This is a genomic window from Paenibacillus kribbensis (assembly GCF_002240415.1).
Lineage (GTDB): Bacteria > Bacillota > Bacilli > Paenibacillales > Paenibacillaceae > Paenibacillus > Paenibacillus kribbensis.
This window is the reverse complement of the sequence record NZ_CP020028.1, coordinates 3,634,361-3,749,703: the sequence shown is the minus strand read 5'-3', so window position 1 is coordinate 3,749,703 and position 115,343 is coordinate 3,634,361. Positions and strand designations below refer to the sequence as shown.

111 protein-coding genes, 2 tRNA genes, 1 other RNA gene and 3 pseudogenes (1 of these 117 cut by a window edge) are annotated in these 115,343 nt (G+C 46.9%); 91 read left to right on the top strand and 26 right to left on the bottom strand.

The window, feature by feature from the left end; all coding sequences use genetic code 11:
- Window positions 1–48 precede the first annotated feature (48 nt).
- The 7 genes and pseudogenes from B4V02_RS16655 to B4V02_RS16625 all read left to right on the top strand — a co-directional run bounded on the left by B4V02_RS16655 (window position 49) and on the right by B4V02_RS16625 (window position 9,384).
- Window positions 49–1,248 (top strand): saccharopine dehydrogenase family protein, encoded by a 1,200-nt coding sequence (locus tag B4V02_RS16655; RefSeq protein WP_007429757.1) that lies wholly within the window; start codon window positions 49–51, stop codon window positions 1,246–1,248.
- A gap of 8 nt (window positions 1,249–1,256) precedes the next feature.
- Window positions 1,257–2,396, top strand: a complete 1,140-nt coding sequence (gene nspC, locus B4V02_RS16650) for a carboxynorspermidine decarboxylase (RefSeq protein WP_007429758.1) — start codon at window positions 1,257–1,259, stop codon at window positions 2,394–2,396.
- Window positions 2,397–2,704: 308 nt separating this feature from the next.
- On the top strand, window positions 2,705–3,220 hold the full coding sequence (locus tag B4V02_RS16645; protein WP_094155644.1) for a hypothetical protein: 516 nt from the start codon (window positions 2,705–2,707) through the stop codon (window positions 3,218–3,220).
- A gap of 31 nt (window positions 3,221–3,251) precedes the next feature.
- Window positions 3,252–3,764 carry a GNAT family N-acetyltransferase gene (locus B4V02_RS16640; protein ID WP_094155643.1) on the top strand — a complete coding sequence of 171 codons (513 nt, stop codon included), beginning with the start codon at window positions 3,252–3,254 and terminating at the stop codon, window positions 3,762–3,764.
- A 132-nt stretch (window positions 3,765–3,896) separates the two neighbouring features.
- Window positions 3,897–3,981, top strand: a tRNA-Leu gene (locus tag B4V02_RS16635).
- Window positions 3,982–4,321: 340 nt separating this feature from the next.
- A pseudogene (locus B4V02_RS16630) lies at window positions 4,322–7,548 on the top strand (glycoside hydrolase family 2 TIM barrel-domain containing protein).
- A 96-nt stretch (window positions 7,549–7,644) separates the two neighbouring features.
- Window positions 7,645–9,384 carry an SGNH/GDSL hydrolase family protein gene (locus B4V02_RS16625; protein ID WP_094155642.1) on the top strand — a complete coding sequence of 580 codons (1,740 nt, stop codon included), beginning with the start codon at window positions 7,645–7,647 and terminating at the stop codon, window positions 9,382–9,384.
- Between the two features lie 13 nt (window positions 9,385–9,397).
- Here B4V02_RS16625 and B4V02_RS16620 read toward each other — a convergent pair whose 3' ends face one another.
- Window positions 9,398–10,189, bottom strand: coding sequence for a helix-turn-helix transcriptional regulator (locus B4V02_RS16620; RefSeq protein WP_094155641.1), 792 nt, complete (start codon window positions 10,187–10,189; stop codon window positions 9,398–9,400).
- Window positions 10,190–10,295: 106 nt separating this feature from the next.
- Here B4V02_RS16620 and B4V02_RS16615 point away from each other — a divergent pair, with 106 nt between their 5' ends.
- From B4V02_RS16615 to B4V02_RS16570, 10 genes are all read left to right on the top strand, one after another.
- On the top strand, window positions 10,296–10,520 hold the full coding sequence (locus B4V02_RS16615; RefSeq protein WP_094155640.1) for a hypothetical protein: 225 nt from the start codon (window positions 10,296–10,298) through the stop codon (window positions 10,518–10,520).
- Window positions 10,489–10,812, top strand: a complete 324-nt coding sequence (locus B4V02_RS16610) for a hypothetical protein (RefSeq protein ID WP_094155639.1) — start codon at window positions 10,489–10,491, stop codon at window positions 10,810–10,812. The genes B4V02_RS16615 and B4V02_RS16610 overlap by 32 nt, the downstream gene beginning before the upstream one ends.
- A 296-nt stretch (window positions 10,813–11,108) precedes the next feature.
- Entirely contained in the window at window positions 11,109–12,635 is a 1,527-nt protein-coding gene (locus B4V02_RS16605; protein WP_094155638.1) for a response regulator transcription factor, read from the top strand.
- A 49-nt stretch (window positions 12,636–12,684) separates the two neighbouring features.
- Window positions 12,685–14,508, top strand: a complete 1,824-nt coding sequence (locus B4V02_RS16600; RefSeq protein ID WP_094155637.1) for a sensor histidine kinase — start codon at window positions 12,685–12,687, stop codon at window positions 14,506–14,508.
- Window positions 14,498–16,081: a response regulator gene (locus tag B4V02_RS16595; protein ID WP_094155636.1), complete on the top strand. Its 1,584-nt coding sequence runs from the start codon at window positions 14,498–14,500 to the stop codon at window positions 16,079–16,081. Before B4V02_RS16600 ends, B4V02_RS16595 begins: the two co-directional genes overlap by 11 nt.
- Window positions 16,082–16,151: 70 nt before the next feature.
- Window positions 16,152–17,846, top strand: a complete 1,695-nt coding sequence (locus B4V02_RS16590) for an ABC transporter substrate-binding protein (RefSeq protein ID WP_094155635.1) — start codon at window positions 16,152–16,154, stop codon at window positions 17,844–17,846.
- 99 nt (window positions 17,847–17,945) lie between these two features.
- On the top strand, window positions 17,946–18,920 hold the full coding sequence (locus B4V02_RS16585) for an ABC transporter permease (protein ID WP_094155634.1): 975 nt from the start codon (window positions 17,946–17,948) through the stop codon (window positions 18,918–18,920).
- Window positions 18,920–19,873, top strand: a complete 954-nt coding sequence (locus B4V02_RS16580; RefSeq protein ID WP_094155633.1) for a carbohydrate ABC transporter permease — start codon at window positions 18,920–18,922, stop codon at window positions 19,871–19,873. The genes B4V02_RS16585 and B4V02_RS16580 overlap by 1 nt, the downstream gene beginning before the upstream one ends.
- Window positions 19,874–21,439: a glycoside hydrolase family 43 protein gene (locus tag B4V02_RS16575; protein WP_094155632.1), complete on the top strand. Its 1,566-nt coding sequence runs from the start codon at window positions 19,874–19,876 to the stop codon at window positions 21,437–21,439.
- A gap of 34 nt (window positions 21,440–21,473) precedes the next feature.
- A complete protein-coding gene (locus B4V02_RS16570) occupies window positions 21,474–22,496 on the top strand; it encodes an endo-1,4-beta-xylanase (RefSeq protein WP_094155631.1) in 1,023 nt (340 codons plus the stop codon).
- A 465-nt stretch (window positions 22,497–22,961) separates the two neighbouring features.
- On the opposite strand, the gene B4V02_RS26705 is transcribed toward B4V02_RS16570, so the two are convergent.
- Window positions 22,962–23,300: a carbohydrate-binding protein gene (locus tag B4V02_RS26705; RefSeq protein WP_244188551.1), complete on the bottom strand. Its 339-nt coding sequence runs from the start codon at window positions 23,298–23,300 to the stop codon at window positions 22,962–22,964.
- Window positions 23,301–23,375: 75 nt separating this feature from the next.
- Window positions 23,376–24,635 (bottom strand): annotated as a pseudogene (gene xynC, locus B4V02_RS16560) (glucuronoarabinoxylan endo-1,4-beta-xylanase XynC); the annotation flags it as partial.
- Between the two features lie 684 nt (window positions 24,636–25,319).
- Between xynC and fabV the strand changes: the two are divergent.
- Window positions 25,320–26,498, top strand: a complete 1,179-nt coding sequence (gene fabV / locus B4V02_RS16555; RefSeq protein WP_094155628.1) for an enoyl-ACP reductase FabV — start codon at window positions 25,320–25,322, stop codon at window positions 26,496–26,498.
- A 116-nt stretch (window positions 26,499–26,614) separates the two neighbouring features.
- Here the strand turns inward: fabV and B4V02_RS16550 are convergent, their stop codons facing one another.
- On the bottom strand, window positions 26,615–26,818 hold the full coding sequence (locus B4V02_RS16550) for a hypothetical protein (protein WP_007429773.1): 204 nt from the start codon (window positions 26,816–26,818) through the stop codon (window positions 26,615–26,617).
- A gap of 165 nt (window positions 26,819–26,983) precedes the next feature.
- Here B4V02_RS16550 and B4V02_RS16545 point away from each other — a divergent pair, with 165 nt between their 5' ends.
- The 4 genes from B4V02_RS16545 to B4V02_RS16530 all read left to right on the top strand — a co-directional run bounded on the left by B4V02_RS16545 (window position 26,984) and on the right by B4V02_RS16530 (window position 32,190).
- Window positions 26,984–28,135: a sn-glycerol-1-phosphate dehydrogenase gene (locus tag B4V02_RS16545; protein WP_094155627.1), complete on the top strand. Its 1,152-nt coding sequence runs from the start codon at window positions 26,984–26,986 to the stop codon at window positions 28,133–28,135.
- A 194-nt stretch (window positions 28,136–28,329) separates the two neighbouring features.
- Window positions 28,330–29,430 (top strand): GntR family transcriptional regulator, encoded by a 1,101-nt coding sequence (locus B4V02_RS16540; protein WP_094155626.1) that lies wholly within the window; start codon window positions 28,330–28,332, stop codon window positions 29,428–29,430.
- A 355-nt stretch (window positions 29,431–29,785) separates the two neighbouring features.
- Window positions 29,786–30,496 carry an L-ribulose-5-phosphate 4-epimerase gene (araD, locus tag B4V02_RS16535; RefSeq protein ID WP_094155625.1) on the top strand — a complete coding sequence of 237 codons (711 nt, stop codon included), beginning with the start codon at window positions 29,786–29,788 and terminating at the stop codon, window positions 30,494–30,496.
- Window positions 30,493–32,190, top strand: a complete 1,698-nt coding sequence (locus tag B4V02_RS16530) for a ribulokinase (RefSeq protein WP_094155624.1) — start codon at window positions 30,493–30,495, stop codon at window positions 32,188–32,190. The genes araD and B4V02_RS16530 overlap by 4 nt, the downstream gene beginning before the upstream one ends.
- Before the next feature lie 212 nt (window positions 32,191–32,402).
- Here the strand turns inward: B4V02_RS16530 and B4V02_RS16525 are convergent, their stop codons facing one another.
- Window positions 32,403–32,987, bottom strand: a complete 585-nt coding sequence (locus B4V02_RS16525; protein ID WP_094155623.1) for a helix-turn-helix domain-containing protein — start codon at window positions 32,985–32,987, stop codon at window positions 32,403–32,405.
- Between the two features lie 146 nt (window positions 32,988–33,133).
- Here B4V02_RS16525 and B4V02_RS16520 point away from each other — a divergent pair, with 146 nt between their 5' ends.
- The 18 genes and pseudogenes from B4V02_RS16520 to B4V02_RS16440 all read left to right on the top strand — a co-directional run bounded on the left by B4V02_RS16520 (window position 33,134) and on the right by B4V02_RS16440 (window position 44,579).
- A complete protein-coding gene (locus B4V02_RS16520) occupies window positions 33,134–33,349 on the top strand; it encodes a hypothetical protein (RefSeq protein WP_094155622.1) in 216 nt (71 codons plus the stop codon).
- A gap of 739 nt (window positions 33,350–34,088) precedes the next feature.
- On the top strand, window positions 34,089–34,478 hold the full coding sequence (locus B4V02_RS16515) for a hypothetical protein (protein WP_094155621.1): 390 nt from the start codon (window positions 34,089–34,091) through the stop codon (window positions 34,476–34,478).
- Between the two features lie 17 nt (window positions 34,479–34,495).
- Window positions 34,496–35,479: a pyocin knob domain-containing protein gene (locus B4V02_RS16510; protein ID WP_094155620.1), complete on the top strand. Its 984-nt coding sequence runs from the start codon at window positions 34,496–34,498 to the stop codon at window positions 35,477–35,479.
- A 16-nt stretch (window positions 35,480–35,495) separates the two neighbouring features.
- Entirely contained in the window at window positions 35,496–35,687 is a 192-nt protein-coding gene (locus B4V02_RS16505; RefSeq protein WP_094155619.1) for a hypothetical protein, read from the top strand.
- Between the two features lie 89 nt (window positions 35,688–35,776).
- On the top strand, window positions 35,777–35,929 hold the full coding sequence (locus B4V02_RS25925; protein ID WP_157739749.1) for a hypothetical protein: 153 nt from the start codon (window positions 35,777–35,779) through the stop codon (window positions 35,927–35,929).
- Window positions 35,930–36,153: 224 nt separating this feature from the next.
- Window positions 36,154–36,318 (top strand): annotated as a pseudogene (locus tag B4V02_RS27230) (barstar family protein); the annotation flags it as partial.
- Window positions 36,319–37,080: 762 nt separating this feature from the next.
- Window positions 37,081–38,199: a polysaccharide deacetylase family protein gene (locus tag B4V02_RS16495; protein ID WP_094155618.1), complete on the top strand. Its 1,119-nt coding sequence runs from the start codon at window positions 37,081–37,083 to the stop codon at window positions 38,197–38,199.
- A gap of 180 nt (window positions 38,200–38,379) precedes the next feature.
- Window positions 38,380–38,805 (top strand): phage holin family protein, encoded by a 426-nt coding sequence (locus B4V02_RS16490; RefSeq protein ID WP_094155617.1) that lies wholly within the window; start codon window positions 38,380–38,382, stop codon window positions 38,803–38,805.
- 81 nt (window positions 38,806–38,886) lie between these two features.
- A complete protein-coding gene (locus tag B4V02_RS16485) occupies window positions 38,887–39,174 on the top strand; it encodes a Dabb family protein (RefSeq protein WP_007429783.1) in 288 nt (95 codons plus the stop codon).
- Between the two features lie 24 nt (window positions 39,175–39,198).
- Window positions 39,199–39,639, top strand: a complete 441-nt coding sequence (locus B4V02_RS16480) for a DUF86 domain-containing protein (RefSeq protein ID WP_094155616.1) — start codon at window positions 39,199–39,201, stop codon at window positions 39,637–39,639.
- Between the two features lie 8 nt (window positions 39,640–39,647).
- Window positions 39,648–40,295 (top strand): helix-turn-helix transcriptional regulator, encoded by a 648-nt coding sequence (locus B4V02_RS16475; RefSeq protein WP_094155615.1) that lies wholly within the window; start codon window positions 39,648–39,650, stop codon window positions 40,293–40,295.
- A 97-nt stretch (window positions 40,296–40,392) separates the two neighbouring features.
- Window positions 40,393–40,719, top strand: coding sequence for a YtxH domain-containing protein (locus tag B4V02_RS16470; RefSeq protein ID WP_094155614.1), 327 nt, complete (start codon window positions 40,393–40,395; stop codon window positions 40,717–40,719).
- A 209-nt stretch (window positions 40,720–40,928) separates the two neighbouring features.
- Window positions 40,929–41,738, top strand: coding sequence for a glutamate racemase (gene racE / locus B4V02_RS16465; protein ID WP_043890936.1), 810 nt, complete (start codon window positions 40,929–40,931; stop codon window positions 41,736–41,738).
- A gap of 118 nt (window positions 41,739–41,856) precedes the next feature.
- Window positions 41,857–43,113: a M14 family metallopeptidase gene (locus tag B4V02_RS16460; protein WP_094155613.1), complete on the top strand. Its 1,257-nt coding sequence runs from the start codon at window positions 41,857–41,859 to the stop codon at window positions 43,111–43,113.
- Window positions 43,114–43,247: 134 nt separating this feature from the next.
- Window positions 43,248–43,514, top strand: a complete 267-nt coding sequence (locus B4V02_RS16455) for a hypothetical protein (protein ID WP_094155612.1) — start codon at window positions 43,248–43,250, stop codon at window positions 43,512–43,514.
- A 151-nt stretch (window positions 43,515–43,665) separates the two neighbouring features.
- Entirely contained in the window at window positions 43,666–43,968 is a 303-nt protein-coding gene (locus B4V02_RS16450) for an iron-sulfur cluster assembly accessory protein (protein WP_010348956.1), read from the top strand.
- Window positions 43,969–43,991: 23 nt separating this feature from the next.
- Complete coding sequence (locus B4V02_RS16445; RefSeq protein WP_007429791.1) at window positions 43,992–44,213, top strand: YuzB family protein; 222 nt, start codon at window positions 43,992–43,994, stop codon at window positions 44,211–44,213.
- A 96-nt stretch (window positions 44,214–44,309) separates the two neighbouring features.
- Window positions 44,310–44,579, top strand: a complete 270-nt coding sequence (locus B4V02_RS16440) for a hypothetical protein (RefSeq protein ID WP_094155611.1) — start codon at window positions 44,310–44,312, stop codon at window positions 44,577–44,579.
- A gap of 102 nt (window positions 44,580–44,681) precedes the next feature.
- Here B4V02_RS16440 and B4V02_RS16435 read toward each other — a convergent pair whose 3' ends face one another.
- Together B4V02_RS16435 and B4V02_RS16430 are read right to left on the bottom strand one after the other, a co-directional pair.
- Entirely contained in the window at window positions 44,682–46,664 is a 1,983-nt protein-coding gene (locus B4V02_RS16435) for an LTA synthase family protein (protein ID WP_094155610.1), read from the bottom strand.
- Between the two features lie 242 nt (window positions 46,665–46,906).
- A complete protein-coding gene (locus tag B4V02_RS16430; RefSeq protein ID WP_007429794.1) occupies window positions 46,907–48,061 on the bottom strand; it encodes a THUMP domain-containing class I SAM-dependent RNA methyltransferase in 1,155 nt (384 codons plus the stop codon).
- A 171-nt stretch (window positions 48,062–48,232) separates the two neighbouring features.
- Here B4V02_RS16430 and B4V02_RS16425 point away from each other — a divergent pair, with 171 nt between their 5' ends.
- Window positions 48,233–48,877 (top strand): O-methyltransferase, encoded by a 645-nt coding sequence (locus B4V02_RS16425; protein WP_094155609.1) that lies wholly within the window; start codon window positions 48,233–48,235, stop codon window positions 48,875–48,877.
- A gap of 113 nt (window positions 48,878–48,990) precedes the next feature.
- On the opposite strand, the gene B4V02_RS16420 is transcribed toward B4V02_RS16425, so the two are convergent.
- Window positions 48,991–50,211 (bottom strand): MFS transporter, encoded by a 1,221-nt coding sequence (locus tag B4V02_RS16420; RefSeq protein WP_007429796.1) that lies wholly within the window; start codon window positions 50,209–50,211, stop codon window positions 48,991–48,993.
- A gap of 233 nt (window positions 50,212–50,444) precedes the next feature.
- Between B4V02_RS16420 and hemE the strand changes: the two genes are divergently transcribed.
- The 8 genes from hemE to B4V02_RS16380 all read left to right on the top strand — a co-directional run bounded on the left by hemE (window position 50,445) and on the right by B4V02_RS16380 (window position 59,838).
- On the top strand, window positions 50,445–51,491 hold the full coding sequence (gene hemE, locus B4V02_RS16415) for a uroporphyrinogen decarboxylase (RefSeq protein WP_094155608.1): 1,047 nt from the start codon (window positions 50,445–50,447) through the stop codon (window positions 51,489–51,491).
- 29 nt (window positions 51,492–51,520) lie between these two features.
- Window positions 51,521–52,462, top strand: a complete 942-nt coding sequence (gene hemH / locus B4V02_RS16410; RefSeq protein WP_094155607.1) for a ferrochelatase — start codon at window positions 51,521–51,523, stop codon at window positions 52,460–52,462.
- 7 nt (window positions 52,463–52,469) lie between these two features.
- The gene (gene hemY / locus B4V02_RS16405; protein WP_094155606.1) at window positions 52,470–53,915 is read left to right on the top strand and encodes a protoporphyrinogen oxidase; all 1,446 of its coding nucleotides are present in this window, start codon (window positions 52,470–52,472) and stop codon (window positions 53,913–53,915) included.
- Between the two features lie 136 nt (window positions 53,916–54,051).
- On the top strand, window positions 54,052–55,431 hold the full coding sequence (locus B4V02_RS16400; RefSeq protein WP_094155605.1) for a CapA family protein: 1,380 nt from the start codon (window positions 54,052–54,054) through the stop codon (window positions 55,429–55,431).
- A gap of 33 nt (window positions 55,432–55,464) precedes the next feature.
- Complete coding sequence (locus B4V02_RS16395) at window positions 55,465–56,235, top strand: glycerophosphodiester phosphodiesterase (protein ID WP_007429801.1); 771 nt, start codon at window positions 55,465–55,467, stop codon at window positions 56,233–56,235.
- Window positions 56,236–56,273: 38 nt separating this feature from the next.
- A complete protein-coding gene (locus tag B4V02_RS16390) occupies window positions 56,274–56,897 on the top strand; it encodes a fumarylacetoacetate hydrolase family protein (protein WP_094155604.1) in 624 nt (207 codons plus the stop codon).
- Window positions 56,898–56,951: 54 nt separating this feature from the next.
- Window positions 56,952–57,752, top strand: coding sequence for a DUF92 domain-containing protein (locus B4V02_RS16385; protein ID WP_094155603.1), 801 nt, complete (start codon window positions 56,952–56,954; stop codon window positions 57,750–57,752).
- Window positions 57,753–57,888: 136 nt separating this feature from the next.
- A complete protein-coding gene (locus B4V02_RS16380; RefSeq protein ID WP_094155602.1) occupies window positions 57,889–59,838 on the top strand; it encodes an ABC-F family ATP-binding cassette domain-containing protein in 1,950 nt (649 codons plus the stop codon).
- A 151-nt stretch (window positions 59,839–59,989) separates the two neighbouring features.
- Here the strand turns inward: B4V02_RS16380 and B4V02_RS16375 are convergent, their stop codons facing one another.
- The 5 genes from B4V02_RS16375 to B4V02_RS16355 form a co-directional block, all read right to left on the bottom strand.
- Window positions 59,990–61,027, bottom strand: a complete 1,038-nt coding sequence (locus B4V02_RS16375; protein ID WP_094155601.1) for a M42 family metallopeptidase — start codon at window positions 61,025–61,027, stop codon at window positions 59,990–59,992.
- Between the two features lie 13 nt (window positions 61,028–61,040).
- On the bottom strand, window positions 61,041–61,418 hold the full coding sequence (locus tag B4V02_RS16370; protein ID WP_094155600.1) for a LapA family protein: 378 nt from the start codon (window positions 61,416–61,418) through the stop codon (window positions 61,041–61,043).
- Between the two features lie 113 nt (window positions 61,419–61,531).
- Window positions 61,532–63,328, bottom strand: a complete 1,797-nt coding sequence (pepF, locus tag B4V02_RS16365; RefSeq protein WP_094155599.1) for an oligoendopeptidase F — start codon at window positions 63,326–63,328, stop codon at window positions 61,532–61,534.
- Between the two features lie 197 nt (window positions 63,329–63,525).
- Window positions 63,526–63,714 carry a hypothetical protein gene (locus B4V02_RS26700; RefSeq protein ID WP_007429808.1) on the bottom strand — a complete coding sequence of 63 codons (189 nt, stop codon included), beginning with the start codon at window positions 63,712–63,714 and terminating at the stop codon, window positions 63,526–63,528.
- Between the two features lie 7 nt (window positions 63,715–63,721).
- Window positions 63,722–63,955: a hypothetical protein gene (locus tag B4V02_RS16355; RefSeq protein WP_029390276.1), complete on the bottom strand. Its 234-nt coding sequence runs from the start codon at window positions 63,953–63,955 to the stop codon at window positions 63,722–63,724.
- A 171-nt stretch (window positions 63,956–64,126) separates the two neighbouring features.
- Here B4V02_RS16355 and B4V02_RS16350 point away from each other — a divergent pair, with 171 nt between their 5' ends.
- The 5 genes from B4V02_RS16350 (at window position 64,127) to B4V02_RS16330 (ending at window position 68,559) form a co-directional block, all read left to right on the top strand.
- Window positions 64,127–64,324: a cold shock domain-containing protein gene (locus B4V02_RS16350; RefSeq protein ID WP_007429810.1), complete on the top strand. Its 198-nt coding sequence runs from the start codon at window positions 64,127–64,129 to the stop codon at window positions 64,322–64,324.
- A 174-nt stretch (window positions 64,325–64,498) separates the two neighbouring features.
- Complete coding sequence (locus B4V02_RS16345; RefSeq protein WP_094155598.1) at window positions 64,499–65,914, top strand: MATE family efflux transporter; 1,416 nt, start codon at window positions 64,499–64,501, stop codon at window positions 65,912–65,914.
- Window positions 65,915–66,129: 215 nt separating this feature from the next.
- The gene (locus tag B4V02_RS16340) at window positions 66,130–67,209 is read left to right on the top strand and encodes a tetraprenyl-beta-curcumene synthase family protein (protein ID WP_094155597.1); all 1,080 of its coding nucleotides are present in this window, start codon (window positions 66,130–66,132) and stop codon (window positions 67,207–67,209) included.
- A gap of 23 nt (window positions 67,210–67,232) precedes the next feature.
- A complete protein-coding gene (gene pfkA / locus B4V02_RS16335) occupies window positions 67,233–68,204 on the top strand; it encodes a 6-phosphofructokinase (RefSeq protein WP_007429813.1) in 972 nt (323 codons plus the stop codon).
- A gap of 145 nt (window positions 68,205–68,349) precedes the next feature.
- A complete protein-coding gene (locus tag B4V02_RS16330) occupies window positions 68,350–68,559 on the top strand; it encodes a DUF3906 family protein (RefSeq protein WP_007429814.1) in 210 nt (69 codons plus the stop codon).
- On the opposite strand, the gene B4V02_RS16325 is transcribed toward B4V02_RS16330, so the two are convergent.
- From B4V02_RS16325 to B4V02_RS16310, 4 genes are all read right to left on the bottom strand, one after another.
- Entirely contained in the window at window positions 68,556–69,926 is a 1,371-nt protein-coding gene (locus tag B4V02_RS16325) for an MATE family efflux transporter (protein WP_094155596.1), read from the bottom strand. The genes B4V02_RS16330 and B4V02_RS16325 overlap by 4 nt on opposite strands.
- A 38-nt stretch (window positions 69,927–69,964) precedes the next feature.
- Window positions 69,965–71,143 (bottom strand): putative glycoside hydrolase, encoded by a 1,179-nt coding sequence (locus B4V02_RS16320; protein ID WP_094155595.1) that lies wholly within the window; start codon window positions 71,141–71,143, stop codon window positions 69,965–69,967.
- Window positions 71,144–71,363: 220 nt separating this feature from the next.
- Window positions 71,364–71,552: a hypothetical protein gene (locus B4V02_RS16315; RefSeq protein ID WP_007429817.1), complete on the bottom strand. Its 189-nt coding sequence runs from the start codon at window positions 71,550–71,552 to the stop codon at window positions 71,364–71,366.
- A 172-nt stretch (window positions 71,553–71,724) separates the two neighbouring features.
- Window positions 71,725–72,546, bottom strand: coding sequence for a YitT family protein (locus B4V02_RS16310; protein WP_094155594.1), 822 nt, complete (start codon window positions 72,544–72,546; stop codon window positions 71,725–71,727).
- Window positions 72,547–72,871: 325 nt separating this feature from the next.
- Between B4V02_RS16310 and cshA the strand changes: the two genes are divergently transcribed.
- From cshA to B4V02_RS16290, 4 genes are all read left to right on the top strand, one after another.
- Entirely contained in the window at window positions 72,872–74,452 is a 1,581-nt protein-coding gene (gene cshA / locus B4V02_RS16305) for a degradosome RNA helicase CshA (RefSeq protein WP_007429819.1), read from the top strand.
- 235 nt (window positions 74,453–74,687) lie between these two features.
- Window positions 74,688–75,455 (top strand): YesL family protein, encoded by a 768-nt coding sequence (locus B4V02_RS16300; protein WP_007429820.1) that lies wholly within the window; start codon window positions 74,688–74,690, stop codon window positions 75,453–75,455.
- A 52-nt stretch (window positions 75,456–75,507) separates the two neighbouring features.
- A non-coding RNA gene (gene ssrS / locus B4V02_RS16295) (6S RNA) lies at window positions 75,508–75,702 on the top strand.
- A 216-nt stretch (window positions 75,703–75,918) separates the two neighbouring features.
- A complete protein-coding gene (locus B4V02_RS16290; protein ID WP_043890939.1) occupies window positions 75,919–76,311 on the top strand; it encodes a DUF1499 domain-containing protein in 393 nt (130 codons plus the stop codon).
- A 90-nt stretch (window positions 76,312–76,401) separates the two neighbouring features.
- Here the strand turns inward: B4V02_RS16290 and tpx are convergent, their stop codons facing one another.
- The gene (gene tpx, locus B4V02_RS16285; RefSeq protein WP_007429822.1) at window positions 76,402–76,920 is read right to left on the bottom strand and encodes a thiol peroxidase; all 519 of its coding nucleotides are present in this window, start codon (window positions 76,918–76,920) and stop codon (window positions 76,402–76,404) included.
- 119 nt (window positions 76,921–77,039) lie between these two features.
- Here tpx and B4V02_RS16280 point away from each other — a divergent pair, with 119 nt between their 5' ends.
- Complete coding sequence (locus B4V02_RS16280; protein ID WP_094155593.1) at window positions 77,040–77,663, top strand: rhomboid family intramembrane serine protease; 624 nt, start codon at window positions 77,040–77,042, stop codon at window positions 77,661–77,663.
- A gap of 97 nt (window positions 77,664–77,760) precedes the next feature.
- Window positions 77,761–78,690 (top strand): glutamate biosynthesis transcriptional regulator GltC, encoded by a 930-nt coding sequence (gene gltC / locus B4V02_RS16275; protein WP_007429824.1) that lies wholly within the window; start codon window positions 77,761–77,763, stop codon window positions 78,688–78,690.
- A 95-nt stretch (window positions 78,691–78,785) separates the two neighbouring features.
- Here gltC and B4V02_RS16270 read toward each other — a convergent pair whose 3' ends face one another.
- Together B4V02_RS16270 and B4V02_RS16265 are read right to left on the bottom strand one after the other, a co-directional pair.
- Complete coding sequence (locus B4V02_RS16270; RefSeq protein ID WP_094155592.1) at window positions 78,786–79,457, bottom strand: zinc metallopeptidase; 672 nt, start codon at window positions 79,455–79,457, stop codon at window positions 78,786–78,788.
- A 43-nt stretch (window positions 79,458–79,500) separates the two neighbouring features.
- Window positions 79,501–79,932, bottom strand: a complete 432-nt coding sequence (locus tag B4V02_RS16265; protein WP_007429826.1) for a MerR family transcriptional regulator — start codon at window positions 79,930–79,932, stop codon at window positions 79,501–79,503.
- 294 nt (window positions 79,933–80,226) lie between these two features.
- Here B4V02_RS16265 and B4V02_RS16255 point away from each other — a divergent pair, with 294 nt between their 5' ends.
- From B4V02_RS16255 to B4V02_RS16240, 4 genes are all read left to right on the top strand, one after another.
- On the top strand, window positions 80,227–81,630 hold the full coding sequence (locus B4V02_RS16255) for an ammonium transporter (RefSeq protein ID WP_094155590.1): 1,404 nt from the start codon (window positions 80,227–80,229) through the stop codon (window positions 81,628–81,630).
- A 47-nt stretch (window positions 81,631–81,677) separates the two neighbouring features.
- Window positions 81,678–82,760: a DUF294 nucleotidyltransferase-like domain-containing protein gene (locus tag B4V02_RS16250; protein WP_007429828.1), complete on the top strand. Its 1,083-nt coding sequence runs from the start codon at window positions 81,678–81,680 to the stop codon at window positions 82,758–82,760.
- Window positions 82,757–83,494, top strand: a complete 738-nt coding sequence (locus B4V02_RS16245) for an exonuclease domain-containing protein (RefSeq protein ID WP_007429829.1) — start codon at window positions 82,757–82,759, stop codon at window positions 83,492–83,494. The genes B4V02_RS16250 and B4V02_RS16245 overlap by 4 nt, the downstream gene beginning before the upstream one ends.
- A 175-nt stretch (window positions 83,495–83,669) precedes the next feature.
- A complete protein-coding gene (locus tag B4V02_RS16240) occupies window positions 83,670–84,269 on the top strand; it encodes a TlpA family protein disulfide reductase (protein ID WP_244188342.1) in 600 nt (199 codons plus the stop codon).
- Window positions 84,270–84,313: 44 nt separating this feature from the next.
- Here the strand turns inward: B4V02_RS16240 and cimA are convergent, their stop codons facing one another.
- Window positions 84,314–85,930: a citramalate synthase gene (cimA, locus tag B4V02_RS16235; RefSeq protein ID WP_094155589.1), complete on the bottom strand. Its 1,617-nt coding sequence runs from the start codon at window positions 85,928–85,930 to the stop codon at window positions 84,314–84,316.
- Between the two features lie 299 nt (window positions 85,931–86,229).
- Here cimA and B4V02_RS16230 point away from each other — a divergent pair, with 299 nt between their 5' ends.
- The 3 genes from B4V02_RS16230 to B4V02_RS16220 all read left to right on the top strand — a co-directional run bounded on the left by B4V02_RS16230 (window position 86,230) and on the right by B4V02_RS16220 (window position 89,612).
- Entirely contained in the window at window positions 86,230–87,510 is a 1,281-nt protein-coding gene (locus B4V02_RS16230) for a DNA polymerase IV (protein ID WP_094155588.1), read from the top strand.
- 162 nt (window positions 87,511–87,672) lie between these two features.
- Entirely contained in the window at window positions 87,673–87,915 is a 243-nt protein-coding gene (locus tag B4V02_RS16225) for a ferredoxin (protein ID WP_007429833.1), read from the top strand.
- Between the two features lie 266 nt (window positions 87,916–88,181).
- On the top strand, window positions 88,182–89,612 hold the full coding sequence (locus B4V02_RS16220; protein ID WP_094155587.1) for a L,D-transpeptidase: 1,431 nt from the start codon (window positions 88,182–88,184) through the stop codon (window positions 89,610–89,612).
- Between the two features lie 28 nt (window positions 89,613–89,640).
- On the opposite strand, the gene B4V02_RS26170 is transcribed toward B4V02_RS16220, so the two are convergent.
- Window positions 89,641–89,787 (bottom strand): hypothetical protein, encoded by a 147-nt coding sequence (locus B4V02_RS26170; protein ID WP_007429837.1) that lies wholly within the window; start codon window positions 89,785–89,787, stop codon window positions 89,641–89,643.
- A gap of 218 nt (window positions 89,788–90,005) precedes the next feature.
- On the opposite strand from B4V02_RS26170, the gene B4V02_RS16215 reads away from it, so the two are divergent.
- The 3 genes from B4V02_RS16215 to B4V02_RS16205 are packed head-to-tail and all read left to right on the top strand — an operon-like array spanning window position 90,006 to window position 92,518.
- Window positions 90,006–91,100: a quinone-dependent dihydroorotate dehydrogenase gene (locus B4V02_RS16215; protein ID WP_094155586.1), complete on the top strand. Its 1,095-nt coding sequence runs from the start codon at window positions 90,006–90,008 to the stop codon at window positions 91,098–91,100.
- Window positions 91,101–91,135: 35 nt separating this feature from the next.
- Window positions 91,136–91,948, top strand: a complete 813-nt coding sequence (gene yjbM, locus B4V02_RS16210) for a GTP diphosphokinase (protein WP_094155585.1) — start codon at window positions 91,136–91,138, stop codon at window positions 91,946–91,948.
- Window positions 91,949–92,518, top strand: a complete 570-nt coding sequence (locus tag B4V02_RS16205) for a DUF309 domain-containing protein (RefSeq protein ID WP_094155584.1) — start codon at window positions 91,949–91,951, stop codon at window positions 92,516–92,518.
- A gap of 86 nt (window positions 92,519–92,604) precedes the next feature.
- On the opposite strand, the gene B4V02_RS16200 is transcribed toward B4V02_RS16205, so the two are convergent.
- Window positions 92,605–93,132 carry a thioredoxin family protein gene (locus tag B4V02_RS16200; protein WP_094155583.1) on the bottom strand — a complete coding sequence of 176 codons (528 nt, stop codon included), beginning with the start codon at window positions 93,130–93,132 and terminating at the stop codon, window positions 92,605–92,607.
- A 163-nt stretch (window positions 93,133–93,295) separates the two neighbouring features.
- On the opposite strand from B4V02_RS16200, the gene B4V02_RS16195 reads away from it, so the two are divergent.
- Window positions 93,296–94,909 carry an RsmB/NOP family class I SAM-dependent RNA methyltransferase gene (locus B4V02_RS16195; RefSeq protein ID WP_094155582.1) on the top strand — a complete coding sequence of 538 codons (1,614 nt, stop codon included), beginning with the start codon at window positions 93,296–93,298 and terminating at the stop codon, window positions 94,907–94,909.
- Window positions 94,906–95,691, top strand: a complete 786-nt coding sequence (locus B4V02_RS16190) for a pseudouridine synthase (protein ID WP_007429843.1) — start codon at window positions 94,906–94,908, stop codon at window positions 95,689–95,691. The genes B4V02_RS16195 and B4V02_RS16190 overlap by 4 nt, the downstream gene beginning before the upstream one ends.
- An 87-nt stretch (window positions 95,692–95,778) precedes the next feature.
- Here the strand turns inward: B4V02_RS16190 and B4V02_RS16185 are convergent, their stop codons facing one another.
- A complete protein-coding gene (locus B4V02_RS16185; RefSeq protein ID WP_094155581.1) occupies window positions 95,779–96,972 on the bottom strand; it encodes a GGDEF domain-containing protein in 1,194 nt (397 codons plus the stop codon).
- A 195-nt stretch (window positions 96,973–97,167) separates the two neighbouring features.
- Here B4V02_RS16185 and B4V02_RS16180 point away from each other — a divergent pair, with 195 nt between their 5' ends.
- The gene (locus B4V02_RS16180; RefSeq protein ID WP_094155580.1) at window positions 97,168–98,292 is read left to right on the top strand and encodes a glycosyltransferase family 4 protein; all 1,125 of its coding nucleotides are present in this window, start codon (window positions 97,168–97,170) and stop codon (window positions 98,290–98,292) included.
- On the opposite strand, the gene B4V02_RS16175 is transcribed toward B4V02_RS16180, so the two are convergent.
- Window positions 98,289–99,395 carry a YkvI family membrane protein gene (locus B4V02_RS16175; protein WP_007429847.1) on the bottom strand — a complete coding sequence of 369 codons (1,107 nt, stop codon included), beginning with the start codon at window positions 99,393–99,395 and terminating at the stop codon, window positions 98,289–98,291. The two genes, B4V02_RS16180 and B4V02_RS16175, sit on opposite strands and share 4 nt — an antisense overlap.
- Before the next feature lie 140 nt (window positions 99,396–99,535).
- On the opposite strand from B4V02_RS16175, the gene B4V02_RS16170 reads away from it, so the two are divergent.
- From B4V02_RS16170 to B4V02_RS16150, 5 genes are all read left to right on the top strand, one after another.
- A complete protein-coding gene (locus B4V02_RS16170) occupies window positions 99,536–100,141 on the top strand; it encodes a DedA family protein (protein WP_007429848.1) in 606 nt (201 codons plus the stop codon).
- Between the two features lie 85 nt (window positions 100,142–100,226).
- Window positions 100,227–100,799 (top strand): xanthine phosphoribosyltransferase, encoded by a 573-nt coding sequence (locus B4V02_RS16165; RefSeq protein WP_007429849.1) that lies wholly within the window; start codon window positions 100,227–100,229, stop codon window positions 100,797–100,799.
- Between the two features lie 103 nt (window positions 100,800–100,902).
- Entirely contained in the window at window positions 100,903–101,247 is a 345-nt protein-coding gene (locus B4V02_RS16160; RefSeq protein WP_007429850.1) for a hypothetical protein, read from the top strand.
- Between the two features lie 138 nt (window positions 101,248–101,385).
- Window positions 101,386–101,610: a hypothetical protein gene (locus B4V02_RS16155; RefSeq protein ID WP_007429851.1), complete on the top strand. Its 225-nt coding sequence runs from the start codon at window positions 101,386–101,388 to the stop codon at window positions 101,608–101,610.
- Window positions 101,611–101,728: 118 nt separating this feature from the next.
- Window positions 101,729–102,058 (top strand): carboxymuconolactone decarboxylase family protein, encoded by a 330-nt coding sequence (locus tag B4V02_RS16150; RefSeq protein ID WP_094155579.1) that lies wholly within the window; start codon window positions 101,729–101,731, stop codon window positions 102,056–102,058.
- Between the two features lie 141 nt (window positions 102,059–102,199).
- On the opposite strand, the gene B4V02_RS16145 is transcribed toward B4V02_RS16150, so the two are convergent.
- On the bottom strand, window positions 102,200–102,736 hold the full coding sequence (locus B4V02_RS16145) for a YhjD family protein (RefSeq protein WP_094155578.1): 537 nt from the start codon (window positions 102,734–102,736) through the stop codon (window positions 102,200–102,202).
- A gap of 217 nt (window positions 102,737–102,953) precedes the next feature.
- Between B4V02_RS16145 and B4V02_RS16140 the strand changes: the two genes are divergently transcribed.
- The 13 genes from B4V02_RS16140 to B4V02_RS16080 all read left to right on the top strand — a co-directional run.
- Window positions 102,954–103,038: transfer RNA gene (locus B4V02_RS16140), tRNA-Leu, on the top strand.
- Window positions 103,039–103,984: 946 nt separating this feature from the next.
- A complete protein-coding gene (locus B4V02_RS16135; RefSeq protein ID WP_094155577.1) occupies window positions 103,985–105,022 on the top strand; it encodes an aldo/keto reductase in 1,038 nt (345 codons plus the stop codon).
- A 366-nt stretch (window positions 105,023–105,388) separates the two neighbouring features.
- Window positions 105,389–105,967, top strand: a complete 579-nt coding sequence (locus B4V02_RS16130) for a TetR/AcrR family transcriptional regulator (protein ID WP_094155576.1) — start codon at window positions 105,389–105,391, stop codon at window positions 105,965–105,967.
- 173 nt (window positions 105,968–106,140) lie between these two features.
- Entirely contained in the window at window positions 106,141–106,926 is a 786-nt protein-coding gene (locus B4V02_RS16125; protein ID WP_094155575.1) for an SDR family NAD(P)-dependent oxidoreductase, read from the top strand.
- A gap of 196 nt (window positions 106,927–107,122) precedes the next feature.
- Window positions 107,123–107,875 carry an SDR family NAD(P)-dependent oxidoreductase gene (locus B4V02_RS16120; protein WP_094155574.1) on the top strand — a complete coding sequence of 251 codons (753 nt, stop codon included), beginning with the start codon at window positions 107,123–107,125 and terminating at the stop codon, window positions 107,873–107,875.
- 46 nt (window positions 107,876–107,921) lie between these two features.
- Complete coding sequence (locus tag B4V02_RS16115) at window positions 107,922–109,001, top strand: alkene reductase (RefSeq protein WP_094155573.1); 1,080 nt, start codon at window positions 107,922–107,924, stop codon at window positions 108,999–109,001.
- A 164-nt stretch (window positions 109,002–109,165) separates the two neighbouring features.
- Window positions 109,166–110,179, top strand: coding sequence for an NADP-dependent oxidoreductase (locus B4V02_RS16110; RefSeq protein WP_094155572.1), 1,014 nt, complete (start codon window positions 109,166–109,168; stop codon window positions 110,177–110,179).
- 100 nt (window positions 110,180–110,279) lie between these two features.
- Complete coding sequence (locus B4V02_RS16105) at window positions 110,280–110,852, top strand: TetR/AcrR family transcriptional regulator (RefSeq protein ID WP_094155571.1); 573 nt, start codon at window positions 110,280–110,282, stop codon at window positions 110,850–110,852.
- A gap of 246 nt (window positions 110,853–111,098) precedes the next feature.
- Entirely contained in the window at window positions 111,099–111,797 is a 699-nt protein-coding gene (locus B4V02_RS16100) for an SDR family oxidoreductase (RefSeq protein ID WP_094155570.1), read from the top strand.
- Window positions 111,798–112,403: 606 nt separating this feature from the next.
- A complete protein-coding gene (locus tag B4V02_RS16095; protein ID WP_094155569.1) occupies window positions 112,404–113,588 on the top strand; it encodes an acetyl-CoA C-acetyltransferase in 1,185 nt (394 codons plus the stop codon).
- 79 nt (window positions 113,589–113,667) lie between these two features.
- A complete protein-coding gene (locus B4V02_RS16090; protein ID WP_094155568.1) occupies window positions 113,668–114,408 on the top strand; it encodes an acetoacetate decarboxylase in 741 nt (246 codons plus the stop codon).
- 41 nt (window positions 114,409–114,449) lie between these two features.
- A complete protein-coding gene (locus tag B4V02_RS16085) occupies window positions 114,450–115,118 on the top strand; it encodes a CoA transferase subunit A (RefSeq protein ID WP_094155567.1) in 669 nt (222 codons plus the stop codon).
- On the top strand, window positions 115,111–115,343 hold the 5' end (the start) of the coding sequence (locus tag B4V02_RS16080) for a 3-oxoacid CoA-transferase subunit B (protein ID WP_094155566.1). The gene runs 424 nt beyond the window's last position; only the first 233 of its 657 coding nucleotides appear in the window; it begins with the start codon at window positions 115,111–115,113; the stop codon falls past the right edge of the window. The genes B4V02_RS16085 and B4V02_RS16080 overlap by 8 nt, the downstream gene beginning before the upstream one ends.

The following is a 115,343-nucleotide window of genomic DNA, read 5'->3' as shown; positions in this document are numbered from 1 at the left end:
TGCAAGAATGATTAGCGATTAGCGTATGGAATAAGGAGGTTATTTATTTTGGGAAAAGCATTGATTATTGGCGCCGGTGGCGTGGCCAGCGTTGTGGTGCATAAGTGTTGCCAAAACCCAGATGTATTTGAAGAAATTTGTATCGCAAGCAGAACTGTTGAGAAATGCGATGCGCTTAAAGAGAAGCTGGGTGGAGGACGTACTAGGATACAAACGGCTCAGCTTGATGCTGACAACACCGACATGGTCATTGACTTGATTCGAAGCTTTCAACCGGATGTAGTTATCAATGTGGCTCTCCCTTATCAGGATTTGACGATAATGGATGCTTGCCTTGAGACAGGTGTTCATTACGTTGATACGGCGAACTATGAACCGCCGGATACGCCGAAGTTTGAGTACAGCTGGCAATGGGCCTACAAAGAAAGATTCGAAAAAGCGGGAATTACAGCTCTGCTGGGCAGCGGTTTTGATCCAGGCGTGACTGGAGTATTTACGGCTTATGCCCAAAAGCATTATTTTGATGAAATTCATACGATTGATATTGTGGACGCGAATGCAGGGGACCACGGATATCCTTTTGCAACTAATTTTAATCCGGAAATCAATATTCGCGAAATTACGGCGAAGGGCCGTTACTTTGAAAATGGAGAGTGGATTGAAACTGAGCCGCTTTCTGAGAAAAAGGTATATGACCTTCCTGAAATTGGACCGAAAAACATATATCTTTTGTACCATGAAGAACTGGAATCTCTTGCAGTGAACATTAAAGGCGTGAAAAAAATCCGCTTCTGGATGACGTTCTCGGACAATTATCTGAATCATTTGAACGTACTTCAAAACGTAGGCATGACTTCCATAGAGCCTATTGAGTATGAAGGACAACAAATCATTCCACTGCAATTCCTGAAAGCCATTTTGCCGGACCCGGCTTCTCTGGGACCAAGAACGAAAGGCAAAACGAACATTGGTTGTATCATTCAGGGTGTGAAGGATGGCAAGCCAAAAACATATTATGTTTACAATGTTTGTGATCACGAGGAATGCTATGCAGAGGTTGGCTCCCAAGCCATTTCCTACACGACAGGTGTCCCTGCCATGATCGGTGCTATGCTTATTATTAAAGGCATCTGGAAAAAACCAGGCGTTTACAACGTTGAGGAATTTGATCCAGATCCATTCATGGAAGCACTGAATAAACACGGATTGCCATGGCAAGAGAACTTTACGCCAACGCTGCTTGATTGAGGTCTGTGATGAATATTGATATTACCGGACTCCCATCACCTTGTTATCTTGTTGACGAAAGACTTCTTGTCAAAAACCTTGAGGTTTTAAATTCCGTTCAAGAGCGCACAGGCTGCAGTATTCTGCTCGCTCTTAAGGGATTTTCGATGTTTTCAACCTTTCCTCTGGTTGGCAAATATTTAAAAGGCGTAACCTCCAGTTCGTTGTTCGAGGCAAGACTCGGTCGCGAAAAAATGGATAAGGAGGTTCACGTATACGCACCTGCTTATGTGGACCGTGAATTTGATGAGCTGTTGGAGTATGTCGACCATATCGTTTTCAACTCCTTTGATCAACTGAAACGCTTCAAAGCCAGAGTGCAAGGCGTAACTTCCAAAAAAATCGACATCGGAATTCGGGTGAATCCGGAATATTCGGAAATCGAAACACCGCTGTATGATCCTTGCTACAACAACTCCAGAATGGGTGTGACGCTGGCTAACTTTAAGCCTGAGGAGCTGGAAGGCGTAGACGGTATTCATTTTCACACGATGTGTGAGCAGAATTCAGATACGCTGGAGCGCACCATTAAAGTTGTGGATGAGAAATTTGGGCCATACATTAAGCAAATGAAATGGCTTAATTTCGGCGGCGGTCATCATATTACCCGAGAAGACTATGATTTGGACACGCTGGTACGCTGTATTCAATATTTTCAGGATAAATACGGAGTGCAGGTTTATCTGGAGCCAGGCGAAGCCATTGCTTTGAATACAGGCTATCTGGTTGCTACTGTGCTGGATACGATGAAAAACGGAATGGATATTGCCATTCTGGATACTTCGGCTGAATGTCATATGCCTGATGTGCTGGCTATGCCTTACCGTCCGAATATCATTGGTGCAGGCAAGCCTGGTGAGCATGCGTACACTTACAGACTCGGTGGCCTTACCTGCCTGGCCGGAGATGTGATTGGAGACTACTCCTTTAAAGAGCCATTGAAGCCTGGAGACAAGCTTGTATTCTGCGATATGGCCCATTACACGATGGTCAAAAACCACATGTTTAACGGTGTCAACCTGCCAGCCATCGCCAGTTATAACGACGAAGAAGGCATTAAGGTGATTCGACAGTTCTCCTACGAGGACTTTAGCTCGCGTTTGTCGTAGGATCTGTTGACAGTGTGGAACGATCCTGAGTCGTAATGAATAAAATAACTGAACTACCAAAAAGCCGCGCCCCTAGAGATGGGACGCGGCTTTTTGTTTGAGATGTGAAGGCGGCGTAAAACCAATTGTTAGGCTCCCAGTCAGTTCCAGTACCAGAGAGTTGGATAGGTTCCTAGACGGGTGGTACGGGACTTGCTTCATCGGCTAAAGCGACACTACCTATAACGTATGATATACTTATTTAATTGGGAATATATTCAAAGATGGATTTGATGAATGTAATGCAACGATAGGTGGAGGTGAAGTATATGTTTGACCCGACGGTTTTTGATAATTTAAAAGTGGCTATAGAAAATGCGGTTTACGATCTGGATAATCTGGATTCACGTATTGAAATTACGCAGCGAATCGATAGATTGGAAATGTCCGTGATGTCGCGTGAATTTGCTGTACAGTTCAGGTTGAAGGGACACCTGGATGTGACAGCAGAAATTCGCTTAAAAGCAGATTTAAGCAATTTGGCAGCAGAGATTTTAGAAATCGAAGATCAAACTCCGGGATGTGGCTTGTTGCTGCGTTTTAATAAGGAGATTCACGAGATTGAGACGCAGTGCAACCGAATAGAGGATATACTGACCGAAATTTGGAAGCCTGATCTTCGGCCTGTACAAACGCTCAGCTTGATTTATGGAGAGAAGGCAGCTACATACCAAAACAGGATTGAACTCCGGTTTTCCAGACAAATTAACGAAGAACAGATGGAGGATATTCCAGAGCTGTTGGAACATATTTTGCTGACGCTTATGGAGTTGAACAAGGTCTAAAGTTAGAGGAAAGGAGCTTATAGATAACACAATGAATGAACACGATTTCTCTGAAATATATGCGATCATGGAGGCTTCTTTTCCAGCATCAGAATGCAGGACGTTTGATTCACAAAAGGCTTTATTGAAGCATCCTAGCTATCGCATCATTACTGAAAAGAATGAGCAAGACAAAACGATTGCTTTTTTGGCGTGCTGGGAATTTACACATTTTCGGTTTGTAGAGCATATAGCGGTAGATCAGGGTATACGTGGTGGCGGGTTAGGTAAAAAGCTCATGATCAGGTATATCTCAGAGTCTGATAAACCGGTGGTGCTGGAGGTTGAGCCGCCAGTGGATGAATGGACTCAGAGAAGAATCGTTTTTTATGAACGTTTGGGGTTCCATTTGAACCATTTTGAGTATGTGCAGCCCCCATTAAGAGAAGGACAGGCCGATCTGCGGCTTCAAATTATGAGCTATCCAGGTACGCTGGATGAACAGGCGTTTGCTCCGTTTAAGGAGATTTTATATACCGAGGTTTATGGGCTTAAGCTTGAATGAGAGAATATATATCGCTAGTTATATAAAAATAAAGGACTCTGCTTAAGCCGTAAAAACTACTTGATTTTGTGGTCTATAGGAGATATAATCTTAATTACGGTGGTTGAAAACATCGGTATTCATACATAGTATGCGGTCGTGGCGGAATTGGCAGACGCGCACGGTTCAGGTCCGTGTGGGCTAACCCCCCGTGGAGGTTCGAGTCCTCTCGACCGCATCGCTTTAACAATGAATGAACTCTTGAATTTTCTCTTGTGGAGATTCAGGAGTTTTTTTGCATGCTCGGAATTTGCAATGTATTATAAGCCCGACAATTTCACTTCGCTATAGCCCGTAAAAAGCTGCCAGAATGACAGCCAACTCAACCGGATCGCCTTTTACGACTTCGAACAAATCATACAGGTTTTTCTTTTCCAGCGCCCCCAATTCATCTTTTTTTATTCCTATGAATGTTTAATTTCTACAAAGACGACAAAGGAGAAATATGCCATACTATGGATGAACAAGGAGATATCTGAAAGATTGCAGGCAAACACAATCCGGAAGAGGCGAGGTTACTGTTTAGAAATTCAAAGGTGCTGTTTAATGATGGATGGGAATTTGCAAAAAGCGATTTGGATAAGGCAGAATGGTCGGGCTTGGCGTTCGAAGCTGTGGATATTCCCCATGATTGGTTGATTTATAATACACTGGACTTGTATGAGAACAGTATTGGCTGGTATCGGAAGCGGTTTCAGGCATCTCCCGGCGAGCGGGAATGGCTGCTGGCTTTTGATGGGGTGTACATGGATTCTTCCGTTTATGTAAACGGACAATGGATAGGTGAATGGAAATACGGCTACTCCTCCTTCGAGCATAATCTGACTCCGGCCCTTGTGGAGGGCGAAAACGAGGTTGTGGTGAAGGTGGTGCACCAAAGTCCCGGCAGCAGGTGGTATTCTGGAGCAGGGGTGTACCGGAACGTTTGGCTCAAAACAAGAGAACGCAATTATATTGCTACAGACGGAATTTATGTAACTACGAAGCAGACAGAGCAAGGCTGGACGGTGGAAGTTGAAACCGAGGTGGCGGTGTGCGAGCCGCTGAGGCTGACTCACGAACTGCGTGCTGGTGCGTAAATGGTGGCTTCCGTCAGTGATGTGGTGCTGCCGGACTCCGGGCCAATGGTTCGGAGCAAGTTGACTTTTCAGGTTCCGTCTCCCCGTCTGTGGAGCGTGGATGCTCCCTGTCTGTACCGGCTGGTTACCCAGCTTGAGCGGATGGAGCCGCATGCGGCGCTGGAGGAGATTGGGCAGAGCATAGGCTTCCGGCATATCGAGATGGACCCGCAGCAGGGATTTCTTTTGAATGGCGGCAAGGTGAAGCTGAACGGTGTGTGCGAGCACCATGACCTGGGGGCGCTCGGCGCGGCGTTCAACAAGACCGGTCTGCGGAGGCGGCTGGCGCTGCTGAAGGAGATGGGGGTCAATGCCATTCGCACTGCCCACAATATGCCTGCGCCTGAGTTGATGGATTTGGCGGATGAGATGGGTTTTCTGGTGGTGTCGGAAGCGTTCGATATGTGGGAGCGACCCAAGACGTCTTATGATTATGCGAGATTCTTTAAAGAATGGATGCCTAAGGATGTAAAAAGCTGGATCAGGCGCGACCGCAACCATCCCAGTTTGATGATGTGGAGTATCGGTAACGAAATATATGATACCCATGCCGATGAGAGAGGCCAGGAAGTGACGCTGATGCTGATGCGGGAGGTGGAGCTGCATGACCCCAAGGGCAACGGGCGGGTAACGATCGGCTCCAACTTCATGCCTTGGGAAAATGCCAGAAAATGCGCTGACCTGGTGAAGCTGGCAGGCTACAACTATGGGGAAAAATATTATGACCAGCACCATGAGGAGCACCCGGACTGGGTTATTTACGGCAGTGAAACCAGTTCGGTGGTTCAAAGCCGCGGCATCTATCACTTCCCCTTGTCCAAATCCATTCTGGCCGATGATGATGAGCAGTGCTCTTCTTTGGGGAATAGCACGACCAGCTGGGGGGCAAAATCACCGGAATTTTGCATTTTGACGGAGCGGGACAAATCGTATTCCATGGGTCAGTTTATCTGGACCGGCTTTGATTATATCGGGGAACCAACCCCGTATCATACGAAAAATTCCTACTTCGGTCAACTGGATACGGCTACCTTCAAGAAAGACCCCTATTTCATTTACCAGTCAGCCTGGACAGACTACAAAACCCGGCCCATGATTCATCTGTTTCCGTATTGGGACTTTAACGAAGGCCAACTGATCGATGTTCGTGTTGCTTCCAATGCTCCCCGGGTAGAGTTGTTCTTCGAGGGTGAATCCTTGGGCTCGCACGAGCCGTAGCATGAGCACGGAACCGGGCTGGTGGGCTGGTGGCAAATTCCGTACCGGAAGGGTGAACTGAAGGCCGTGGCTTATGATGAAAGCGATTGCATAATTGCCGCCGATATCAAAGGCTCCTTCGGCGATGCCAGCCGCATCCGGCTTTCACCGGATAAGAAGCAACTGGTGGCGGACGGCACGGATCTGATTTTTCTGGAGATTCAAATGGAGGATGATCAGGGCCGAATTGTCGAAAACGCCAATAATCGGGTTCATGTTCAGGTGGAGGGAGCAGGCCGTTTGCTGGGGCTGGACAACGGGGACAGTACAGATTTTGATCCGTACAAAGGAACCAGCAGAAGGCTATTCAGCGGCAAACTGATGGCTATTGTCGGAGCCGGTCTTGAGCCGGGAGCCATTACGGTTAAGGTATCCTCGGCGGGATTGTCTGACAGCGTGCTGCAACTGGAATCGTTACCGGCACATCCAGGAACCATTCAGGGCATATCCGCCCATACCTGTATTGCCAAGGTAGAGGCTAAGGGGCATGAAGCTGTCGTAACCGCTTTGGGTGACGGAGAATTTCGCCTCCGCTGCACAAGCCGCAATGGCACGGACAAGACCAAGCTGATCTCCCAGTTGGAGTTCAAGGCTTCGGGCCTGGGCACCGCTTATTTGGACCCATATGGCTTTATTTCCGCCGGATTGTACCAATATAGCAAAGGTGAAGTAGGGAACGGAAATGACCGGGGCGTTGCCACCAGCCGCGACGGGGAAACCCAGGTGGGCTTCCGCAATATTGACTTCGGCGCTTAGGCTCCGATACGATCACCATTCCCATCTTTGCGCTGGACGATAGCCCGTATGCCCTGCAAATCTGGGAAGGCATGCCGGACGAGGATGGCAGCACCCTTCTGGTCGATGCAGTCTACCAGAAGCCAAGCCGGTGGAATGTTTATCAGGAGGAAACCTACAAGCTTTCCAAGCGGATTCGCGGCATTACCTCTCTCTGCTTCGTGTTATGGAAGAAGGTTCATATCAAAGGATTTTATTTTCAAAAAATGAGCAAAGCCTTTGAACAAAACCATGCCGGGGAGTGCGATCGCATCTATGGGGACAGCTATCGGAAAGCCGGGAGTTGTGTTGAAGGAATCGGCAATAATGTGTCTCTAGTCTTCGACAATATGGATTTCGGTGGAACCGGGGCTTCGAAGCTGACTGTATACGGCAGGTCGCCAATCGACAAAAATACGCTGCATATCCAGTTCGAAGGAGCAAAAGGGGAAAGCAGACAACTTGTAGAGTTTGCGTATGCCGAAGGCTACGAGGAGCGTACCTTTACGCTGGAGCCGGTAAAGGGACCGCAGAAGGTTATGTTCATATTTTTGCAGGGCTCCAATTTCGACTTCGGCTGGTTCCGGTTTAGCTGATTGTGATCCGGGAAGCGATGCTGCGATCAAATGTGATCCTCTCCGGCTGTTTCATCCTTATCCAACTATTAAAAAGAAAAAGGAGACATTTTTTCTATGAACGATAGTTTTTCAGGGTTTGCGCAGCAGGATGAGATGGAAGGCCCCAAGGCACCTAAAGACCCAGTGACAAGACGAAGCGGATTTTACGTTATGTATGAAACCATGATCGAAGGAACCGCCCGTCCGGACGGAAGCTTTTCGCAGGAGATTTATTTGGAGGGGAGGCTGGCCGATAAGGCCAGGTATACGGGAGGAGTTGGAGATGAGGACATACTGGCGCTTCTAAGCGATTGCGAAGGCTTGCGCCGATTGGTCCATAGTATCGGGATTACCGTGAAGGCGCACAACCCGGACGTAGCTAATGTTCGGGTTGCGTACCATAACTGGGGGAAAACGAGGAAATACGAATCCGGCACCCGGATTGAGCTTTCTTGCCCGGCATATGGCTCCGAAACCGTGCTGGTTATGGAGGATTGCGACTGGTCTGTGGATGACGATGTTCCCGGGAGCTTTGCCTTCCTGTTCGATCGGGCGGGAGAACTGGCTACGGTCAGCATTATGTTCTACCTGCATGACGGGTTCCATGTTCCCGAAGTTTCCGTGGAGGAGCCGGTGGATTTCGAGTCGCAAGCCTATCGCGAGATGATCGCTAAATCCCTTTTGAACAAAGGCAATAACAAAAGGCTGAAAGCTGCAATTAAAAAAGCCAAAAGAGGGGAAGAGGTAACTGTCGCCTATATTGGCGGTTCCATTACACAGGGGGCGGGAGCCGTTCCGATTCATGAAAATTGTTATGCGTACCAATCTTATGCGCTATTCAAGCAAAAGTTCGGCAAAAATGGCGGGGAATCGATCCGACTGGTGAAAGCAGGCGTAGGCGGTACTCCGTCGGAGCTGGGCATTGTCCGCTATGATCGGGATGTGCTTCGGGAAGGAACTGTGGACCCGGATATTGTGGTAGTGGAATTTGCCGTGAATGACGCGGGTGACGAGACAAAGGGCAATTGTTATGAAAGCCTGGTATTGAAGGCCTTGAACGCGCCGAATAAACCTTCCGTCATTTTGCTGTTCAGCGTGTTTATCAATGACTGGAACCTGCAGGAACGGCTGTCACCTGTGGGCTGGCATTATGATCTTCCTATGGTCAGTGTAAAGGATGCTGTAGTGGAGCAATTCCGGCTGACCAAGGCGGAAGGAAATGTGATTTCCAAACGACAGTTTTTCTTCGACATCTACCATCCGGCCAATGCCGGGCATCGGGTAATGGCTGATTGTTTGGGTTGGCTGTTCGACATAGCAGATGAGGCGTCACCCGATGAGGCGGATGTGGATACCGGCAAGCCTCCTGTCATCGGCCGCGATTTTGCCGAAACGAAGCTGCTTGATCGCCGCAATTCTGGAGATATTGCCACAATCAATATAGGTGGTTTTACCGGAACCGATACAGACCTGCAAATGGTGGAAATGGATGATCATCCGTACAGCTCTCCCCAGTTTCCTTATAACTGGATGTATTATCCAGAAAATGGCGCGCCCGAATTCAAAATGACGATTTGCAGCAAACACCTTATCCTGGTGTTCAAGGACTCGGGGAGCAGCGATTTTGGATGCGCGGATATTTGGGTGGACGGGAAATATATCAGGACGGCCGATCCTCATGAGAACAATTGGACACATTGCAATGCCGTTATATTGTACAACGAACAGGTTTCTGAGGAGCATACGGTGGCAATCCGCATGGCTTCCGGTCATGAGACAAAACGCTTTACTATACTTGGATTCGGATATATTTAGAAATGTTGCCATTTTAAAGTTCCTGTTTTTTTCTTGCTGAGGATGGGGAATAGCCCCTCATCATCTTGAACAGATTGCTGAAATAGGAAATATCGTGAAATCCGCAGCGCTCCGCTGTTTCGGAAACGTTGAAGTCGCCCGAGGACAACATCATCTCCGCATTGTTGATGCGGATGCGATTGAGGTATTCCTTGCAGGTTGAGCCGGTGGTTTCTTTGAACAGCTTGCCGAAGTAAACCGTATTCAGGTTTGCCTGCTCAGCCAGGATGCCAACTGTTATATCGTCCAAATAGTGCTCGTTAATGTAGTAGGTTGCCTTTTGGATTCTTGGATCCATTGTGGTCGCTGATAGCAGGTGATCATTGGAGAGCAGCCGGTGAAGAATCAGTTCAAACAATGCGCGGGCCTGGAAGGTGTAGAACGGCTGCCTGTTCATCCACACTTGTTTGAATTCACGAATGTAATCAAGGATCTCTTTAGTAATCATTTTCTTGCTTACGTACCCGAATGGAAGACGGACGTCATTGTACGGAGCGGCCCAATGAAAGTTGAAGGGATAGCAATGCATGGGCGACTCCCCGAAGGTATGGGCTTCCCGGGTGCAGCCTTCCGGAATGTACAACAGATCGCCTGCTTCAACGATGACCTTTTCTTCATTGATGTAATAGCAGGCTTTTCCGCTAATGACAAAGGTGAGATCATGAAAGTCTATTCTTGCTTTTCTAATTGACCAATCTGCAAAACATTTGCGGTCTACAAACAGGAATATTTGAGGGATCAGATGCTCGTGATAAGCCAAATCCAAATAATCTCCTCCTCATGTGATGGAAGCGGTGTCTTATCTCAGCGTGCCGGAAGCGCATAGCCAAGGTTGATTATGAAATAGAAAATGAAACGAAGGTGCTGTGATCATGAACGATGCAAAGCAATGCTTAACGGAAACAGTTGTTCTCGCACAGAATGTCAAGGCGGCCCCCATATACACTGATGCGAAGGGAACCGACTTTGACGGCATAAGGCGCGTCTCGTTATCACTAGCCAAGGACATTGAGCTGGTTACCCGTTTTGCCCAAGCTGATTACAGACAGGAGGCAGCTAAGCGGGATGGCGGTCATCGCCGGCTCCGTCGGACATAATGATATCATTGATTCCCTGGTTGCGGAAGACAGGCTTGATGTGTCAGGTTTGCGGAGTCGCCGGGAAACCTATATGATCCGGGTTTTGGAGCGCCCATGCCCGGAATTGGAAACTCAGCATCCATTGACTGCCGGCATGCACACTCTGCGATTTTATGTGCTGGATACAGTCTGGTGCTGCAGAAGCTGGTCTTGTCCCGGAAGCCGCTTCCCTGCTCCTATTTCGGCCCCCGGGAGAGCTTTTGCAAGGGGAGATTGGGTTTTGAGTCTACGAGGCTTGAACCATAAATAGAAATATGAGAAGGGGAGAAAAATGAGAGACAAAAGCTACAATATACTGGCTGCAAGCAGCATGGCCGACAGGCACAACCGGAAGATATACAGATGATCGGCGAAATGCTCCGCATTAAGCGGCAGGAATGCCAGGGTAATCGGAAAAACACTTAGAGCCAGCTTTAGGTGTTTTTTCTATAGATTTTGCCGGGGACACTTCTATCCGCGAGGCGGATTTGATATCTGAACCGCAAACGTAATGCGCTGTCATGTAAACAAGGGCAAGATTCATTCGACGAAGGAGGCGAAGGATGGATGATGAACGTGCTGTTAGTAGACGATGAACCGTGGGTTCTTGAGGGCTTGCGTACAATTGTGAACTGGGACAAATATGGCTTCCGGGTCTGTGGAGAGGCCTCGAACGGCAGCGCCGCCTGGTCTCTGATAGAGCGGCTTCAGCCCGAACTGGTGTTTACCGATATTCAAATGCCTTCCGTCAGCGGTCTGGAGCTGATCGACCGCTCACAGCATAAGCTGGCAAAGCCGCCGCGGTTTGTCATATTGAGCGGGTACAATAACTTCGAATATGCAGTGACGGCGCTTGCCCAACGTGTCGATGATTATCTGCTCAAGCCGATTGATGAGGATGAGATCGAGGCGGTGTTGGACCAGATGAGCCGCAAGATTCGGGAAGAAACGGCCCAGGAGGAGCTCCGCCGCCGCGACCGATCCCTGTACGTCAATTGTCTGCTCAATCGGCTGATTCAGGGCGAGGCGGGCACCGAGCTTGAAAATGAAGCCGCGGCCTTGTTGAATATCGGAAGCGGTGAGGAGATCGGCTGCCTGCTGGTTGAAACGGAAATGAGCGAAGAAGAGTTGAAGCGTCAGATACCGGAGCTTGCCAGGCCGGAACCGCCGGAGCTGTTCACGGATCCCGAAGGAAGAGTGGGCCTGGTCGCATCCGGGAAACCGCACGCTGCAGATCGGCTTGAGGCTCTTGGGCGTCGGCTATGTGAAGAGTGGCCTGGCGAGGCTCCCTCTCCTGCAATTGCGGCGCTGAGTTATGGTACGGGAGGGGCGTCCGTACTTCGGCCTATTTACGAAAAAGCGCTGGCAGCGCTCAAATGGAAGCGCTATCATAATAAGGGAGGCATTATCGCCTGCAACGAGCTTCCGCGGAACGAACGCATGAAGGGAGTGAACAAAGCGGCCCTGGCTTCCTTGATCGAACGGCTCTCCTCAGACCGTCCCGAAGAGATTGAGGCTGCGGCGGACGCCCTGCTTGCTGCACCGTCCCCCGGGCTACCGGATATCGAATATGTGCGGATTCAGCTGTCCGCCCTCGAAATGGGCATCTCCAAGAAGCTGAAGGAGCTGGGTGGAGACGCCGATGCCTTCATGCGGGGCATACAGGGAGAGTTCGGTACGCTGACGGAGACAACCACTTTTCCGGCTTTTCGCCGGTATACCCTGGCGCTATGCCTGAGCGGAGCGGCTACCCTCCGCGAACAGCGTGAACGCAGCGAGTGCTGCACGATCTTCCGGGTGGTGCAGCATGTGGACCAGGAATTTCGGAAAAAGCTGCAGCTTCAGGAGCTTGCCCAGATGTTCCATATGAATCCTATCTATATGGGACAGCTGTTCAAGCAGCAGACCGGCAAGTCGTTCCGGGAATATCTGAACGACAAGCGGGTTGAAGAGGCGAAGCGGCTTCTGCGACAAGGCCGGCTGAGTATCGCCGAAGTGGCGGCGAATTCCGGTTATCCCAACACTGATTATTTTATAAGCCAGTTCAAACGGATAACAGGGATAGCGCCGTCTGCTTTCAGACGGCGGGAATAGAGACGGCTCAGGCCGAAAGAACGTTCAATGGGAGATGGTGGTTGAAGCCATGATTAGAAAGTTTAGATTTCGCAGTATAGTGAACGATATCCCGCTGAATTACAAATTCATGCTGATTTATGTAATCGGGATTTTGCTGCCTATTGTCATAATCAATTATTTGTTTATGGACCGGATGTCCGGGCTGATCAAGGAGCGGGAAGAGCAGAATCTGCAAATTTCGTTGGAGCGGGCGAGAAAGGATATCCACGGCATGATTGATGGCGGAGTTGCGGTCAGTCATGCCCTGATTACAGATAAGCTGCTGTACGAGACTCTGGACCGTGATTATAAGGATTCGCTGGATTTCTATAATACGTTCAACGAACAGCTCCGTCATCGGGTCACATCCTATATTCCGGTGAACAATCAGATCCAGCGGATCGGCATTTACACGGACAATCCGACGATCGTGCCCGGCAGCGACTATTATGACTTGAATGAATCGGTTTTTGCCAGTCCCTGGTATCAGGCGTGGAAGTCGTTCAACGGAACCGTGCTGGTGTCTGCGTATCTGGACATGGGGGTCAAAACCCCCGCAACTGCCACGCCTTATCTCAGCGTCGTTGAGAAAATGGATAATTACGACGTCAACAACTCTTACCAGAAGCTGGTGCGGATCGATTTCGATCTCAGCCGCTTTTACGATGTCATCGCCCGCGAGCGGAATTACCTGGATCTCTATCTGGTTAACGACCAGAACGAGATCATCGTATCTATGGACAGCGGATACCAGCGCGAGAACACCTCCAGTTTTCCTTTGTTCAAAATGGACAAAGAGGCGGACAATGATCTGCATATCATGCCGATCGGTAACGCCAGCTATGTGCGGGGGTGGAAGCTGATCGGCGTGCCCCAGGGGACGCGCGTCAGCAAGGCCATGCTGGATATGCAGCTTTATTTTAGCGTACTGGTCGGCCTGATTACACTGTTCACCTCGGTGTTCATTTACGTCATGCTGCGCTCGTATAATCACCGGGTCAAGCGCTTGGCCCGGCATATGCAAAAGGTAAGGAACGAGAAGTTCGACTTGATCACAATCGATGAGGGGCGCGACGAAATCGGGCATCTGATCCGCAACTTTAACATGATGACCTCCCAGATCCATTCCTTGATCAATAATGTGTATAAGCTGGAGATTCAGCAAAAAAGCCAGGAAGCCGAGCGCGTCCGAGCTGAGCTCAACCTGCTGCAGAGTCAGATGAATCCCCATTTCCTGTTCAATACGCTGAATGCGCTTCTAGTGGTCAGCACCAAAAACAATTACACGGATGTTAAAGACATCATCAAGAACTTGTCGAAGCTACTCCGCCGCTTGCTGAACTGGAAGGACGATCTGGTGCTGCTGGAGGAAGAGATCAATTTTACCGTGATGTATCTCGGCATCGAGAAATTCCGCTTCCAGGACAAATTTGAGTATTCCATCGAAATCACCGAAGAAGCGCGTTACTACAAGATACCGAAGATGAGTATTCAACAACTCGCGGAGAACGCCTGCAAGTATGGCATACAGGCCATCGAAGGGCTTGGAGTTGTCAAAATCCGCGCCGAAGTAGCCAATGAGCGGCTGCGTGTGGTTGTAGCGGATAATGGCAAAGGTATTGACGAGGGACGGTTAAAGGAGGTTTTGTACAACATGCGCAGCGAAAAGGAGACTATAGGAGGTAATATTGGCATCCGCAATGTATACCGACGGCTGGAGTTGTACTACAACGGCAGGGTGAGTTTTAACCTGACTAGCAAGGTGGGAGAAGGTACCGAGGTGGCCTTCGAAATTCCGATGCAGTTGCTGGAATGGCAGGGTGGAGAAGGAGGGAAGGGCAATGGCGTTTAAAGTGCTGCTGATTGACGACGAGCCTTGGGCACTGGAGGGCATGCAGATATGGATTGATTGGGAAGAGCTGGGCTTTGAGGTGTGCGGCATTAGCGGCAACGGAATGGATGGTTTGAGGCTAATGGAGGAACTAGGGCCAGACCTTGTGATGGTGGATATCCACATGCCGATAATGGATGGCTTGGAAATGATTAAAGAATGGCGGCAAAGAGGGAATCTCTCCACGAAATTCATCATCCTTACCGGGCACAGTGACTTTGATTACGCTCGAAAGGCTCTCAAATACAAAGTCGCCCGTTATCTGCTGAAGCCTTTGGATGAGGAGCAGACTGAACTGGAGATTCGGGCAATCCAGCGCGAACTGCTGGCGGAGCGGGAGCGCCATTATATCAGCCAGATTGCCCGTCGGGAAGAGGTGCTGCAGATGATCAAGGAGGTGCTGCTGGGCCAGTCGATGTCCGCTGAGGGCATCGATTTCTTGGAATCTCTGTCCCGATCCGCCGAATCATGGAATGTATGTCTGGTGCAGGTGCATCGAGAGCAGTCCGCACGACTGGGCAAGTTTGCACTCGAGTTCCTGGATGGCCTGGAGACAGCTTATCTGCTGCATCTGTCCATGGAACATTTCGTCATTGTGTTCGGCGACTCCGCGTATCAAGGTGGGGGAGTTAGTGCTGGGAAGACTATAGAAGCACTGGCTCGCCGCCTGGCGGGCTTTCGTGTTTTCATGGCAGTTGGTGCCTCGGCAGGCTCAATAACTGGAATCAGAGCAGCCTACAAGACGGCGGCGAAGGCGCTGCTGCATGCGTTTTATGAGTTGGAAGAGAACTGCATTATCCGTTATGACATGATTGAAGGAAGCGTGTTTCAACATTGCCACAATCAGGTGGAACTTTTGGAACGCATTTTAGAGGCGTTTGAAATCATCGACTATGCTGGCTATCAGTCGATTGTTGATTCGATGGAGCAATTGTTCCGGGAGACGCGAGTGTATCCCGATGAGGTTCGGAAATTTGTCGTCTTTCTTCTGCACGAAATCAGGGCGTATATGAGTGTTCATATTGCCAGCGAGAGGGGGCCTTCCGGCTATCTGTTCGACATCCCCAATATGGACGAGGCGTTGCTGACTTTTGACGATATGATCGGGATGCTGCGTTCTTGTGGACAGGTTTGCTTTGAGCTTCTTCTCAGACAGAGCATGATTGAGCCTCAGGGAATCGTGCAGGATATCAATGACTACATCCGCAGTCATTTCCGGGAAGGTCTGACCATCAAACAGCTGGCAGAGCGATTCTTTCTGCATCCTGCTTATCTGGGGCAATTGCTGATACGCAAAAACGGTATCGGGTTCAACGTATTGCTCCATGATCTGAGGATTGAAGAGGCAAGCCGCCTGCTTCGCATGAACCAATACAAGAACAGTGAATTGTCGGAAATGGTTGGGTACACCAGCTATAACCATTTCTTGAAGCAATTTGAGAAGCGCTTGGGTATGTCACCAAACGAATATAAGAAAATCAAAGCTTTTCACGGGAAAAGCTTTAATTCGAATATAGTTTCCAACCAGATATAAATTTACACTAAAAACAATTAAGTGAAAGGGCTTTCATTCCTAGTGTAACAAAACTTTTCGGAGGTGCCTTATGGGGGACAGAAAAAAATCGTTGCTCTACATCGGAGCGGCCGCACTTTTGTCACTGAGCGTTGTTCTATCCGGTTGCTCAATCGGCGGCAACAGCAAGGATGCAAACGCTGGAAATTCCGCAGCGAACAATGCCAGCAGTGGGGAAGTTGGTGCGGCGAATCCTATTGAAATCTCGATGTTCTTGAATGAGGCTGGGCAGCAGCCGACAGCGGACAACAAGATTTATAAAAAGATAGAGGATGAGCTTGGCGTCACTTTCAAATTTGAATTTCTTGCGGGCGACAAGAACCAGAAGCTCGGCGTTATGATTGCTGGCGGGGATTACCCGGACTTGATCTCGGCGGACACGAAGCTGACGGCCGCCGGAGCGGTCATCCCGCTGGAGGATCTGATCGAGAAACACGCGCCTAATTTGAAGAAACACTATGAAAAGTATTGGAATCAGATGAAGGACCCTAATGACGGACATATTTACTATTTGCCAAACTACGGCGCCTATAACGGTGAAGTTGCCGATACCTATTACAGTGGTCCTGCCTTCTGGATTCAAAAGGCCGTTCTCAAGGAGTTCAACTATCCGGCTCCTAAGACACTGGACGAATACTTCGATCTGATTGCGAAGTACAAAACGAAATATCCAACGATTGATGGCAGTCCAACTATTGGTTTTGAAGTCCTGAACTATGACTGGAAAAACTGGGGATTGCTGAATCCTCCACAACATTTGATTGGTCATCCAAACGATGGCGGTGTAGTTGTAAACGATGGTGTAGCAGAAATTTTTGCTGATAAGGATTATGCCAAGAAGTACTACCAGAAGCTGAACGAAATCAATGCTCAAGGCTTGCTCGATAAGGAAACGTTCACACAGAACTATGATCAGTACATGGCGAAGTTGTCTAACGGTAACGTACTGGGGATGTTTGACCAACACTGGAACTTTGGCAAAGCCGAGGATTCGCTGAAGACGCAGAAGAAGTTGGAACGGACATATGTAGGCTTCCCGCTGGTATACGATTCCAGCACCAAGGATTATTATCGGGACCGTCCGGCGCTTAATCTGAACAATGGTTATGGTATTACTGTTAACGCCAAGGACCCGGTAAAAATAATCAAGGTACTCGATAAGCTAATGGATGAAAAATGGCAAAAGCTGCTTACTTGGGGTGTTGAAGGCGAGGATTACTACGTCAATGAGAAAGGTCGCTTCATGAAAACGCAAGAGCAGCGTAATAACGCTGAGGATGCTACCTGGAAGCTCGCCAACAAGGCAGAGGCTTTCTACGCCACCGCACCGAAGCTGGAGGGTTATTTTAGCGACGGTAACGCCACCTCGGCAAGCAACCAGCCTGAAGAGTATCAGGCAAGCTTGAAGCCGTTCGACAAGGAAGTTCTGAAGGCATACGGGTTTAACAGCTACGTTGACTTCTTCAGTGCTCCTCCTGAGAACCCGGTCTACTATCCGGCCTGGTCTGTCGACCTCGTGGATGGCTCTCCGGCCAAGATTGCCAGCACAAAGCTGAACGAGATTTCTACAAAGTATCTGCCTAAAGCAATCCTGTCAAATCCGTCCGACTTCGACTCTGTATGGAACGAATACACCTCCGAGATTCACAGGCTTGACATCAAGGGCTATGAAGACAAAATAAACGAAGTGCTGAAGTGGAGAATTGACAACTGGACTACTAAATAGAGCTACTAAATAGAACTATTAAATAGAACAATGCCTAAATCGGAAAGGGAGAAGTCCTCCCTTTCCGATAATTAAAGGATGGATAGGGAGTTTGATACTATGGAGGAGATTGCAATTGGCGCCAAGCCAGTTAACCCGGTCGACCCGAAGAAGAAACGCAGCAACAAACGGCTGACCTGGGCTACTGTCAAGGAGCAGAGACAACTTATCTATATGTCAGTTCCTCTGCTTGCTTATATAGTCTTATTTGCTTATGTGCCAATCTGGGGTTGGTCGATGGCATTTCAGGATTACAAGCCAGCGCGAAGCTTTGATGAACAAACCTGGGTTGGCTTCAAGCATTTCAAGTTCCTGTTTACAGATGATAATTTTATGCGAGTCCTTCGCAATACACTTGCTATGAGTATGATCAACCTGATTTTGGGTTTTGTCACTGCCATTATTCTGGCGCTGCTGCTTAATGAAATTAAAAAGCTTTTCTGGAAGAGAACCGTCCAGACGATTTCATATTTGCCACACTTTTTGTCATGGATTATCGTTACGGGGATTGTTGCCACTTCCCTTGCCTCTGACGGCATTATCAACGATGTGTTGCTGAAGCTGCATTTGATTGATAAACCAATTCTATGGTTGAGCGAAGGGAAGTATTTCTGGGGAGTAGTAGGAGCTTCACACGTTTGGAAAGAAGTCGGCTGGAATACGATTATTTATTTGGCTGCTATGGCCTCCATTGATCCGGCTTTGTATGAAGCCGCAGATATTGACGGAGCCAACAGGTATCAAAAAATGTGGAACATCACTTTGCCAGGTATTAAGCCAACCATTATTATCCTGCTGATTATGTCAATTGGACATATTTTGGAAGCCGGGTTTGAAGTACAGTATTTGCTAGGCAACGGACTTGTTGTGGACTGGTCAGAAACGATTGATATTTTTGTCCTCAAATACGGTATTGCGCAGGGTAACTATTCATTGGCCACCGCGGGAGGCATATTCAAGACCGTCGTCAGCATTACAATGCTGCTGCTCGCAAACTGGACAGCCAAGCGGCTTGGGGAAGAGAGGCTATTATAATGATGAGGAGAACTCAGACGTCCGGTCCAGGGAGCACAATTGCACTCTCCAGACGCCGCCCAGGAAGCAGGGGAGTAGAGCCGTTCATTTTCAACACATTTAATACAATATTTATGATTATCCTGGTCATTGTTACCTTGTATCCGTTCCTAAATACGATTGTAGTTTCGTTTAATGCGGGGAATGACACGATCAGAGGCGGCCTCTATCTATGGCCTCGGCAGTTCACCTTGCAGAATTATAAAGCGGTATTTGCTTCGGGTACTATTTATGATGCATTCCTGATTTCGGTTGCACGTACCGTGATTTCGACCTTGCTGAATATTTTCTTGACCACAATGCTGGCTTATACGCTCAGCCGGCGGGAATATGTATTCCGCAAGCCTATTACAACGATTTTTGTCCTGACAATGTATTTTAACGCAGGTCTGATTCCTGGCTATTTTCTGATGAAGGACCTGAATCTAATTAATAGTTTTTTGGTATATGTACTGCCATCAATGGTCAGCGCATTTAACCTGATTGTTATCCGTACCTATATCTACACGATTCCAGAGAGCTTGGTGGAATCAGCCAGAATAGATGGGGCAGGAGATTTTAAAATTTTCTGGAGAGTTATTTTACCGCTCTGCAAGCCTGTGTTGGCTACCATTGCGTTGTTTGTTGCGGTAGGTGCCTGGAACTCCTGGTTCGACGCTTTTTTGTATACCTCGTCCAAACAGGAGCTGAGCACGCTGCAATACGAGTTAATGAAGCTGCTCTCCTCCAGTATGAATGCCAACAGCAATCCTGCCGTGTCGAATGGTGTTGGAATGGAGCATGCTACCCAGGTTACACCCATTTCAATTCGCGCCGCTATCACTGTAGTAGCTTCTATTCCGATCCTGGTAGTGTATCCGTTCATGCAAAAATATTTTGTTGTTGGACTTAACGTAGGGAGTGTGAAGGAATAGATGAATGATCAATTGGTATCGCAAACCATTCGTTACTCAAATCCCATACTTCCCGGCTTTTATCCAGATCCAAGCATTGTCAGGGCGGGAGAGTACTTTTATCTGATTTGCAGTTCGTTTGAATATTTTCCCGGCGTTCCAATCTTCCAGAGTCGGGATCTGATTCACTGGGAACAAATCGGTCATGTGCTGAACCAGCCCAATCAGCTTGATCTGACGGATCGCAAGAGCTCTGATGGCATTTATGCACCGTCACTCCGTTATTTTGAAGGCATCTTCTACATGATCACAACCGATGTAGGAGGGATCGGGAATTTCTATGTTACAGCGGCGGCTCCGGCCGGACCTTGGTCGGAGCCGATCCATGTTCCATACGGCGGTATTGATCCTTCGCTGTTTTTTGACGATGACGGCAAGGTGTACGTCAGCGCACAGCAGGGAGCGGACTACGACTCCCATGTCATCCAGTATGAAATCAATATTGCGACTGGAGAAGCGCTTTCCGAGCCGCAGGTGGTCTGGCGCGGCGATGGAGGTCCATGGACGGAAGGACCTCATTTATACAAGATTAACGGAATGTATTATATGATGTCCGCCTCTGGGGGAACAGCGAAGGAACACCGGGAGATCGTCGGACGGAGCGACAATCCTTATGGTCCGTTTGAGCGTTATCCAGAGCCGATCCTGACGCATCGGGGGCTTGATCATCCAATTCAGTATTTGGGCCATGCTGATCTGGTGGAAGATGTAAACGGTAATTGGTGGTCTGTTTTTCTCGGCGTTCGGTTGACAGAGAACGGTTACAGCGTACTCGGTCGGGAAACCTTTCTGGCTCCGGTCATCTGGAAGGACGAATGGCCGCATATTGACAATAACGAGGGCTGTGTCAAGCTGGAAATGTCGGTTGCGCGTCTGCCCGCAGCGGCGCCCCAAGCGCCGGGCACCGCTGCGGGCGAAGGCCGGGACGACTTTGCCGCAGACCATCTCGGACCCGAGTGGATCTTTGTGCGAAATCCGCCCGATGGCAGTTATTCGCTTGATGAAGCTCCCGGGTCTTTGACACTGCGCGGACAGGCGGCAGGACTCGGGGATGTCGGCCAGATCGCTTTTGCAGGTAAAAGGCAGCAGCATACGCTGGCAAGTTTCATCACTTGCATGTCGTTTGCGCCAACTGCTGAAGGTGAAGAGGCTGGATTATGCGCACGCCGGGATGAGGATGCCCATTATGAGATTGGGGTGTTGCGTTCTGGAGACCGCAATCGGGTCATGGCGCGTCTGACCATTCGTGGAGAATCCCGGATCGTCTATGAGGCTGAGACAGAAGCGGAGCGACTTTTGCTAAAAATCGAAGCGACTGAGAATGAGTATACTCTGTCCTATTCGGAGGATGACGAGAACTGGTCCAGTATAGCTGCAGGTCCGGCACGGGCGTTGTCTCCAGAGGATTTTGTGAATAAAATGTGCTTCACCGGGGTAGTCATTGGTCTGTATGCAACAGGAAATGGCCACCCAAGCGGGGTGCCTGCGCGATTCGATTGGTTTGAGTATCAGGCTAAGCAGCAGTAAGTGTTTGCCGGTAGCCTGCACAAGGAGGAGAAGGATGATTTTGTCGACACGGCAAGAAGCTTCATTAAAAGAATTGTACAAAGACGATTTCAAAATTGGAGCGGCGGTCAATCCTGTAACCATTGAGAGTCAGAAATCGTTGCTTGCTCACCACTTTAACAGTATTACAGCGGAGAATGAAATGAAGTTCTCAAGCTTGCATCCAGAGGAGGCGGTGTATACCTTCGAGGCTGCTGACCGGCTAGCTGCATTTGCCAAGGAGCATCGGATGGCAATGCGCGGCCACACACTGGTCTGGCATAATCAAACGCCGAATTGGCTGTTTGAGAACGGACAAGGCGGCCCGGCGGATCGCACCTTGCTGCTGGAACGGCTCCGCTCGCATATCCGGACGGTGGTCGGCCGGTACAAGGATACTGTATACTGCTGGGATGTGGCGAATGAGGTCATCTCAGACGACGCGGCAGACAAGGAGGCGTTCCTTCGCCCGTCGAAATGGCTGGACATCGCCGGACCTGATTTTATCGCCAAAGCTTTTGAATATGCGCATGAAGCAGATCCCAAGGCGCTGCTGTTCTACAACGACTATAATGAGTCTCATCCTTACAAGCGGGATCGTATCCACCGGCTGGTCCGGTCACTGCTGGATCAGGGAGTGCCGATTCATGGCGTTGGTCTCCAGGCGCATTGGAATTTGTTCGATCCTTCCCTGGACGACATCCGCGCAGCCATTGAAAAATATGCAGAGCTGGGACTTCAGCTCCAACTGACGGAACTGGATCTGTCGGTCTTCCGCTTCGATGACAGACGTACCGATCTGCTTCATCCTTCGAAGGAAATGCTGGAACGGCAAGCGGAGCTTTACGAGGCGGTTTTCCGTCTGCTGCGGGAATACCGCGACTGTATCCGTGCAGTCACATTCTGGGGGGCTGCCGACGATTATACCTGGCTGGACGGCTTTCCGGTCAGAGGCCGGAAGAACTGGCCTTTTTTATTCGATCAATCGCACCGTCCGAAGCCAGCCTATGAGCGTGTTGCTGCGCTGGCGAATCGATGAATCCTCTTTCTCATGAGCTGGATCACGACGGTCCGATCAACGCGATCAGTATAAAATGGAAGATGATCACGTATTGTCCATGGCGGGTTTTAAATCGCAGGTGGTTGGCCATGTAGAGGTTCTGCATGTAAAAGGATGTCCCGTGGGCCGCCAGTCAAATACTAGCTCCTGAATTTGTCCTTGTGGCGATTCAGGAGCTTTTTTGCATAATCGGAATTTGCAATGTATTGCTCATCACTTGAGTATTTGGTGGGGATCATTTTCCCGAAGCTCCCCCTCATCCGAGTGGACTGCCCCAATACCGTGACGTAGGCCGGGCCAGAAGTGTTCACCGACTCGGGACGGCCTGGAGGTAATGTAGAAACAGGGATTGGTCTGGCCTTTGTAGACAACATTCTTTTGAGAAAAAGAGAAATCCGAGTCTTGGAAAAGACCCGGTTTCTCGAATTTCTCGCCTAAACTCATCTACTGGGCTGAAACATGTATACTCTCTATGTTCGGTCCTTCCGTACCGGTAGTTACCACTTTTAAAGTATTATTCCCGCTATTCATAGGTACCTGGATCGTTTTTTCGCCCCAGGTTGACCAACTGCCTGTTGCTGCAAAGGCAGCATTGCTGATCACTTTCGTCCCGTTAACATAAACATCCAGATTTCTTGTCCCTGTCTCCAGCGCATACCGGAACTTCACATTTTTAGTTCCAGTAACAGCACAGTAGATGCGATTCCACTGAACGGCTGCATCGGCTGAAGCATTAAAGTTAGCATATTTAATATCGCTATCGCCCGAATAAGTAGCTTCCACTACGGAGTTGGTCAATGTTGTATCCGTCTCCGCATTATAAGTGGTATCGCTGCTAGTCTTGCCACCCAATTCACCTACAAAAGTTGTAACACTTTGGGCAGGAAGCTGGGCTGTAAAGGCACCGCCGGACACATTGATGGCCGATCCTGCTGCCAGATTTCTGCTGCTGTCCGTTACCCATGAAGATACTCTCGATGCAGTCCCGTTCTGCAGGGCGAACCTTTGGTTTACTGCTGAAGCGCCTCTGTTAATTGCAACAATAACTACCTTGTTGTCACCTTTGTATGCAGAGGTGTAAATGTTTGTATTCGGATTCTTCGTTGCATCTACTCGTACATATCCAGGACGAATAAATTTCGAGAAATGAGCCATATTATAGCCCCGCTTGCTTATCGTACCGTCCTCTTTCATAGGACCGTATTGTCTGCGGATGTACCACCATACATATGACTGAAAATCTCCCTCTACCATAGCATTGTGTATATGGTATGAAACATCCAATGCCTCGGGCCAGCGATCCGCCGAGTTATTGTCGCTATTTGGATAGTATACTTCCGTCATCCAGAGCTCTTTTCCCGCTCCTTTTTGTTTGAAAAGAGGATAAGCAAAGTCACTAAACTTAGTACCATAAGTGTGAGCACCAAGAATATCCATATTAGCAAGAGCCTGCGGATCATTCAAAATAGGGTCTGACATATTTTTCAGGTAAGAAAATGACTCAGGTGCGATGACCTTGCAGTTAATGGACCCAGCATTTTCTTTCATAAAACGAAGCATTTCTTGTGGAGTCCACCATGTCCAAGTATGTGCATAATCAGGCTCATTTTGGACAGAAATAGCATACAGATTCACGCCATTATTTTTCATGTATGAAACGAAATCGTTAAGATGCTGCGCATACGCAGCGTACTTATCGTATCTAAGGCGTTTTGCTTTTGTATCGCCATTATGATTGAAGGTCTCAATCATGTCACTTGGAGGATTCCAAGGCGAAGCAAAAACGATTGCTCCGTGTTCAATCGCACGTTTTGCAGTTGGTACTTCTTTGTACCAATTATTTTTATTTTCGTCTACATAGATTCTTAACACAGAAAAGCCTAACTGATTGTTTCCGTTGCCAAAAGCGGTTTCTCTTTGAGCTGCTGTCAAATCTCCAACCCAAGCCGGATGATTTATTCCTCCAAAACCGCGAATCACTTGTTTTTGTGCCGATAAGTTAATGGTTACATCACTTGCTGCTGAAACTTCAGTAGGTGCCGACGCGCTTAACATTAGCGGCAGCGCTGTTACAAATGCCAATAATACACAAATTGATTTTTTTACACGTGAAATCATTCTTTCATCTCCCTAAAAATAATAACCTCCATAAACCTGTAACTTTGGAAATACAATTTCCATTTTACAACTGTTTAAACAACCTGTTCTGACCACCTCCTTTCGTATTATGGAATAAAGGTTTCCTCCATTCCTTTTTGCCGCTGTTTCATGTCAGTCGCCCATAAATGAGGTTTCACTCGGACTTTGTCCTACAAGATCAGCTCAAAACGGACGGATTCGGTCCAAGGGTAGCAAATGCTAATGGTTTAAATAGACCAACGATGTATTAAAGCGCTTTCATATTACATAGAAGCAGTAAACCCCGTAGGAAAAAAATTTCCTTTCATCTTTATTAATATCAAAAATACGTTCTTTCGTGAATTTTTTTTATTCTCCAATATTATAATTAACCATATATCCACCATTTCCTGCTAGGATTAAAAAATGTTCTTCGATATCCGCGGAGTACCTAATAGTTACGACCATGTATTAAAGACCGGATACAGTGCCGCAGCTTGCATCTCCGTAATCAGAAATGCGTAGTGCTCTTGTTTTCATATCAAATGAGATGCCGATTTTGTTGTCAGCGATATTTCATGTGCTGTAATCCAGGTTGAGCCGCAAGCTATTTTACTATATAGTTATGACTGGACAACCATTCCATCGATATTAAATGAATGCCTAAATAGGGGGACCCTTGCAATGATTATTAAACCGAAAATTCGTGGTTTCATATGTACGACTGCGCATCCTGCAGGATGTGCGGCTCATGTCAATCGTCAAATCGACTACATCAAAGACAGCACGGCTATACAAGGAGCTAAAAAGGTACTCGTGATCGGCGCATCCACAGGCTATGGGCTGGCTTCCCGCATTGCTGCGAGCTTTGGTATGGGAGCTGATACCATAGGAGTATCCTTCGAACGTCCCGCTTCAGAGGGACGCACGGCTTCGGCAGGCTGGTACAACACGGTGGCCTTTGAAAGAGCGGCCAGAGCGGCTGGCTACATAGCGGAAAGCATTAATGGAGATGCTTTTTCTCATGAAATGAAGCAGGAGACGTTGAAGCTGGTAAAGGAAAAGCTGGGCAAGGTAGATCTGATTGTGTATAGTGTCGCCTCACCGCGGCGGACACATCCAGACACTGGTGAAACCTTCAATTCCGTCCTTAAGCCCATTGGGCAGCCGTTTACGAATAAAACGGTGAATACGAATACAGGTGTCGTATCAGAAATTACGCTGGAACCGGCTACACAGGAGGAAATTGAGAACACCATCACGGTCATGGGAGGCGAAGATTGGTCCCTATGGCTCAAGGCGCTGGAAGAAGCCGATCTGCTGGCTGATGGGGTAACCACACTGGCCTACTCGTATATTGGTCCGGAAATCACGGAGGCCATTTATCGCAAAGGAACGATTGGTCAAGCCAAAAACGATTTGGAGGCCACAGCGCATACGTTAACGAAGCAACTGGAGCGTTATCATGGTAAAGCCTACGTTTCTGTAAATAAAGCTCTGGTTACACAATCGAGTTCGGCTATTCCTGTTGTGCCTCTGTATATTTCCTTACTGTTTAAGGTCATGAAAGAAAAGGGATTGCATGAAGGATGCATTGAGCAGGCGCAGCGTCTGTTCGAGAAACTGTATAGCGGGTCAACTGTAGAAACGGATGAGGAAGGGCGCATTCGTCTGGATAACTGGGAAATGAGAGAGGATGTACAGGAGGCTGTCAAAGCAGCCTGGTCCGAGATCACTACAGAAAACGTGTCTGAACGGGGCGATCTCGAACAGTACCGTCTGGACTTCCTTCAATTATTTGGATTCGGGTTTGATGAAATTGATTATGAATTGGATGTTGATCCAGAGGTTCACACCCATTAAGAATCAAATATGAGTCAAATAAAAACGGGTACACTCAAGCGATGCAAATGGCTTGTGTGGCCCGTTTTTTATGTATGCGGGCATGTGTACATTTTGTTTATTCCACCGAATTGAATTTATCGGGAATTGGATGAAGAAAGCGATTTGCGGTGAAGCAAGCGAAAAACAGCAATGGTGATGATAATTCCAGCAATGCCAAAGACGCTGACAGAAGTCAGAGCTCGATAGGCTTGCCAGCCGAACAAAAAAGCAATACCGCTGCCAAAAGTCGTACCTGCCAGTAATCCAAGCGCGCAGGCAATGTCCGTTCTATATTTCATAATCATATTCCTTTCTAATGTATGAATGAAACAGTAACTTGTACTTTTCTCTGGACTTGGACATGAACTTGTGCGTACAATTGAGTAGTAATCGTTTTCAAACTGAATTTTTTATCATTATGGGTCATTCTTATGCAAATTATTCCTTTTCAGGAGGCTGATGAAATGAATATGAATGAGCAGATCAAGGAGTGGAACGAAGAGGCGCAGGCAAGCAACGCTGATCACCCTCACCGCAAGGTAGAGTTGTTCATCGAGGTGCGTGATGGAGCGCTTGAAGCCATCGTCCCTTATTTAAATCAACAGGGGTATCGTCATGTAACCTTGGTAGAGGATGAGCATACTTCGGCAGCGGCAGGCCAAAAGGTGGCTAAGCTGATACGTGAGGCAGGATTGACGGTTGATGTGGTCCGACTGCCTCCGAATGCTGTGGGAGATGTCATCGCTGATGAAACCTATATTATGAAGGTGCTGCTGGGCGTGAAAGATCAGAGTCAGGCTGTACTGGCTGTAGGCTCCGGTACGATTCACGATCTGGTTCGCTTCGTATGCTATAAAATGAATCGCCCGTTCTTGTCCATACCGACGGCTGCTTCCGTGGATGGTTTTACCTCCGCAGGAGCACCGCTAATCGTAGACGGCAGCAAGCAAACGTTTCAGGCGGTTCCACCGGAAGCGATCTTTGCGGATCTGTCCGTGCTGGCGAGTGCACCACAGACGATGACTGCCGCAGGCTTTGGCGATATGCTCGGTAAATTCACCTCATTAGCAGATTGGCATATATCCAGAGATTTGGGAAATGAGCCGTATTCACCCGTAGCTAACCGCATTACGGAGGAGGCTTTACGTGCCTGTGTAGAGCATGTTGATGAGATTGCGGCAGGCAGCAAGGCAGGCGTCGAGGTGTTGATGAATGCACTGATTGCATCCGGTATTTCGATGCTGATGATCGATCATTCGCGTCCAGCGTCAGGGGGAGAACACCATATTTCCCACCGAATTGAAATGGATTTTATTGCAGAGGGACGCAAGCAGGTTTTGCATGGGGCCAAAGTGGGCGTAGCTTCCGCCTTGCTGTCTGACATGTACAGGGAATTGGCTGCCAGCCAGGATGTGGAGGCTTTTAAAGTATATCAGGCTTTGCCTGCATCGGAACAGATGCGCGCATGGCTCGCTCATGTCGGTGGCCCGTCCACTATTGCCGAGCTTGGAGTTACGGAGGAGCAGCTTGCTCGTGCTTTGCGCACGGCCCATACTTTGCGTGACCGCTACACAGGGCTCAAGTACATGAATGAGCATCAACTGCTTCGTTCGTAATGTGCAATCTCTGTGGATGCCCTTTAGATATTTAGCCAAGCATGTGTAGCAAGGAAGGATTAGCGATTGGGTTTACGCCTCCGGCAGCTATACAACGATATCCTGCTCCTATAACATTTGTATGTACAAATGAACGATATGCTATAATCGTGGAATATGAACGGGTACACGATATTGCAAGTACGGAGGAAATTATGGCACCCAAATATATACAGGTTAAACAGGAAATTTTATCATGGATTCATTCATCCAAACTGCAGCCTCAAAGCCAGCTTCCATCTGAACATGAAATGTCTGAGCAATTTGCGGTTAGTCGGCAAACGGTGCGTCAGGCGCTGGGCGAGCTGGTACAGGAAGGCTGGCTGTTTCGCATGCAGGGCAAGGGGACCTTTGTCGCGACACGGGATAGGAAGCAACCTGAAGATCCACGGACGATTGGGGTGGTCACGACCTATATATCGGATTATATTTTTCCCTCTATTGTACAGGGGATTGAATCCAAATTAAGCCGTCAGGGCTACAAGCTGCTGCTGTCCAGCACAGGAAATGACCCTGAGCAGGAACGCCAGTGTCTGGAAATGCTGCTGAGCCAGCCGCTGAGCGGAATTATTATTGAACCGACCAAAAGCGGGGAGCGCAATCCCAATTTGAATTATTATTTGACCGTGGAAAATCGCCAAATCCCTTATTTGATGATCAATGCGCGTTATGAGGAAATGGATGCGCCTTGTTTGCGTGTGGATGATGAAAAGGGTGGTTTTTTGGCGGCTGAGCATTTGATCAAGCTGGGTCATCGACGGTTGGCCGGATTTTTCAAAACCGATGATATGCAGGGAATTTTGCGGATGAAGGGGTTTGTGGCTGCTCACCGCAAATATGGGGTGACATTACACCCGAATGCAGTAACGACTTACCGGACAGAAGAAAAAAATGAGCTTCCATTACAACGTGCATCGGAGCTGTTGGCGATGGAGGCGGGGGAGCGCCCGACCGGATGGGTGACCTATAATGATGAGCTGGCTGTTCGACTGCTGGATATTGTACGTTCGGCGGGCCTGAGCATTCCCAATGATTTATCGCTGGTTGGGTTTGATGATTCATTTTTGGCGACAGCAACGGAAATCAAGCTAACGACCATTCGGCATCCCAAGGAAGAATTGGGGCTGCGTGCTGCCGATACCATGCTGTCGATGATTGAAGAGAAGGGCTATCGTGAAGAGGATCGTCAGTGGATTATACCGCCTGAGCTTATTGTTCGCGAATCCACAGGGCCAGCCCCGGGAAACGTAGGGTAGAATTTCAGTTGCTTTTATTTATGAACATGTAAGGACAAGTTGGTGTGTATACGGCTTCCAAGCGGTATATTTTCTCGGCATACTTCTCACCACACTTCTCGTCACACTATAGCAGCCTGTTTTCTCAATTGCAGAAAATAGGCTGTTTTTACTATGTTTTTTCTGAAAACGGGTGTGGAAATTGATCGAAAAAAGAGATAAAAAAAGACTGGCTAAGTTGTACGTACAAGTGTATAATGAAAGCGGAACCAAGGATAAAGGGTCGTAACGACCTTCCTGTCATTTTCATCAGAAGTTGGGTTCAGTCACTTCCATTGCAGATTTCAGAAATGATAGTAAAAGGAGTGTCTTATACATGTTGGAACAATTGAAAAAGGAAGTATGGGAGGCCAATCTGGCGCTTCCAAAGCATGGTCTGGTTACTTTTACTTGGGGAAATGTAAGCGGTATCGACCGTGAGCAGGGATTGGTTGTTATCAAGCCAAGCGGTGTGGCCTATGAAGATCTGAAGGCTGAGCAATTGGTTGTACTTAATCTTCAAGGTGATATTGTTGAGGGTGATCTTCGTCCTTCATCCGATACGCCTACACATTTGGCGCTGTACCGTGCTTTCCCGCAAATTGGAGGCATTGTGCACACTCACTCCTCCTGGGCTACAAGCTGGGCGCAAGCAGGACGTGCGATTCCGGCGTTAGGTACAACGCAAGGCGACTATTTTTATGGAACCGTTCCATGTACTCGTGCGATGACTTCGGAGGAGATTGCCGGGGAATATGAGCTGGAGACAGGGAATGTGATCATTGAGACCTTTAAGGATATTAGTCCAACAGACATTCCGGGTGTACTCGTGAATCAGCACGCGCCGTTCACTTGGGGTAAAAATGCTCATGATGCAGTTCATAATGCGGTTGTGCTGGAGGAAGTTGCCAAAATGGCATACCGTTCCCTCATTCTGAATCCGGAATTAACCTCGATGGATCAGGCGTTGCTGGATAAGCATTTTCTGCGCAAGCATGGGGCCAATGCCTATTATGGGCAAACGAAAAAGGAGGAGGCACACAAATGAGCAAGTATACCATTGGTGTCGATTATGGAACGGAGTCCGGCCGTGCGGTCATTGTTGACCTGTCAAATGGAGCCGAAATTGCTACGCATGTAACACCATATCGCCATGGGGTTATTGATGAAGTGCTGCCAGGTAGCGGACGCAAGCTGGAAATGGACTGGGCGCTGGAGCATCCGGCTGATTATATTGAAGTGCTGACCACTTCTGTACCTGCTGTTATGAAGGAAACGGGGATTTCCCCAGATGACATCATCGGGATCGGGATTGATTTCACGGCATGTACGATGCTCCCGATCGACGCACAAGGACAACCGCTGTGCTTTGACGAGAAGCTGAAGGATAACCCGCACAGCTGGGTAAAGCTGTGGAAGCACCATGCAGCACAGGATGAAGCAGATCGTTTGAATGAAATTGCTTCTCAGCGCGGAGAGGCGTTTCAACCCCGCTATGGAGGCAAAATTTCGTCCGAATGGATGATCGCAAAAATCTGGCAAATTCTGAATGAGGCACCGGACATTTATGATCAGACAGACCGTTTTGTAGAAGCGACAGACTGGGTTATTTCTCAGCTCAGCGGGGAGCTGAAGCGTAATCAGTGTACAGCTGGCTATAAGTCCATTTACCATCATCGCGATGGTTATCCGGACCGCGAATTTTTTAAGGCGCTTGATCCGCGTCTGGAAAATCTGACGGATACGAAGCTGCGCGGTGAGATTTATGATTTGGGTAGCCGTGCAGGTGGATTGACAGAAGAAATGGCTGCAAAACTCGGGCTGAATCCGGGAACAGCGGTAGCGGTAGGCAATGTGGATGCACATGCGGCTGTTCCGGCAGTAGGCGTCGTTACACCAGGCAAGCTGGTCATGGCGATGGGAACTTCTATTTGCCATATGCTGCTCGGCGAGGAAGAAAAAGAAGTAGAAGGTATGTGCGGTGTTGTAGAGAACGGAATTATCCCGGGATATTACGGATATGAGGCTGGACAATCGGCAGTAGGAGATATTTTCGCCTGGTTCGTAGAGCATGCTGTTCCGGCTGAGGTGAAGGAGCAGGCAGCTGCGGAAGGCGTAAACGTCCATGTATGGCTGGAGCGTAAAGCGGCTGAATATAAACCGGGTGAAACCGGATTGCTCGCACTGGACTGGTGGAACGGTAATCGTTCTGTCCTGGTTGATACCAACCTGACAGGTCTGATTGTCGGGTATACGCTGCTGACGAAACCAGAGGAAGTGTATCGTACATTGCTGGAAGCAACAGCATTCGGCACACGTAAAATTGTCGATGCGTTCCATCATAACGGCGTACCGGTAGATGTATTGTATGCGTGCGGTGGATTGCCGCAGAAAAACCGTCTGCTGATGCAAATTTATGCCGATGTAACCGGACGTGAGATTAAGGTGGCTGCTTCTACCCAAACTCCTGCGCTGGGCGCGGCTATGTTCGCGGCCGTGGCTGCGGGAGCTGAAGCCGGGGGATACGACGATATCGTCGAAGCAGCACGCCATATGGCGCGTGTACGGGACGAGAGCTTCAAGCCGATCCCTGAGAACGCTGCCGTATACGATAAGCTGTACGAGGAATACAGCCGTCTTCACGACTACTTTGGACGTGGAGGCAACCCGGTCATGAAAAAGCTGAAGGTCATCAAGGAAGAAGCCGGACGTTCATCAGAAGTGACAAGCACTAAATCTTAAGAAGCTAAAGAACAAATTAACCAGAAGCCTCGTGAGGCTCTATGGTATCTAAAAAAGCACAGTACACCGAGAAATCGGCAAACTGTGCTTTTTTTTGCTTGTTATATTGTGTGAATTACATGATGTGAAAGTCTTATCAAATGAAAGATGGTAATGCGTTCCTTTCGAAGACTTTCATGAAAAGTACATCCGTTTCGTTTCAAGGGACATTTTTACTTTTTCAGCATGGCATCAGCAAACAAAATGGATTTTGGAATACGGAAAAACTGTTCCGCCTGATCCTGGAAGGTTTGCGAAGGAACGGTACCCTGGTGCAACCATTTTCGGAATGTGCCGGGATGAACGCCAATCCAATGACTGACATCGGTCACCGAAATATCATGAACCATGCATAGACCCGCCAAGATCCGATTTTTGACCGGAGAACGAGTTACAGTCCGTTTCATAAAACGAGACGGCGCAGGTTGACAGATGAGCGGTGAACGCCGAACAACTTCTTCATTAAACAGAATATGGTGCGGATAACCAAGTGTATTACACGTCTTTTCCAGATTGGTGTTGCCAGGAATACGGCCCTCATATACCCACGCGCTAACGCTGCGTGAGGAGATGGAAAGCTCCTCGGCAAGTTGGGACAGTTTAATGTCATTTGCCATCAGAACGGCAAGCAGAACGCGATTGCGTACTTGACAGCGTGTTGGCTTGCGAAAACGTTTGATACGCACACCTTTTCCCAAATATTTGCGATTGATCAGAGACCACGCCTGAATGGAATGTTTGTCTTGTTGTTTAGGCATATACCCTCCGATTTTTTTAACCACATACTACTATATCCGAAGGGGGCTTTGCAAGTGACTCTTCTCCCGATTTTCTTTTAATCCCATGGGCTTAACCGGTTTATGGAAAATAAGGTCCATTAGGCCTATAAAATTGGAAGTTTAAGGTGTCAATATATCAAATTGTGACATTATTTTTGGAAATTGAGGTAATATGTTCTATATGCAATCATCATGTAAAAAACTTTGTTGATTTGGGGCAACACTATTTACAACAAGGAAAAACTAAATTAGGTAAGCAATTAGTAGAACAGGGGCTAGCAAATATCAAGTTAGTCTATAAGGAAGATGAAATAGACAAAACTATGATGCACTTGACGTAACGAGATTTATTAACGAACGAATCACTGGAATATTTATAACGGAAGGCACTTATCATTCTATTGCTTAGTTACTATAAGATTCAATTGGAAGACCAAGTCAAGATAATTCTTGCTTGGTCTTTTCACCTACCCAGTGCTGAATGAATTGGGTAGCTAAGTCCAATCGAATTTAACCTCACTGCACCCGTATGATATTATGCAAATATGCCTGTACGCACATGAACCCCTTTATCACAATCCTCTAACCTTGCAAAAGTCCTAAAATCATCAGATACTACTATGTTTTACTACAAATAACTTATCTTTGTTTTCTCTCGGATTTTCTGAATTTATCATTAATGCAATTATTACAACAGTTTATAGGCAAGCCTCGATCGATAGGGTAAACAGGTCAGTTACCGCACCTAAATAGACAGATGCACCGACTACAAATAGTGAGGGTGCATAATGATAATTTTGCTCCGCAACTAACTGGACATTTGAAACGATGATTATAACGAAAGAACACTCTGGTAACGTGCCAGTTGACATATACAGGTAAGGCAACGTGTTGGCTAGCCACCTTGCTCTCTAATTATAGACGGAAATTCGTTAAAAAATTTCCGGCCACGTCGAGAACAGACAGGCTGGAATAGTGAAGGTCCGGTAAAATTACTGGCTGCTGGACGGTAGCGTTCCGCTGGATGGTAGCTGCTTGTTGAGTTCTCAAGAAAAAATTATCGAGGTCTAGGAGGTACTTATGGCAGATCAAGTATTGACCCTTACTACGGCATATGCACGGGAACAAATGGCCCGTGCAAGGGCGGAAGGGACGGCACTGACGAAGGTGGTTAAAGTGGCTTTTGGGAGCGGCGGAGTAGACCAGGCTGGTAATCCCCTGCCAGTGGGTGGGACGGAACAAACGCTGAAGCACGAACTACTTGTGAAGGACATCTCCAGCTATGAATTCATTGCTCCTGCAACAATTCGGTACAGCTGTTCTTTAGCCGAGAATGAGCTGGCCGGGGCAAAAAACAATGAGCTTGCGCTTGTCGATACTGCCGGCAAATTTACCGCAGTTCGCACGATGACCAACAAGGAAAAGGATGCGGATATGGAGTTCATTTTTGAGATTGACGATATTTATTGACAAGGAGGAACCCGAGAATGTCTATCAAAGAGCCACGTAAGTTTGTTCCCACGGATCAGGGGCACGCTGATGTGCTGAACATCCCGATAACGACGTTATACGAGAATGACCGGGAGCTGGCCGCGCAGGTGGAAAGCATCCGTTCAGACCCGGCAGGCAACGGAGTAGTTCCGAAAGAGGCTTTCGATCAGTACAAGCAAGAGACACAGACGCAGATTAACACGGCTTTGCAAACGGCAAAGGATTATACAAGGGACTATGCAGCTCCCAAATCGCACACTCATCTCGCATCTGACCTGCCAAGTGCTAGCACGCAAGCTCGCGGTATCGTGCAACTGAACACATCGACAAGCAGCACGGCCACTGACCAGGCTGCTACACCGAGCGCTGTCAAGGCGGCGTATGAGGCAGCAAATGCGGCAAATTTGGCGGCTGCAGCGGCAGAAAACAACGCTAAAAATGCAAGCATGCCGAGGGCCACGCGAGTTATTGGCGACCTGAACAGCGTTATAGAAAACGGATTTTACGATGGGTCTAGCATGGCTAACGCTCCAAGTACTGAGTGGTATTATGTTGAGCATATATCACATTCACAAAATCCCGGCGCTTGGCGGCTTCAACGAGCAACGAATTTTTATGATGGCGTTACGTACTGGAGGCAGATGCGAAACGCGGTATGGACGGCTTGGCAAATATTTGGGGGTGGTGGCGTGAAAAAAGTAACGAGGTATTCGGTAGATATGTACAATGGTACACAAGACGATGACGGTATTGTCTCAGTAACGATCCCGGCCGTAGACCCAAATAAAACATCAATCAACCTAACTGGATATTATTTAGACGGATTTGGACCATATGGACCAAATGATAAAATATGGTTTGACGCCAAAACTCCAGCAGTCTATCTTTACAACGCAACAACGGTCCGTGTGCGAACTACGTACAAGTTCAAGAGTGGACTTGATATTTATGTCTATTTCGAAGTGATTGAACACAACTGATGAGAGGGTGAAACAAATGCCTTATATCCAAGTTGACAGCAATAGTATCGTTTTCGCAATCAGCGACAGTAAAACAATACCTGACAGCCAAAATATTTTTGAAGTTGACTCATTTGATACGTCTCTTTTTGGTAAACGTCGCCTTGCAGATGGTACGTTTGAAGAAGTACCGCGTCCCGAACCATCGCAGGAAACAACCACCGAATAGGCGTATTTATCCTTATAACCACTTGATCTTGACCAAAGCAATGGAGCATTGAAATAATGGTGTAAAGGACCATTGAAAAGATGGTAAATATGAAGAAAATCCGCTATCTCGATTATGTAAAATTCGACAACTTGATTGCACCATTTCTGTTTATGGATTCCGACGATTATATCAAGTTAGTCGGAGAGTCCGCACCAGGCCGAATGGAAATTATCCATAAGCAGAAGAAGCGCCGAGCATAAGAAAAGGGGACCGCCCCCACGGCCCCCCTCTCTTGCCTAGCTTTTCTTGCGTTGCATCTTGTTGTACAACTCGTAGGCTCGTTTCCGATTTTACGAATTTTCAATGGAAGTTTAATGAAGTGACCTCTAAGAAGATAACTACCAAAATGATTCGAGGTCAAAAATGTGTAATTACTGACAAATTATTCAATTAGTTTTCAGTAGCTTCCTAATTCAAGTATTATTTTGGTGAAAATTGGGATTTTTTCAATGAGTGCATCAACGACTTAGAGTGGATACAGTCTGATGCATATCTTGTATGTATAAGTAACGCAGGGAAATTGTTAACCCTACCCGAAACTGATATTGAGATATTCGTAAATATCTTGGCTAGTACAGCCAAGGAATAAGAAGGCAGAAAATATGGTGCGATCTCTACTTCTCCAACACCTTTCAATGTAATAGTGTATTGTACAAATGGTGACGAAGAAAAGGTTGTTATCGAGAAATTTCAAGAATTAGGAGTTACTATAGAAAGAATGTAAGCTGTAAGACCTTGGGGCGGCAATCCTCAAAGTCTTTCTCTTATCCCCACCCAGTGCCGAATGAACTGGGCGGATATGTAGAAAAGAACTTAACCCACATTGGTTGTATTTGAATCCCGTCTATTATAATTGTATTAATATTGTTAACGTATTATATATGACAAGAATGGAAAATCAAGTGGATGAACAATGTTATATGATAAGGGTGTAAAATATCATCCGTATGCTGATGCAGGTTGCCTAAGCGGAAGGACAGTCAATATACACCACTATTTATAACAAACAGGTCGATTATGGTCAGATGCCACCATGATTGACCTGTTTTTTTGTTACATTGATTAAGGCTTATGATGATTTATTCACAACTTTGTAACCTCTCGGTTATGGGGGTTGCGAGATTGTTGTCAAATTGTTTTCCTATGTTTACTTACTACAGTCTGGTAATCTATTAATATATATGGGGGACGAAAAGACGTTTGGATTCAATCAGTTGAGATGCGTTTATGTTCTAAATGTTGAGTGAATGTCTATATTGCCATGTCTATATCGTCATGTCTGTATAACTTCATAGACAAGCTAGAGATAGCTCCCGCAGATAATAAAATACAGCACAGGATGGTGTAATGGATGAAGCTTTTAAAAGTAAAATGGATGGCAGTGTGCTTGATGGCAATCTGTTGTTTGGGTCTGCTGGGCATACATACGAATACGGCGAGTGCGCAAGCAAAGGCTCCTTTGCTGGGGGTCAATGATGTATTACTAGATTCGAATACGGTTCAGCCAGTGATGAAAAATGACAAGTTATATGTACCTATCGTTATATTAGGGCAAAAGATGGGTATTTCTGCTTCGGCTAGCGGAAACACACTGATACTGACTGGACATAACCGCAGCTTTACGCTGAGCTTGACCAAAGGCGATGTTTTCGAACGTGGAGGACGCACGATGGTGCCAATTCGCACTTTGGCAGATGCGTTCGGATTCACCATTACGCTTCCATCAAGTAATCTGTATCGAATTCAGAACGCAAATGCAAGCTTGTCTGATGCACAATTTGTGAATACATTTGCAGCGGAAATTAAGCAGCACGCAACTGTCAAACCAGGCAATACGGGAAATTCCAAGCCTTCCAGCCGCACGATTTATTTAAGCTTCGATGATGGTCCTACAGCGCACACTTCGCAGCTGCTGGATATTCTGGACAAATATAATGCCAAGGCTACTTTCTTTATGCTGGGACCGGAAATTCGCCAACATAGTGCAGTGATGAAGAGAATGGTAGAAGAGGGGCATGGTCTGGGCTTACATGGAATGAGCCATCAGGTGAAGAAAATCTATGCATCTCCTGCAGCAGCACTTGCAGAAATGAATCAGGATAATGAGATTTTATTCCAGGCAACCGGGAAACGCACTTCTTTAATTCGTACGCCTTATGGCAGCAAACCGTATTTGAAGAAAGCTTACCGCGACCAACTGACGGGTGCAGGCTATCATATTTGGGATTGGAATATAGATTCTAATGATTGGCGTTATACCAAAAATCCCGAGCATTTTGTAAAGACTGTTCTAAGTGACATTCGAAGATTGAAAAAGCAGGGCAGAACACCTGTCGTCCTGATGCATGATAAGCCATCTACGATCAAGGTACTTCCACAAATCATGGCTGCTTTGCAAAAAGAAGGATATTCGTTCGAGCCATTGAACAACAACCTGACTCCGCTTAATTTTTGGAATGATCATCGTTAATTGAATAGAATGAATGGGGAGAACCGTGGATAAATTCCACGGTTTTTTGTTGAGCCTACAGACCGCTTGGCGCTTGTTTATATGAATCTATGAATTGGCATTCATATCAGGTCATACGGCTTTACGGGTTGCTGCGTCGCTGCATATATTACAGTAACCGCCCCGAGAGGAGGAGCAGGTATGAATATTAATCCAAGCATGTTTAGTGTGTTTTGCGCTACCACAGGAGCCATTATTACGTTTGCTTTTGGCGGCTGGAATCAGCTGATGGTGCTATTCACAGTTGCTATGGCTGTTGATTATGTGACAGGAGTTGCCGCAGCGATTAAGACTGGACAAGGTCTGAGCAGCAAGGCCGGTTTTTGGGGTTTGATGAGAAAGGCTTTTATGCTAATGGTGATTTCTTTGGCACATCACGTGGATCTCCTGATGGGGACGGAAATTATGAAAGGAGCAGCGACGTATTTTTATTTATCCAACGAACTGATCTCTATTACGGAAAACTGTTCACGAATGGGTCTGCCGCTCCCACCGAAGCTCAAGAATTTTTTTGCTCTGCTGAAGGACAAGGAGTCTGACGGGAAAGATGGAGGAAAAGATCGCTAGAATTACAATGCTGCTTTCCGTATGTGGGGCGTTATGATAAAATTTTCAAGAGAACATTTTTTAGATAAGGAGCCTATACGCATGATTAAACATATTGTTTTGTTCAAGTTGAAAGACCGCTCCCCTGAAAGCATTGAGCATACGGCATCCATTTTGCGCAGTATGAATGGCAAGATCAAGGAATTGCTGTCGCTCGAAGTAGGTACGGATGTAATTCGTTCAGAACGATCTTACGATATTTCCCTTACAGCTGTTGTCGAAACACTGGAGGACCTGCAAACGTATCAGGTACACCCTGTGCATCAGGAAATCATTGTACACATGAATGAAGCGAAGGATGTATCTATCGCAGTTGACTATGAAATCTAAAGCGATGACTGGAGGTGCAGTAACTTGTATTATGTCAACCGGGAACAAATTGAGCTTCGCCTAGAAGCCGTTCCCGACATTGCCGCAGGGCTCCGCCATATAGCTGGCACCTGGAACGGGGATTTGTTGCAGGGGCTGGTGCAGGAGCGCTGCCTTCATCTGGCGATTGAGACGGTAACGGACGTAGGAAGCTATATCATTGACGGATTTATTATGCGCGACGCCAGTAGCTATGAAGATATTATCGGTATCATTCATGAGGAAGGCGTATTGGATGATACCGTATTTCGTTCGCTGTTAGAGTTGGTATCTTTGCGTAAACCTCTAGTACAGGAGTATTTTCATTGGGACCGGACAAGCCTTCACCCGCTCACACCTAAGCTGCCTGAGTTGCTGGAGCATTTTGTTTTCAGCGTGCATGATTATTTAAATAAGGAATTGGGTCCGCAGCCCGAGGGAGTGTAAAGGCAAAAGTGACGGATAAGTATATCGTACCCGAAATGCCCACCAGGCGCATGATTATGACACTATTGAAAACCCAGGGACCTGTGGGCGTCGGAAGCTTGGCAGCTCAATTGGGCATTACCGAAATGGGGGTGCGCAGGCATCTCAAATTGATGGAGCAGGATGGGCTGATCGTAGCTACGATTGTGAGGCAGGCGATGGGACGTCCGACGTTTTTGTACAGTTTGAGCGAGCAGGGTAGTGAGCAGTTTCCCCGTAATTATGATCATCTGCTGCTGGAACTGTTAGAGGAGCTGGATGAAGAGCAGGGAATGGAAGCCGTTCACTCTCTGTTTGATGGTAGAAAACGAAAAATGATGAAGCGGTATGCCCCACACATGGTAAGTGAGACTACACTGGCTTCACGTGTGGAAAAGCTTTCAAGTATTCAGAACGCTTCTGGTTATATGGCAGAGTGGCGCGAAGAAGAGGATGGCAGTTACTCTCTTGTGGAGTACAATTGCCCTATCTCTCAAATTGCAGGCCGCTACCGTAAGGCTTGTGAATGTGAGCAGCAAATGTTCGAGGAGTTGCTTGATGCCGAGGTGGTTCGTGAGGATTGTCTGGCAGATGGAGGCCGTTGCTGCCTGTACCGTATCCGCTCCCGAAAAAAGTAAAAGCTTTTCCGGCTTGTTCCCTGTATCATGACAAGCTTTCCGTGCTTATAATGCACTAACAGATGGGCATTCGCCCGGGCACAAGGGAGAGATGATGATGAAGGAGAACTACAAAAGCTTTATCCGTGGCGCGTTGGCAGGTAGTCTTGCCGGTTCACTGGCTGCGTTGTTATTTGCCCCCAAATCAGGTCGCGAGTTGCGTCAGGATATTACAGATCAGGCGCGTCACGTAAGCAACAAGGGACAAGAACTTGCGGGGAAAATTTCAGATACCTCAATCGAGTATACGGACAAGATTAAGGAAGCGGCCTCAGCCGTCATTCATGAAATTGGGCAATGGCGTAAAAAAGATGGCGGAATTATTCATGAGGCGAGCGTTTCGTCTACTCCTGTTCAAGAGGATACAGAAGAAGATGCTCTGTAATGGTCTGTAAGCGATAGGTGAGATAACTGAGTATCGTTTGGATTCGTGGCTTCTCCCATCCGGGTGAAGCCTTTTTGTTGCTCACTTCATTGTTTTAGGGTAATCTTTTGGGGTACCTTTTATATGATTGCGACATAAGGTATGTAGCAACGGATAGCTTCCCGAGAGGGAACAACTTATATTTGAACAAAAAAGGAAGCGGTGTGTACGTGCAGCAAGCGATTGCAATATTGGATTCCGGTGTAGGAGGTTTGACGGTTGTCAAAGAAGTCATGCGTCAGCTTCCGCGGGAAAAAATCATTTATTTTGGAGACACTGCGCGCACCCCGTATGGCCCCCGACCATCGGAAGAGGTTAAGAAATTTACGGAGCAGATGGTTGATTTTCTGATTCAGTTTGATCCGAAAGTCATTATTATTGCTTGCAACACGGCAACAGCCGCGGCATTGGACTATATAAGCCAAAAGGTGTCCATTCCGGTGATCGGAGTCATCCATCCCGGGGCTCGTGCTGCGATGAGCGCAACTGCCACCGGACATGTCGGGGTGATTGGGACTGTCGGCACCATCCGAAGCGGTGCATACACAGCTGCGCTTAAGCAGTTGTCTCCCTATGTAGACGTGGTGAGCCACGCTTGTCCTGCGCTTGTTCCTTTGGTGGAACAAGGACAGTTCCGTTCAAAGACGACATCGCAGGTTGTGGAGGCATCGCTGAAGCCCATTCAAGCGTATCCGATTGATTGCCTGATTCTGGGTTGTACACATTATCCTTTTTTAAAGGAAACGATTCAGGAAGTGATGGGACCTGCGGTGAAACTGATTAGCTCGGCGGACGAAACGGCTCGTGAGACAAGTACCATTTTGTATAACAAGGGCAGGCTGGAGGCTGGGGATGAAACGCCGGTGCATCAGCTTTTTTGCTCCGGCGATCCGGAGCTGTTTCAGCGCATTGCCGCCAAGTGGCTCGGGGAGCAAATTCGGCAAACCCCTGTCGTCTGGCAAGTGACCAATCTGGATTGACGAGACAACCGTCTTTTTTGTCATTGGACAAAAGAAGACGGTTGTTTTGCTTTTCGCTACATCAAGACACGCAGCATGTGCATAACATGCATTAAGGCAGATGGAAGGGGCGTAGAAGATGAGGGAATACATCGTTCAAAAAGGAGATACATTACACCGGGTCGCCTCGGCTTTTAAATTAACGGCGGACACTTTGATCGCAGATAATCCGTGGGCCACCACTCAACCCTATCTGATTTGTGGTCAAGTGCTATATATTCGTCCGTCAGCGGATCGTCAATACGTCATTCAGCCCGGTGAGTACGCAGGGCAAATTGCCAAACAGTTTGGTGTGGAACTTGATGAACTGCTGCTGGCGAATCCCGAACTTGCGAAGCATGAGTTTGTGGAAGGGCAAACAATTGTTATTCCTGATGGTCATCAGGATCAGATTGTACGTTTGCGTGGAGAGTATGGGTATGAGGATTTGATGGAAGACCTTGCGGCCTTGGCCCGCAGGTATCCGTTTATTGAAGTTGGCAGCATCGGCACTAGTGTCATGGGGAAGGATATCCCCTATGTACGCATCGGGAGGGGACCGCGAAAAATTCACGCCAACGCCTCTGTACATGCGAATGAATGGCTGACGACGCCTTGTTTGCTGCGTTTTATAGAGCAATACGCGCAAGGAATTAGTGCTGCTGGGGAACAGGAAGAAAGAGAGTTCCAGGGTGAGCGAGCGAAGCAAGCGGGGACTTCACCATGGGTGTATGGTGGTTCTCCGCAGGATTGGCTGGAACACGCTTCGTTATGGGTGGTACCGATGGTCAACCCGGACGGAGTAGAACTGGTGCAGCAGGGTGTGCTTCCGACTCATCCGATGTATCAAAACCTCAGAAAATGGAATGAAGGCCGTACTGATTATCGGGGGTGGAAGGCGAATATTCGTGGTGTCGACCTCAACGATCAATTTCCGGCGTATTGGGAAGAGGAGGTGCGCAGACGCGGTAAAGCAGGGCCGTCTCGAAGAGACTATGCAGGGCCTGCCCCTTTGTCTGAGCCGGAATCCAGGGCGCTTGTCGATCTGACGGAGCGCGAACAGTTTGATGTGGTGTTATCCATCCACAGCCAGGGGCAGGAAATCTATTGGAATTATCGGGATCTGGAGCCCAAGGAGAGCAGAGATTTGGCCTTGCGGCTAGCTGCCGCGACAGGATATCGGGCGGTAAAGCTCAGGGGGAGCGATGCAGGCTACAAGGATTGGTTTATACAGCGGTTTGGTAAACCGGGGTTTACGGTTGAGGTTGGTCTGGGCGTAAACCCGCTGCCCATGCGTGATTACGACGACATTGCAGCAGAAGTGGGTATGTTAATGGCAGCGGTGCTATCATGGTGAAAGACAAAGCCGTCTGAAACGCAATGATTCATTCGTACGTATGTAGAGGAACACGTTTTTTTCAAGTGTTCCTCTTTATGTATCCCATTAACGGGTATATACACTTAGGAGCATGGAAATGGAGTGAACAACCTATGAAGTGGAAAAGATTACTGTCTCTCCGTCAATGGTCACATGTATTTCGGCGTATGCCCCGATTGATTACCTCTTCGAGGATTCCCTGGAGTGAAAAATTACTTTTTGCTGTTCCTGTGTTGCTTTACTGGGTACTGCCTGATGTTATGCCCTTTATGCCCATTGATGACATTGGGGTGACGCTGCTGCTCATGAATTGGTTTGTAACCCGCGCCGAACGCAAGTATCCCGATGTGCTTGAAAAGCAGCATATACGTGTTCGGTAGACGTAAACTTATGAATTTTGCGATTGCGATTTTTTGCGATTTTCTTTACAATAGGAATATTGCCTTTTGTTATACTGAGAAAAATTATGTGGTGTGATAGGTATCCCAAAGACCACATTTCATTTAAAGAATATGAAGGAGATGGAGTTACATGAACTGCAAAATTACTCGTAACGCAGCTAAAGTATTGAAGCTTGAACTGGATAAGGCAGAAAACCAAGGAAAGAGCTTGCGCGTTGTCATTACTCATGCTCACGGAGATCATGCTCATTACGGGCTTGATTTGGACACGCCTAAAGAAACAGATACTGTAGTATCTACAGATAAAGGTATTGATGTTATTTTGGAAACAGGTCAGCCACTGCTGGATGGTGTGAAAATTGATTACTTGTACTTCCCTCAAGAAGGATTTGTCATTACTAACCCTTCCCAAGGCAATCACGGCGACCACTAAGCCGGAGCACGGAGGGATGAAAGATGGCCAATGATATTCGCGTATGTGATGAATGTAATCATATTCGCTTGAAAACGATCTTGCCCAAATTGCAAAAGATGGCACCGGATGCCGAGATCAAAATCGGCTGCAAATCGTATTGCGGTCCTTGTGGAAAACGGGCGTTTGTGTATGTGAACGGACGTTATGTGAGTGCGGCCACAGAGGATGAGGTCTTGGAAAAGGCTGCGCGTTTTATAAAATAGCTCCCGTTGCACAGGATTCACAACTTTCTGCATAGTTCCCCTTCTTCTGATCCATGCTAATGGGTGTAGACCACTGCCCAGAAGGAGGAGTGACTCATGGCTCAGTATGATTCCAATCTCGACGATCACAGTGTCGAGGCCCAGACGCAAAACTCGGTGGACAAGCTCCACAATGCCGTGTCTCAGGCGTTGTCACATCCGGCTGAGCAATTGATTGAGCAGGCGGAGCAGTCTCGCACTCATGCAGAGCATGCCATACAGCAGGCGAAGGATAGTCTTGGTGACGATGCAGTAGAAGTTGCCGAGGAAATGCTGGATGAAGAGGCAGGACGGCTTGAGCAGGCAAAAAAAATGTTGCGTCCCTAGACATTCGTCATTGCACATGAGCGCAGTCTAGCGACTGTGAATACAAAAATCCCGATCAACAGCACGTATAGGCTGATTGATCGGGATTTTTTGTTTCCCTCGTCACTTATTCGTCTGTGATTCCCACTGGCGAATGAGGTCGTACGTGATGACCTGATCGGAAATGTTCAACCGATTGAGAGCCTCGGTATACCCCGGCCCGCAGGCATTCACATCCGTAGGCTGGCCTGTAGACAGGTTGTAACAGGTCCCTTTGGAGAATGTACCATCCTCAGATGGAATGTAGTACACTTGACCATCCGTGAAAGCACCGCTGCGCAGCACGACCATACGTGGTTTCCCGCTAAACAGATCATTCCCCATAAAATGATAAGGTTTAGTAGAGATCCCGAGCAGATGCATGACGGAAGGCGTCAAATCCAGCTGTCCAGCCGGTTCCGTATAGGTCCCAGCATGACTTCCGTCAGGAAGATGCACAAGCAGCGGCACCTGGTTCATGATCTTCTGCATGTCCAAGTCTGTGAGTGGCTTACCCAGAAACTTTTCATATAGTGCTTTATCTTTAATAGAGTTGTCATGATCCCCGTAGAACATCAGGATCGTATTGTCCCACAAACCGTCTTTCTTCATCTGCTCTACCAGTTCGCCCAAGGCTTCATCCACATAATGGACGGATTTCAGATAGTCTCCGAACATTGTGCCTTCAAACTCGCCGACGTCCAGATCTACTGCGTCAGGGGACAGGTTGTACGGATGATGGCTGGAAATGCCGACCATATAGGCATAGAACGGTTGTTTGACTTCGGTAGTGAGATCATTGAGCGTTTGACGGAAGAAGGATTTGTCTCCCAATGACCAGCCCAGTGGCTCATCTATTTCAAAATCTTTTTTACTGTAAAACTTGTCATAATTCATCGCTTTGTACATTGTGTAGCGGTTCCAGAAGCTGCTGTCGTATACGTGAAACGCATTTGGACTATAGCCAGTATCTTTTAAAATAGAAGGCAATGTATCGAACTTATGGTCTGCATAACGGATAAATACCGAACCCGTAGGTAGCGGATGCAATGAAGCATGTGTAGAAAAGTCCGCGTCCGAAGTGCGACCCTGTGCAGTTTGGTGAAAATAATTGTTGAAATACATACTTTCCTGCATCAGCTTGTCAAAGTTAGGCGTAATCGCTTGACCGTTGATCTGTTTGCCGATAAAAAAGTTCATGAACGCTTCAGCTTGAATGACCATCACATTTTTGCCTTTATATTTGCCGGACAGGTCATTTTTCACTTGAAGCAGCTTCTGATGCTGATTAAACCATTCCTTGTCCTTGTTGGATTCTGCTTGGGCCAATGTAGGCTGAGATCCAAAATGATCCTGACCATAGCGGTAGATATCATATCCGTGGAATCCGATCAATCCGGTTACGTTGTATAAGGCCATCGACCACCAATTACCAACAAATATGCCGGTTGCCCACGTGGAGGTATAATATTTGATCGGTCCAAAGGTGAAAATATAGCCAATCAGGAAGGCCAGAGCGCCTTTGGAGAAGCCAAGCAGAAATCTTTTGGTCAGCGAGCTTCGGGATGTTTCCACATAAGTATCATTTGTGGTGTACCGGCGCCTTAAGGAAGCGACGAATATCACATAGGGAATGAACAGAATCCAGTCTGCAAAAAAGAGAATATCCCACCAGTACATAAGGGATAGGATGCTTCCCCCCAGCGAATCAACTTGTCCGGCTTGAAGCAGGACAGGAATCGTAATGAAATCCTGAAAATACCGATAATAGACCATATCGGAATAAATGAGCGCGGTGAGCAGAATATCGAGCACCACCAGCGCAACCAGACGTCCGCGACGTGGCAGCCACAAGGTCCAGAAGCTCACAAGCAAGAGTGAACCAAGCGCGATGACATAATCCAGTGTAGTCATGTCAATATTTTGGGCATGCAGGCTATAATGAATCAGTACGAGCTTGCCAATCATAAATACAAGAAACAGACCCAACCCGAAATATCGGGACAGCAGTAATCTGCTGAACATGTTTCCAGTGCGACTTGCACTGGCCGTGCGAATAACCAACACTTTACCCCCTTCGGCAGAAATGTTCGGCTAGTATAAACTATAGATTAACATCATGTTAAAACCGAAATGCCTTTAATCATTATAGCGCTCATCTGGCGCATTTCAATGATTAAGTAATAAAAATACAGCATTTTCCTTTCAGTAATAGATGCAGCGATACCGTTTATCAGGCTGTGCAGCACAAACCAGGCCAGGAGTCGAACGAGGGTTCGTTTCCTGGCCTGAGCTACATCTATTTAGGACTACGACGGCGAAATATCTTTGCGACGCGGAGGTAGAGGACCTAGATACTGATAGTATTGACATTCAATGCGGCCGTTAAACAGCTTGCGGCGCTTGTCTGCCTTGCGGCCCCAATAATGCTCAAATTGCTTAGTGGAACTGATCGCAAAGAAGGACCAGGTCTTCATTTCGGCTGCCGTGCGTGCGAGTGTACGGATCAGCTTTTCCACCTCGGCTTGCTCGCTCAGTCTTTCGCCATAAGGTGGATTTGTAATCATTACACCATATTGGCCCTCGAGTCTAACCTTGCTTGCAGGCATCACCTTCAGTGAGATGTCTTTAGCGAAGCCTGCCGCCTTCACAGCCGCCTCCGCTACTTCGATGGCACTTGGGTCAATATCGCTGCCTGCAATCTCAAAAGGAATATCATCTCGGGTCAAATCCATCGCCTCGTCGCGAGCTTGATTCCATAACTCTTTCCCGAGGACAGGCCAGTTTTCAGAATTAAAGGTGCGTCTCAGGCCTGGCGCAATATTCCAGGCTTGCATGGCGGCTTCGACCAATAAAGTACCGGAACCGCAGCACGGATCGTAGAAGGGGCGATCCGGGCTCCAGCGGCTAAGCTGAATAAGAGCAGAAGCCATCGTCTCTTTGAGAGGGGCCTCGGTAACAAGCTTGCGGTAGCCGCGTTTGTGCAGCCCTGGCCCGGTCGTATCAAGCGTCAGCAATGCCCGGTCATTCAATAGAATGACCTCAATGACGTAACGAGGGCCGTCCTCGGCAAACCAATCTGTGTGGTAGGTTTCCTTGAGCTTTTCTACAATGGCCTTCTTGACGATTCCCTGACAGGCTGGTACGCTACTAAGCTGTGATTTGTGCGAACGTCCCTCTACGGGAAACTCACCATCCACAGGAATCCAATCCTGCCATGGCAATGCTTTGGTGCCCTCGAACAGCTCGTCGAAGGTAGTTGCAGCGAATTCACCCATTTTAATAAGAACGCGGTCTGATGTGCGAAGCCACAGATTACATCGGCATATATCTATGTAATCCCCGGAAAACACGACGCGGCCATTCTCGACGCTCAGATTCTCATACCCGAGTTCTCTGAGCTCCCGGGCCACGACGGCTTCAAGTCCCATCGGCGCAGTTGCAATTAGTTGCAGTTGAGTCATTAAACGTATTCACTCCGTCCCCATAATCATGTAAGCTTGGTTCAATCCCTATAGTATAGGTCATTGTACACAAAGAGACAAATCAATCAGGCAAATCATTCAGATAAATCATTTGCGAAGGACACCGTGATCAACCTGCGTTATGATAAAAACAAGAAGGAGAGATGATACATGGAAATTACACCAAATATGACGCCTGAACAATATGTAGACCAACTGGTACAGGAGGATGAAGCGCTGCGCAGCATCAGGGAGGCGATCATTGGAGAGGGGATGCCTGAGGTATCAGTTGCTCATCCCTATGGCAAGCTGCTGACTTTTTTAATTGAGGTGTCCGGTGCCGGGGAGGTGCTGGAAATTGGCGCACTGGGCGGATACAGCGGATTATGTCTGGCCCGTGGGCTGGGGGAAAAGGGACGAATTGTATCATTGGAGCTGAAAAAAGCTTATGCGCTGCTTGCGCATAAGCATATGGAGGACAACGGTTACGGTGACCGTGTCGAATATCGTATTGGGCCAGCAGTGGACAGTTTGAAGACGCTTCAGGAAGAAGGACGAACCTTCGACTTTTTTTTCATTGATGCGGATAAGGAAAATTACCCGGTATATTTGGAATATGCGATTGCTCTGGCGAAGCCGGGTGCCATTATTGCCGGGGATAACTGCTTCCTTCGTGGACGTACGCTGAATACAGATAAAAATGGGCCTGCCGTACAGGCCGTGAGACGCTTTAATGAAATGATCGCTACAGACCCGCGTCTGGTCAGTACGCTTTTGCCGGCCTATGATGGTTTAGCACTAGCAAGAGTAAAATAGCTCGTAGCCTCCCAGCTTCTATAGCTGCACCAAAAAGAACCTCCTTGTCCACAGTAATGTGGAGTGGAGGTTCTTATCCGTTCTGGAGGGCTATATTTTATCAGAGGGTTGTCTTACCTGAAATCATGCGTGGTCTTATGACTAAAAAGCTTCATACGTACCCAGAATATGTTGAGGATCAGCAGAACACCTGACATGATGAACAGTCCTTCGATGCCGATAAACCCGGACAGTACCCCACCAATAGCAGCACCCAGCATATTCCCTAGCGCCAGCGAGCTGGTATTGAAGCCGAAAGAGCGGCTTTCCATACCTTCTGGCGTATACAGCCGAATCAGTGCATTTACACTTGGCAGCAAGCCTCCCATAAACACACCCATAAAAAAGCGGATAATGACAAGTTGCCAAACTTCATTGACAAAAGCCTGCGGAATGAGCATGACTGCCGTTCCGAGTAGTGAGATGGTCAAAATTTTGTGGGCTCCTACTTGATCACTCAATCTTCCAAGCAGCGGTGCAGCTACCATATTGGATACGCCGGTAATGGCCGTTACAAAGCCGGCAATCAGTGCGATTCCTTCTGCGGAGCCATATAACTTCTGCACATACAATGGCAGCAGTGACACTGTGCTGATCATGGCAAACTGGAGCAGGAATGTTACGGTGAACAAAGCTGGGAGCTGAGGCGTATGGCTTAGCTCCTTTAGTCCGGCAAGCACCGAAATTTGCGGAGTGCGTGCGGCTTCCGCTTTGCTGAAGTTTTCTTTAACCAGGAACATTGCAATTAAAGAGGCGAGGAAAACAAGAGCTCCAGTAATGTAAAAGATCGGTCTGAACCCGACCAAGTCAGCCAGAAAGCCACCTAGCAGAGGGCCAAGAATCGTGCCGGCCATCTGGCCAGATTGCATAATGCCCATAGCGAATCCGGTTCGCTCTTTAGGCGTGGTACCCGAAACCAGGGAAATGGAGGCCGGGTTGAAGCCCGAAATCGTACCGTTCAGCAGACGAAGTGCCAACAGCTGCCAAGGATGGGTGACCAAGCCCATGCATCCGATCACGAGAGCCATACCGAAGCCTGAGCGAAGCAGCATGACTTTGCGCCCATATCGATCAGCCAGCTTGCCCCATAAAGGCTGGAATATAAATGAGGTCATAAAGTTTGCGGCAAAAATAACTCCGGCCCATAGACCGATATCGTGCTCTCCCTTTACATGGAGATCATGAGCCAGATACAGGGCGAGGAACGGAGTTACCATTGTAATACCCGCGTTGACCAGAAATTGACCGAACCAAAGCACTATAAGGTTGATTTTCCATGTCTCCCACGATTTCAATGTGCGCTCACTTCCTTTCTGCCATTCTTATCCTGTTGTAATAAATGCTTATCTATATATAATTTCCCCGGAGCTTTAAAAAAGCCATTCCTCTAGTATAACACACTTCATTGAAACTTTATCCAAATGTCATGGGTTTGTCATGGTTTGTTCGAGAGCGGCAGTTGTTACGACTCTTGAAAAAGGGCATAATTAAAATATAGTATTTATGATTCGAACTGGAGGCTGAAGTCATGACCTACAACGATACCTTTATTCGCGCTTGCCGCAAGCAGGCTGTGGATCATATTCCCGTATGGTACATGCGGCAGGCCGGAAGGTATGACCCTGAGTATCGCAAAATTAAAGAAAAATACACGTTGCTAGAAATTTGCCGTCAGCCCGAGCTGGCCGCAGAAGTGACTTTAATGCCCGTGCGCAAGCTTGGGGTAGACGCTGCTATTTTATATTCTGATATTATGAATCCGGTGGCCTCGCTTGGGGTTGATTTTGATATTGTCAAAAATATTGGTCCGGTTATCGATAATCCGATCCGGTCAGCTGCGGATGTAGACAATCTGCGCCCGATTGATGTGGAACGCGATCTGGGTCATATTTTGGAAACGATTCGTATTTTGGACCGTGAACTGAAAGTGCCATTAATTACGTTCGCTGGAGCACCTTTTACAATTGCAAGCTATTTAATAGAAGGAAGACCATCCAAAGGATATATTCGCACCAAAGCGATGATGTATGGGGAGCCTGAGCTGTGGTATCGTCTGATGGATAAGCTGGGGGATATGGTTATTACATACGTGCGTGCCCATATTGCTAACGGCGGTAAGGCATTTCAATTGTTTGATAGCTGGGTAGGCGCGCTTACGCCTTATGATTTCCAGACTTTTGTGCTGCCGACCATTACACGTATTTTTCATGAATTGTCCGATCTGAATGTACCTAAAATTTATTTTCCAGGTGTAAGCTCCGGTGAGTTGCTCCCCCATTTAAATGGGGTAAAAGCCGATGTGATTGGACTGGACTGGCGGGTAAGTATACCTGAAGGACGTCGCCGTCTGGGGAACACTTTTGGTGTGCAGGGAAACCTGGACCCTTATGTGCTCACTGCCCCAATGGATGTTATCAAGCAGTATGCAAAAAAAATCGTAGATGAAGGAATACTGGAGCCAGGATATATTTTTAATCTGGGACACGGATTATTTCCTGAAGCCTCGCTAGATAAATTAAGAGAGCTCACCGAATATGTACACGAGTATTCCCGCACCGTTTTGCCAAAGAATTGACATTAGAACTATTCAAGAGGTGACTGCTAATGAAAACCAAAGTGGGTGTACTGGTTATGTCCTACGGGACGCCGGAGAGTCTGGATCAGGTGGAAGCCTATTATACACATATTCGTCGCGGCAATGCCCCCTCGCCGGAGCAATTAAAAGAATTGAAAGACCGCTATGAAGCTATTGTGGGTGGTGTTTTTCCGCTGCGTCAGAATACGGATCGTCAGGTTCAAAGCCTGCAGGAAACCTTAAATCGGGAGAATCGCAACCCGGACATTGAATTTATCTGTTACCAGGGACTCAAACATGCCAAGCCGTTTATTGAGGATGGTGTGGAAGCGATGGTGCAGGATGGCATCCGTAAAGCGGTGGGTGCTGTGTTGGCTCCCCATTATTCTGTTATGAGTGTTGGTACTTACATTAAGCGTGCGCAGGCCAAGGCACAGGAGCTTGATCTGGCCATCTCTTTTGTGGAGAGCTATCATCTTCATCCAAAGCTGATTAAGACGCTCACCGAGCGTGTGAATGCCAAGCTGACGCTTTTTGAAGAAGCTGGGGCCAATCGGGACGAGGTTCGTGTTCTGTTCAGCGCACACAGCTTGCCTGAGCGGATTCTGGCTATGGGTGATCCCTATGTAGAGCAATTAATGGCTACATCGCAGGCTGTTGCAGACAAGGCGGGAATTACCAATTGGCAGTTTACGTGGCAAAGCGCTGGTCGTACAGCAGAGCCTTGGCTGGGGCCGGACATTTTGGATACCATGCACAGTCTCAAGGAAGAGCAAGTAGAGTATGTACTCGCTGCGCCAGTTGGCTTCGTATCCGATCACTTGGAAGTGCTATACGATCTGGATATTGAAGCGCAGGCTTTGGCGAAGGAGCTGGATATGCGTTTTCAGCGCATAGATTCACTCAACAGTGATCCGCTGTATATGGAGACGCTTAGTGATGTCATCATAGACCAATGGAAAAAGGGATGAGGACATAATGGAGCAAAAATTACGCAAGATTGTGATTGTAGGCGGCGGCTTGACCGGACTTAGCGCAGCTTTTTACACACGGAAAATGTACAAGGAAGCTGGCTATACACCACGAATTACACTGGTGGAGAAAGCTCCTGTGCTTGGCGGCAAAATTGAAACACTGCATAAAGACGGGTTTGTAATTGAAAAGGGACCGGATTCCTTTCTGGCCCGTAAAACGGCCATGGTAGACCTGGCGAAAGAGCTGGAGCTGGATCATGAACTGGTAAGCACGAACCCCGACGCCAAAAAGACATACATTTTGCATGAAGGAAAGCTTCATCCGATGCCTCCCGGTCTGGTATTGGGCATTCCAACAGAGCTGGAACCATTTCTGCGCAGCGGATTGATCTCTTTGGGTGGGAAATTACGGGCTATGATGGATTTTGTGATTCCTCCCCGTCGCGAACAAGGTGACGAGTCGTTAGGTGATTTTATTGAACGTCGACTGGGCAAGGAAGTGCTGGAGAATGTGACCGAGCCGCTGCTGGCCGGTATCTACGCCGCCAACATGAAGACGCTAAGTTTGCAGGCGACCTTCCCGCAATTTGCTGAGGTTGAACAGCAATACGGAAGCCTCATTCACGGGATGATGACTGGGAGAAAACCAGCCGAGACGCATACAGGCACGAAAAAAAGCGTCTTTTTGACCTTTCGTCAGGGCTTGCAAAGTTTGGTGCATGCGTTGCTGAATGATTTGCATGACTGTGATTTGCGCACGGGAATTGCTGTTACCGAATTCACAAAGACAACAGAAAGTGAAGATAGCGCCTATCGCGTTTTACTGGATAATGAAGAGACGCTGGAGGCGGACGATATTTTTGTAACGACTCCAAACTTTGCCGCTGCACCACTCTTGCGAGAGCATGTGAATGTGGCTGCACTGGAGGCCGTAAATTACGTATCCGTGGCAAACGTGGTCATGGCCTTCGATAAAAAAGATATTGAGAACGTCTTTGACGGTTCCGGTTTTCTCGTTCCACGCAAAGAGGGACGCAGTGTGACGGCTTGTACGTGGACGTCTGCGAAGTGGCTGCATACTAGCCCGGATGATAAGGTGCTGCTGCGCTGCTATGTTGGGCGAGCAGGAGCGGAAGAAACCGTAGACCTGCCGGATGATGATTTGATTGCGCTGGTACGGCAGGATTTAAAAGAAATGATGGGAGTTACGGCGAATCCGTTGTTTACGGAAATCACGCGTCTTCGCAATTCCATGCCGCAATATCCAGTTGGGCATCCGCAAGCTATAGCCGATCTGCGGGAAGAACTGCGAACTGCCATGCCGGGAGTGTATGTTTTGGGCGCTGGCTATGATGCGATTGGCTTGCCGGATTGCATCCGTCAGGCCAAGGAGTGGGCCGCTAATGCCGTCCAAGCAGCACAGCAGGAAGCGGTTAAGGTACAGGTGTAAATGTTCGTTGATGAGCCCTTCGTGTTCCAGGCGAGGGGTTCTATTTATATTGAAATTTGATATATAATGGAGAAGGTGAAAAATTCACCGAATAAAAGGAATTCATGTATATGCTATGGCATAGAAGGAGTGAAGAATGCACCCTCCCAGATCAAAGCGAAATGAAGGTAGGAAGAAAGCGAGAAAAATCAAAATAGGCAAGGCTTGGATTATGACGAATCTTGTCCTGCTGCTTATGATCATAGGTCTTTTCGGTTATTATTACATATTTGAACGCGGCAGCAGCACACTTGCGGACAACGGAGAGCCTTCGCAATCACAGCAAAACGTTCAACCGGAATCTTCCGGGGAAGAGCGGCCCTCTGCCTCGGTGAGTAAAAATGTTACAGCCTTGTCCAGTAAACAACTGAACGATGGGTCCAATGTAGATGAGCAAGCTGCTGACGATGGAACGAAGCAAGCTGCTGATGCTGCTGTAGATACGGGCAATCGTTCCGTAACACCATCTGATACGCAAGTCCCCGTAGGCAACACTTCAGACTCGGGTTCACTTCAGGAGAATGACGGGAAGGCTTCATCCACAGTCACGCTTCACTTTGTAGGGGATGTGCAGTTTTCCGGTAAGGTTGAGCAGAGGTTGGAGAAAAACGGATTTGATTTTCCATATCAATATCTCGGGAACCTGTTTCGTAAAGACGATTTGACGATTGCCAATCTGGAAACGCCAGTGACAACTGGCGGTGTTGGTGCGTTAAATAAAACGTATGTGTACAAATCTTCTCCCAAGGCGTTAACTGCATTAGCAGCGGCGGGGATAGATGCTGTAAATTTGGCCAATAATCATATTTTGGATCAGGGTACAGGCGGGTTACTGGACACACTAAAATATTTGGATGAAAAGGGTATAGCACATGTTGGAGCCGGACGTAATGCCAAAGAAGCGTACGCGCCGCACTATTTTGACCGCAAAGGCATTAAAATTGCGTTGTTAGGAGCTACACGTGTCATGCCTGATGCCAATTGGAATGCAGGTGTCAAACAGCCTGGTGTTGCCGGAGCATATGATTCGACCGCCATCGTGAAGTCCATCCGCGAGGCACGAAGGCAGGCAGATCTGGTGATTGTCATTGCCCATTGGGGGAAGGAGCGCGCCGCTACTCTGGAGCCACATCAAATCGAGTTGTCGCACGCCTTTATTGATGCAGGGGCCGATATTGTCATCGGCGGTCACCCGCATGTGCTTCAAGGGCTCGAGCAATATAAAGGCAAATGGATCGCATACAGCACAGGCAATTTTATTTTTTCCAAATCAACGGTGCCAGCCACTTGGGACACAGCGATATTTCAGGCAACCTGTACCCGTAGCGGGGCTTGCGACATGAAGCTGACTCCTTACCGGGCCGAGCTCGGTCAACCGATTCCGCTGCAGGATGCGGAGGCCAACAAAATTTTGCAGAGAGTAGCAGCACTGTCGCCGGGAAATGTCACGATAGGTGCGGATGGTACAGTAAGATGAAGAACTCCTTTGTGGATGGAGGTCATGATTGGGATGAAGCATTTGTGCGTGGCTCACCGTGGTTTTTCAGGCATTGCTCCCGAGAACACGATGGCGGCCTTTAGACTTGCGCTGGAGCAGCCGTTTGTACACTGGATTGAGCTGGATGTACAACTGTCGAAGGACGGTGTTCCGGTGGTCATCCATGATTTTACGCTGGAGCGAACGACGAATGGGACGGGACGGGTAAAGGATTCAGATTGGAAAGAGCTGCAACAACTAGATGCAGGTAGCTGGAAAAATGCGAAATATTATGGAGAAAAAATCCCTTCTCTCGCACAGGTGTTGGATCTGTGCCGCGGCCGGGTATCACTCAATATTGAGCTTAAAACAGCGGGCGATATGTATCCAGGTCTGGAGAAAGCCGTACTCCGTGAAATTATAATGAGAGACATGGAGGGTGAGGTGGTATTGACCTCCTTTGAGCGTGCTGCTTTACGCCACACCAAAGAGCTGGCACCTGCGATCCGTACCGGGCTCATTATTGACGCGCGTCCGGACGATTTGGCGAAGCAACTGGAGAAGCTGCAATGCTCTTTTTTATCCATGGGCTATCCGCGTCTGGATCGTAGTTTATTGAAGAACCTGATAGGACGTGGTATTACGGTTATGGCGTGGACGGTGGATGATCGCCGTATCATGCGGAGATTATCCGCACTGCATCCTGAATTGATGATTTGTACCAACTGGCCGGACCGCTGGGAGCAGGTTTTTTTGCATTCCAAGCACCGCTTGTGGCATTATATACGTAATCTTATTCGTTAAATCAATGTACTACATATGTGGGAAGGATGGCGGTTGTAATGAACACGGAAATTCGTAATGTTTACTGTGTCGGACGCAATTATAAGCTGCATGCAGAGGAATTGGGGAATGATGTTCCTACAGAACCGATGATTTTTTTAAAGCCTTCCCATGCGGTTGTGCCGCTGGATGGTGCCACGCTGGAGCTTCCTCAGGGGAAAGGTGATATTCATTTTGAGGCTGAGCTGGTTGTGGCTGTCGGGCGTAATTACGAGTCGGGAATGTCCGCAGATACGTGTCTGAGCGCTTTTGCATTCGGCATTGATTTTACGCTGCGTGATGTACAAAGTGCTCTTAAGAAAAAAGGTCATCCATGGACGGCTGCCAAGGGCTTTAAGTCGGCTGCTCCTGTGACGCCTTTCCTGCCCTTGGAGAACCTGGACATACTGGGGCAGCAGGATTTTAGCTTGCTCAAAAACGGACAGGAAGTACAACGCGGTCATATCAAGGATATGATTTTTTCCATCGAAAACATCGTTGAATACATAGCGACTCATTATGGGCTGGGTGAGGGTGATATCATTTTTACAGGCACTCCGGACGGTGTTGGTCCTACCACAAGCGGGGATCGCTTCGAGCTTTTCTGGGGAAGTGATCGTCAGGGAAGCTGCACCATCGCCTAAACAGTCTGTGAAACAATATCATAGAAAGATTCCATTCACAAGCGGAGGGATTTCATGGACTGGATCATCGGCTTGCTTTGCGCTGCTGTGGTGGCGGGGGCTGCTTTTTATAAAAAATCCTTAACGCTATCCGGCTTTGTCGCAGCTGTATTGATGGGAACCGTGTATTATGGGGCAGGCAATCTGTTCTGGTTCGGTACTTTGCTCCTGTTTTTCATAACATCAACTCTCCTGTCAAGGTACAAAAAGGAGCGCAAGGCAGAGCTTGAAAAATCGTATGCCAAAACCGGCAATCGGGATGCAGGCCAGGTATGGGCCAACGGGGGATTAGGTATGCTGCTATGTCTGGGGTATGCCATATGGCCTCACATGGCCTGGCAGCTGGCATTTGTTGGTGTCATGGCTACAGTCACATCCGATACATGGGCAACGGAATTCGGCAGTCTGAGCCGTAAGCCGCCACGTTCGGTGCTTAACGGAAAGGTGCTGGCACCCGGAACCTCGGGAGGCGTATCTGCAATGGGAACGACTGCGGCCCTGGCTGGGGGCGTACTGATCGGAATAGGTGCATGGGCCTTTGAATATGCCATAGGAACGCCGATCTTGCCGATATGGCTCTGGGCATTGATTGGAGGCATATCCGGCAGTGCGGGGGCCTTTGCTGATTCCTATCTTGGTGCTACGGTGCAGAGGATGCGTTCCTGCACGGTTTGTGGACGGGAGGTAGAAGTAGACTCGCATTGTGGACAAGCAACGGTTTATGTGCGTGGCTGGCATTGGATGAGTAATGATCGGGTGAATAGCATTAGTTCTATTTTCGGAGGACTGGTTGCTCTTGTAGGTATTTTCTTTTAATCTGAATAATCCTGACATCTAGTTGCTAAAAACCGTACTGACATTGTTCAGGTAACGGTTTTTTTTAATCATTAGCTGTGTCTGTGTTAAAATAAACAGGATGCAGTACAAAACTGGGGAAGAGTAGGGAATCCGTATGAATATTATGACCGTTGAACATATAACGAAAAGCTATGGTGAAAAAGTGTTGTTTCAGGATGCTTCCTTTGGTATGGATGAACGTGACAAAATAGGAGTTGTCGGTGTGAACGGTACCGGTAAATCGACGTTTTTACGAGTAATTTCCGGGCTGGAGCCGCCAGATGATGGCAATATTGCAGTGAACAATGATGTACGTATTCAGTATTTGGCGCAAAACCCAGAGTTTGATCCTGAGATGAAGGTACTCCAGCATATTTTTCACGGCAACCAGCCAGAAATGAAAGCCGTGCGTGAATACACGGAAACCATGGAGCTGCTGGAACTGAATCCGGGCAGCGAGGAGCTTCAAAGCCGTCTGTTGCGGGCAAGCCAGCAAATGGATACGTTTCAGGCATGGCAGTTGGAGAGCGAGGCCAAAAATATACTTACCCGGCTGGGAATTACCCAGTTTGAGGCGCGTATGGGCGTTCTTTCCGGCGGTCAGCGCAAGCGGGTAGCTTTAGCGGCGGCTTTGATCCAACCCTGCGAGCTGCTCATTCTGGACGAGCCTACCAACCATATTGATAATGAGTCTGTGGAGTGGCTGGAGCAATATTTACAAAAAAGACGCGGTGCACTGTTAATGATCACGCATGATCGTTATTTTCTGGATCGAGTTGCGAATGTCATGCTGGAACTGGATCATGGACGGCTTTTCCGCTATGAGGCCAATTACACCCGTTTTCTGGAGCTGAAAGCAGAACGCGAAGAGCGGGAAGCGTCTTCGGAACAGAAAAGGAAAAACCTGCTGCGTAATGAGCTGGCCTGGATTCGGCGGGGAGCAAAGGCTCGTTCGACCAAGCAGAAAGCTCGTATTGAGCGCTATGAGCAGCTCAGGGATCAGCAGCCGGAAGCTCGTTCAGGGTCTGTAGAAATGTCCGTAGCCTCTACGCGTCTCGGTAAAAAGATATTGGAGTTGGAGCATCTGTCCAAGTCGGTAGATTCCCGCAAGCTGATACACGATTTGAGCTATATCGCGGTTCCAGGGGATCGTGTCGGTATCCTGGGTCCCAATGGCAGTGGGAAATCTACCCTGCTGCAAATGATTGCCCAGCGTGTGGAACCGGATTCCGGCAGTGTTGTGCTGGGACCGACCGTGAAACTTGGCTATTTTACTCAGGAACATCAGGAAATGAACGAATCACTGCGGGTCATTGAGTACATCAAGGAAGAGGCTGAAGTGATTCGTACAGCAGACGGATCAACGATTACAGCTGCGCAAATGCTGGAGCGTTTCCTGTTTGCTCCTAACGCGCAATGGACGGTAATTTCGCGATTGTCCGGGGGAGAGAAACGGCGCTTGTACCTGCTGCGTGTCCTGATGTCCGCCCCCAATGTGCTGCTACTGGATGAGCCTACAAATGATCTGGATATTCAGACCCTTTCTGTACTGGAAGACTATCTGGATGAATTCCCGGGCGTGGTTTTCATCGTTTCTCATGATCGCTACTTCCTGGATCGGACGGTGGATAAAATACTGGCATTTGAAGGCGAAGGACAGGTACGAGTGCATGTGGGCGATTACAGCGAGTATGCAGAATGGATGAGCAAAAATGCTCAATCATCTGCGGCTACGCCTGTCTCGCCGGGTACATCTTCTTCGGCCCGGTCTTCTGCGCCAAAGTCAGCAGGTGCTTCGAATTCGGTCAAGGAGACAAGCAAAACCAAGCTTAAATTCACCTTTAATGAACAGCGGGAATATGAGCAAATTGACGACCTGATTGAACAAGCCGAAGAGAAGTTAGCCGACATCCAGCGACAAATGGAGGAGGCTTTCAGTGATTCGGCCCGGCTACAGGAGCTTATGGCTGAGCAAGCAAAGGCTGAAGAGCATCTGGAGTATCAAATGGAGCGGTGGACCTACCTGAACGAGCTTGCCGAGCAAATTGAACAAAGCAAGTCATAAGCATTCATATAGCACATAACCAACATGCTGCAGGAGCGATTTTTTTCTCGTTGCTCAGACTAAAAAAGCAAGTCTCCGTAAAACCGGAAGACTTGCTTTTTTTAATTACTGGTCTATTGCCGATGTAACAGGGCGGTTGTCATCATCCAGATTAAACCGTTACATAAGCCGCAAGCAGACGGGCAGTGTTCAACACAGCCTGCTTATGCGTACGCTCCATCGCGTGGGAGGCGTGTACACCGGGGCCGATCAGTGCGGCCCGGATATTGTTGCCTGCTTTCAGTGCAGCCGAGGCGTCCGAGCCGTAGTGCGGATAAATATCAACCGCATACGGAATACGAAGCTCTTTGGCCAGCTCAATCAGACGAGTTGTCATATGATAATCATAGGGCCCGGAGGAATCCTTGGCACAGATCGAAACATCCGTTTCCTTGCAGCTCAGATCTTCACCTATACAGCCCATATCGACAGCTATCATCTCAGTGATTCCTTCGGGTATGTATGCCGCTCCATGCCCTACTTCCTCATAGTTGGAAATGAGCAATTTAATAGTATGCCGAGGCTTCCAGCCCTCGTGTACGGCGGATTGCAGTAAACCAAATAGCGCAGCCACACTGGCTTTATCATCCAGATGCCGTGATTTGATGAAGCCGCTCGGTGTTACGACCGGAAGGGCATCAAACGAAATAAAATCACCCACCGCAATGCCTAACTGTATCACGTCTTCCTTTGATTCGACCAGTTCGTCAATCCGTATCTCCATATGACTTTCTTTGCGCTCAAAACTTCGTGCATCATCATAGACATGCACGGATGGATGAGTGGACAGAATGGTACCTGTATACGTTTGTCCGCTTCTGGTATGAATAAGACAGTATTCGTTCTCAATGCTATTCATCATAAAGCCGCCGACGGATGTCAGACGCAAGGTGCCTTGATTGGTAATCGAGCGCACCATCGCGCCCAATGTATCCACATGGGCGCTCAGCGCCAGCGTATGGCCTGTTTCCTGACCTTCCAAGGTCAAGATGGCGCCTCCTTTGGCGTTCGATTCGATCGGAACCCCGAGGCTTTCGGCTTCCTTGCGGATCAGTTCCATTACATGATGAGTATACCCGCTTGGGCTGGGCGTGTTCAGCAGCTGTTGTAGAAAGCTCATCATGTAATCTTCATTCAATTGAATCGTCATTTGGTGCTCCTCCTCATTTGGACAACCGATCAGGGTTAGAGGACGGTTGCTCTGTAACTCTGTCGGATATAGACAATGTGCTGGATGAATCAGGTGTGTCATAGGTCGTATGCGCATATGCTTCCATCGCGGAGTTATGCTCTTCTTGCAGTGTATGAAGCTGGGCAGTCAGACGTTTAAGTTCTCTCTGAAGCTTGTATTGGCGGAAGATACCGAATGAACCGACGATAAGTCCACCTAAAAGAGTGCAGCCAAGAATAAGTAGAATCAAGGGGATATTCACTACACTAAACAGCAGATTCACTTGAACCGAGTTCACATTAATGACAGCAAATACAGCCGTTAACAAGGCGATAACAAGAGCAGCGATTAAAGACCATTGTGTTTTCAAATTGCCACCTCCTCCCGTCCATTCTTACGGTACATTATAAAATCCCTTGCCCGCCATGGACAAGGGATTTATCCGTGCATCGCTTCAATGCTGGATTGTATGCGTGCACAGTTCTATTTGCCTTCCGTCAGCTTTTCCATTTCCGTAATGACTTCCTCGAATACGCTCATCGCCTCGCGAATTGGCTGCGGTGAGGACATATCGACGCCAGCATTCTTCAAAATATTGATAGAATAATCGCTGCCGCCGCTCTTCAAGAAGCCTAAGTAACGGTCAACGGCCGGCTGGCCTTCTTCGAGAATCTGTTTCGAGAAGCTGGTTGCTGCCGAGAAGCCGGTAGCATATTTGTAGACATAAAAACTGTTATAAAAATGGGGGATACGCGCCCATTCCATTTCAATGTCCTTGTCTACCTTCATGCCTGGACCGTGATATTTCACATTCAGATCATAGTAAATTTCCGACAAAAGCTGCGGCGTAAGGGATTCTCCCTGTTCTGCGCGTTCATGTACAATCTTCTCGAATTCCGCAAACATCGTTTGACGGAATACCGTTGTACGGAATTGGTCCGCATAGTAGGTGAGAAGATACATTTTCTCTTTTGGATCGGTAGATTTGTTCAGCAGGTAGTCCATCAGCAATGCTTCATTGGTCGTGGAAGCTACTTCAGCCAGGAAAATGGTGTACTGTGCATCCCTGTACTTCAATGCGTTGTCTGAATAATAGGAATGCAACGCGTGCCCCATTTCATGAGCAAGTGTGAACATGCTGTTCAGGTTATCCTTATGGTTCAGGAGTACATAAGGATGGGTGCCATAAGCTCCCCAGCTGTAAGCGCCTGTACGTTTATTTTCATTTTCGTATACGTCAATCCAGCGCTCATCATAGCCTTTTTGCAATGAGGCCAGATAATCCTTACCGAGTGGCTTAAGGCCCTCCAACGTTTGCTTTTTGGCGTCTTCATACGTAATGTCCATTTTGTATTCGTCCACAAGCGGAGCGAACAAATCATACATATGAAGCTCATCCACACCTAACAGCTTTTTACGCAGCTTGATATAACGATGGAGCAGAGGCAGACTTTCATGAATGGTATCAATGAGATTCGTATACACTTCCTTCGGAATATTGTCACCGTATAGTGACATTTCCAATACGGAAGGATATTTGCGAACACGAGAATAAAAAATATTTTTATTCACATTGGCATTCAGTGTGGAAGCAATCGTATTTTTATTTTTGGCATACGTGTCATAGACTGCTTTAAAAGCACGCTCACGTACTTCACGATGCGGACTTTCGAGAAATTGAATATAGCTGCCATGGGTCAGCTCAACCTCTTTGCCGTTTTCATCCTTAATTTTAGGGAATTTTAAATCGGCGTTGTTCAGCATACCGAAAATCGTTTGCGGAGCCTGAGCCAGATTGCCAACCTGAGCAAGCAGCGCTTCTTCTGCTTTGCCCAAAACATGCGCCTTTTCCCGCTTCATTTCTTGAAGGGTAAATTTGTAATCCGCCAGCTTCGGATCTTCAATGAAGGCATCAAGCTGTTGATCCGGCAGGGCCAAAATTTCCGGTGTCACGAAAGAAAGCGACTCACTAACCTCAACGCCTAATTTTTTGGCTTTTTGAGAAAGCCCTTGATATGTAGGTTCAGCCGTATCCTCATCATGATGCAGATGGGCGTACACATAGACCCGCTCGGTTTTGAGCGACAGTTCATCTTCCAGTTTAAAGCAGTTGCCAATCGCTTCGGCTGAATTCAGCTTGCCTTGGAATTGTGCAGCCTTTTTGGCTAATTGTTTGACTTCTTCGTATTCTTGGTCCCATGCTTTGCGGTCAGGAAACAGGTCTTCCAGTTTCCATGTATTTTCCACCGGCGCATCGGCGCGTTTTACAATTTTACTCATGGGGAGCCTCCTCTGATCGAACATAATGTGGGGTAGGGCTGCGGCGGCAAGGGACGGATGCCAAAACGAAGAAACCGCCACGCTTACCGCAAGCAGCAGGGCAAGAGGTTTTACAGGATGCATATAACGGCATATCCTCCTTATACCATGGCTTGTAGCCATAGTATGACCTCTTGCCTCCGAAAGTATAATTTTCCTTACTGTGGGTTGGAACCTATATTTAATAAGCTGTATACAATAAGATAAAAGGCAAGGCAAACCATGATCACGGCAGTGAGGGCCATCCACTTTTTGAGAGGAGCCGGTATCGTATCACGTTTCATAATCAGCACTCCGCCCAGCGTGAAGGCCAAAATAATGAAGATGAGATAGCTGTTGGACACCATGAGTCAGCTATACCTGTTTGAAAGCGTCCATGATCCGCTGCCACTCTTCCTCGTTATCTTGAAAGGACTGCTTGGGAAACCGATTTTGAGCCCACTGCATCAGCGCCGGACGGCTCAAAAAAGTGTGGGCTTCCTCGCCCCAATCATCGGATATTTCCCTTAGAACGATGTAACGGCCCTGCACTTCGACTGTCATCATGTTCCACTTGTCTTTTTTGTATATTTCGTGTTTTTTCATCATATGCATGTCTCCGTTAATAGATGTTTTGGTTCATGATACCGCAGTTTCCGCCGCAAAAGCAAATCATTCCAGCTTGAAAATTCATCAAAAACATCAATTGCATTGTGAAAAAGCATGAAGTATAATATGGATATTCGCCATAGATGGCGGTATTTTTAGGAGGTTGTTCACTTGAAAGGTACAGTTAAATGGTTTAACGCAGAAAAAGGTTATGGCTTCATCCAAGTGGATGGTGGCGAGGACGTATTCGTACACTTCTCCGCAATCCAAGGCGACGGCTTCAAAACTTTGGAAGAAGGTCAAGCGGTTGAATTCGAAATTACTGAAGGTAACCGTGGACCACAAGCAGCTAACGTTATCAAACTGTAAGTGTAACTGAATTGTAAGAATTGTTCCGTTCTACGGATGTCTTATATATTACGGTTAAACAATGAATTGAAAGCGCAGTTCCTTAAATTTAAGGAACTGCGCTTTTTTGCGTAAAAACGTTTATGATATGAAGAGGCTGAGTTGGAAATCATTTTAATTAAAGGAGTTGATAAAATGAGCACAGCAGAGGCTAGTCCCCAGCCTTCCTTAATTGAAGGTCCCATTGCCAAAACGCTGTTTATGTTCTCTTTGCCGATGCTGTTCGGAAACATTCTGCAATCCTTGAATGGAACCATCAATTCGATCTGGGTAGGGAAGTTTCTCGGCGAGGCCGCATTGACTGCCGCTTCCAACGGAAATATTATTATGTTTTTTCTGATCAGTTCGATCTTTGGCGTCACGATGGCCGCCACCATATTGATCGGACAACATATCGGAGCAGGAGACATTGCTGAAACCAAGCGTGTCGTAGGCACAAGCGCCGTTTTTTTTCTAGTGCTTGCTTTGGCTATAGGCATTATCGGTTTTTTGGGTGTTCCGTGGATTCTCCATGTGCTTAATACACCTGCCGAATCGGTGGACATGGCGATCACGTATACGCGTATTATTTTCGCGGGCATGCCCTTTTTGTACGGCTATAACTACATTATGACCGTCATGAGAGGGGCAGGGGATTCCAAAACACCGTTTTATTTTCTGCTCATCTCCGTCGTGCTGGATGTACTGCTTAACCCGCTGTTCATATTCGGATGGGGGCCGATACCCGCAATGGGCATAGGAGGTTCCGCAGTGGCTACCCTGATCGCTCAAGGGATCAGTTTTGTGCTGATTCTCATTTATCTTTATCGTGTAAAATATTTTTTGCGTATTACCTCTTCAGAGCTTCACTTGCTGAGATTCGACTGGAAGATTATTTGGACCCTGATCCGTAAGGGAGTGCCGATGGGTCTGCAAATGATTGCTGTCTCCACCAGCGCAATTGCATTAATGAATTTGATTAACGGCTACGGGACTGTGGCAGCTGCGGCATATACGGCAGCGAATAATTTGTCCAGCTATGTGCAGATGCCCGCAATGGCGCTAGGTGCAGCAGTGTCTTCCTTTGCTGCCCAAAATATCGGAGCCGGACGTTGGGATCGAGTGCGCAGGACAACCTGGATTGGGATTGTGTACAATTTTGTGTTGACTGGCGGAGCTGTGGTACTCATTTACGTGTTTAACCGTCAGGCCCTGCTAATGTTCCTTCCTTCTACAGGTGGTGCATTGGAATTGGGGATGCGGATTAATCTGATTACCTTGTGGTCCTTTGTTATATTTGGCATCACCAATGTCATTACAGGCGTTGTTCGATCTACGGGCTCCGTAATGATACCGCTTTTAATTACCATTATTTCATTATGGGGCATCCGTATACCTTTGGCCTATGCGTTTGTCGATGAGTATGGTCTAGATGCTGTATGGTGGAGCTTTCCTGTTGGTTTTGTTATCTCTGCGGTGGCCGTCGTGTTCTATTATGCTTCCGGGAAGTGGAAGCAAGCGAGCATGGTAGAGGTCTCACAAGGTATGAAGCCAGCAAAGGATGAGGGATAAGTAGGACGTTTGTGCTATTCATGACTATTAAATATTACAGGTGTGCCTCTTTTTGTAAAAATAGCCCATTTTTCTTGGATCATGATTTTGCAAAATCCTCGGATAATAAAGAAAAAAGTGAGGTTGTTCATTTGTGCTAAAAGGACGATCATATTATAATGAATATGGTTTGGATAGGTATAATTACGTAGACAACAATGTGGAGGCACCGTCATTTGAGTTATGTTGAGCAAGGACGTTATCAAGTACCGAGAGGCCCCATAGGTCTAATGAGCCGAATGTACAAGCATATTCTCCCTGAAACAAAACAAGAATTGAGCAGCTGGAAGAGCAAGGCGGAGCAGATCCCGGATCCCGAGCTGAGAGGTCAGGCACTTGCGAGTATAGCGGAAAAGACGTTTCACTGCATAGGTGGCGCGGTTTATGCCGCAGCCAATATGTCTGCGCGGCAGACGCTAATTCCGCTGATTGTGGCGTACCAGACCATTAGCGATTACCTGGACAACTTGTGTGATCGCAGTACGTCTATGGACCCGGATGATTTCAGGCTGCTGCATCAGTCTATGCTGGATGCGGTTAATCCGGCGGCTAAGCCAGTGAACTATTATGAATTGCGTCGGGAGCAGGAGGATGACGGTTATTTGACCGGGCTGGTGACAACCTGTCAGTCTTGTGTAAGCAGGCTTCCGGGCTATGAGGCGGCAATGCCTTACGTTCAGGATTTAGCGGGATTATACACGGATTTGCAAGTATACAAGCATATTAAACCCGAGCTGCGGGAACAAGCGCTTTTGGACTGGTGGTCGTTACATAAGGATCGTACACCGGAGTTGCGCTGGAACGAGTTTGCTGCGGCTACGGGCTCAACCCTGGGGGTCTTTATGCTGTTTCTTGCTGCCAGCGACCGGCATCTCACAGATGCGGGGGCTGCCTCAATACATGCATCGTATTTTCCACATGTGTGCAGTCTTCATATTTTGCTGGATTATCTAATCGATCAAGACGAAGACCGGAAGGGCGGAGATCTGAACTTTTGCAACTATTATAAAGATACCGACATGATGCTGGACCGGATCGCCTACGTTGTGAATCGGGCGCGGGCTGATATTGCAGATGTCCCTGCCAGCTCCTTTCACCGGATGATTATCGAGGGATTGCTGGCTTTATATTTATCCGACCCCAAAGTTAGCGAGCAGCAGGATGTGCGCGCTGTTTCGAGACGTTTGATGAAAAACAGTCCGCTTATGCGTTTGTTTTTCTTATTGAACAGTCGATGGATAAGAAGGCTTATATGATTATTTTGAGGAGGTCATCATTCATGACAGCAGTTAAGAAAATTGCAGTATTAACAAGTGGTGGAGATTCACAAGGGATGAACGCAGCAGTTCGCGCCGTTGTGCGCAGCGGTTTGTATTTTGGACTGGAAGTGTTCGGGATTCAACGCGGCTACCAAGGCCTTTTGAACGATGATATTTTCCCGATGGATCTGAGAAGCGTCGGAGATATTATCCAACGTGGGGGTACGGTACTCCAATCTGCACGCTGCCTTGAGTTTACGACTGAGGAAGGACAAAAGAAAGGCGCGCAAATTTTGCGTGACCGTGGAATTGATGGCGTAGTCGTGATCGGTGGCGACGGTTCCTACCAAGGTGCAAACAAACTGACCAAGCAAGGAATTAAAACCATGTGTCTTCCGGGTACGATTGACAATGACATTTCCTTCACGGACTACACGATTGGTTTTGATACGGCGGTTAGTATCGTAGTGGACGCGATCAATAAGCTGCGTGATACGATGTCATCCCACGAACGTTCTTCCATTGTGGAAGTTATGGGACGTCATTGCGGAGATATTGCTTTGCATGCAGGGCTGGCTTCCGGCGCGGAAACTATTTTGGTGCCTGAGGTAGAGTTTAACCTGCAAGAAGTAGCTGATCGGATGACACAAAACTTCAAGCATGGCAAACGCCACAGTATCGTTATCGTTGCTGAGGGTGTAGGCAAAGGCGAAGATGTAGCAAAAGTAATTCAGGAAAACTGTCCGGCGTATGAGCCGCGTGTTACGGTGCTTGGGCATATCCAGCGTGGGGGCACGCCAACTGCGTTTGACCGTAATCTGGCCAGCCGTTTGGGTGACTTTGCTGTTCGCCAATTGATCGAAGGCGTATCTGACAAGGCTTGCGGAATGATTGATGGTAAACTGGTAGCTACAGATATTGGCAAGGTAGTAAGCACGAAAAAAGAATTCAATATGGAACTCTACGAGCTGGCATTGCGTTTGTCCCAATAATGGAGCTTTTACTTATAGCAGATCGGCACTAATCTCTGAAGAAACGTAAAATCATGCGGATGACCCGAGTGAGTCATCCGCTATTTTTTTAACTGAGGATTTTGCAAAATCCTGAACTTTAAAACCTGTGAGGAGGCTGTAACGCATGTATTTGTTCAAAATCGAAGTGGATAGCTCAGAAGGTGCTTTGACAGTCATTCTCGCGGCTGAAAATGAAGAACAGGCATTTAAGGAGATTGATCAGCATGTGGAGAGACACTTTCTGTATCCCCCCAAGCTGAATGAGGTGGCTATTGTGGAGAAGAAAAGAATAACTCCAGGCACAGCATATGTTATCGAGACACGCAAAGGCTAGACAGCCTCTGCGTGTTGTTTTTTTGCGGTAAAACGACGTTGTACCAGCATCAGACGCCAGAGCAGCAATACAGCGCCTACTGCCAAACCTGTAATCAAACCGATCCAGTAGCCATAGGGACCCCAGGATGTCCAACGTGCGAGCATATACCCCACGGGAAGCCCAATGACCCAATAGGACAGGAATGTGAGCAGAAAGGCCGGATTGACATCTTTATACCCGCGTAGTGCTCCTTGAGTAGGTGTAGCGATCGCATCTGAGATTTGAAAGAAAATCGCATAGATTAGAAAATGCTGAGTCAACTGAATAACTTGCGGATCGGTGGAATACAGCCTGGCCACCTGTTCACCCCATATGAGCAGCACAATAGCTGTAATCAGTGACAGAACCACTGCGGTGCTGATGCCCAGTATACTATAGGTTCTAGCATCCCGCGGACGATTAGCCCCTGTTTCATAACCAACCAGAATCGTAAGTGCCATACAAATGCTAAGTGGAAGCATATACAGCGTGCTTGCAAAGTTCATGGCGGCCTGATGAGCCGCGATGGTGGATGTATTATAATTGCTCATCAAGAGAGTAACGGCAGAGAAAATGGCAGTTTCAAAAAATATCGCAAATCCAATCGGTACTCCAATATGAATAAGCTCTTTCCAGGCGCTGGCAGCAATTCCGTATATTTTGCGGAAAATTCGGTATTCGGCAAAATTCTTACCTCGATGCGCAGTAATGCCAGCGACCAGCATAATGATCCAATAGGTGGCGGCGGTTGCAACCCCAGATCCCACACCACCCAGACGTGGAAAACCCCAGTTTCCGTAAATAAGCAAATAGTTTAACAGAATATTGATGGGGAGTGACATCAGCGTGATTGCCATTGTAAATCGTGTTTGTCCCAAGGCATCCATAAAGCTTCGGAGCACAGTGTAGGCGAATAATGGAATAACCCCAAATGCCATCGCACAAAGATAGTAAAGTGCAACGTTATGAACCCTTGGTTCCAATTTCATGCCGTTCAAAATAGGATTGACGAGAAAAATGCCTGCAATCAGAACGATCATGGACAAGGCAAGAGAGAGCCAAAGCGCTTGAATGACATAGTAGGAAACTTTATCTTTGCGCTGTGCCCCGACCAGTTGGGACACAATCGGCGTGATCGCCATCAGTATGCCATTGAGGCCTGTTTGTACGGGAATCCACAGACTTACTCCGATAGCTACACCAGCCAGGTCGGCAGGAGAAAAGTGCCCGGACATATTGGTATCGAAAAAAGTCATCGCGGATAATGCGAGTTGGGTAATCAGGATGGGTAGCAAAATGTAAAGTAGCTGTTTCCATTTCTGACTCATTGTAATTGTTGATTGCATTTTATTTCCTCATTTACTAAATAATCGTTACTATGACGTTACTTGTACGTTACTCCGCTCGTATAGCGGTTTGTTGCATTCCAGAGCAAATATTCATCCACCTTCATATCCTTAAGCGCTCGAATTTGATCCTCGACCTGGATTTTCCCATACTTGGCATAATGGCCACTGCCCAACCAGCTGGCGGTAAAATCCTGAATCCACGGACGAATAATCGGCTTCAGCTTGCCTGTTGGATCCAGCTTTTTATGTGTATCGACCATGGAGCCTTTTATCGTCTGATAAGGATTTTTATCAGGGTCTTGTACACCAAACCAACCTGTTGTGTAATGGCTTGGATAGACCATCGGCGAAATGACGTCCACGTTCTCAGAGATTTTAGTAAAATCCTGTCCGATTCCCTCGGCAGCAGGAACAGAAGCGGCATATCCGAAAATATCTACAGACACCCGCACCCCCATGGGAGCAAGCTGTTTGCGAGCATATTGTACGAACTCGGCTACAGCATTCGAGCGTGATTGCTCCGACTTGGTGTATTTTAGCTTATCTGATCTTTTCTCAAAGCCTTCGGGAAAACGTACATAGTCAAACTGAATCTCCTTAAAACCGAACTGGGCTGCTTCCTTGGCAATGGCGATATTATAATCCCATACCTCTTTGTTATAAGGATTGACGAACCCGTCTCCCTTGCCGTTTTTCCAGACCGACCCATCAGGATTGCGGAACGATATTTCGGGATTTTTGTTAGCCAGCACGGTATCTTTAAATACGACGATCCGGGCGATTGGATAAACTTTATGCTTTTTCAAACGATCCATCAAACCGGAAATATCGCGAATAAATTTTTGGGGCTTGCCCAATTTCAGCAGTTCGGGGCTGGTCGTTGGATAAGTTATGTAACCTGCATCATCTTTAATGTCAATGACCATAGCATTGAGCTCTGTTTTATCGATCAAATCCAGCAGTTGATTCATGCGCGACCCGCCTGCGCTATAAGCCGTTACATAAATGCCTTTGATAGCTGGCGTGGTCGGCTGCGGGTCTAATTTAACCGGAGGATTGGATGCATCTACCTTCATGCTACTGTGCTGGGCCTGAATCATGGCGCTGCCGAGCGTTGTTGCTACCGCATCTTTTAAACTTGGTATATTGGCTGTCTGTTCTCCATTTCCACTCATCCCCAAGGCGATTAACATCATTGCCCAAATCATATTCATTCCCCAGTTCTCTCCCTTATGTCTGTTGCTTACCTGATTATACGTAAATTCAGGTATCCAAAAAACAACATCTTTGTAACCAAAACTGGTGAAGGCCATCAGGCACAGTCTTGCATGATTAACCCAACGATCGATCGATGAATCCATATCATTGCATAAATAATGCCGCTTCTTCGCGGCTGTAGGCACAACCGGAAGAAGCGGCACTGAGTGAAGCGATTTATTGAAGATAATTATCGTTCTGGTGCTCACAAATACTGTACTGAATAATTTCTAGCGCATCCGTTGGCTTGAGAATGGACATCCCGTCCCGAAGGACAATCATCGAGTTCAGCTCATTCTTTTTGAGAGAAGGGAGCATTTCAGGATACCATCTTAAGACGATGTCGGACAGTTTTACCGTTTCCATTTCCACAATAATCACCCTTTCCTGTTCGGAATCATTCCAAAAGAATCATTCATTACGAATCGGAAAAGCAAAGTGCCTGTGAAATAGCAGGTAAAGCGGTCTTTTAAATATGATGGGAACAGCGCACGTATAGTGTACCACAAGAACTGAATTTTGACACTCAGGTACATGCTTATCTTCGGCGGAAGGATCCCATGACTCCAACGGTTTCCACAATATTAACGAAAGCAGACGGGTCCACTTCCTTAATGATACGCTTTAATTCGACCAACTCATAACGTGTTGTAACAGTCATTAGCATATCCTTTTCCGTATGTGAAAATGCACCTTCAATTTTGATTTTGCTGACACCGCGTGGCGTGGTCAACATCCGGCTCAACAGTTTTTCGGTGTGTCCTGTAATGATGTAGACGGTGATTTTCGTATGGCTTACATAAATTTGATCCAGGACTTTCCCTGTCACGAAAATGGACAGCATTGACGCCAGCGCAATATTCCAATCTCCGTTCAAAAATCCTGCCGCGAGAATGATCAGCCCATTCAAACCGACAAGTACAGTTCCTACGGGGAAGTCACGATAACGGGTAACAATGGAGCCGATAATGTCAAAACCGCCAGTAGACCCTCCCACCCGGAAGGAAACCCCTGCTCCAACGCCGATCAGTACCCCGCCAAAGACGGAGGCCAGCAGTGTATCCGATACGACAGATTGCACCGGAACCCAGGCTAAGATCCATGTTGTAACAACAACGGATAAGATGCTCAGGCTAATAAATCGCTTGCCCAAAATAAACCAGCCTGCAATAAGCATCGGGATATTGATGACAAAATACATGGTGCTGATATTGAATTTTGTGAAATAGCCGATTAACATGGAAAGCCCGGCTACTCCCCCGCTCAGCAGGTGATGGGGCACGAGAAACAGATTAAAACCGCATGCTATGGCAGCGGCTCCAAGAATGACTGTGAAGCAGTTTAACACTATTTTTAACAACTTTTTTTCACCTCATTTAAATTATGCGGGAAGCAACTTGCTGGTATTCATGAATTGTTCTGTGCTATAATGCGATGTGGATATTCTTGAGTAGGGACCTATGTCCAGAGAAACACTTAAAATTTAAACTGTTTTAAAAAGGGTAAATTCGTTTAAGATGTATCGGATAGGGTTCCCTGAGTCATTACAGAAAGTTGCAGTTTTAAGCCAAAATAAACTGTTACTGTATTGGGGAAAACTTATACAATAATATCGCTACTTAAGAATACAGACAACATTGTGGATTGTCCACCACATCCACCATTATGAAGGAGTATGAATAAATTTGACGACATTTGCAGAATTTGATCTTGAACCTAAAGTAATTCAGGCGATTACGGAGCTGGGTTTTGAAGAAGCTACACCAATTCAGGCCAAATCCATTCCGATTGCACTGCAAGGCAAAGACATGATTGGCCAAGCCCAAACAGGTACTGGTAAAACCGCAGCCTTTGGTATTCCATTGATCAGCAAAATTGCCAGAAACGACGAAAAAATCAGAGCCCTGATTATGGCTCCAACACGCGAGCTTGCAATTCAGGTGGCTGAAGAAATTGAAAAACTGTCCCGCTTTAAAGGTCTCCGCACGTTGCCAATCTATGGCGGTCAAGATATCGTGCGCCAGATTCGCGCTTTGAAAAAGAAACCTCAAATTATTATTGGTACACCAGGACGCCTGCTCGATCATATTAACCGCAAAACTATCAAGCTGGAAGACGTAAACACGGTTGTTTTGGATGAAGCGGATGAAATGTTGGATATGGGCTTCATGGAAGATATCCAATCCATTTTGAAGCAAGTTCCGGACGAGCGCCAAACGATGCTCTTCTCGGCTACAATGCCTCCTAATATTAAAAGACTGGCTGAGCAATTCCTCAAAGACCCTGAGCATGTTTCAGTTATTCCTAAACAAGTTAGCGCTCCACTGATTGAACAGGCCTATATTGAAGTTCCTGAGCGGCAAAAATTCGAAGCATTGAGCCGTCTGATCGATATGGAATCCCCAGAACTCGCCATCGTATTCGGTCGTACCAAGCGTCGGGTAGACGAGCTGGCTGAAGCTCTGCAAAAACGTGGATATTCTGCAGATGGCTTGCATGGTGACTTATCTCAAAACCAGCGCGATGCTGTTATGCGCAAATTCCGCGATGGAAGCATTGACGTACTCGTAGCGACTGACGTGGCTGCTCGTGGTTTGGACGTTTCCGGCGTAACTCACGTTGTGAACTTTGACCTTCCACAAGATCCGGAAAGCTATGTTCACCGTATTGGCCGTACTGGACGTGCAGGTAAAGAAGGGGAAGCATGGTCTTTCGTAACGCCTCGTGAAATTGATCATTTACATTTCATCGAACGTGTAACTCGTCACCGTATTCCTCGCAAGCCGCTTCCAACACTGGCCGAGGCTCTGGAAGGCAAACAACGCATCATCGCAGAACGCCTTTTGGAAGCTGTAGAAAAAGGTGAGTTGAACGAGTACAAAGGTTTGGCGATTCAAATGCTGGAGCAATATGATTCTGTACAACTTCTTTCCGCAGCTCTGAAGCTGATGACTGGTGAGAAGAGAGAAGCATCAATTGAGCTGACTCCTGAAGATCCAATCCGTGCAAAACGTCGTAAACCGGACATTCGTTCTGGCGGTCGCAAGCCATCCAACTATAGCGGTCGCAGCAATGGAGGCTATAATTCCAACCGTTCTGGCGGCAGTGGCGGTAAAGGCGGATATGGCGGTTACAACCGTGGCAAAGAAGGCGGTGGCTACAACCGTGATTCCGGAAGCCGCTACAGTGGAGATCGCAAACCACGCACGAGCAGCAATGGAGAAACTCGTCGTCCTGCAAGACGTGAAGATTCCTCTTCCGAATAAGCATTAATATATTGAAAAGCCGAAGTGAATACCAGCTTCGGCTTTTTTTTGTTTTAGTGGCAGATGAGGCCCGATAACCCCCTGCTTGGCAAAGGGACCTGCTGTGACGAACTACCTGTTGAATTCACTGGCGCATTAGGGATGAAATACGTTATGATATAGTCAACAGCCGGAATTTACAGGCATAGCAACATGAGTCTTGGACTGTCAAGGCTCACGGAGGGAGAGACTAGCATTGGAGTTTAAAGGAGCTATGGGTGGTATTTACCGCTTGACGGAATGGATTACCCGACTGGCAGCTACCAATTTATTATGGGTGTTATGTTCGTCGCCTTTTATGTTCTGCCTCATACTCAAACTACTTGTCATGAATCAGAATTTGGCTAATGAATCTTTACAAATGAACTGGGCAATGGCTATTTTGGCACCGCTTACCTTATTCCCGGCCACATCGGCTATGTTTACCGTTGTTCGCAAATGGGTGATGGGTGACACAGATACCGGTGTGTTTCGTACTTTCTTTAAAGGCTACAAGGAAAACTATAAGCAGAGCCTGATCGGGGGCATCTTTTACACGTTGCTGTTTGTTATCATGTATGTGGATTATACCGTTTATATGACACAACTCAGCAACCTGCAAATCGTGGGCGTTATCATGCTTATTCTTATCATTATTTTACTCGTGTCTATGTTTAACTTCTTTTCGATGGTAGCTCATTACCATATGTCTATCGGACAAATTATGAAAAATGCGGTTTTACTGACGCTGATTCGACCATTTCGTGTATTTTCCACTATGCTCGGCAGCGCTGTTGTTATATTTATCGGGGTCAAATATCCTGTGCTCTTCTTATTCTTTATCGGCAGTGTTGTTGCCTGGTTTGCTTTCTTTAATTTTTACGGAACATTTCTCAAAATGCAGGATCAGATGGAAAAGATGAAGCAGAAGGATGAGGAGCAAGAAAGCGTTGAGGACAAGAAAAGTGATAACCTCCAAAAATAAAACAGATTTCTCCTAGCATTTACTTTCTGAGTTAGAAGCGCTATAATAAGGTCACATCCTGCGATGCGCGTTACGGTCATTTGTTGTTTTGAACCAATGACAATGTCTAGGGAGATCAATACGGATGAATAGCTGAAAAGCCCTGTCAATTCCTGACAAGGGGACTTCAAAAGTTTGTTCTGCGATCACCCACCTGCTAAAGCAGGTTCAGAAGACGCTATGGTCGAACGGCATCAGCGGGTATTCCGCAACGTAATGAACACACTCTGGTACTGCTTTATGCAGAAACAGGGTGTTTTTTGTATGCAACAATGTTAAACTAAGACATGAGGCACTAAGGTCGCATGCCACAGGTATGATCGGGCTTACTTTTGGTTGTTTATCGTATTTTATAAAGCGCTTGCAGCAAAAGAGGTTCGGTGTGCCGCATGATGGCAACGATTATCGTGAAGGAGGAAATGTCTTGTCGTTGAAGAGGACTCTGGTAGGGATTGTGCGCAGCCAAGAAAGTACAAGCGACCGGGTCAAGGACCCCCAAATGAAGACACGCTATTATAACTTATCGAGAGACAAGGCTTGGGAAGAAGTGACATCGATCTTAAAAAAGATTCCTGGCTATAAGGTACTCCATGAGGTAGCATCCGTAGGTGAGATTACGTTGGAGAAGCGAACGGCGTTCGGCAGAACTGTCGATATTACTGTTTCTATATTATCTGTTTCGCCAGTTCGGAGTGCGGTGGATATTTATTCCGCGTCACGCGGATCGCTGGGGGACTTAGGTGCGAATTATCGTATCATTTTGCAGCTGTTCACGATGATTGACAAGAAGCTGTCCGCTTATAAGGTCGTGCAGTAATTGTACGTGTGAGCAGTGGTGAGACAGACCCATGTCAAAAAAAGCGAGGAAGGCAACCCTTCACTCGCTTTTTTAATATTCGTTCGTGATTTAGACGAGTTTTTTCACCGCTGCAATCGCTTGATCATAGTCAGGGTGCTCGGACATTTCGCTCAAGTATTCCACATAAGCGATTTTGTCATTTTGGTCAATAACAAAAATAGCCCGATGATCCAAATGGAATTCCTTGATGAACACGCCATAAGCTTCACCGAAGGAATGATCCTTGTAGTCGGACAATGTCAAAACGCGGTCAATGCCCGCAGCTCCGCACCAACGAGCTTGTGCAAACGGAAGGTCCACGCTGACAGTCAATACTACGACTTGATCTCCAAGGGAATCTGCTTCTTGGTTAAAACGTCGAGTCTGTGCGTCACACACGCCTGTATCCAAAGAAGGAACTACACTGATCAGTTTGACTTTGCCTGCAAAGTCTTGAAGCGTAGCTGCTTCCAACAGGTTTTTCTGCAATTTGAAATCAGGTGCCTGATCTCCAATTTTCAATTCAGGACCTAAGAGAGTCAATGGATTGCCTTTAAAAGTAGCAGCTCCTGTACGTTCTTGTGCCATATGTAATAGCCTCCTTGGTTTTTAGATTGGTTATCGTTGCCGAAATCTATTATAATCTTTTATAAAAGACATTGTCCAATTTGAATAAGGTGGAGACACCCCGTGAAGGAAGGATTGCCTTGATTTTTTTACGTTATGAGAACTGGAAAAGTTATTTGCGTTTTTACCCGGTGACCTGTCTGATTTTGCTCATCAATATTGTGATGTTTATTGTGCTTACCGTACAGGGGGGATCGCAGAATAGTTTAACACTGATTCGGTATGGCGCCCTGATTAATGAGGCACCTTTCACTGATCAGCTATGGCGCTATGTGTCAGCTATATTTTTACATGCAGGGTTCGATCATCTTTTGTTTAATTCCTTCGCGATCCTTGTTTTTGCTCCACCGCTGGAGCGCTTGCTGGGCTCCTTGCGCTATGTTTTGCTATATCTGGTCACAGGTATTGTAGGGAATGTGATGTCCATCGCGCATTATAACATGGTAGCGGAAACGACTATCTCTGTAGGAGCCTCAGGAGCGATATATGGCATCTATGGTGCATTTCTGTACGTTGCCCTGTTTCAACGCTCATTTATGGATGATGCTTCACGCAAAACACTGTACACGCTGCTCGGATTTGGTATCCTGTTTTCTTTCGCTGTGGCGAACATTAACTGGACCGCTCACTTTGGCGGCTTGCTCAGTGGGTTTTTCCTATATGGATTGATGGTTAGATTAACTGGTCAACGTAAACGTCACTAAAGACAGCTTTATCGTAAGTAGGCAGGGGAATAATGAGGATGATGTTCGATAACATCTTCCTTCGGATGTTGAAAAACAGATTGGAGCGAATATCGGAGTGGAATTACGACAGTTGCAATACTTCATGAAAGTAGCGCAAAAAGAACATGTCACTCAGGCAGCCGAGGAGCTACATGTGGCGCAATCTGCGGTTAGTCGGCAAATTCATCAGCTTGAAGAGGAACTGGGGGTTAACCTTTTTATGCAAAAAGGCCGCAACTTGCAACTTACGCCGGTGGGACAGCTATTTTGCAAACGGGTTGAAACGATTATAAAGGACTTGGAACGGGCTGTTTTGGAGGTGCATGAGTTTTTGGACCCTGAAAGGGGCGAAATCCGCATCGGTTTTCCACACAGTTTGGGGATTCATCTTATTCCTACGGTGGTGGCTGAGTTCCGTAAGCGGTATCCCAATGTTAAATTCAGATTTAAACAGGGGATGTATCCGAGCTTAATCCGTGATGTGTCCGCAGGTGAGGTGGATTTGGCTTTTGTATCTCCATTTCCGGATCGGCATGATCATGTTGAGGGGGACGTGGTACTGACTGAGGAGTTGTTTGCAGTCCTGCCGCCTAATCATCCTTTGGCTACAGCCAAGCACATCACGCTAAGTCAGCTTAAAGGTGAGAAGTTTATCCTGTTCAGGGACGGATATTCGCTGCGTCCGATTGTATGGCAGGCTTGTCTGGAGGCTGGATTTACGCCGGATATCGCTTTTGAAGGCGAGGAGACGGATACAATTCGCGGATTAGTTGCAGCCGGTATGGGGGTCAGTCTTTTGCCTGAAATGGCATTATTTCAGACCAATCCACTTCAGCCGGCAAGAGTGTCGATTGTTGATCCGGAGGTGACGCGAACGATTGGCTTGATTCACCGCAGGGATGACAAGCTTCCGCTCGTTGCCAAATCGTTTCGCACTTTTTTGTTGGACTATTTTGGTCTTCAAGGCAGTGCAGTTGCTCCGAATGGGAGTGCTAAAGCAGATTGAACGCAAGTGAGTGCAGAGTATTAGCATAGATAGAAAAAAGGTTGTTCCTCTACCATCACATGGCGGAGGAACAACCTTTTTTGCAATACAAGCGATTAGTCGCGACTGTTAAAAATACCAATCAAGCGGATCAGTTCCAGCAAGGAAACGAGAGCGGCGGCCACATAGGTTAATGCAGCTGCATTCAATACTTTGGCGATACCTCGTTCTTCATCACTACGGATAAAGCCTTCAGAAACCATAATTTCACGTGCGCGGTTGGAAGCGTTAAATTCGACCGGCAATGTAATTAATTGAAAAGCAACCGTAGCCGAGAAAAAGATAATACCCAGACCGATCAGGTTCGTAAAGCTGAACAAGAAACCGGCAATCAGCAGAAACGGTGCAATACCGGATGCAAAGTTGACGATCGGAAAGATACGGTGACGCAGTGTCAGCATCGGATAATGCTCTTTATGCTGAATCGCATGACCGACCTCGTGACAAGCCACAGCAACCGCGGAAATGGATTTTTCATAATATACTGGCTCGGACAGGCGTACCACTCGATGTATCGGGTCATAGTGGTCAGATAACGCACCCGGCACCGGTTCAATCGGAACATCATGCAAACCATTACGATCTAGCATGTGCCGGGCGGCATCATAACCTGTCAGCCCATTTTCGTTGGGGACGTCAGACCACTTGTTAAAAGTACCTTTCACACGAAATTGCGCCCATAAGGATAATCCGAACGCAAGAAGAATCAATATATACATACCCATCATAAAGCAATCCCTCCATTATTGTTTCATCATACAGCCCGGGAACCTACATCAAAGAGCTATGCTCCAGCAAATACTTCAGAGCTTCGATACAAGCAGCGCTTTGCGGGAGTAGACCCGTAAGTAACTTGCGAGCTTGAACGGGCTTGAGCTGCCCCAGAAGAGGCTGTAGCTCATTGACTTCACGCTCCAGACGCTGCATGTGCATCTCCAGACTCGTCAGCTTGTCTGTGACGTGATCTTCCCCTGCAACCGAGCTCCATTTAATAAGCGTCTGTTTGATTTCCTCGAGGCTATACTTCTCTTGTTTCATTTGGTTAATACGTTCAAGCCTTTTTAAGGTTTCATCATTATAAAGCCGATAATTTTTCAATGATCGTTCTTCAGGTGTGATCAAACCGAGCTTTGTGTAATAATCAATGGTTCGTTCGCTGACACCAGCCGCCTTGGCTAGTTCACCAATTCGATACAGCTTCATATCCCCATCTATCCTCACCTCACGCTCTTCATTCAACCTTCAAAATTTCGATCTGCAAATCAAGTGCTTAATAAGAATATTTTACATGATTCTCAACCATACAGTCAAACGTTATACTTTTTCAGGACTGAAACAAGCTACTTTTATAGTTAGTAAATGTGACATGAGAAGTTTTATTGCTTGTTTTTTTAACATGGTAAAAAAAATCTTGTCAACTTTCATGTGTTCTGCTTATAATGACAATAAGAATTTCACGAAATGTAAAGAAACATAACATTCAAGGGAGTGGGCTTCATGAGAAAAAAGTGGTTAGTTGCATTATTGGCCATGGTGACGGTACTGGCTTTTCCGGTAGGTGCATTCGCTGCTGACGGTCCGACAAATGTTCAGCTTCAAGCAGGCTTAAATACGGCATTTACCTTCTTGGCATTTATACTCGTGTTCTTCATGCAAGCGGGATTTGCGTTGCTGGAGGCTGGTTCTACACGAATGAAGAATGCGGGGCATGTCGCTGGTAAAACGATTCTTACTACGGGAGTTGCGGCCTTGTCCTTCTGGGCACTTGGATTTGGACTCGGCTTTGGCAACGATGGCGGCAACGGATTTATGGGATTGACGGGTTTCTTTATGAGTGGTACTGATGCTGCAGCATCATTTGATTCTCTCTCCGCTCTGGATGTTCCAATCACCATTATGTTTTTATTCCATTTCGCTTTTGCTGCGGTTTCTCTTTCCATCGCATGTGGAGGAATGGCAGAGCGTGCAAAATTAAGTGTATACATTATTTTCGGTATTTTGTTCTCCATCGTGATTTATCCGGTTGTAGCTCACTGGGTATGGGGCGGTGGCTGGCTTGGCAAACTGGGTATGCAGGATTATGCCGGTTCGACAGTAGTCCATCTGACAGGCGCTACGGCGGCACTTGTCGCTACGCTGCTGCTCAAACCGCGTCTGGGCAAATTTAATAAGGATGGCAAGCCGAACATTATTCCTGGCCACAATCAGGTGTATTCGATTCTGGGCGTTATTATTCTCTGGTTTGGCTGGTTTGGATTTAACCCGGGTAGTGCAGTATCGGCTATGAATGACGGATTTTTCGGATATGTGGCGTTGACTACCAATATTGCAGCTGCGGCAGGCGGGGTTTTCGCTTTGCTCGTATCCTGGATGGTATATGGAAAAGCAGATATTCCTTCGATGCTGAATGGTGTGCTGGCGGCGTTGGTTGCCATTACTGGTTCTTGTGCTTTTGTAGCTCCTTGGGCAGCTCTGGTCATCGGTGCTGTAGCAGGGATTGTCACCTTCTTCACAGCACAATGGTTTGAGCGTGCAAGAGTAGATGATCCGGTGTATGCTTTTTCTGTGCATGGTATTGCAGGGATGTGGGGTGCGGTATCGACAGGATTGTTCGCTACTCCTGAGCTTGTAAAAGTAACAGGTGTAGGTCAAGCGGGGCTGTTCTATGGCGGTGGATTTACACAATTAGGAGTACAACTGCTTGGACTGGTTGGCACCTTTACCTTTGTGTTCGTCATTTCCTTCATTATTCTGGGTGCAATGAAAGCAATGATGGGCATTCGCGTTACAGAAGAGGAAGAAACCATGGGGCTGGATATCAGTGAACACGGTACGTACGGCTATCCAGAACAAATGAAGTTGGTTGCAGAGGCTGAAAAGCGTTCTGGTATTGTAAACTAAGTTGTAGAATATAAAGAGCCAGTATGGAGAGCGGAGGAGATGGTAGTATGGAACTGCAAAATATGGCCCCTTGGGTGAGTTCCGCCGAAGCGATTGACCAAGCAGACACGCCTGAATCGCTGAGGCAGGCCAGGGTCGATTCTCAAAAATGGCTGCTGGCTTCCCAAGCCTCCGCTCCGTTATCAGACTGGTTACAAACGGCGAATGAAATGCATGACCGTATCGCGGCCAGAGCTGTACAAGTGTGCGAAAAAGGGATGGTTGAGGATGGCTTCGGCCCCCCTCCCGTCCCTTACGCATTTATAGCCTTCGGAAGCATGGGGCGCTCGGAATCGACGCTATGGAGTGACCAGGATAACGGTATGATTATCAGTGATATGGTATCCGCGGACAAAGAATTGTATTTTAGCGAATTGGGTCGCAGAGTATCCGCGATTCTGGAGAATTTGGGCTACCCCAAATGTGAGGGGAAAGTGATGTGTTCGGAGCCGTTGTGGCGTCGTACATTGTCTGAATGGCAGGAGCAGCTAACGAAATGGTCGGATGATTTTGCCTGGGAGCCGATCCGTTATCTGATCATCTCGTCTGATATGAGGCATATCGCTGGAGATGAACAGTTGTCATGCGAATGGAAACGTAGCTTTTATGGGCTGTTCCGAAAACATCCCGATTTGCCTATAGCGGTACTCAGGAACACGGTCAGGCATAAAGCGACACTTAATATTTTGGGTCAGATCGTCACCGAACGCTTTGGGGAGCACGCGGGCGATTTTGATGTGAAATACGGGCTGTATATTCCACTGGTAAATGCAGTGCGCTTTCTGGCGTTGCAGCACGGAGTAGAGGAAACCTCTACGCTGAAAAGACTGAGACGCCTGGCGCAATTGGAGGCCGCGCCGCTTCCTTTGCTGGACGCTTGTGAGCGGGCCTTTCGGATTGCACTTCAGCTTCGAACAGCAACTCCGGTGCAGGAAAAGGATGGATTGCTGATCAGCAACGGCTACCTGGCCGTCAAGCCGCTGAAGCAAGGCAAGGGCTGGCACGAGCTGCGCGAGGCTCTTTCGACGGTGCGACGGCTCCATCGTGCGTTGCAAAGACAGTTGCGATTTATGGAAGGGAGAAGGCCATGAAGGAACCAGCGCAGGGAGGCGGCTTTTGGAGCGCTCTCCGCAGAGGAGGAGTACCGTCTGCCATCGCTTCAGTAATGGGGGCTCCTACGGCTCAGCAGATGGCGTTTATTCGCTCCTTAACCCGGGAGCAGCGGCGCTCTGAAGTTTTGCGGACCCCGCTGGAGCGTTTGGAGACGGTTGTTTTTGATCTGGAGACGACGGGATTTTCTGCGCAGCATGGTGATGAGATTTTATCGTTTGGAGCGATTCGGGTTGTCGGGGATACAATTATGGAAAAAGAGCAGTTTTATACGCTTGTCAATCCACGTACAGTGATTCCTGAGCATATTACTGAGCTAACCGGGATTACCCGGGAAATGACAGATGAGGCTCCACCGCTTATGAATGGGCTGCATGATTTTATGTCCTTTGTAGGTGGGCGTGTACTTGTAGCGCATGCCAGTGCTCATGACAAGGCTTTTTTGAATGCCGCTTTATGGAAAACATCTAAAGTCCAGCTGACTCACCGAGTTCTCGATACGATGATGCTTGCCAAGTGGCTTGAGCCGCAACAGCACCAAACGTATAGCCTGGATGAATTGCTGACCTATCAAAGCATTCCGATTGAGGGGCGGCATCATGCGTTAGAGGATGCAAAAATGACAGCTAAGCTGTGGGTGGCGTATGTACAGGAAATGCTTGAGCGTAACGTGACTAATTTGGCAGATGTTTATGCACATTTAAGTCATGCCTGATCTCGTGTACATCGCTAGCGCTCAGGTTGCACCAAAAACAGCAAGTCCGCGACTATTCGTGGGTTTGCTGTTTTTTTGTGCACATATGCAGATGGGGAAGGTTAGAGTTGGGAGCAGACTGGGTATCCTATGGAGAAGTTCAAGGTAAGCTTAATGAAAGTCAGGTGATTGGATTGTGAAAAGGCTTGATTGTATGAGATTAGGGATAGCTATGCTGGTTGTGGGAGCGGCTGCATGGGGAGTTATTGCAAACATGGCTTATGCAACAAGCCTGCCGATTAAAAATGTACTTTCCCAGGAGGGATATAAGGATGGGGAAATCAAAAAGCTAAAACCCGGTCAACGGCTTCCATCTATGATTTTAAAGGGTTTGAACGGTAACTCCTACGATGTGGGGGCTACACGCAACAAACCGCTGGTTATTAGCTTTTGGGCTTCATGGTGTGATCCGTGCCGTGTGGAAGCGCCTATGCTGAATGAGTTGTATCGCAAGTACAAACAAGATGTAGATGTATATGGAATCAATGTAACTCGCTATGATCGACTGGAGGATGTGCAGAAATTTTCCCGCGCTTTGGGCCTGCAATTTCCGATTTTGCTTGATGAGCAAGGGGCATTGTTTGAACGGTTTGGGGGAGCAGCTTTTCCGACTCATGTATTGGTTGATCATCATGGACAGGTGCACGAAATTATCATCGGCATGCTGAGTGAGCAGGAATTGGATCGTAAAATACAGATGCTTCAAAAAAAGAAGGTGTCTTTGAGGTCCCGATAGGTCCTAAAGACACCTTTTAGAAGCATTCCTTCGTCTGATTAGGATTAGTGGTTAATTAATCCCTGGTGAGTAAGGTCTGCCTGCTCGTTTTTGGGAATCGGTGCTTCCAGCAACGCATAACGGAAGCTGTCCAGAAGAGCTTCCCAGCTGGCTTCAATTACATTTTCGGATACGCCTACGTTACTCCAGACGTCTTCGTAATTTTTGGATTCTATGAGTACTCGTACTTTGGCCGCGGTGGCATCTTTTTCGTCGAGCACACGTACCTTGTAATCAGCCAGATGCATGTCCCGCAAGGCAGGGAAATATTGGGAAAGGGCCTTGCGAAGTGCATTATCGAGTGCATTGACAGGACCATTTCCTTCAGCAGCGGTATAAACACTCGTCCCTGCGACATTTAGCTTCAAGAACGCCTCGGATACGACCGGTCTGCCTGCTGTTTTTTCTACCAGCACCTTGAAGGACTCGAACGAAAACATTTCCTTCACTTGACCGCCTGCTTCCCGAATGAGCAATTCCAGCGAAGCATCGGCTCCTTCAAACTGGTAGCCCTGATGCTCCAGCTCCTTGATGCGGCTAATGACGCCACGCGCTTCATCACTGGACGGATCAAGGGTGATGCCCAGCTCCTGCGCCTTGGACACAACATTGCTTTGTCCTGCCAATTCGGAGACCAATACCCGCTGTTTGTTGCCCACCAGCTCAGGAACGATGTGCTCGTAAGTTCGCGAATCGCGCAAAATAGCTGACACATGGATGCCGCCCTTATGGGCAAAGGCTGCATTGCCGACATAAGGCTGGTTCACAGACATATTGACGTTGGCCACCTCGCTAACAAAGCGGGCTGTATTATAGAGTTGCTTCAGCTTGTCATCACCCAGACAATCGTAGCCGAGCTTGAGTTGCAAATTTGGAATGACGGAGCATAGGTTGGCATTACCGCATCTCTCGCCATATCCGTTAAGGGTGCCTTGAACCTGTCTTGCACCTGCCTGAACTGCGCTAAGCGTGTTGGCTACTGCCAATTCACAGTCATTGTGTGTATGAATACCCAATTGCGATCTTGTCAATTGACTATGCAACGTAGTGACAATTTCCTGTACTTCATGCGGCATGGTGCCACCGTTTGTATCGCACATCACGAGCCAGTCCGCGCCTGCTTCTTCTGCTTTTTTCAAAACGGCGAGTGCGTATTCCGGGTTGTTTTTATAGCCGTCAAAAAAATGCTCGGCATCAAAAATAACCTCCATGCCTCCTTGCTTTAAAAAGGCAATGGAATCATAAATCATGGACAAATTTTCCTCCAATGTCGTCTGCAAAGCGGTGTCTACATGGAAGTCCCATGATTTACCTACCAGCGTAGCAGCCTGGGCGCCGGATTCCAGAATCCGCTGCAGATTGACATCCTGTGCTGCGATGCTATTCTTGCGGCGCGTGCTGCCGAAGGCGACAATTTTGGCCTGAAGTCCTAGCTCTTGTACCCGTTTGAAAAATTCGATATCCTTGCTGTTGCTCCCGGGAATCCCGCCTTCAATATAATGAACACCGAGATCATCAAGTTTTTTGGCGATTTTCAATTTGTCGTCAGCAGACAAGCTAATTCCTTCTCCTTGAGTACCGTCTCGCAGCGTTGTATCAAAGATAGAAATTGCGGTGGACATGAGGGACTCCTCCTTTGCGGAATGCTCAGATTTTAATGAAACTTTGCTTTTTAAGCTGATTTGTTTAGTTGTTTAACGCTTAAAAACAGGAAAGCGTCAGCCTGCCTTGTTCGTATGATACTCGATTATATCAACTAATGACTTCAAATGTAATATATAATTATCATTTTATGGCCGGAAAGTCTTTATTCTCATGTAAAATCTCATGTAAAATAGAAGGAGAATCCGGATCTAAATTTAAACCAAGAGACATATTCCCGTAAGAACGGGTGAATTTACAGATAAAAGAAGGGTTGAGCGTGAAAGATGTCAGTGCTTATTATCCGGTCGATGGGCGAGTTATTTTGCATGTGGATATGAATGCATTTTATTGTTCCGTTCATGCAGCGGAGGAACCGGAGAAATATAAGGGGTTGCCTACCGCCGTAGCTGGCAGTAGTGAGCTGCGCAGAGGTGTAATTGTAACCTGCTCCTACGAAGCCCGACGCTTGGGTATTTCAACAGGGATGGTTGTTCAGCAGGCGCGCCGGATTTGTCCACAGCTCATCGTAATACAGCCTGATTTTCACTTGTACCGTCGTTATTCCAAAGCGTTTATGAGCATTGCTTATTCGTATACGCCTATGCTGGAGGCCACTTCGATTGATGAATGTTATCTGGACATTACAGGTTCCAGGCAGTTTGGAACACCTCTGGAAATTGCAGAGGAAATCAAGCGCAGAGTCAATGATGAGCTTGGCTTGCCCTGCTCAATCGGAGTGGCGCCCAACAAGCTGTTAGCGAAAATGGCCTCTGATTTAAAAAAGCCGCGTGGAATATCGGTTTTGCGTCTGCGTGATGTGCCCGGCATTTTGTGGAAGCTTCCTTGCAGTCAATTGTTTGGTGTGGGTCGCAAAACGGCAGACAAACTCCTGCAAATGAACATTCGCACGATCGGGCAACTGGCCAAGGCGGATGAACAAATGTTAATTGGCGCATTTGGCGTGACAGGATCGTGGCTCAAATTGGCGGCTAACGGGATTAATCATTCTCCAGTCAGCACGGAACGAGAACCTAACAAGTCCATCGGTCATACGACTACTTTGCCTATGGATGTGGTGAAGCTGGAAGAGGCTCAGCGGGTACTTCTTAACATTAGCGACCAGGTAGCCCGGAGGCTTCGACGACACGGTATGCTGGCAGGAGGTATTCAGCTGACGATTCGGACGCCAGATATGAAAACTTTTACGCGTTCTCAGATTAGAAGTACTCCTACGGAAAATGCTGAAGACATATATAAGGAAGCTTGTGCGCTGTATCGTCGTCATTGGGAAGAGGACAAGCCTGTGCGTTTGCTGGGAATTACGCTGCAGCAGCTCATTCCGAAGGAGGAAGCGGCCGTTCAGCTGGATCTTTTCGAATACCAGGATCAGCCGAAGAAAGAAAGTCTATTGAAGACGATGGATGCGCTGCGCGACAAATTTGGTGAAAATGCAATTTTGACTGCCGGGATGCTGGGAGATGATCCTTCAGTGCTTCTTCGCAATTCCAAACTGCGTGGAACTTCACTGCAAAAAGACAATCTTCCGTCCCCTGAGTGAATTTTTTGGTGAATTTATGCAGAACAGCAGAAGGTTATACTATAAGTGTTTTTTACATCAAGGATAAAGGAAAATAATTTGTAATAATTTTTCGTTTGTATTAATATGTGAATAGAATGCAAAAGCTGGTTTGTTTGATTGTATAGGAGGAAGAGAACAGTTATGGCTAAATACACTTGGGTAGAAAAAGATACATGCATTGCTTGTGGAGCCTGTGGCGCTACAGCACCAGACATTTATGATTATGATGATGAAGGTTTGGCTGAAGTCATCTTTGAGGGAGATGCAAATCAAGGCATCAAGGCGATCTCAGAAGACCTGTATGATGATATGCAGGATGCTTGTGATGGTTGCCCTACAGATTCTATCAAAGTTGCGGACGAGCCGTTCAACAAAGAAGGTTAAGTGTAGGCTTCTTGGGTGGACACAGCATCGACAGCTTCCTTCGCCGTATAACGGTGAAGGTATGCTGACGGTGCTGTTTTTTTAAGATTATAGAATGGTTCAGCGGAGCTGAACTATTCTATAATCGCAAGAAAAACTTCCGCTAAGCGCGGTCTGGCTTCCGTGAAAGTACGTCGATAGACGTTTTTTTTATGCTGTCCATCTGGCCTGCTTCGACCGATATACATAATAGGAAGTATGCAAGATTACACGATCAGGAGGATCCGATGGACCATTCGCCTCATCTTAAATCGTATGTAAAAAAGCATCCTGATAATAAAATGGCCTGGTATTTACTCGGTAAAGAGTATGAGAGCAGCGGTCAGGAGGGCAAAGCAAATTATTGCTTCAATCGCGCGGGGGAAGTGTTTGAAGCCTTCGAGCATAAACAGATTCCGGCAGACGTATGGATGGAATATCAGGATAAACTGGTTCAGATGTCCAAGGAGAAGGAGCGACGAACAGCCCGTGCACGTCATCTGCTAACTGCCCTCATGGTACTTTTGCTCATATGGGTGCCCTCAGCCAATGCGCCGAAGCATTCAAATGAGAACGCATCCGTACCACCCGGAACCGAGCGCACAGCAGTTGATAACGTGAAAGCTGCAGAAGTACCGGATGTTGATCCAAAGGAGACAGCTCAGATCGGTGGGACTAATGCTGGTGGCGTGTTTACGGCTCAAGGTCGAAAAGGGAGCGGAGCTGAAACGGCGCTTGCTGATATGCTGACAAAGACGGATCGCCTGCCCCCCAAAACCACCGTGCTGGGTATGGAGCAAAGCGGCTCATGGTTACTTTGGAGAGATGGAATGCAGCCATTACTCAGTGTGCAAAACAGAGGTAATGGTGGATTAGCTGTTCAGTCTTATGACGCCGCTGCGTGTGCTTGCAAGCCGTCGGACAGGGAGAATCTTCGCAAAGCAGGTCTGGAATGGGCTGCCGGCCAGGAGGAACTGGCTGTGCTGAATAGCTCCATGCGTGCTTTTCGTTCGCAGCATCAACGTCTTCCCCGGAGCCTTGATGAGCTGACCCGAAATTTTCCTGATAACATGATGTACGGTACGACAGAGGAGATGAAGAAGGCTTTTGTACCTATGCGTAATTTACTTGCTTCACCGGGACAACGGACAGGGAAGGAATCAGATCAACAGGCTGGCTCGTCGGCTGAGAGCAGTCCTTTACTGGCATCGTCGCTGCATGGACGGCCTTTTCTGGGGCAGCCGCTGCGAATTGTGGTAGACAAATCCAAGCACAGGCTCGGACTGTTGAGTGGCAATGTGCTCATCCGGAATTATTCAGTGGGATTGGGTGGAGAAAAAACGCCGGAAGGGAAATTTGTAATTACCGATAAAGTAGTGAATCCAAACGGTAAATCCAATGGTGAGTTCGGTAGCCGTGGAATGCAGCTGTCTGCAACGAATTATGCCATCCATGGCACCAACGAGCCAGACAGCATCGGGAAAAATGAGTCGTTGGGCTGTGTCCGCATGGGCAAGAGGGATGTGGAGGAATTGTTTGCTCTTGTGCCTTCAGGTACGGAGGTAGTCATTGGTACTGGGGGATTGCCTGATCAAGTGCTTGTGCCTGATTCCCGATTTACGAGCGAGTCGAAGCACGATCAGACGAATCCCCGCAAAACCTATCACTGGTTAAATTAACCTTTTCGATGCAAGAGCTACTTGTTGTTTAACGGGTTCCCGCTTGTGCTAAAACAATGACCAGGACGATCACAACGATGAGGAGAACAAAGCTGACGGCGGTCCATACGATCGCCTTCTTGTTCACCTCGTCCTTTTTCTTTTGCAGACTGGGCGGCTTGCGCTTGGTCTTCATATCAGCAATCCCTCTTTTCTGACGGGCTAAAACCCTGTCTTACTATGTCCATTGTAAATGGTTTGATTATACATTTTCAATGACATCTCTATGACAACTGAATGGTTCTGCTGCCGTACCTCGCAAATTACTTTCTTTTTGGTATGGAAAAAGCTAAACTATTTTGTAAAGATGTTTTTTAGGAATGTGCAAGGGCATAGAACGGAGTGGATGATAACGTGTTGTATCGAAGGATTGCAAAACCTGTTTTTTTCAAAATGAGTCCGGAAACGGCCCATCATGTAGTCATTGGTGGCTTAAAGTACGCGGGGGCGCTTCCCGGTGGAGCAGCAACGCTGCGAGGCATGTACGGAGTCAAGGAAACGGAGGACCTTGCCGTTGATCTGTTCGGCCTTCATTTTCCCAACCCGATTGGACTGGCTGCGGGATTGGATAAAAATGCGGAAGCGGTTGCCGGCTTTTCCTCGATTGGGTTTGGATTTATGGAAGTAGGCACGGTGACACCTGTCGGACAGCCCGGAAATGATCGGCCCCGTTTGTTCCGGTTGCCTCCCGATGAGGCATTGGTCAATCGGATGGGCTTTAACAATCTGGGAGCGGAGAGTATGGCCGAACGATTGGCTGCACTCAAACATCGGCCCGTTCCGGTCGCTGTTAATATTGGCAAAAACAAAACCACGCCCAATGAGGATGCACATAAGGATTATGAAAAGTGTATATCCGCGCTATATCCATATGCGGACTTCTTTGTAGTGAATATTAGCTCCCCGAATACACCGGATTTGCGTAAGCTCCAGCATGGCAGTGAACTGAAATCATTGCTGGAAGCGGTTCGGGCAGAGATGGGCGTGCAGGCGGCCAAGTCTGGCGAAGCCAAGTCTGTGCTGGTTAAAATAGCGCCAGACGTATCGGATGAGGAACTGGAATATATGACGGATGCGATTGCTGCCAGTGGAGTGGACGGTATTATTGCGACCAATACAACAATATCCAGGGCTGGTCTGACACACCGAAATGCGAGCGAAACGGGAGGACTGAGCGGCAAGCCGCTGCGTGACCGTTCTACAGAGGTTATCGGGCGGGTATACCGCCAGACGGAGGGGAAGCTGCCTATTATCGGATCGGGCGGTATTTTCACCAGCCGTGATGCCTATGACAAAATTAAAGCAGGCGCGAGCCTGATTGAAATTTATACAGCATTGATCTACGAGGGACCGGAAGTCAACCGGGCTTTACACGCCGGTCTGCGTGAACTGCTTCGAAAGGACGGCTTTAGACACATAACCGAGGCTGTTGGTGCAGATCACAGATAAAAAATGTGGTATCGGAAGAGACAGGAGGTACGGGGATGGACGGAAGAGACTGGGGAACATTTTTGCTGCCATACGATCAGGCGGTGGAGGAGCTTAAGGTCAAGTTCAAAACAATGCGTGCGGAGCTGAAGAAGCGCGAGGAATACGCTCCTATCGAATTCGTAACCGGACGGGTTAAAAAAATATCAAGCATCCTCGATAAAGCGAAAAGATTGCAGGTTTCTCCTGATCAGCTGGAGACGGGAATCGAGGATATTGCGGGCATCCGTATTATGTGTCAATTCGTTGAGGATATTCGGCGGGTAGCCGAGTACATTCGAGGGCGCAAGGATTTGACTGTTCTATATGAAAAGGACTATATCACCAACTATAAAGATAGCGGCTACCGCAGCTTTCATATGATTGTAGAATATCCGGTGCAAACGGCGCTGGGATTGAAAATTGTGCTGGCGGAAATTCAGATCCGTACATTGGCTATGAATTTCTGGGCCACCATCGAGCACTCACTCAGCTATAAGTATCGTGAAAGCTTGCCGGATGAAATGCGGGCACGGTTGAAAAAGGCCGCTGAAGCAGCCTTTGTATTGGATAATGAGATGTCTTCCATTCGCCTTGAAATATTGGAAGCACAGAAAAAATTTGAGGATGAAGCAAATATCGTTTCCAAAGTGCTGACAGGTATGCATCGCTTGTATTTTTACCATAAGATTAGCGAAACGATTGAGGCACAGCGCAGGTTTAATGAGCTGTGGGAGCAACACGATATGGAAGGAATCAAGCAGCTTCACGATGAAGTCAAGCAGATGCTGGAATCTTCAACCAAGGAAGAAGACAGGGATGAACAATGAATGGTGAACCTTTCCTATGAACCGTTGTACGTGACATACTTGGTATACTTCAATCGGGATCGGGATTATTTTGAATGTCATGAGGTACTGGAAGAGCTGTGGCTTAAGCTGGACCGTGACCCTGTATATAAAGGTTTACTGCAAATAGCTGTTGGGCTGTTTCATTTTCGCAATGGGAACTATCGTGGTGGGCATATGATGCTGGACAGTGCGGTACACAGGCTGGAACATGCTCCACCGCAGGCGCTGGGCATTAATATGTTGAAGCTGGTGGACGAAGCACGTGTTTGTGCCCGTCAGCTAGCCGAATTTGTTGCCGCTGTCAAGGAAGATCTTCAACATCGGCCACCGGTTTATCGGGATTTGACGATTGAAATCGTCGAGCCCGCGTTACGCCAGGCCGTAGAGAATGCATCGCCGCTCATTCCCGCCAATATCCCGCAGCAGCGAAGCCCGCAGCGTGGGGAAAAGCATAAGCAGCGTCAGCAGGCGCTGGAAGCTTCAATCAGGCGCAGACTGGGCGCTGACGACTCCTGCATAGCCTCGCCCGAAACGAAGGACGCGACGTAATTCGAAGCGCATCATAATAAGCAAGCAGCCCGATCCATTTTGAGGGGATCGGGCTGCTTTATCGTTCCAGAATGTGCGAACGTCCTCTAGGAGGTCACGTTCTTTTTATATTTTTCAAAAAAGGCTTTGAAATCGTCAAGTGTAAAGCCGTTGTCAGAAGGGTCCTCCTTCAAGCCGCCTTCCATACGATCCTTTTCCACGCCTTTTTCGTAATAGACTAGCGTAGGCGTATATTGAATGTTGTACTTGTCCCAGCCGTCCTCATACTCGCGCAGGTTAAACTCATGCATTGTGATATTCTCCTGCTTGCTCAAAGGCATTAGCTGGGGAGTAGTGGCGCGGCAATGAACACAGTCGGAGGCAAAATGATATACGAAAAAGCTTTCTTTATTATCAATTTTGCTTTTCAGATCTTCTGGCTTAATAATCTGCTGATAGTTCGGATCATTCAGCAGTTCTTGAGTGGCTGGCTTTAAAGAAGCTGTGGATACGCCATACAGATTGTTTTTAGTGCCTGAATTTAAAGCAAGCAGCACTCCAATCAAAATGGCCAGCACAACAAAAAAGCCAATGACAGGTATAAGCTTCTTCTTGTTGGATTTTTGGGCGTTCAATATAATCTCTCCTATCAAAATTCAAAATATGTAGCTAAGAATCTCATTATTATACAACATTACAGTGTGTAGTGAAAGTTTGTAAACCACAGCATTATTGCGGCATAACGGATCGATTATGGTACAATTAATTTTATTTTAACAGGACAGGATGATTACGATTATGGGTGTACAGCTTCCTACAGCATTTGTGAAGCGCATGGAGCAACTGCTTGGTGACGAATTTGAAGCTTTTATGGCTGCTTATGAGCATACGCCACATGCGGGAATACGAGTCAATACATTAAAAATTCCGGTGGAGGCGTTTAAGGCGATTTCGCCATTTGAGCTGCGTCCGATACCGTGGTGTAGTACAGGTTTTTACATTCCGCACGGTACGAAGCCCGGGTTGCATCCTTACTACCATGCGGGGCTGTATTATGTGCAGGAACCCAGTGCAATGTCTCCGGTAGAACTGCTAAATGTAGCTGTGGATGAGACTGTATTGGACCTGTGCGCTGCACCGGGGGGGAAATCGACTCAAATAGCCGCCAAGCTGCAAGGAAGCGGTGTATTGGTAACGAATGATATTAGCGCGGAACGAACCAAGGCGTTGGCTAAAAATGTGGAATTATACGGTGTGCGTAATGCCGTGGTATTGAATGAAAGCCCGGACCGGATCGCCGAGGCCTTTCCTCATTTTTTTGACAAGATTTTAATTGATGCGCCTTGTTCGGGAGAAGGCATGTTCCGCAAGGATGAGGACATGGCGAAGCAATGGGAAACGCACTCTGTGGAAAAATGTGTGGTCATGCAACGGGACATTTTGCGCGTAGCGGCTTCGATGTTGAGCGACGGGGGAAGGATTGTTTATTCGACCTGTACCTTTGCACCGGAGGAAAATGAGGGGATGATCGCAGAGTTTCTGGCGGCTCACCCTGATTTTGAGGTTATTCCTGTTCCTTCAGGAGCAGGCTTTGCACCAGGACATCCGGAATGGGTGAGTGAAACGGTTGCGGCAGCCCACCCTGAGCTGCGTGGGACGGCACGCCTCTGGCCGCATCTTGTAGAGGGCGAGGGGCATTTTATCGCTGTATTGCAGCATCAGGGTAGTCGTGCCGCTGTGGCAGAAAAGGCTTTGAACATGGATGCAGAACGGCCACGTAGGGAACAGCATTTGTCTGTCGAGGAATCGCTGGCTCGAAACGGACAGAGCAGGTATGCCAGTGGAGATGCTAAACGAAATAAAAAAGGAATGGATGGGAAGCCAGGTAAAGGAGCGTCCGGACGCGGCTTTGAGGGTAGCAAGTCCCGTTCTGGCAAAGAGGCTGTAAAGGTTGCGCGCACATCGCATGATGTGATGGAGTCCTATCGCCAGTTTGTACAAGAGCAGCTTGAGATATCATTTACAGGCTACACGGTCGTCTATGGAGATCGCATCTATCAGTCGCCGCTGGCCTCACATCGTCTGAACGGCCTTAAAGTAGTGCGTCCAGGCTGGTTTATAGGAACGGACAAGAATGGTCGATTTGTCCCTTCACACCCGTTAGCGGTAGCTTTGCGTCCGTCTGAGGCGGTTAGAAGCATAAACCTCTCCAGTTCAGATGCTGAAGCGATCCGTTATTTGAAGGGTGAAACCTTATCCATCCCGGTTCAGCGAATCACATTGAAGAACGACGCACAGCCCAAAGGCTACGTTCTCATATGTATTGATGGATATACAGCCGGATGGGGAAAGTGGCAGGACGGTATGCTCAAAAATGAATATCCAACAGGCTGGAGGTGGACATCGGTATGAGTGAAAAGGGCAGACAAACGCAGCGTTTGGACAAAGTTTTAACCCATATGGGATATGGTTCGCGCAGTGATATCAAGAGACAGGTGAAGCAAGGGATCATTACGGTGAATGGTCGAACCATCAAGGATAGCGGCTTGCAGGTTCATCCGTACAACGATCAGATCGAAGTGAATGGGGAACGTGTTGTTTTTCGGGAGTATATTTATATTATGTTGCACAAGCCGCCTGGTGTAATTTCTGCAACCGAGGATACGCGGGAACGGACGGTGCTGGATTTGCTGAGTGCGGAGGAACGACATTTTGAGCCTTTTCCAGTAGGGCGATTGGATAAAGATACAGAAGGGCTCTTGTTGTTGACCAACGACGGCAAGCTGGCGCATGAACTATTGTCTCCACGACGTCATGTCCCCAAAACGTATGAAGCTACCGTATCGGGTCATGTCACGGAAGAGGATATTCATCAGTTTGCTGCTGGAGTGGAGCTGGACGACGGCTATGTTACCCTTCCCGCTCAGCTGACCATTCTTCGGCACGAACATCTGCAGCAGGCGGATAAAGAAGTCATTTCCTATATTTCGCTTGTGATCCATGAAGGGAAATTTCATCAGGTGAAGCGTATGTTCGAGGCGGTTGGTAAAAAGGTGACCTATCTTAAAAGAACGGCCATGGGCCCGTTAACGCTGGACGAACAGCTGCCGCTGGGCAGCTATCGTGAGCTGACTCACGAGGAGCTGGCATGGATTGGGCGGGATTTGGCATCTGCAACCTCGGAGACTTCATGAGGATATGCAATAAAATGACGCACAGGCTCATATTAGAGTTCGCTGTGCGTCATTTTATATCATATAGATAACGGATGAGGGCTCAAATTATTGTGCCTTTGCTGTTCGGCTTTTTTTCACTTCTGTTGCTTTATAAGCTGTAACCTTGTTTTTACCTGTCGTTTTGGATATGTACATCGCCTGATCCGCCTGCTTGACCAGTTCATCCGGGTCCATTTCATTTTTGACTGTACTATGGCCGACACTGATGGTCACGATGCTTTCCTCGGCGACCCGCTTGCGAATGCGTTCTGCGACCTGTTCGACCTTGGCACGTCGATCCACAACCATCGCCACCAGTTCCTCGCCGCCATAACGCCCGGTCAGTCCGATTTCATCCAGCTCATCCTCCATAATCTGCGCGACCTGCTTCAGCACTTCATCCGCGCGGGCGTGCCCCTGTGTATCATTCAGTTTTTTGAAATTGTCGATATCGCAAAAAATGACCGATACGCGGATTCCCTGCTCCATGTATCGTCGCAGTCGTCCCGAAAAGTATTTGCGGTTGTACAGACCCGTCAGACCATCTGTGATGGAAGAACGGTAAATCCTTTGCAGCAGCTCCACAATCCGTTCAAACAGAATGATAAACAACGTGGTGTAATACAGCAGCGGCAAAAATGACATCCACAGAACTGTATTTTCCGCGCCTTCCTCTACAGGGATATCACTTCCCAGCCACAGACAACCAAGCCAGAGCAAATACAGAAGCAAGCCGACTGTAAATTTTCTGGGCTGGCCGATTCTCGGGGTGATGAACACCATACTCAGTATGAGCACCAATACTCGATAAAACAGAGTAAAATCCACCAGCTTTGCTGCGCTGATCCAAGCGGGCAGCAGGCTGAAAGTCCAGGCAAGAACCGGCAATATCAATAACGCGCCCAGTAACAGCAGAGTCCATGTTTCCGCACGTTTTAGCTTTCGATAGAGTTGAAATACGGCGGCATTGATGAGCATGAAGGCAAATGCCTCCAGCGTATTTTTCCACACGATTCCGTGCAGCAGCATCTTGCCTCCACTCGCCGAATAGAGATTCATGGCTTCATATGTCATAATAAAAATAGCGGCAACGGAAAAAAGAATATAGGCTTTTTTTCGTTGTCTGCTATATATGATCACGCACATAAGCGCCATCATGAGTATAATATACAAACCGCAGGCTGCAGTTACGGCCCCGGCTAAAGATGGGAAACCCCATGTTCCCATTAAGGACAACAACGTCAATGTCACCGACTCCATCTGTCTTGATAGTAAATCTATTGAACGGGCGATATCGTTCCGATACAATAGACAGGATTGATCCCAATTAAAATGTTATAATTTTCTTTTGTACTTAATATTTATTCTCAATATATCATCTTTCAGAAAATCCGGAAACCTATACATACAACCTGTGTTCCGGTCAGTACAATGGCTTGAAAGGGGAAGCACGTCATGAAATTGCTACAGGCTCTCTTTTTCCCACCCGAGCAACCGGGCGGCGTTTCATCTATGATTCCATATTTGCAAGAGCGATTTGCTTCTCCCCGTTGGGAGATGGAGCTATTTTCTATCCCTAAACGGATTCGTAACAAGGGTAGGGATGAAGTAAACTTTGAAACCTTTGACTGGACGCAGTATGGACAGTATCCAGTTGTACAAAAATATATCCAGACGTACCGTGACTATTTGTGGTGGACCCGGCTTCGCATTCAGAAGCCCTATGATCTTATTCATGCTCATCATCCTATTGCCGGGATCGCCATGAAAAATGTTTTTCCTGACATCCCGCTTGTGCAGACGATCCACTCTTCTTATGAGAAGGAGCTCATTCTAAACGGTAAAATAGAGGAACACGGGCCTGAACATCAATTTCTGATATCGCTCTATCGAGAAATGGAGTATAAGGCAGACCGCCTGATTGCGGTATCTCGTTCTTTCAAGCATTATTTAGCGCCGTATGTACAGAATCCGGAAGATATTGTGGTCATTCCGAATGGATACGATGAGAAGCGCTTTAAGCCTATCCCACACGATAATGAAGTGACACAGCTGATCACAGTCTGCCGTCTCGTTCCGGCCAAAGGACTGGATATATTGCTCCAGGCCTGTGCTGAATTGAAAAAAAGAAATCAGAGCTATGTCCTTCATATTATCGGAGACGGTCCGATTCGCCCTGAGCTGGAAGAGATGGCACGTCAGTTGGATATTTACCATGAGACGATTTTTTATGGATATACTCTTCATCCGGAAGAATTTATGCCTTTTTTTGATGTGTTCGTTCTGCCTTCGCGGGCAGAGGCCTTTGGTTCCGTATTTGCGGAAGCTGCGTTGAGCTGTCTGGCATTGGTCGGTACAGAGGTGGGGGGAATACCGGAGCAAATTGAGGATGGGGTAAATGGTCTGCTCGTGCCACCCGACAATCCGAAGGCACTGGCAGACGCATTGGAAAAGGTTATTGCAGATCCTGCCTATCGTTACGAACTGGCTAGATCTGCCTGCGAAAAGGCTAAATCAAGTTATTCCTTGAGTAAGGCGGTTAATGAGCTGAAGAAAATGTATTTGAAGTTTCCACGTTAACCATGGCGCGTATTATCGGGTTTGGAATCTGAATGCCGAAAGCTGGAGTGGGGACGTGAGGAGTGAAAGGGTCTCCTGCGTCCTGCCATAATTAATTTACTAATCCACATCAGACTGAGCATTCCGAAAATAGGATAGAGGACGGATAACAGTGAGCTAAAACCGAACTGACTGATTAGAAAACATGTGAGCATAATGAATAATGTGATAAGCTTGGGCGAAATTTGGATATGCTGACGAATTTGTAGACTGATTCCATAGATGTCGGCCACAAAGGTACTGAAGATTTCCATAAAAATAAGTACAATGTATATAATTTCGACCATCGAGCCCAACTGGTAAGCAATGCTGCCCATCGGAATTTCAAATTGCTGAATGCCAGGCATATGCGCTGACATGACAAAATGTGCAGCCATCAGCATGCACCCGACGCCAATTCCGCCCAAAATGCCGCCCCAACGAATGGTTCTGCGGGAGAAAGTTTGGCTGCCAAGCGGGACAAGCACGGCCTGTGCCATCGTCAGATTGAAGGACGTGTACAGGAGTGGAGAAATCCATGTCCGTAATGTACTGTGATCTGTCGTATTCGTAATAAAGCTCTGCGGATTTGGCATGGACAGTGTGCTGTGAACGAGCAGAAGAGATATGGTAATCATCAGTGGGACAACAATGGTGTTCATATGCAGAATCGCTTTAATGCCTTTATTCAGCAGCAAGTAAGTTCCGATCAGTGTAATGAGCAGTCCAGTCTGGTAGTGCAGATGAAGATGCTCCACAAAAACGGAGCCGGCTCCTGCCAGCATGACGCTGTTCACGCCGACCAGCACAGTGAGCGTGGACCAGGTGATCCATTTTCCGGCCTTGGCGCCAAAAAGGTGCTTGTTCAGATCCTCGTAGGACCTGGCTGAAATATCATGAGCGATTAGCATCATTTTCGTACCCAGCCATACAAATATGATTGTGGACAGAATAATCGTGAGTGTAGCCCACCGTCCATACTGCGTAAAAAATTGCAATATTTCTTGTCCGGTAGCAAATCCGGCACCGACGATTGTACCGATGTATGTAAAAGCAATCTGCAAAACATGAATATTACGTTTCATCCCCAGTCCCTCCTTGCACGCTTGAATAACGCTACAGTGAGCATATAATACAAACTATGTTCAACTGAAATGGGACATGACTGGATGATACTGAAATAATTATAGTGAATTCAATGAATAGCTTGACGGGAGCGTAATTTATGGGTCAAATCCTTGCATGGATACTAGAATACGGATATTTGGCAATGTTCGGCTTGCTTGCCCTTGGAGTAGCTGGTATGCCGATCCCTGACGAAGTGCTGATGATCGCCTTCGGCGGGCTCGTGTCTCAAGGACACTACAACTTTATCGCAGCGCTGGCAGTTACATTTTCCGGGAGTATGACGGGAATGATGCTCAGCTACACGCTGGGTCGTCTGCTGGGCAAGCCGCTGTTGCACCGATACGGTAAATGGGTGAGGCTTACCCCCTCCAGGATTGCTTCTTCCGAAAATTGGTTCGGACGTTACGGCACCTGGGGGATTCTGTTTGGTTATTTTGTCCCCGGCCTGAGACATGTGTCCTCATATTTGGCAGGTACAACCCGTCTAAGCGTTTTTCGCTATATCAGTTATGCATCAGCAGGAGCGCTGCTGTGGTGCGGTACGTTTCTGGGGATTGGACATGCGGTGGGCATGCACTGGGAACAGGTGGCAAAGCTGATGGAGAAGGTGACGCATCGGGTAGGTTTGGTCGTCATTCTTTTGATCGTTTTGGGTGGAATCACCGCATGGTTCTGGAACAAGCGTAAAAAAAATGTTACATGACCATCTGGAAAGCAGGCTTTGGCTTGAAAGCGGCAGGTGAAGTATGGTACTTTTACCGCATAGGAATGCCTTGGGAGGTCATGAAATGGAAGTATTAAAGAAACGAATTTTAAATGAGGGTGTGATTGCGTCAGATCAGGTGTTGAAGCTGGATGGTTTGCTTAACCACCAAGTTGACCCGGAACTGACGATGGAAATGGGACGAGAGTTCGCAGCCCGTTTCCGGGAAGAAAAAATCACCAGAGTCGTGACCGTGGAATCTTCAGGCATTGCCGTCGGCTTTGCCACAGCGCTGGAGTTGGGTGTACCGTTGGTATTTGCTCGTCGAAAAAAGACTTTATTGGCTGATCCGGACGCGCTGTGCGAACGCGTACCTTCGTTTACGAAAGGGATTGTCACGGATATTATGCTATCCCGTCAATTTATTCACGAACAGGATCGTGTGTTGTTCATTGATGATATTATCGCCAATGGCGATGCCGCGCGAGGCATGGTTAAAATCATTCAGCGTTCGGGAGCCGAACTGGTCGGATTCGGTGTCGCGGTGGAGAAATGCTTCCAAGCTGGAGCGAGAACAATTCGCGAACAGGGCATTCGTGTAGAGTCATTGGTCAAAATCACATCGCTGGCTGACGGTAAGATCGAGTTTGCTGAATAGTAACAATTCGGCTGCTCCTGATCCTTATTTGTAATAATATCCTTTGCATGAACCTTAATTTCGCTTATAATATAGATAAGGTTTTGGGAGAGGAGGCAGCAACATGGGGAAAGAACAATTGACCGAACAGTTTTTTCTGGAAAAACTGGCAGCGGCTAAAGTACATTTTGAACGCGCCTTGGATTGTAAGCATACGGAATTCGACGATTTGTATCCCTATATGATTGAACATCCTCAGTTTTTTTGGTATAAACGCTATGTGGCCTGGTCAGAGTTGTTGACGTTGGTTAACCTATGCGAGGAATTGTCCTTCTCTTGGAAAGAAGAATTTACTGCCCATCAAGTGGAGTATGTAGATCAGCGAGTGTTGTCTGCACAAGTGCTGGACTTCTGGTACGAGAAGAATGATACAAAAGAACATGATCACAGTGTAAATCAGTCGGGATAATTTGTCGCTCTGTTGGCAATCCATATAAGTAGTAAGAGAGAAGAGACCTAGATGATTCGTTTAGGTCTCTTTTTTAAGCTTTTTAATTATATATGTGCTGATCGTTGTGCCAAAAAGTGTGTAAAGGGGGAGAACAGGATGATTTTAGATGAAGAATTGGATGCCTATCGGCTTTCCGGTGAGAAAGTGCGTGTCGTGCGGGATGGATTGGAGTCCAACGATGTCATTGGTATTGTTCTGGCGTGGGATGATGAGCAAGTGCTTATTCGCCGCCAGAATCGACGTGTGGTCAAGCTGGATCGCAGTTATACATATCAGCCGTTCAGTGAGCCGCGTCACAATCCGGTAGAACTGGATAATTAGAAGCATGTGCTTCAAATGTGGTTGAATATCATAACTTGATGGCTCATCAGGCATACAGAAACTCCAAACCGGACACAGTAATGAAGAATAACTCAACATGAGAGGACGTGCTGTGTCAATGACGGTTATGAATGAAAAAGTACATGCCTACAAGGATCAAATTAGCCATTTGGAAAATAAGCTGCCGGAGGTAGTTCATGCCTATCATCGTTTCACCGGAGAGTGCTTTCAAGCCGGGAGTCTAGATGAGAAAACCAAGCAACTGATTGCGCTCGGCATTGGTTTATTTGCTAACAATGAGGTATGTACCTTTTATCATGTGGACGAGGCCCGATCCAAGGGAGCCAGTGATCAGGAGATTATGGAAACCATCGCTGTAGCTGCAGCGGTAGGCGGAGGACACGCACTTAGCCAAGGGGTTACACGTGTACAGAAGGCGCTGCAATAAAGCGAATGATGTATGGAAATTCATCATACACCCGCTCATAGCGGGTAGAAATGGATACTTATAGCTGACAATTATGCATAGAAGCTTCCGAGCACGGTTGATGCTTGCGGAAGCTTCTTTTGCTTGCGAGCCGTGCGGGGATTATGCACTTCCGCTTGTGGCAGAAGCAGCAGGGCGAAGCGATTTACGCTTATAGGCCGAGGAAGGGGGAACCAGATTCCGTTCAGCGAACCGTAGAGGCTTGGTAGCTGAGCGGCTATCTGGAATGGGGCGATGTTTTTCAGGTAAAGGAAGGGCAGCTGTATGAGGCATAGAGGTTGAGAGCCCCAGATAAGCGCGCATTCGCTCATACATTTCTTTGCGGAATACGGGCATAGCCATACTGAACTGCTTTTTATTTCCATTACTTATATAGGTGGCGTAAACGCCTGAGAGGTTTTGTTGTATATCCACAACACGAATCTGACATTTATTGAATTCATGTTTTACTTCCGATAGTAAGATTCCAGTACGATCTACTCCTGCGTTGATCATTTCGACATAAAGACCAGGTGTTTTCAGAACACCGCTCTCTTCAAGAATCAGACTGTCCCGCTCAAATACTTTTTGAATAAAGGTAAGAAGCAAATAACTTTTCACAAGAGACAATTCATTCTGAGCAGTAGCTGAAGAGATCATAACCATTCACCGCCTTAGGGAATATGGTGATAATGCATATTTGGCTGAATGAACATAGAACATACTTTCTTGAGAACCTATGTTCTTATTTTAATCCATTATTCCTTATTTATCAAGGGGATAAAAAAATATAAAAGGTTTGACATCTTGATGTGAGCATGGTATGATCTATCTTGTCGCTAAGAAAGTTATCTTTCGAAGATTCGACAATATATATGCGGTCGTGGCGGAATTGGCAGACGCGCACGGTTCAGGTCCGTGTGGGCTAACCCCCCGTGGAGGTTCGAGTCCTCTCGACCGCATCAATTTAACAATCATGGTTCGTAATTGCTGAGGCAATTACGGGCCTTTTTTACGTGGGTTGCAGATTCAAGCTGTTGCTCATGACTTGGGCAGAGAGGAGAAATCTACAACATGTGTTCTTGACTGCTCCCTGTTATATAAATGGGGAGCAGAATCAAAAAAAGGAAACATTTATTAAAAAATAAAAAAATGGAAGTTGCAATTCTATTTGTGTCGTTTTTTTCACGAAATGAATGTCGGGCTTGTCATAATATGTATAAGAATGACCAAAAAGCTATATAAGTAATGGCACAGTAAAGGTATCGATGGCCGGTTCGGCTCTATTTATGTTGATGCAGTGTACTCTAAGAATGTGTGTTTGTAGTAATGGTTTAAACTCCTTGCTGTTAGTATGTGAGCTGAATAAGTTATGAGAATTTTCACCGAAAAGAATGTAGTGGCGCAGTGTATGGGAATCAATGCGATATCGGAAAGAGGAAAGCGTCAGTTGTGATCATTGTCGATGAACAAAGAACTATAAAAATCATTTCTTTACCGAACGTTCTCGATATGTTATACTGATGACGCGAGAAAGGAGAATGTAATGGCAAGAAGTGAAGGATTTATTGAGATAGCAGTTGCTACCTCTTAAGGAAATAGTTACTTGCTCGTTTTTTAGAATGATCATTCTTTAATGTTGTGAGTAGCACAAAAAAGGATGAACAGTTAAGAAAGGTACAGGCTTTGATCCAGATCAAGTAGAGGAGGCCTGGTACAACCTGTTCCTATTGGTTATGGTAGAGGAATCTGTTCTATTAGAACCTTAACGCCCCAGGGATTCCAGTGGAGCAAACTCTTGGGCATGTAAAGGATAGAGAAAGTTCCGTCCATATACTAGAATGATTGTTCTAAATTTTGAATAAAAAGAAACTAACAATATTAACGAACAGAAAGGAATGATTGAAGATGGAATATCGTGTATTAGGTAATACAGGTCTTAAAGTAAGCAGTTTTGTATTAGGTACTGGTACATTTGGCTTTTGGGGAAACAACACGAAGAAAGAGTGTGAACCCATTCTGGATGAAGCTTTGGCTGCAGGAGTCAACCTGATCGATACTGCGGATGTCTACTCAAGTGGTCAAGCAGAAGAAATTTTAGGTGAACTACTAAAAGGACGCAGGGAGGATATACTTCTGGCCACTAAAGGTGGTTTTCCCATGGGCAGTGGACCCAATCAATCTGGAAGCTCAAAATATTGGATTAAACGAGCTGTAGAGGATAGTTTACGAAGACTTCAGACCGATTATATCGATTTGTATCAACTACATCTGCCGGATGTTCATACCGATATTGAAGAAACTCTTGATGCGCTTACGGATCTGGTCAGAGAAGGGAAGATTCGCTACATTGGCACATCAAACTTTCAAGCATGGCAAGTAACAGAAGCTCAATGGACTAGCGAACGCAAAAATGTAGCACGTTTTGTCTCTGAGCAATCCCCGTATTCCATTTTAAACCGAAGTATTGAATTCGATTTGCTTGCTGCCACAGCAAAATACGGAATGGGCGTTTTGGTTTGGAGCCCACTTTCAGGTGGTTTATTAACTGGTAAATACCGATTTGGGGAATCGTACTCCTCCGACTCAAGAGCAGCCACCTTTGCGGGAAGCTTAAAATCAATTGTTGACCCTAATCGGGAAGAAAACCGGACCAAGTTTGAAGTCATAGCAAAGCTTCAAATACTAGCAGATGAAGCGGGGTTAACTTTACCGCATCTTGCCATGGCATTTACACAATCCCATCCTTCCATAACTTCTGCTATTATTGGGGCTAGAACGATCGAGCAGCTCCGGGAAACCTTTAAAGGTAGTGACATTCGATTAAGCAATGATGTACTTGATGCGATAGATACGATTGTTCCACCAGGTGTGACCCTGGATGCAATGGAAAAAGGATGGACTCCTGATTGGTTAGAAGCAGACAAGCGAAGAATCAAAGAGTAAACATATTAAGATTGCAACTCTAAAAACATAAAATCAAGCGGAAATGCTTGATTTTATGTTTTAATGTTTTACTTTCAAGCTGCTTATCATTCAATTGAGTTAATGAGGTAAAGCAATGCATCTGTTTTGGCCAAGGTTATGGAAAAGATTCAATGCATGAATTGATGGGAATGAGAGCATATTAGTACAGCATCAGAACTAATACTGAGCTTATGGCATCAATTCGATGCCAACTCCTCAACGTTTCGTTCCTACAGCTTTAAATCTAATGCTGTACTAATGGTGAGGATGACAAAGCGTATGTAATATGTTTTTTCTTTACTGATCGTTCTCAATATGTTAAATTATTAACAGGAGGGAACTGAGATGTCAAGAAATAAGGAGTTTGATGAAACCGAGGTATTGGATAAGGCGATGCGGCTATTTTGGGAACAGGGCTACGAGAAGACCTCCATGACAGATCTGGTTAAGCATATGGGAATCCATCGCAGAAGCTTATATGACACATTTGGAGACAAACATACGCTTTTTCTGATGGCGCTGGATCGTTATGACAGTAAAATCAGTGCTTCTCTTTCAAGAGGAGTTAAACGCTCCAAAACTGCTATGGAAGCACTCCAATCTGTTGTTGGCATCCTGATCTGTGGGGGAGAGGACTCGCCTTCAGGCTGCTTAATGGTAAATTCGGCGGTGGAGTTGGCTGCGCGCGATGCCGATGTTAATGACAAGTCTACTGAGGCGTTCACAAAAGCAGAGCAACTGCTCAAGGAAATAATCCTTTGGGGGCAGCGGGAAGGTGAATTCACCTCTGATTACGACGCCGGGGAATTGGCGGAATATCTGCATAATGTAGGGGTTGGGTTGAGGAGTATGGCAAGAACCTCGATTCCCAGAGAGAAACTTCACCGTATAGCCAACATATCAATGAGGACTTTAGAAAAATAATTAGATTATTATTTTTTTGGCATTACTAGAATAATCATTCCCATATGTTTAGTCTTTTTAGCTTCTTGACAATTCGGTTTGTACGGATAACTAACATTCAAATGAACAATCCGAGTTAGAAAACGATGCAAAACAGTTTAACGTTTACACTAAAAAAGAGGTGAGCTTGTAAGATGAGAAAAACTGTACTTATCACGGGAGTATCGGGCGGGATTGGTAAAGAGTTGGCGGATCGTTTCGCCAAGGATGGATTTAATTTAGTACTGGTGGCGCGTAGTGAGGGGAAGCTTTTGGAGCTTGCGAAGGAATATCGGAAAAAACATGGCATCCAAGCGACGGTCATCGCCAAGGATGTCGCGTCACACGGCGTACCGGAGGAGATTTTCGCGGAGCTCAAGGAGAAGGGGATCGTCGTTGACTATCTTGTCAATAATGCCGGCTTCGGTTTGTACGGGACATTTTTGGAGACGAAGTTGGAGCAAGAGACGAATATGATTGATGTCAATATAAAGGCTCTGACGATTATGACGAAGCTGTTCTTGCCAGATATGGTCAAACGGGGTCAAGGGGGCGTGATGAATGTGGCTTCATTGGTGGCTTTTTTTCCGGGACCTATGATGTCGATTTACTACGCGACGAAGGCGTATGTGCTGTCGTTCACCGAGGCTCTTGAAAACGAGCTGAGCGGCACGGGTGTGACTGTGACGGCGCTATGTCCGGGACTTACGTCAACCGGCTTCGTTGATCGTTCGGGTATGGGTGATTCGAAACTGTTCCAGAGTGGTGCTATCATGGAGGCGGGTCAGGTGGCTGAGGAAGGGTATCGAGGCTTCTTACGCGGCAAGACAATCATCATACCAGGGGCTCGAAACCGATTAATGTCGCTCATTCCGAGGTTGCTGCCACGCAAATTGGTGACTCGTATGGTTAGATCCACACAAAACAGAACGGGACACTGACCTGATTTTCTATAACATCCAAAGCAATGCATAAGTATAAAAAGTTAGAGACTATTACCTCTTATAAAAAATACTTTACTGATCGTTCTAGAAATGATATGCTTAGTCCAAGTTAGATCTAACCGTTCTTTTATCACTAAAATAGAATGATCATTCTTCAATTATCAAAACAATATTTCTTAAAAGGGAGAATCGTATGAAGTATACAGTTATTACAGGAGCAAGTTCAGGAATAGGTTATGAGACAGCATTGGCGTTTGCGGCTCGGGGCAAAAACCTGATTATTGTAGCTAGAAGATTGGATAAATTAGAAGAGCTTAAATCAAAAATTCAGGAAATAAATTCTGATTTAGACGTTGTTATTCTTACAAGTGACCTGTCGGTTACTGATCAGGCCTATACCCTGTATAACGATTTAAAGGAATATCAAATCGAGACATGGATTAATAATGCAGGGCTTGGAGAAGGCTCCTTTGTTGCTGATCAGAAGCTGGAAAAAGTGGAGACTATGCTGCGTGTTAACATCGAATCCTTGACCATTCTTTCTACACTATATGTGAGAGACTATGCTGATGTAGAAGGTACTCAGTTAATTAACGTATCTTCAGCACTTGGATATGCTATCGCTGTAGGCAGTGTTGCTTATTCTGCATCGAAATATTATGTTAGTGCCTTCACTGAAGGGCTTGCCAAAGAACTGGAACTGAAAGGTGCAAAGTTAAAGGCGAAAATTTTAGCACCAGCCATCACGGAAACTGAATTTGTGAAAAAATCAATTGATGTCGAAGATTATGATTACAAAGCCAACATGCCCAAGTATCATACTGCCAAGCAAATGGCGGGATTCATGGTGGATCTTTATGATAGCAACGAAGTGGTAGGAATTGTAGACCAGAACTATGATTTCAATTTGAGAGGGCAAATCTATCCGATAATTTCAGAATTTTAAATCCAATTGTACATCTGTGCAACTGATTTGAGTAGGAGGAATAAAAGTGGGGAAATTATGGAGCAAAACAAGAATTGGAAAAATGGAATTGCCTCATCGGTTAGCGATGGCGCCAATGACACGTAGTCGAGCACAAGAAGATGGTACACCGGGAGAGCAGGCTTCCCTTTATTATGCCCAGCGCGCATCCATGGGACTTATTATTACTGAAGGTGTACAACCGTCAGATGATGGTCAAGGTTACTTATGGACACCAGGGATCTATACGGAAAAGCATATTGAAGGGTGGAAAAAGGTTACAGATGCAGTGCATGAAGCAGGCGGATATATTTATATCCAATTAATGCATGCCGGTCGTATGTCGCACCCCGACAATACACCCCATCATCGGCAGCCCGTTGCACCTTCTGCAATCGCACCAGGAGTAGAAATGTTTACGGCTACAGGCATGCAGGACATTCCCGTACCACGTGAGTTGAGTAAAGAAGATATTCAAATGACCATTGCAGATTATCGTAAAGCCGCGGCGGCAGCTATTGCAGCAGGAGCTGATGGTGTTGAAATTCATGGAGCAAATGGTTATCTGATTAATCAATTTATCGGAGAAAGTTCGAATACGCGGACGGATGAATATGGTGGCTCTATAGAAAATCGTGCTCGCTTCGCCATTGAAGTAGCAAAAGCCATCATTGACGAGATTGGAGCAGAGAGAACAGGCTTCCGTATTTCGCCAGGGACACCTCTTGGTGGGATTCAAGATGGTGAACAAGGTCCTGATCTTTACCGTTACCTGACGCAAGAATTAGCTAAATTGAATTTAGCTTACCTTCATATTATGCACCTCGGAAACGAAGAACTGCTTCAAGACATTCGTTCCCTATGGACGAATCCATTGTTAGTAAATCGGGCTGGACGGGCACTGGAAGATCTTAGCGTTGATATCGATAGTGGTCTTGCTGATCTGGTACCCGTTGGTGTATGGTCATTGGCTAATCCAGATTTAGTGGAACGACTTCAAAAAGGTGCGCCGTTGAATGAAGCAGATCCTGCAACATTCTTTGGTGGCGGAAGCAAGGGCTATACGGATTATCCTACAATGAAAGAATTAGAATCTCAGAAGGGGTAAGTATAGCTCAGCAGTAATGCTAAGAAATGGCGTACAACTAAAAATTGTACGCCATAAACTTATCCGTGAGTAATCGACTTGTAATATCGCACTCGCTTTCTAACTGAAGTAGTGAATGCTATTGTCGAAGAAATTGGAGCAGAAAGAAAGGGTGATGAATAAAAATGAAAACACTCATGAAAGCAGCTCAGATCACCGAGTACTCAAAAAAGATCCATGCGGAAGTTAATAATATTCCAATTCCAGAAATCAATGACAACGAAGTTTTGGTAAAGGTTAAAGCCGCGGCGGTCAATCCACTCGAAATGTTAGTTATCACAGGTAGCGTGAAACTGATTCAAAATTATGATTTCCCATTAACGCTTGGTAATGAATTGGCAGGCGTTATCGAAAAAGTCGGAAAAAATGTGACAGATTTTCACGTAGGAGACGATATCTATACACGTCTCCCACTGAAAAAAATTGGTGCTTTTGCGGAATATGCAGCAATTGATGCTGCGGCTATTGCTCTTATGCCAAAAAACTTATCCTACGTGGAAGCCGCTGCTGCAGCATTGACTGGACTCACAGCGTATCAAGGTCTGCATGAAGAACTTGAGGCACGGTCTGGTAAATCTGTTTTCATTCCAGGTGGATCGGGTAGCTTTGGTCAAATGGCTGTCCCAATCGCAAAGGCAATGGGTCTAAATGTCATTGTTAGTGGCAACGCACAAGCACGCGAACGCACTTTGGAGATTGGTGCAGACCAATATTTGGATTACACAAAAGAAAACTATGTTGACTTGTTGTCGAATGTCGATTATGTGATTGATACCTTGGGAGCCGAAGAATTTAACAATGAATTAAAAATCATTAAACCGGGCGGAAGATTGCTCTCTCTCCGTACAGGACCCAATAAACGTTTCGCAGAAGACAATAATTTTCCATGGTGGAAACAAAAGCTATTTTCTGTTGTTGGCGCAAAGTATGACAACAAAGCCAAGAAACATGACGTGGAATACCGCTTTATCTTCGTTCGTTCTGACGGCGCACAACTAAAAGAAATTACCAAAATCATTGAAAAAAACAACATTGTTCCACCAATTTATCCAACAATATTTACCATAAACAACGTAAATGAAGCGCTAGAATTAGTCGCAAATGGACGTCCAAAAGGGAAGGTTATTATTAATTTTTAAGGGTGACATAATACGAGCGGGAGAATCAACAACATAAAGTTGGCAATTGAACTGTTTTTCAATTCACTTAAATGTATAATGAATGCATGAGGTGATGATAATGGCAAGATATAAAGAATTTGAAGTGAATGAAGTATTAGATAAAGCGGTACAACTCTTTTGGATGCAAGGGTACGAGAAAACCTCGATGCAAGAATTGGTTGACTTTATGGGAATTCATAGAAGAAGCATCTATGATACTTTTGGGGATAAGCATGCTTTATTTATGAATGCACTCAAACGATACGAGGCTATTCAAAGTAACGAAATGAGATTATTGGTTGAGAAGCAAGAACCGGTTAAGGAATTAATTCGACAATTTTTTGAATACTCGCTAGAGAAAGAAGGAGAACCCCAAGGGTGTTTCATCGTAAATTCGGGTGTGGAGCTGGGAGTATTAGATCCAGAAGTTTCCTCCTTTGTTGAAGATAGCTATTCAAAAATGGAGAAGTCGTTATATAATCTTATCCTTTTTGGTCAACAAACAGGTGAAATCAAAGCTCGTCTTGACCCTGAAGCTCTTTCTCATTACTTCATGAATGTTTGGTTAGGATTACGTACGATGGTCAAAACAGCAACTAATCAAGAGAAGCTATCGGGTATTATTAATACCGCACTGAGCATTTTAGATTGAAAAGGAAAAATATGTATCTTAAAGCCGCTGATCTGAATAGCGAAGATCAGTGGTGCTTTAATAACGAATTATGCAAGAAAAAATTCTTTACCAATCGTTCTCGATATGTTATATTGATGATGAGGGGAAATGAAATGGCATAGAAACTATTAGATACAATACCAGTATTTATTTTTTTAACTTTACTAGAATGACCGTTCTTTTATAATCTGTTGTAACCAAAAACAATAAAAGGAGCACATAAAAATGAATATCTCTGAACAAGTAGCCTTTGTCACGGGTGCGAACCGAGGTCTTGGTCGCCATCTTGCGCTTGAACTTCTATCCAGAGGGGCTAAGGTTTATGCTGGTGCAAGAAATCCGGATTCCGTTGACATTCCTGGTGTAATACCTGTAAAACTTGATATTACCAACCCTCAAGAGGTAGCTGCAGCTGCCGTGGCAGCTAAGGATGTTACGCTTCTGATCAATAATGCAGGCACGTCTACAGGCGCTTCTTTGCTTGACGGAGATCTCGATAAAATACATTTGGAGTTTAATACACACGTCTTTGGTACACTATCCATGGTTCGTGCTTTCGCACCTAATATTGCAAAGAATGGCGGGGGTTCAATTCTGAATATTCTTTCCGTATTATCTTGGGTTAGTATGGGAAATGAAGGCGCGTATACGGCTGCAAAGGCAGCGGAGTGGGGACTGACAAACGTACTGCGCTTAAATCTGTATCCTCAAAATGTGAGAGTTGCCAGCTTGCATGTGGGATTTATGGATACAGACATGACGGCAGGTGTTGAAGCTCCCAAATCCAACCCCGCGGATATTGCAAAAATTGCTATTGATGGTATAGAGTGCGATAGCTTTGAAATTGTCGCCGACGACGTAAGCCGCACTGTTCAAAGCAATCTCGCCGGCGGTGTTGCTGCGATATACCCACAGCTATCCTAATACGTTAAGGGGCGACGGTCAAACAGCCAAATTAATTCTCTTTGCGTATGAAGAAGTGAGGATATAGCAATGAAAGAGCTCTTGAATTTCCTTCTGTGGAGATTCAGGAGCTTTTTTACGTAATTGGGGTGACACCATTAACAAGAAGCAAGCGGGCACAATTATGACGAAGATCATGAATATTTAAAGGCAAACTCAGGCGATTGGCCTCGTCTTTTCACGTGTTGATTAGGAATTTCATTTTTAACAGCAAATTCAATTTATGATCATGATTTTCAGAAAAATAAAGAAATAAACAGAAAACATTAGAATGGCCTGTTTATGTTGGAGTATATAGCTTTATACATATCCTTATAGAAAAATATGTATTTTTTTGAACATTGAGCAAAATTCGTATTGGAACTATGATGAAACTGGTTCTTATTTCCAATGAAAGAAAGAAGGCGATCGAATCGTCACACTCACCGTCTTAGGCACCATGATATGCTCGCATGCCAATGTATTTTGCAATCGCTACGTTTCGTAAGTGAAGAGTGGAAATTACGAATTGAAGTGCAGTCATGGATGTATAGTGTCTTGAACACAGCGAAAGGAATGTGAGTTTTTATGAAAAAAGTAGCTTTAGTAAGCCCGTTAAGAACAGCGGTCGGCTCTTTTAACAAAACCCTTGCGCCCCTAAGCGCTCCTGAACTGGGAGCAACCGTGATGACAGCATGCCTTCAGCAAAGTAAATTAGAGCCTGATTTGATTGATCAAATTTATTTGGGAAATGTTCTTCAGGCGGGCAATGGACAAAATCCTGCCAGACAGGCGGCCCTAAAAGCCGGTATCCCTATCGGTGTACCCGAAACAACGATAAACACGGTTTGCGGTTCTGGACTTCATGCCGTCGCTTTAGCCTACAATTCAATATTGGCGGAACAAGGAAACATCGTATTGGCCGGAGGCATGGAGAGCATGTCGAACGCCCCTTATCTGCTAAGAAATGCAAGAAACGGCTACAAGCTTGGCAACGGTGAATTGGTAGACTCCCTGGTGGCCGACGGCCTAACGTGCCCGATCAACAATTACCATATGGGAATTACCGCAGAAAATGTTGCCGAAAAATATGGAATTTCAAGACTTGAGCAAGATGAATTTGCCTTTGAAAGCCAGATCAAGGCTGCAGAAGCAAAAAACAAGAAGGTTTTTGATGAGCAGATTGTTCCGGTCATGATTAAAACCAAAAAAGAAACGATTTATTTCACAGAGGACGAACACATAAGAGGAAATACAACGAAAGAAAAACTTGCTACTTTAAAAACTGCGTTTAAGGAGAACGGAACGGTTACCGCCGGAAATGCTTCAGGAATCAATGATGGCGCGGCAGCTATGCTTGTAGTATCGGAAGACAAATGCAAGGAACATGCGTTAAAGCCGTTGGCATATATCAAGGGTTATTCACTTGTTGGCGTTGACCCTGCATATATGGGAATGGGACCGGTGAAAGCTATTTCGACCCTTCTTAAGCAACAGGGAATGTCCATCGATGACATTGATCTTTTTGAAATTAATGAAGCGTTCGCCGCACAAGCAGTAGCGGTAATGAAAGAGCTTGGGGTCAATCCGGAGAAGGTGAACGTCAATGGCGGCGCGATCGCGATCGGGCATCCTGTCGGTGCAAGCGGTGCTAGGATTTTGGTTACGTTGGTTCATGAAATGGCGCGAAGATCTTCACGTTACGGCATCGCCTCGTTATGCATCGGAACGGGAATGGGAATAGCGATGCTGGTTGAAAATGCACTCATTTAAAGTGAGTGTTCGACACGAATCCACTTTGTGATAAAAAGCTAACTTTTTGGACTACCTCTCAAAAGGAAAGGAGATCGTTATGAATCAAAAAGATGTACTTTCACTCCAATCCATGCCTGCGGCCAGCGCCAGTTATGGACGCCCGCCATGCCGCTTCATCAACCGGGAATTTTTTATCATTACCTATGAATCCGATCCCGCTGCGATTAGACAGGCGGTCCCGGAACCTCTTCAGCCGGATGGAAGCAATACGGTTTCCTATGAATGGATCAAGATGCCCGATTCATCCGGTTTAGGAAGCTATGAGGAAAGCGGTATTGTCATTCCGTGTACTTTTCATGGAGAACCCTGTAATTTTGTGGCCCAAATGTATTTGGATAACGCGCCTGCTATTCTTGGGGGACGTGAAATTTGGGGATTTCCGAAAAAATGGGCGAAGCCCCGCCTGAGCGTTGAGGAAACGGAGACACTGACGGGTACACTGCTTTATAATAACGTCCTGGTGGCCATGGGAACGATGCCTTTCAAATATAACATGCTTGATGAACAGGAAACGGCTAAAGCCATCGCAAAAACGCAGGTTAATTTAAAATTGATTCCTGATGTTGATGGTAGCCCCAAAATTGCTCAGTTAGTGGCGTATAATCTCGAAAATATTACTGTAAAAGGAGCCTGGTCAGGGCCTGCCAGATTAAGCCTGATCCCCCATGTCAACGCTCCTGTGGCAGATTTGCCGGTTAAATCTTATATTGGCGGAAAACATTTTATTGCCGATTTAACGCTTCCATATGGGAGAGTCCTCTACGATTATCTCCAATAAGGCTTGCTTTGCTAAAAATATATATATAAGGAGAAGGAACCATGAATAACAAAGTAATCTCCGCTGAAGAAGCAGTTAAGAAGGTCAAAGACGGAGACACGGTAATGGTCGGAGGTTTTCTGGCAGGAGGCTTTCCGGAGGACCTGGTGCGTGCGCTTGTCGACACAAATTCCGCAAGCAATCTTACGGTTATATCCAATGACACAGGCACACCGGAATTATCGATCTATAAACTTGTAAAAAGCGGCAGAGTAAAGCGGATTTTTGCATCCTATATCGGCTCCAATCCGGAAACGGGAAGGCTCCTTATGACGAAAGAAGCGGAGGTCCAACTCTTTCCGCAAGGCACGCTCGCGGAAAAAATACGCGCAGGAGGAGCCGGTTTGGGCGGTGTTTTAACACCTGTAGGTGTAGGCACCATTGTAGAGGAAGGAAAAAAGAAAATAGAAATTGACGAAAGGGAATATTTGCTCGAACTCCCGCTCAAAGCGGATGTGGCGCTAATCAGAGCTCATAAAGCTGATGAAGCGGGGAATCTTGTCATCAACGGTTCTTCACGCAACTTCAATTTGGTTATGGCTACAGCGGCAGAGTATGTAGTTGCTCAGACAGACGAATACGTAAAGTCGGGGGAAATTGACCCCAATCATATTAACGTTCCCGGAATATTTGTCGATGCGATTGTAAAGGTGGGTGAATATAATGAATAATAGAGAATTAATTGCTAGAAGAATAGCCCAGGAATTCAAAAGTGGCGAAGTTGTCAACCTTGGTGTTGGAATGCCTACAATGGTGGTGGACTATATCCCCGATAACGTTAATATTATGCTGCAGGCAGAGAACGGAATCGTCGGCGTTGGTCCCAAAGCGGCTCCCGGAAAAGAAAGACTCGATTGTATCGATTCAGGCGGGAACTACGTTACAACCGTGGAAGG

Bases quoted from the DNA above. Each gene is read 5' to 3' on its own strand.
- B4V02_RS16145 (WP_094155578.1), bottom strand. From the start codon at position 102,736: ATGATCTCTTCAGCTACTGCTCAGAATGAATTGTCTCTTGTGAAAAGT.
- B4V02_RS16385 (WP_094155603.1), top strand. From the start codon at position 56,952: ATGGACTGGATCATCGGCTTGCTTTGCGCTGCTGTGGTGGCGGGGGCT.
- B4V02_RS26700 (WP_007429808.1), bottom strand. From the start codon at position 63,714: ATGGTGTCCAACAGCTATCTCATCTTCATTATTTTGGCCTTCACGCTG.
- B4V02_RS16320 (WP_094155595.1), bottom strand. From the start codon at position 71,143: ATGAATATGATTTGGGCAATGATGTTAATCGCCTTGGGGATGAGTGGA.
- B4V02_RS16160 (WP_007429850.1), top strand. From the start codon at position 100,903: ATGGGGAAAGAACAATTGACCGAACAGTTTTTTCTGGAAAAACTGGCA.
- B4V02_RS16550 (WP_007429773.1), bottom strand. From the start codon at position 26,818: ATGAAATATAGAACGGACATTGCCTGCGCGCTTGGATTACTGGCAGGT.
- B4V02_RS16460 (WP_094155613.1), top strand. From the start codon at position 41,857: ATGAGGGAATACATCGTTCAAAAAGGAGATACATTACACCGGGTCGCC.
- B4V02_RS16095 (WP_094155569.1), top strand. From the start codon at position 112,404: ATGAAAAAAGTAGCTTTAGTAAGCCCGTTAAGAACAGCGGTCGGCTCT.
- B4V02_RS16525 (WP_094155623.1), bottom strand. From the start codon at position 32,987: ATGCCTAAACAACAAGACAAACATTCCATTCAGGCGTGGTCTCTGATC.
- B4V02_RS16430 (WP_007429794.1), bottom strand. From the start codon at position 48,061: ATGACTCAACTGCAACTAATTGCAACTGCGCCGATGGGACTTGAAGCC.
- B4V02_RS16265 (WP_007429826.1), bottom strand. From the start codon at position 79,932: ATGAAGCTGTATCGAATTGGTGAACTAGCCAAGGCGGCTGGTGTCAGC.
- fabV (WP_094155628.1), top strand. From the start codon at position 25,320: ATGATTATTAAACCGAAAATTCGTGGTTTCATATGTACGACTGCGCAT.
- B4V02_RS16645 (WP_094155644.1), top strand. From the start codon at position 2,705: ATGTTTGACCCGACGGTTTTTGATAATTTAAAAGTGGCTATAGAAAAT.
- B4V02_RS16345 (WP_094155598.1), top strand. From the start codon at position 64,499: ATGAGCACAGCAGAGGCTAGTCCCCAGCCTTCCTTAATTGAAGGTCCC.
- B4V02_RS16225 (WP_007429833.1), top strand. From the start codon at position 87,673: ATGGCTAAATACACTTGGGTAGAAAAAGATACATGCATTGCTTGTGGA.
- pfkA (WP_007429813.1), top strand. From the start codon at position 67,233: ATGACAGCAGTTAAGAAAATTGCAGTATTAACAAGTGGTGGAGATTCA.
- B4V02_RS16585 (WP_094155634.1), top strand. From the start codon at position 17,946: ATGGAGGAGATTGCAATTGGCGCCAAGCCAGTTAACCCGGTCGACCCG.
- B4V02_RS16485 (WP_007429783.1), top strand. From the start codon at position 38,887: ATGATTAAACATATTGTTTTGTTCAAGTTGAAAGACCGCTCCCCTGAA.
- B4V02_RS16570 (WP_094155631.1), top strand. From the start codon at position 21,474: ATGATTTTGTCGACACGGCAAGAAGCTTCATTAAAAGAATTGTACAAA.
- B4V02_RS16455 (WP_094155612.1), top strand. From the start codon at position 43,248: ATGAAGTGGAAAAGATTACTGTCTCTCCGTCAATGGTCACATGTATTT.
- B4V02_RS16220 (WP_094155587.1), top strand. From the start codon at position 88,182: ATGGACCATTCGCCTCATCTTAAATCGTATGTAAAAAAGCATCCTGAT.
- B4V02_RS16325 (WP_094155596.1), bottom strand. From the start codon at position 69,926: ATGCAATCAACAATTACAATGAGTCAGAAATGGAAACAGCTACTTTAC.
- B4V02_RS16380 (WP_094155602.1), top strand. From the start codon at position 57,889: ATGAATATTATGACCGTTGAACATATAACGAAAAGCTATGGTGAAAAA.
- B4V02_RS16600 (WP_094155637.1), top strand. From the start codon at position 12,685: ATGATTAGAAAGTTTAGATTTCGCAGTATAGTGAACGATATCCCGCTG.
- B4V02_RS16330 (WP_007429814.1), top strand. From the start codon at position 68,350: ATGTATTTGTTCAAAATCGAAGTGGATAGCTCAGAAGGTGCTTTGACA.
- B4V02_RS16120 (WP_094155574.1), top strand. From the start codon at position 107,123: ATGAAGTATACAGTTATTACAGGAGCAAGTTCAGGAATAGGTTATGAG.
- hemH (WP_094155607.1), top strand. From the start codon at position 51,521: ATGAAAACCAAAGTGGGTGTACTGGTTATGTCCTACGGGACGCCGGAG.
- B4V02_RS16090 (WP_094155568.1), top strand. From the start codon at position 113,668: ATGAATCAAAAAGATGTACTTTCACTCCAATCCATGCCTGCGGCCAGC.
- B4V02_RS16190 (WP_007429843.1), top strand. From the start codon at position 94,906: ATGAGTGAAAAGGGCAGACAAACGCAGCGTTTGGACAAAGTTTTAACC.
- B4V02_RS16445 (WP_007429791.1), top strand. From the start codon at position 43,992: ATGGCCAATGATATTCGCGTATGTGATGAATGTAATCATATTCGCTTG.
- B4V02_RS16175 (WP_007429847.1), bottom strand. From the start codon at position 99,395: ATGAAACGTAATATTCATGTTTTGCAGATTGCTTTTACATACATCGGT.
- B4V02_RS16545 (WP_094155627.1), top strand. From the start codon at position 26,984: ATGAATATGAATGAGCAGATCAAGGAGTGGAACGAAGAGGCGCAGGCA.
- B4V02_RS16270 (WP_094155592.1), bottom strand. From the start codon at position 79,457: ATGATGGGTATGTATATATTGATTCTTCTTGCGTTCGGATTATCCTTA.
- B4V02_RS16315 (WP_007429817.1), bottom strand. From the start codon at position 71,552: ATGGAAACGGTAAAACTGTCCGACATCGTCTTAAGATGGTATCCTGAA.
- B4V02_RS16205 (WP_094155584.1), top strand. From the start codon at position 91,949: ATGGTGAACCTTTCCTATGAACCGTTGTACGTGACATACTTGGTATAC.
- B4V02_RS16355 (WP_029390276.1), bottom strand. From the start codon at position 63,955: ATGATGAAAAAACACGAAATATACAAAAAAGACAAGTGGAACATGATG.
- B4V02_RS16375 (WP_094155601.1), bottom strand. From the start codon at position 61,027: ATGACGATTCAATTGAATGAAGATTACATGATGAGCTTTCTACAACAG.
- B4V02_RS16195 (WP_094155582.1), top strand. From the start codon at position 93,296: ATGGGTGTACAGCTTCCTACAGCATTTGTGAAGCGCATGGAGCAACTG.
- B4V02_RS16110 (WP_094155572.1), top strand. From the start codon at position 109,166: ATGAAAACACTCATGAAAGCAGCTCAGATCACCGAGTACTCAAAAAAG.
- B4V02_RS25925 (WP_157739749.1), top strand. From the start codon at position 35,777: ATGAAGAAAATCCGCTATCTCGATTATGTAAAATTCGACAACTTGATT.
- pepF (WP_094155599.1), bottom strand. From the start codon at position 63,328: ATGAGTAAAATTGTAAAACGCGCCGATGCGCCGGTGGAAAATACATGG.
- B4V02_RS16105 (WP_094155571.1), top strand. From the start codon at position 110,280: ATGGCAAGATATAAAGAATTTGAAGTGAATGAAGTATTAGATAAAGCG.
- B4V02_RS26170 (WP_007429837.1), bottom strand. From the start codon at position 89,787: ATGAAGACCAAGCGCAAGCCGCCCAGTCTGCAAAAGAAAAAGGACGAG.
- B4V02_RS16150 (WP_094155579.1), top strand. From the start codon at position 101,729: ATGACGGTTATGAATGAAAAAGTACATGCCTACAAGGATCAAATTAGC.
- B4V02_RS16575 (WP_094155632.1), top strand. From the start codon at position 19,874: ATGAATGATCAATTGGTATCGCAAACCATTCGTTACTCAAATCCCATA.
- B4V02_RS16540 (WP_094155626.1), top strand. From the start codon at position 28,330: ATGGCACCCAAATATATACAGGTTAAACAGGAAATTTTATCATGGATT.
- B4V02_RS16155 (WP_007429851.1), top strand. From the start codon at position 101,386: ATGATTTTAGATGAAGAATTGGATGCCTATCGGCTTTCCGGTGAGAAA.
- B4V02_RS16165 (WP_007429849.1), top strand. From the start codon at position 100,227: ATGGAAGTATTAAAGAAACGAATTTTAAATGAGGGTGTGATTGCGTCA.
- B4V02_RS16125 (WP_094155575.1), top strand. From the start codon at position 106,141: ATGAGAAAAACTGTACTTATCACGGGAGTATCGGGCGGGATTGGTAAA.
- B4V02_RS16615 (WP_094155640.1), top strand. From the start codon at position 10,296: ATGAACGATGCAAAGCAATGCTTAACGGAAACAGTTGTTCTCGCACAG.
- B4V02_RS16250 (WP_007429828.1), top strand. From the start codon at position 81,678: ATGGAACTGCAAAATATGGCCCCTTGGGTGAGTTCCGCCGAAGCGATT.
- B4V02_RS16610 (WP_094155639.1), top strand. From the start codon at position 10,489: ATGGCGGTCATCGCCGGCTCCGTCGGACATAATGATATCATTGATTCC.
- araD (WP_094155625.1), top strand. From the start codon at position 29,786: ATGTTGGAACAATTGAAAAAGGAAGTATGGGAGGCCAATCTGGCGCTT.
- yjbM (WP_094155585.1), top strand. From the start codon at position 91,136: ATGGACGGAAGAGACTGGGGAACATTTTTGCTGCCATACGATCAGGCG.
- B4V02_RS16170 (WP_007429848.1), top strand. From the start codon at position 99,536: ATGGGTCAAATCCTTGCATGGATACTAGAATACGGATATTTGGCAATG.
- B4V02_RS16605 (WP_094155638.1), top strand. From the start codon at position 11,109: ATGATGAACGTGCTGTTAGTAGACGATGAACCGTGGGTTCTTGAGGGC.
- B4V02_RS16390 (WP_094155604.1), top strand. From the start codon at position 56,274: ATGAACACGGAAATTCGTAATGTTTACTGTGTCGGACGCAATTATAAG.
- B4V02_RS16640 (WP_094155643.1), top strand. From the start codon at position 3,252: ATGAATGAACACGATTTCTCTGAAATATATGCGATCATGGAGGCTTCT.
- B4V02_RS16505 (WP_094155619.1), top strand. From the start codon at position 35,496: ATGCCTTATATCCAAGTTGACAGCAATAGTATCGTTTTCGCAATCAGC.
- B4V02_RS16490 (WP_094155617.1), top strand. From the start codon at position 38,380: ATGAATATTAATCCAAGCATGTTTAGTGTGTTTTGCGCTACCACAGGA.
- B4V02_RS16470 (WP_094155614.1), top strand. From the start codon at position 40,393: ATGAAGGAGAACTACAAAAGCTTTATCCGTGGCGCGTTGGCAGGTAGT.
- B4V02_RS16135 (WP_094155577.1), top strand. From the start codon at position 103,985: ATGGAATATCGTGTATTAGGTAATACAGGTCTTAAAGTAAGCAGTTTT.
- B4V02_RS16595 (WP_094155636.1), top strand. From the start codon at position 14,498: ATGGCGTTTAAAGTGCTGCTGATTGACGACGAGCCTTGGGCACTGGAG.
- B4V02_RS16180 (WP_094155580.1), top strand. From the start codon at position 97,168: ATGAAATTGCTACAGGCTCTCTTTTTCCCACCCGAGCAACCGGGCGGC.
- B4V02_RS16400 (WP_094155605.1), top strand. From the start codon at position 54,052: ATGCACCCTCCCAGATCAAAGCGAAATGAAGGTAGGAAGAAAGCGAGA.
- B4V02_RS16590 (WP_094155635.1), top strand. From the start codon at position 16,152: ATGGGGGACAGAAAAAAATCGTTGCTCTACATCGGAGCGGCCGCACTT.
- B4V02_RS16440 (WP_094155611.1), top strand. From the start codon at position 44,310: ATGGCTCAGTATGATTCCAATCTCGACGATCACAGTGTCGAGGCCCAG.
- B4V02_RS16515 (WP_094155621.1), top strand. From the start codon at position 34,089: ATGGCAGATCAAGTATTGACCCTTACTACGGCATATGCACGGGAACAA.
- B4V02_RS16130 (WP_094155576.1), top strand. From the start codon at position 105,389: ATGTCAAGAAATAAGGAGTTTGATGAAACCGAGGTATTGGATAAGGCG.
- hemE (WP_094155608.1), top strand. From the start codon at position 50,445: ATGACCTACAACGATACCTTTATTCGCGCTTGCCGCAAGCAGGCTGTG.
- B4V02_RS16530 (WP_094155624.1), top strand. From the start codon at position 30,493: ATGAGCAAGTATACCATTGGTGTCGATTATGGAACGGAGTCCGGCCGT.
- B4V02_RS16510 (WP_094155620.1), top strand. From the start codon at position 34,496: ATGTCTATCAAAGAGCCACGTAAGTTTGTTCCCACGGATCAGGGGCAC.
- B4V02_RS16395 (WP_007429801.1), top strand. From the start codon at position 55,465: ATGAAGCATTTGTGCGTGGCTCACCGTGGTTTTTCAGGCATTGCTCCC.
- B4V02_RS16255 (WP_094155590.1), top strand. From the start codon at position 80,227: ATGAGAAAAAAGTGGTTAGTTGCATTATTGGCCATGGTGACGGTACTG.
- nspC (WP_007429758.1), top strand. From the start codon at position 1,257: ATGAATATTGATATTACCGGACTCCCATCACCTTGTTATCTTGTTGAC.
- B4V02_RS16495 (WP_094155618.1), top strand. From the start codon at position 37,081: ATGAAGCTTTTAAAAGTAAAATGGATGGCAGTGTGCTTGATGGCAATC.
- B4V02_RS16245 (WP_007429829.1), top strand. From the start codon at position 82,757: ATGAAGGAACCAGCGCAGGGAGGCGGCTTTTGGAGCGCTCTCCGCAGA.
- B4V02_RS16425 (WP_094155609.1), top strand. From the start codon at position 48,233: ATGGAAATTACACCAAATATGACGCCTGAACAATATGTAGACCAACTG.
- B4V02_RS16100 (WP_094155570.1), top strand. From the start codon at position 111,099: ATGAATATCTCTGAACAAGTAGCCTTTGTCACGGGTGCGAACCGAGGT.
- hemY (WP_094155606.1), top strand. From the start codon at position 52,470: ATGGAGCAAAAATTACGCAAGATTGTGATTGTAGGCGGCGGCTTGACC.
- B4V02_RS16580 (WP_094155633.1), top strand. From the start codon at position 18,920: ATGATGAGGAGAACTCAGACGTCCGGTCCAGGGAGCACAATTGCACTC.
- cimA (WP_094155589.1), bottom strand. From the start codon at position 85,930: ATGTCCACCGCAATTTCTATCTTTGATACAACGCTGCGAGACGGTACT.
- B4V02_RS16625 (WP_094155642.1), top strand. From the start codon at position 7,645: ATGAACGATAGTTTTTCAGGGTTTGCGCAGCAGGATGAGATGGAAGGC.
- tpx (WP_007429822.1), bottom strand. From the start codon at position 76,920: ATGGCACAAGAACGTACAGGAGCTGCTACTTTTAAAGGCAATCCATTG.
- B4V02_RS16085 (WP_094155567.1), top strand. From the start codon at position 114,450: ATGAATAACAAAGTAATCTCCGCTGAAGAAGCAGTTAAGAAGGTCAAA.
- B4V02_RS16450 (WP_010348956.1), top strand. From the start codon at position 43,666: ATGAACTGCAAAATTACTCGTAACGCAGCTAAAGTATTGAAGCTTGAA.
- B4V02_RS16185 (WP_094155581.1), bottom strand. From the start codon at position 96,972: ATGGAGTCGGTGACATTGACGTTGTTGTCCTTAATGGGAACATGGGGT.